The sequence below is a fragment of the Nocardiopsis sp. L17-MgMaSL7 genome (assembly GCF_003182025.1).
GTDB classification, from domain to species: domain Bacteria; phylum Actinomycetota; class Actinomycetes; order Streptosporangiales; family Streptosporangiaceae; genus Nocardiopsis; species Nocardiopsis prasina.
Map to the genome: position 1 here is coordinate 1 of NZ_QGTF01000004.1, position 115,343 is coordinate 115,343.

Here is a 115,343-nt window from a genome sequence, read left to right on the forward strand (position 1 = left end):
GGCGGTGGTGGTTCAGGTTCTGAGTTCGGGGGTGGTGGGTGTGGGGGTTGGTGTGTGGGGCGGCCTTTCCAAACAGCCCGGTGGGGGTTGTTCTCCCGCCTCCACTTGAGCCGGTTGTGGGTGGAGCACAGCGGCTGAATGTTGTGGGCGCTGGTGTGGCCGCCTTGGGAGTAGCTGGTGATGTGGTCGGCCTCGGTGGCGCTGATGGGCACGTCGCAGCCTTGGGGCCAGGCGCAGGTGGTGCGCCCGTGGTGGGCCACGGTACGGATCTGTTCTGGGGCGTTACGCATCCCGCGTCCCACGTCCAGGGGTTTGCCGGTGGACGGGTCGGTGATCACCCGCCGCAGGACACTGGTGGGGGCCATGGTGCGCACGGCTTCCATGGCCAGCACCATCCCGTCCTGCGTCGCAGCGGCCGTGCCGGTGTCAGTGCTGTCACTGGGCTGGCCGGGGGTGGGGGTGGTGTGGTGGCCGGTATAGACGTCCAGGGGAACGGTCACGTTGATCATCGCGAGCGGCCCGGGGGGTTTGGTGCACCCCTGGTGGCCCAGCGCGGTCTTGACCAGGTGCATGAACGCGTCGTAGGAACGCTCGGCCTTGGACTGCTCCGCCTGCCCCGGGTGGTGGGGTTTGGTGAAGGCCCCCACGGCTTTCTCCAACAGTTCAGCGTCCACTTCCGGGCCCCAGGCTTGGAGGTAGAAGGAGCCCTCGAAGCTGCGCACCACGTCCAGGCGGCGGGCGTCGAAGGCCTTCTTGTACTCATCCTCGGCCTGGGTGGGGTGGAGTTGGGTGGCGATGCGCTTGCCCAGTTGGGTGAGTTGGGCGGCCGACAGGGTCGGGTTGTCGGCTTTGGCGGCCATGAGCCCGGAATCCATCAACGCCCGGAACTCGTCCGCGTTCGGGAATTGGGCCTTGTTACGGGTTGTAGTGGCCGCTTCCACGGCTTTCGCGATCGAGGCGGCTTCGCCCAGGGAAAGCATTCCGGCGTCCAGGGATTTGCGGGTGTGGGGGAGTTTGTCGTTGAAGAGGGCTTGGGCCAGGCAGGCCAGGGAGCGGGCCTGGGTCGGGTTGGTGCCCAGGGCTTGGGTGATCCATCCGGCCAGGGTGCGTTGTCCGCCGACTTCGAGGAGGTTGCCGGTGGCGTGGATCTGGGCCAGGCGCAAAAGGATGGCGAGTGTGGCCTGGTCCATGTCCTGCCACAGGTGGCAGATATCGTCCAGTACCCCCGCTACCGCACCGGCCGGAGGAACCTCAGCAAGTGTGTGGGTGACCTGTTCCTTTGCGTGGCGCATCGCGGCCACGGCGGGGGAGTGTCCCGCCATTACCGTGCCACGCGAAGGAGAGAAGGTCATGCTTCCATTGTATGCGCGAATACAAGGAAAGAGAATAGAAAGACAAGGGGGAATGCGACCTGGAATGCCAGGTTTCTTTCCCTTGGAAAGGGGTTGTGGATAACCCCGAAAACAGTGCCTGGGTGTGTTATGTAAAACGCCCCAGACAGTGACCGGCCGCGACACGGGCCCCGATCCGCGCAGGCCTGGGGGTGCTGTTTGCCTCGCTGCCGCTTTTCGTCCCAGACAGTGACCGGCCGTGACACGAAGGACGATCCGCGCGGAGGGACTACGAACCGGCAGGGAGGGAGTCCACGAGCGACCGGATGGCACGCACGTGCTCGGGGCCGGTACGGCAGCAGCCACCCACGAGGGACACCCCGTCGGCGATCCACTGGGCGGCGGCGAGTCCGAAGTCCTGGGGGTCGGCTGTGCCGGTCCACTGTTGGGCCTCGGCGTCCCAGTACTCACCGGAGTTGGGATAGGCGATCGTGGGGACTCCCGTGCTGGCGACCTCGTGGAGAAGTGGGGCCACGTGGCTGGGCGGCACGCAGTTCACGCCCACGGCGACCAGGCGGTCGAGTGGGGCGAGTTCCTCCGCGACCTGGCGGAGGGGCGTGCCGTCGCTGATGTGTTCGGCGTCGACGCAGGAGAAGCTGAACCACGCGCGGACGTGGGGTGTCTCCTCCAGGAGCCGGGCGAGGGCCCGGGCCTCGGGGAGGGAGGGCAGCGTCTCGCAGGCCACGAGGTCGGCGCCGGCGTCGGTGAGGACCCGCCAGCGTTCGCGGTGCCAGAGGTGGAGCTCGTCCTCGGAGAGGCCGTAGGCGCCGGTGTACTCGGAGCCGTCGGCGAGGGCGGCGCCGTAGGGACCCACGCTGGCAGCCACGAGGCCGTGGCCGAAGGTGTCGCGTTCGGTGAGGGCGAGCTCCACGGAGCGGGCGAGGAAGCCCAGGGCCTGGGAGTGCGAGTAGCCGCGTTGGGTGAAGGCGGCGACGCTGGCCTGGTAGCTGGCGGTGATGGCGACGTCGGCTCCCGCTTGGAAGTGGTCGCGGTGCACCTGGGAGACGAGTGCGGGCTCCTCAGCGAGGAGGCGGGCGGACCACAGGCCACCGGAGAGGTCGCGACCGTGGGCTTCCAGGCTTGTGGCCAGACCCCCGTCCAGCACGAGTGGGCGCGGTGATTGCTTCATGGTGGCACCTCCTACGAGTGAAGTATCACCCGTGGGCAGCGTGGAAATTACCGAGAGGTCCCCCGCAGCCGTTAACCTCCACACGTGCCACCGGTAATGCGACCTGAACACGCCAAACTCCGTCCACTGTCCGACCTCGCAGCGCTGCTCGGGCCGGACGCCACACTCCTGCGCCCAGACCTCGGCGCGGACCGTCCAGCGGACATGCCCGATCGGGAGATCCATGTCCGCGGTATCACCCACGACTCGCGCAAGGTGCGGCAGGGCGACCTGTACGCTGCCCTGCCGGGCACTCGCGCGCATGGCGCCGACTTCTCCCAGCAGGTGGCCGAGGCCGAGGCCGCGGCGATCCTGACCGACGCGGCGGGCGCGGACCGCGCGGCCGAGTCGGGCCTGCCCGTCCTGGTCGTACCGGACGCGCGCGCCGCGCTGGGAACGGTCGCGGCCTGGGTCTACGGCGAACCGGCCCAGGACCTGCTCCTCGTGGGCACCACCGGGACCAGTGGCAAGACCACGGTCACCTACCTGATCGAGTCCGGCATGCGCCACGCCGGGATGAGTACGGGCCTGGTCGGCACCGTGGAGATGCGTGTGGGCGACGAGCGCGTCGCCTCCTCGCTGACCACGCCGGAGGCCACGGACCTGCACGGCCTGTTCGCGGTGATGCGCGAACACGGGACGACGGCCGCCGCCATGGAGGTCTCCAGCCACGCGCTGGCCCTGGGCCGCGTGGGCGGCACCCGTTACGACGTCGCGATCTTCACGAACCTGTCCCAGGACCACCTGGACTTCCATTCGGACCTTCGCGACTACTTCGACACCAAGGCGCGCCTGTTCTCGCCGGAGTACTGCGACATCGCGGTGGTCAACGCCGACGACCGCTTCGGTCGCGCGCTGGTGGACATGGTGCAGGGACGCGGCAAGGTCCCGGTGACCACCTTCGCGGTGGAGGGCGCCTCGGACGCCGGTCCGGAGAACGCCATGGCTGCGGACTGGACGGCGATCGACGTCGAGCTCGGCGCCACCGGCAGCACCTTCCGTATCGTGGGCCCCGGCGGCATGGAGGCCCGCGCCTCGGTGGCGCTTCCGGGCCCGTTCAACGTCTCCAACGCCATGGCGGCCGTCGTGGGTCTGGTCGAGGCGGGGATTCCGCTGGAGACCGCCATCGCGGGCGTGGCCGCCGCTCCGGGCGTGCCGGGCCGCATGGAGCCGGTCGAGGTCCGGGGGAACTCGGGGTCGCAGGACTTCGCGGCCCTGGTGGACTACTCGCACAAGCCCGGCGCCATCGAGGCCGTGCTCAGCGCGCTGCGCGAGACCACCGACGGCCAGGTCACCATGGTGGTCGGCTGCGGCGGCGACCGTGACCGCGCCAAGCGTCCGCTGATGGGCGAGGCCGCCGCGCGACTGGCCGACCAGCTGATCATCACCAACGACAACCCGCGCACCGAGGATCCCGTCGCCATCGCCGCCGCGATGCTGGACGGAGTCGCCAAGGTCCCCGAGGACCAGCGTGCGCGGGTCACCGTGGAGTTCGACCGCGCCGAGGCGATCGGCCTGGGCGTGCACCGGACCGGCCCCGGCGACGTGGTGGTGGTCGCGGGCAAGGGCCACGAGACCGGCCAGTACGTCAAGGGCGACGTCCTGCCCTTCGACGACCGCGAGGTCCTGCGGGGCGCCATCGAGGACGCCCTGCGCACCCGGGCGAGCGAACGGCTCGGCAACGCCCTCCAGGACGTCCACCGGGTGCCTGACGAGGCCTGACGCCACGACACACCCGGGGCGCGCCGAACGTGGTGCCGTCCTCTTTCCGGGACGCGGTCCCAGACCGCGTCCCGGTGGTGTCCCCCTCCGTGACGTGCACGAATCACATGCGAGGTGCGTGTCGACGGTCACGAAGTGGAGCATATTGCTTCGCACAGGGCCCTGCCGGGACCCCAGACACCCCAACATGTTCTAAGGTAGGTCCGGCAATCGCAGCCCGACACGTGCCGCCCACACAGGCGCCCGCGGCCCGGTACCAGCCGGAGTTCGTGGCCCGGCGCGGCACCGCGCGCACGGTATCCGCGGTGCCATCCCCTGACCCGATCCCGAGGCCGGGTGGCCAATGCCCTTGGGGCGCCGTGGGCCGGGCCTGACATGAGGAGTGGATTTGATCGCGCTCACGCTCGATCGGATCGCTGAGATCACCCAAACCGCCATCGGCGGATCAGCGCGCCCCGACGCCGTCGTCGACGGCCCCGTCGTCATCGACTCTCGACAGGTGGCGCCAGGAGCGCTCTTCGTCGCCCTGAGCGGTGAGCGGGTCGACGGACACGACTTCGCCGAGACCGCCGTGGCGGCCGGAGCCGTCGCGGTCCTGGCCTCGCGCCCGGTCGACGCCCCCCACCTCCTGGTGGACGGCGGCGACGACGAGGTCGTGGCGGCCCTGGCCCGACTCGCCCGGCACGTGGCCACCGAACTCAGCGACCCCGCGCGCGGAACGGCCACCACCGAGGTCGTGGGGGTCACCGGCTCCTCCGGCAAGACCACCACCAAGGACCTCATCGCCCAGGTCGTCGGAGAGCTGGGCCCCACGGTCGCCCCCGCGGGTTCGTTCAACAACGAGATCGGCCACCCGCTCACGGTGCTCCGCGCCGACACCCGGACCAAGAACCTGGTGCTGGAGGTCGCGGCGCGCGGGATCGGGCACATCGCCCACCTGTGCCGGATCGCCCCGCCCCGGATCGGTGTCGTCCTCAACGTCGGCAGCGCCCACATGGGCGAGTTCGGCGGCCGCGACGCCATCGCCAAGGCCAAGGGCGAGCTCGTGGAGTCCCTGCCGCCCGGAAGCGAGCGGCGCGGGGAGGGCGGTGTGGCCGTCCTCAACGCCGACGACCCGCTCGTGCGCGCCATGCGCTCCCGCACCGAGGCCCGCGTGGTGCTCTACGGCACCGCCGAGGACGCCCAGGTGCGCGCCACGGACATCACCATCGGAACCGACGGCGCCCCGTCCCTCACCCTGAACCTGCGCGGCCGCACGGCCCGGGTCCAGCTGGGACTGGTCGGCGCCCACCAGGTCAGCAACGCGCTGGCCGCCGCGGCCGTCGCCGACGACCTCGGGATGGACATCGAAGACATCGCCGCCGCCCTCGGCGCGGCGACCCCGGTCAGCCGCTGGCGAATGGAGGTCACCGAACACCACGGTGTCACCCTCGTCAACGACGCCTACAACGCCAACCCCGAGTCCATGAGGGCGGCGCTGACCACCCTGGGCGCGCTCGCCCGGGACCGCCGGTCCATCGCGGTGCTCGCCCACATGGCCGAGCTCGGCGACGACGGCGGGGCCGAACACGAGAACGTGGGTGAGCTGGCCGCCGAGACCGGCGTGGCCCACCTGGTCGTTGTCGGCGAGGCGGCCGAGGGGATCGCAGTCGGAGCCGAACGCGCCGCCCAGCAGGGGCGGTGGCGCGGTGAGAGCATCCGGGTTCCCGACGCGGAGGCAGCAGCCGACGCGGTGCGCGAACGGATGCGCACAGGAGACGTTGTCATTGTGAAGGGATCGCGCGTGGCTGCGCTCGAAAGGGTCATCGACCTCATCACCAAGGGTGATGTCCAGTGATCGGCATCACCATAGCGGCGGGGCTCTCGCTGATCATCTCCATGGTGCTGATGCCGCCGCTCATCAAGCTCCTGTACCGGTTCAAGTTCGGCCAGGAGGTCCGCGACGACGGACCCGAGGGCCACAAGACCAAGCAGGGCACGCCCACCATGGGCGGCATCGTGATCATCCTCGGCGCGGTGGTGGGCTACTTCGGTTCCCACCTGCTGCTCTGGGCGATCCAACCGGCCGCCTCCGGGCCCACGGCCTCCGGCCTGCTGGTGATGTTCCTGTTCGTCGGCATGGGCTGTGTCGGCTTCCTGGACGACTTCATCAAGATCTACAAGCGCCGCAGCCTCGGTCTGCGCAGCGGCGCGAAGATGGTCGGCCAGGCCGTCATCGGTGTCGGGTTCGCCTACGGCGTCACCCAGTTCCCCAACGGGTACGGCTACACCCCGGCCGCCCCCCAGTTGTCGTTCCTGCGCGACTTCGGCCCGCCGCTGATGATCGGCGTGTTCGTCATCTGGGCGCTGTTCCTCATCGTGGGCTTCTCCAACGCGGTGAACCTCACCGACGGCCTGGACGGTCTGGCCACCGGCGCGACCATCCTGTCGCTGGCCGCCTACGTCATCATCGGCAACTGGCAGCTGCGCCAGTCCTGCGTGGAGGCGCTCACCTCCAGCTGCTACACGGTCCGCGACCCCCTGGACCTCGCCGTGGTGGCCTCCGCCGTGCTCGGTTCCTGCATCGGCTTCCTGTGGTTCAACGCCCCGCCCGCCAAGATCTTCATGGGCGACACCGGCTCGCTGGCCCTGGGCGGCCTGATCGTGGGTCTGGCCATCACCACCCGCACGCAGCTCCTGCTGCTGCTCATCGGCGGCCTGTTCGTCATCATCACCATGTCCGTGATGATCCAGATCACCTCGTTCCGTCTCACCGGCAAACGGGTGTTCCGCATGGCGCCGCTCCAGCACCACTTCGAACTCAAGGGCTGGGCGGAGACCACCATCGTCATCCGGTTCTGGATCATCCAGGGCCTGTTCATGGCGATCGCCATCGGACTCTTCTACCTGGAATGGATGCCAAGCTAGAGGCATGCCGCACCACCATCCTTCCGACTCGTCCCGCACCGCCGCCCCCGCCGGGGGCGACGACCCCCTCGCGGGCGCGCGGGTCTGCGTCGCCGGTCTGGGTGTCTCCGGGCCCCCCGTCGCCAGGGCACTCCTGGCCCGGGGTGCCCGGGTGGTCGTCGTCGACGGCCGCGACGACGACACGACACGCCCGGTGGCCGCCGCCCTGACCGAGGCCGGTGCCGAGGTCGTCCTGGGCGACACCCCGCTGCCCGACGACTGCGACCTCGTGGTCACCTCGCCTGGTTGGCGTCCTGACTCCCCGCTCCTGGTCCGCGCCGCGGAGGCCGGGGTGGAGGTCATCGGGGACGTGGAGCTGGCCTGGCGGCTCAAGCCCGCCGACCAGGTGTGGCTCGCCATCACCGGCACCAACGGCAAGACCACCACCGTGCGCATGCTGGAGTCCATCCTGCGCGCGGACGGCCGCGACGCGCTCGCGGTCGGCAACGTCGGCACCCCGATCGTGGACGCCGTCCTCCCCGACGCCGACGGCCACGTCCACGACATCCTCGCCGTGGAGCTGTCCAGCTTCCAGCTGCACTGGTCCAACAGCGTCCGGCCGCACGCCGCCACGGTCCTCAACGTCGCCCCCGACCACCTGGACTGGCACGGCGGCCTGGAGCCCTACGCCCGCGCCAAGGGCAGGGTGTTCGCCCAGGGCACGATCCGCGTGGTCAACACCGCCGACTCCTGGTCCGTCCGTCTGGCCGAGGAGGAGGGCGACCCGCACACTCCGGTGGTGGGTCTGCGCCTGGACACGCCTCGCGCCGGTGAGCTGGGTGTGGTCGAGGACCTGCTCGTGGACCGCGCCTTCGTCGCCGAGCCGCACAGCAGCGCTGAGGAGCTCGCCTCCCTGGGCGACGTCCGCCCGGCCGCGCCGCACAACGTCGCCAACGCCCTGGCCGCCGCCGCCCTGGCCCGCTCGGTGGGGGTGGACCCCGCCTCGGTCCGGGCGGGTCTGACCGCCTTCGTGCCCGAGCCCCACCGCATCGCGCACGTGGCCACGGTCGCGGGCGTGGACTTCGTGGACGACTCCAAGGCCACCAACCCGCACGCCGCCGCGGCGTCGTTGAACTCCTACGACTCGGTGGTGTGGATCGCGGGCGGCCTCCTGAAGGGGGCCGAGGTCGACGGTCTCGTCGCCGGTGCCGCCTCCCGCCTCCGTGGCGCGGTGCTGATCGGCGCCGACCGCGAGCGCATCCGTGAGGCCCTGGTCCGGCACGCCCCGGACGTCCCGGTGGTGGAGGTGGAGGGCCCCGAGCCCGACGCGCCCGCCGGTCACACGGTGATGGACGCGGTCCTCGCCCGGGCCACCGACCTCGCCCGGGAGGGCGACACGGTGCTACTGGCCCCGGCCGCCGCCTCCATGGACATGTTCACCAACTACCCGGAGCGGGGCCGCTTCTTCGCCGAGGCCGTCCACCGGCTCGGCTGAACCGTCCCTCGCCCCCTGCGGCGAGCAGGACCCGAAGCGGAGCACCCCCTCGGGCGAACACTGAGTGATCAGAGGCCACCCCTGCGTCATATCGAACGCGCGGGTGGCCTCCTGTGTGTCGCGCGGCACCCCACGCACCGCCAAAGATGGCCAACACGCGGGAAATGTCCACGGTTCCCGACCCGCCGGTACGCAAGTATTGAGGCGCGAATCGTGCGGAGGGTGTGGATGGCGGCGACGACAACGGTTCCCGGGGTGTCCCGCACCCGGGAACGCACGGCGGCCGGTGGCCGCGAACGGGGCCTCTGGCGTGAGTGGGCCCGGTCCCTGGACCGTCCCCTCACCTCCTACTACCTGATCCTCAGTACCGGGGTGATGCTCATCTCCCTGGGCCTGGTCATGGTGCTGTCCTCGACGATGGTCAACTCCATCACCGAGACCGGCTCGGCCTTCTCCGTGGTCCAGCGGCAGATGGTGTCGGCGATGATCGGCCTGCCGCTCATGGTGTTCGCCTCCCAGCTGCCCCTGTGGGTCTTCCGCATGGTCGGCTACCCGGCGATGATCGTGTCCGTGGCGCTGCTGCTGCTCACCGCCTTCCAGGGCACCGAGGTCAACGGTGCGATGCGGTGGCTGGAGGTCGGCGGCCTGGTCATCCAGCCCTCCGAACCGGCCAAACTCGCCTTCGCCCTGTGGGGCGCCAACATCCTCGCGCGCAAGGAGGAGCTGAAGGACCTCACGGAGTGGCGGCACCTGCTCATCCCGCTGGTGCCCGGCTGCGGACTCCTGGTGCTCCTCGTGCTGCTGGGCTCCGACCTGTCCACCTCCCTGGTGCTGCTCCTCATCTTCCTGAGCCTGCTCTGGGTGGTGGGGGCGCCCGCACGGCTGTTCGTGGGCATGTTCGGCCTGGTCCTGGGGCTGGCCGCGATCGTCATCGCGATCGAGCCCTTCCGCATGACCCGAATCGCCGTGTTCCTCGACCCGGAGTCGGACCCGAGCGGTACCGGTTTCCAGTCACTGCACGGCCTGTACGCCCTGGGTACCGGCGGCATCTTCGGGGTCGGCATCGGCGCCAGCCGTGAGAAGTGGGGCTTCCTGCCCTACGCCGAGTCCGACTTCATCTTCGCCATCATCGGTGAGGAGTTCGGGCTCATCGGCACCCTGCTGGTCCTCGGCCTGTTCGGCATGCTGGGCTACGCGGGCCTGCGGGTGGCCTTCCGCGTCAAGGACGCCTTCTCGCGCCTGGCCGCCTTCGCGATCGTCACCTGGATCATCGGCCAGTCCATGATCAACATCGCCGCCGTCATCGGCCTGGTCCCCGTCACCGGCATCCCGCTGCCCCTGGTCTCCTACGGCGGCTCCGCTCTCATCCCGACGATGATCGCGCTCGGGGTGCTGCTCGCCATCGCCCGAAACGAGCCCGAGGCCCAGAAGGCCCTGGCGGCCCGGGGTCCCACTCGGGTCCAAAGGGCCATAAGCTGGCTTGGCCTGGAGAACATCGCCGCTTCCGTCCGTAATCAGAGCGGTTCGGCGCCCTCCAAGCGCACCACCGCGCCGCGCACCCCCCGCAAGTCGGGTGAGCGCGGGGCCCGGACCGGTGCCAAGACCACGGCCAAGAACAAGAGCGGACCGGTCCCGGCGGGTGACCGGCCAAGGAGGAATCGGCGACGATGAGGGTAGCCCTCGCCGGAGGCGGCACGGCCGGGCATATCGAGCCCGCACTCTCCCTAGCGGACGCGCTCCGGCGCGTGGACCCCAACACGGAGATCCTCTGCCTGGGAACGGAGCGGGGCCTGGAGACCCGGCTGGTCCCCATGCGCGGCTACGAACTGGGCCTGATCCCGGCGGTTCCCCTGCCGCGCAGGCTCACCCCACAACTGCTCACGGTTCCCGGCAAGCTGGCGGGCGCCCTCAGCGCGGCGGGAGAACAGCTGGACAAGCTCCAGGCCGACGTCCTCGTGGGCTTCGGCGGCTACGTGGCCACCCCCGGCTACCTGGCGGCACGGCGCCGTCGCATCCCCATCGTGGTGCACGAGGCCAACCCTCTCCCGGGCCTGGCCAACCGCCTCGGTGCGCGGCTCACCCCGCACGTGTTCACCGGCCACCCGCACACCCAGATCCGCAACGGCCGGTTCATCGGCATCCCGCTGCGCCAGCAGATCACCTCGCTGGACCGGCTGGCCATGGGTGACAAGGCCCGCGCCTACTTCGGTCTGCGCCCCGACCTGCCCACCCTGCTGATCTTCGGCGGCTCCCAGGGCGCCCAGCGCATCAACGAGACCGCCTTCCAGGCCGCGGCGGCCTTCCGCCGCGCCGGCGTGCAGGTCCTGCACGTGGTCGGCCCCAAGAACGCCGACGAACCCCAGGACCTCACCCAGGACGGCGTCCCCTACGTCGCCGTTCCCTACGTGGACCGCATGGACATGGCCTACGCCGCCGCCGACGTTGCGATGTGCCGCTCCGGGGCCATGACCTGCGCCGAACTCACCGCCGTGGGCCTGCCCGGCGCCTTCGTGCCGCTGGCCATCGGCAACGGTGAGCAGGCACTGAACGCCGAGCCGATCGTCCAGGCGGGCGGCGGCCTGATGGTCGAGAACGCCAACGTCTCGGTCGAGTGGATCACCGGCCAGCTCATCCCGCTGCTCACCGACACCGACCGTGTCGTGGCCATGTCGGAGGCGGCCGCCCGGATGGGTCGCCGCGACGCCGACACCGAACTGGCCCGGGAGGTCCTCGCGATCGCCCGAGGCGACAAGCCCACCCCCGAGATACAACTGTCCGACGACGACGGCGAGGACGCCTTCTACGACGACGGGAAGGACGCACGATGAGCCTGGTCACAACGACCGACCCGGTCCCCGTCGACGAACTCGGCCGTACCCACTTCATCGGTCTGGGCGGGGCCGGCATGTCCGGCATCGCCCGCGTGCTGCTCCAGTCCGGGGTCGAGGTCTCGGGCAGCGACGCCCGCGACAGCGAGACCCTGCGCGAACTCGAGCAGATGGGCGCCCAGGTCTTCGTGGGCCACGCCGCCGAGAATCTGGGCAAGGCCGACACCCTGGTGGTCTCCTCCGCCATCCGTGAGGACAACCCCGAACTCGCCGAGGCGCGCGCCCGCGGCATCCGCGTCCTGCCCCGGGCCGCCGCCCTGGGCGCCCTCCTGCTGGGCCGTGAGGGGATCGCGGTCTCGGGCACCCACGGCAAGACCACCACCACCTCCATGGTCACCGTGGTCCTCCAGCACCTGGGGGTCGACCCCGGGTACGTGATCGGCGGCAAGCTGGTCACCACCGGCCTGGGCGCGGACGCCGGGGTCGGTGAGGTCATCGCGGTGGAGGCCGACGAGAGCGACGGATCCTTCCTGATGCTCTCGCCCAAGGTCGCCGTGGTCACCAATGTCGAGGCCGACCACCTGGACAACTACAGCGGCATCGACGAGATCCACGCGAACTTCGCGAACTTCGTCGACCGGGTCGAGCGCACCCTCATCGTCGGGATCGACGACCCCGGCGCCCGCACCGTCGCCGAACTCGCCCGTGAGCGCGGTAAGAAGGTGCTCACCTACGGCGAGGCCGAGGACGCCGACTACCGGATCACCCGTATCCGGGCGCGCGGCTTCACCACGGAGTTCACGCTCACCACCGCCGACGGCGATCCGATCGACGGCACCCTGGCCGTCCCGGGGCGGCACAACGTCCTGAACGCCGCCGCGTCCGTGGCCGTCGCCGACGAACTCGGCCACGACCTGGAGATCGCGGTGGAGGGGATCGCCGACTTCGCCGGCGCCGCCCGCCGGTTCGAGCTCAAGGGCGAGGGCGACGGCGTGGGCGTCTACGACAGCTACGCCCACCACCCCACCGAGATCGACGCGGACCTGCGCGCCACGCGCGCCGCCCTGCGCTCCTTCTCCGAGGATTCCGGGGAGGAGATCCCGGAGGGCCGGGTGGTGGCCCTGTTCCAGCCGCACCTGTACAGCCGGACCCGGATCTTCGCCGAGGAGTTCGCGACCGCCCTGAGCCTGGCCGACGAGGTCGTGGTGATGGAGGTCTACGCCGCCCGTGAGGACCCCGAGCCCGGGGTGACGGGGGAGATCATCACCTCGAAGGTCTCCCACGACGGGGTCCGGTACGTGCCGGACCGCGCGGACGCCGTGCGTACGGTGGCCGCTCTGGCCCGCCCCGGGGACATCGTCCTCACCATGGGCGCCGGTGACGTCACCGAGCTGGGGCCGCTGATCGTCGAGGAGCTGGCGCGGAACGCAGAAGGAACCGAAACCAGCTAAGAGGAGCACGCACGTGGCCGCTGACCGCAACAGGGCGAAGACCACGGAACGGGACGGGGAGGGCGGCGAGAGCGCGGTCCGCAAGGGGTCGGACCCCTGGAAGGTCGCCTTCGCGGTCCTGCTCGTCGTGTCACTGGTCTGCGTGGTCACGTGGGTGCTGCTCGGCTCCCGGCTCCTCGTCGTGCGTGAAGTCGCCGTCACCGGTCTGGACCGGGTCTCGAAGGAGGAGGTGGTCGCGGCCGTGGCCGTGGAGACGGGCACACCCCTGATCCGAGTCGACCTGGACCAGGGCCGCGACCGAGCCGAGGGACTCGACCTGGTCCAGGCCGCTGAGGTGAGCCGGGGCTGGCCCGCCACCCTCAGGGTGGAGGTGGTCGAGCGCCGTCCCCTGCTCGCCATCCGCATGGGGGAGGAGTACCGGCTCGTCGACGGCGACGGCGTACGAATCGAGGACTCCACGACCCGGCCCGGCACGCACCCGCTGGTCCGGGTCACCGGCGAGATCGAGGACAACACTGCGGTCCGGGCCGCCGCCGACATCGTCCAGGAGGCGCCGGACTCCCTCATCGCGCAGATACAGCTGATCGACGCGACCGACACCGACGACATCACCGTGGAACTCGGTGACGGATCAGTGGTGGAGTGGGGCGACGCGCGGGACACCACGGGCAAGAGCGACGTGTTGCGGGTGCTGATGCGCGAGCACCCGCCCGAGGACGGGCGCGTCTACGACGTGGGAACCCCGGACCTGGCCATCGTCCGGTGAAGCTCACCCCAAGTAACGGGATAGTCGCACCGGAGTCGGGGCAAGAGCCGCGCACCGGGACAAGGGGCACGAGTGGGAGCTCGGCGCCGCGAACCGAATCCTCCGCAAGGACATTCCAGACGCGACGCGCCGAGTGCGCACTTCGCTTCCTCGCGTTATACGCCGTTAGGCTGAAGTCGTCACCGGTTGCCCGCACCCGACGGTCCGCTTACTGTCGGGAAGCACAACCAACGTCAACAACGCAGTAAGACACGCTTTCAGGGGTACACGAGAACCGTTCGAGAACGGTCTTCGGTGGCCCCGGGTCTCCCCACTCACGGTCGCCTCCGGGCGCTGTGCGGGGGTACCCGAAACGCACACTGTAGAACCGGATGCCGGACCGCCGGCGCACCCGATGGCCCACGGCCGTCGGACGCGGAGACGGAACGGCGTAAGCGAGCGGAAAGGCCCCTCGTCGTGGCAGCACCGCAGAACTACCTCGCGGTCATCAAAGTCGTCGGTATCGGCGGCGGCGGTGTCAACGCCGTCAACCGAATGATCGAAGAGGGGCTCAAGGGCGTCGAGTTCATCGCGATCAATACCGATGCCCAAGCGCTGCTGATGAGCGACGCGGACGTCAAGCTCGACGTCGGCCGTGAGCTCACCCGTGGCCTTGGCGCAGGCGCCAACCCCGATGTCGGCCGCAAGGCCGCCGAAGATCACCGCGAGGAGATCGAGGAGGTCCTCAAGGGGGCCGACATGGTCTTCGTCACCGCTGGTGAGGGTGGCGGAACCGGCACGGGGGGAGCCCCGGTCGTGGCCAACATCGCCCGCTCCCTCGGGGCACTCACCATCGGTGTGGTCACCCGCCCCTTCGGTTTCGAGGGCAAGCGGCGGGCCACCCAGGCCGAGTCGGGGATAGCGATGCTCCGTGAAGAGGTCGACACCCTCATCGTCATCCCCAACGACCGGCTGCTGTCCATCTCGGACCGCCAGGTCAGCGTCCTGGACGCCTTCAAGGCGGCCGACCAGGTCCTGCTCTCCGGTGTCCAGGGCATCACCGACCTGATCACCACGCCGGGCCTGATCAACCTGGACTTCGCCGACGTCAAGTCGGTCATGTCCGGTGCCGGATCGGCGCTGATGGGGATCGGTTCGGCGAGAGGGGACGACAGGGCGGTCGCGGCGGCCGAACTGGCGATCTCCTCGCCACTGCTGGAAGCGAGCATCGACGGCGCACACGGTGTGCTGCTGTCCATCCAGGGCGGCTCCGACCTCGGACTGTTCGAGATCAACGAGGCGGCTCAGTTGGTCGCCAACTCGGCGGCACCCGAGGCCAACATCATCTTCGGCGCCGTCATCGACGACGCCCTGGGCGACGAGGTCCGGGTCACCGTGATCGCGGCGGGCTTCGACGAGCCCGAGGTGTCCAGCCCCGCCACGCGGGAGCGTCAGCCGGTGGACCCTCCTGAGGCCGTCGCCCCCACGGCAGGCATCACGTCCGGCAGGGAGGAGTCGTCCGCGAAGGCGACGCCCCCCGGCACGGACGCGAGCGGGGCGCCGGCCACCAGCATGCCGTGGATCGCTCCGTCCCGCCCGGCCCAGCCGGTGCAGGAGGCTCCTCGGCCCGCCATGCCGCCGGTCCAGCCCGCGGTGACCCCGGAACCGGTCCGCCCCGAGCCCCAGCAGGCCCCGGCCGAGCCGGTCCAGGGCAACGGCTACCCGGTCCCGAGCGCCGAGCCCGAGCAGGTCGAGCCGGAGCCGGTCCAGGCGGAGGAGACCACCGCCCCGGAGCCCGAGGCCGCCGAGCCGGAGGAGCAGGCGAACCACGTCCACGCGGTGTCGGAGGCCTCCGAGCGCCGCAGCGAGGTTCCCACGCCCCGTCGCCGGGTCATCTTCGACGACCCCGACGACCTGGACGTCCCGGAGTTCCTCAAGTAGTCCGGACACCACCCCGGTACCATCGACGTGTCAGCGGCCCCGACCCATCTGCGGCGGGGCCGTCGCCGCCCTCGATGGGGCGCGGCGGAGGACGGCGGGGGCGACCCGCCGTCACTCCTCCGCCCACGGGGCAGAGGGAAGGACAACGTCGCGCCGATGGGCAACGTCATCGACCTGGGGCACGGTGTCCGTGCCGCCGTCACCGAACGCAAGGGCGGCGTGAGTCAGCCGCCGTTCGACTCGCTCAACCTGGGGCTGGGGTCCGGTGACACCCGGGAGGCGGTCACCGCCAACCGCCGACGCGCGGCCCAGGAGCTCGGGTTCGACGTCGACCGGATCGTGTGGATGAACCAGGTGCACAGCGCCGACGTCCTCGTGGCGACCGAACCCGGTGGGGTCGGTACCTGTGACGGCGTGGTCACCACCCGCCCGGATCTGGTCCTGGCTTCGATGGCCGCCGACTGCCTGCCGGTGCTCGCCACCGACGCCGTCGCCGGTGTGCTGGGGGCGGCCCACTCCGGCCGACAGGGCACCGCCCACGGAGTCGCCGCAAACCTCGTCGACACCATGGCCGCCCAGGGCGCCCGCCCCGACCACATCACCGTCTTCCTCGGCCCCGCCATCTGCGGAAGCTGCTACGAGGTCCCGCCCGAGCTCCAGGCCGAGACCGCCGCCCGGACACCCGAGGCCGCCTCTACCACGCGCCAGGGCACCACAGGCGTGGACATGGTCGCCGCCGTCACCGCTCAACTGCGCGGGGCCGGCGTCACCGACATCGTCACCGACGGGCGCTGCACCCTGGAGACCCCCGAACTCTTCTCCCACCGGGGCGACGCGCCCACCGGCAGATTCGCCTCCTTCCTCTGGCGCACCTGACCGCCGACCCGCCCGACCGGGCCGTCCCCAGCGGCCGGTTCCGGTCACGCGCCGCCCTCCTACCCCAGAAGGAACGATCGACAGTGTCACTGACCGACCCTGAGCGCACCGAGCAGATCCGCGCCAACCTCTCGGCCGCGCGGGCCAGGATCGAGGCGGCCTGCCACAAGGCCGACCGCGACCCCTCGGAGGTGTCGCTGATCGGCGTGACCAAGACCTACCCCGCCAGTGATGTGCGGATTCTCGCCTCGCTTGGTGTCACCGACGTCGGTGAGAACCGCGACCAGGAGGCCGCCCCCAAGGCGGCGGAGACCGCTGATCTCGGCCTGACCTGGCACTTCGTCGGCCAGCTCCAGACCAACAAGGCCCGCTCCGTGGCCTCCTACGCCGACGTCGTGCACTCGGTGGACCGGGCGAAGCTGGCCCGCGGGCTGGGGGACCGGGCCGCGGCGGCCGAACGGAGCCTGACCTGTCTGGTCCAGGTCAACCTGGACACCGACTCGCGGGCCGGGGTCCTCGGCCCGCGCGGAGGGGTCGACCCCTCCGACGCGCCCGCCCTCGCGGAGAGCATCGACGAGCACGAGGCGCTCACTTTGGGGGGAGTGATGGCGGTGGCGCCGCTCGGCGGCGACCCGGACGCTGCCTTCGCCGTCCTCAACGAGGTGGCGGGGCGGATTCGGGATCGCTACCCTCAGGCGACGGTGATCTCCGCCGGGATGAGCGGGGACCTGGAGGCCGCGATCGGACGAGGCGCGACACACCTGCGACTCGGCACGGCGTTGCTTGGCGCTCGGGGACCGATCGTGGGGTAATGTCCCCACATAGACCTTGGGGCCCGTCTGTGGCGTTCGCCCGAATGGACGAACACCCCGCTGAGGCGGGGCGCAGGGGCTGGAAACGACGGAGGAGTCGGCTGCGGTGAGAACGCCGCGGGGACGACGGAGGACATGAGATGGCCGGCGCGATGCGCAAGATGGCGGTCTACCTCGGCCTCGTGGAGGACGACCGTTACGATCACCGCTATGCGGACGAATATGATGAGTTCGACGATTTCGACGAGGGCGTGGAGGAGCAGCGTGACCGCGACGCTGACACTCCGCGAGGCGAGGAAACACGAGGCGACGCTGTGACGGACACCGGCGACTACCTGGGAACGGGTGAACGGCGCGGTGGAACGACCACGACAGCCTCAACCGCCGACCTTGCTCGGATCACCACGCTCCATCCACGCACCTACAACGAGGCGCGTACGATCGGAGAGCACTTCCGGGAAGGTACACCGGTGATCATGAACCTGACCGAGATGGTCGACAGCGACGCCAAGCGTCTGGTCGACTTCGCGGCTGGTCTGATCTTCGGTCTCCATGGCAGTATCGAACGCGTGACGAACAAGGTGTTCCTGCTGTCCCCGGCCAACGTCGAGGTGACCGCCGAAGACAAGGCGCGGATCGCCGAGCGAGGGTTCTTCAATCAGAGCTAGATCATCACATTTGTCCAGAGATTGGGTCGGGGAACGACCGTGAGTATGGTCCTGTATGTGCTGCTGCTTCTGCTTCAGCTGTTTGTCTTCGTGCTGATAGCGCGGGTGGTGTTGGAGATGGTGATGTCCTTCTCCAGGACCTGGCGGCCTACCGGGTTCGTGCTTGTGCTCGCCGAGATCGTCTACACGATCACCGACCCGCCACTGAGGTTCCTACGCAGGTTCATCAAGCCGGTCCGGCTGGGAAGCGTCGCACTCGACCTGAGTGTGCTGATTCTCTTCTTCGCCGTGATCATCCTTCAGAGCGTTCTGAGGGTCCTGATGGTGAACGTGTCGTAGGGGTTGGGGGGCGGAAAGGACCGCCCTGGATTCCGATATGTGGTCTTGGTCATGATCTGGATTGCCGTAAGGTCACGATCAGGTAGCGTCCCTACGGACAGACTCCAAGCGCGCCAAGGAGACGAACATGCCGCTGACACCCGCTGATGTGCGGAACAAGCAGTTCAGTACCACCCGGCTCCGGCCGGGGTACGACGAAGAAGAGGTCGACGCCTTTCTCGACGAGGTCGAGTCCGAGCTGGACCGACTCATCCAGGAGAACGAGGAACTGCGCGGCAAGCTGGCCGAGTGCCTGAGGGGCAAGGTCCCCAACGCCGGTATGCAGGACTTCCAGCAGCAGGAGCAGGCGCCCGAGGCCCCGCAGCAGCAGATGGAACAGATGCGCCCGGAGCCCGTCCAGGCGCAGCAGCCCGTCGAGCCGCAGCCCCAGCCGCCCGCGCCGCAGCCGCAGATGGGCATGACCGGCGCCAACCTGGCCATGGGTGGCGAGGAGAACATGGACACGGCCGCCCGCGTCCTGGCCCTCGCTCAGCAGACCGCCGACCAGGCGATCTCCGACGCCCGCCGCGAGGCGGACGAGACCCTCGGCCGCGCCCGCCACGAGTCCGAGGACATCCTCGGTAAGGCGCGCCGTCAGGCCGACCAGATCATCGGCGAGGCCCGGGCCCGCTCCGAGAACCTCGACCGCGACGCCCAGGAGCGCCACCGTCAGGTCATGGGCAGCCTGGTCCAGCAGCGCGAGGAGCTCGAGCACAAGGTCAACGTGCTCAAGGACTTCGAGCGCGAGTACCGCAGCCGCCTGAAGGACTACTTCGAGCGTCAGCTGCGTGAGCTCAACGAGGAGGGCAAGTCCATCGAGCCCAACCCGAACACCACGGGTGGGTTCCAGACGATGGCTCCCCAGTCCGGCGGGACCCCCGCGCTCCAGCAGCACGGCCCCGGCCCCGGCGGTAACCCGTTCGGTCAGCCCGAGCCCGCCCAGCACGGTGGTTTCCACCCGGGCGAGGCCCCGCACGAGCGTCGCTGAACTGTCAGCGGATGCGGCTCCGAACAACTGAAAACTCCGGCTCCACACGTGTAAAGGCCCTGGTCGACCCGTGATCCTTAGCCTCCTCGCCACCGTGGCGGTACTGGCGGCCCTTGTCGTCATCGCGGCCGCCCTGGTGCTCGCCGAGCCCACCCTGGTGTACTTCGCCTTGGGACTCGGCGGGTTGAGCGTCCTTCTTCTGTTGGGCGCGCTCATCCAGGGGCGGTTCGGCGGGAGCAGTTCGGACACGGCACGGACGGACGGTTTGGGGAAGTCGTCCGTCCCCGTGGTGGCCGCCGCTTCGGCGGCCGGCGCGGTACCGGGCACACAGTGGGAACCGGAGCACTCCGGGCGCGTACCCGCACCGGCTGCTCAGCCGGTGCGGGAATCCGCCGTTACGGAGCCTTCCGTGCCCACGGGGCACGAGGTCGGTGGGCCGCGCGCCGTGGCCGCCGAGGAGAACGAAGAGGAAGCGGAGTTCGAGGTTCCCCGCTGGCAGACCCCCACCATGGGGAGCTGGCCCGAACCGGTCGTCGAACCGGAAGCCGAGCCGAAGCCGGAAGAGCACTCCGAGAGGCCCGAGCCCGTCCCAGAACCCGACGGATCGGACGAACCCCCGCAGGTCGAGAAGACCCCCGAGAGGGAGGCAATCCACGAGGCCGCGCTGGACCCGACCGAGGTGACCGAGGTCGAGGACGCGCCGGAGCCCGTGGTGGCTGTGGCGGAGAGGGAACCGGTCACGGAACCGGACGAGTCCGTCATCGAGCCCGAGAGGGCGGACGAGTGGACCTCCGTTGCGGAGATCCCCGCCGAAGAGACCACCGTGGATGTCGCGCCGCTCCCCGAGAGCGATGACGAGGCACACGCGCAGGAGCCGCACCAGGAGGACCGGGCGCCCGAGGACCTCGGCCGCGAGGCCCCGGACCCCGCCGAGGACGTGGAACCGTCCGTGGCCTACGCGGCCCTCCTCGACGCACACGGCGATGACCCCGAGGAAGGCGAGCCGCAGCGGGAGTCCGACCACGCGGAGCCCCATCAGGCCGAGTCGGAACAGGCAGAGTCCGACCAGACCGAGTCAGAGCAGGCCGCGTCCGAACAGGTCGATCTTGTGCAGGACCCCCAGGTCGAGCAGGCAGAGTCCGACCAGGAAGGGCTCCAGCAGGCCGCGTCCGAACAGGTCGAGCCTGAGCAGGACCCCCAGGTCGAGCGGGTCGCGTCCGAACAGGCCCGGACCGAGCAGGACGCCCGGACGGAGGAGGCCGAGACCTCCCTGGAGCCCCAGGAGTCGGACACGGCACCGGAGAGCGCCCGCGAGAACGAGGACGAACCCGTCCGCGAGGACCCCGCGGACACCTCGGCCCCCGAAACCGACACACCCGAAGGCCCCGAGGACCGCGAGGAACCGCAGGACCGGGTGGAGGACTCGGGACGCACCAGGGAACCGGACTCCTCCCTCTCCGCCTGACCCAGGAACACGGAAGGACCCCGCTCATCATCGAGCCGGGCCCTTCCACATCGCTGCGATCGACGTCAGGCGCGGCGGAAGCCGAAGACCACGTCGAACTCCTCCGACTCCGCCGAGTGGGGAGCGTCCTCGGCCACACCGGCCACGAAGGCGTCGGCGAGCACCTCGCCGGCGATGGTCCGACCGTGCTCGGTCAGGGCCTCACGGATCGCGTCGTCACCGGTGGTCCACCACACGTGGATGCGGTCCGACACGTCGAGGCCGCTGTTCTTACGGGCCTCCTGGAGCATCCGGACCATCTCGCGGGCCAGACCCGCGCGACGCAGCTCCGGGGTCAGCTCCAGGTCCAGGGCCACGGTCTCACCGGCCTCGGAGGCCACGGCCCAGCCCTCGCGGGGCTGTTCGGTCACCAGCACCTCGTCGGCGCTGACCTCGACCGGCTCGTCCTCGACCCGCACCTGCGCCCAGCCGGTGTCACGGACCTGCGCGACCAGGGCGGCCGGGTCGGCGGCCTGGATGGCCTTGGCCACCAGCGGCGTGCGCTTGGCGAACCGCTTGCCCAGAGCGCGGAAGTTCGGCTTGACGACGTAGTCCACGAGGTCCCCGCCGACCGACGACAGCGAGTCCAGACCGGCCACGTTGAGCTCCTCCGCCACCTGGCCGCGCAGCTGCTCCGGCAGGCCGGCGAAGCCCGGGGCACCCACCAGGGCGCGGGCCAGCGGCTGACGGGTACGCATGGCCGAGTCGACCCGCGCGGACCGGCCCAGTTCCACCAGACGGCGGGTGAGCGCCATGTTCTTCGACAGCTCGGTGTCGATCAGGTCCTCGTTCACCCGGGGCCACGACGCCAGGTGCACCGAGTCGGCGGCCTCCGGGCGGCGCAGCGCCGACCACACGTGCTCGGTCAGGAACGGGACGATCGGCGCCATCAGCAGCGTGACGGTCTCCAGCGCCTCGAACAGCGTCGCGAAGGCGGCCGCGCCCTCGGGGGTGTCGGCCCCGCCCCAGAACCGGCGGCGGGAACGGCGCACGTACCAGTTGGAGACGTCGTCCACGAACGCGGTCAGGCGGCGCCCGGCCCCGGTCGTGTCGAACTCCTCCATCGCCTTCGTGACGTCCCGGACGACCTCGTTCAGCTCCGACAGCAGCCAGCGGTCCAGCACCGGGCGGTCCTGCGGAGCGGGCGCGTCGGCCAGCTTCGAGTGGTCCCAGCCGTTCCCGGCGTTGGCGTACAGGGTGAGGAACGACGTCGTGCTGTAGTACGTCAGCAGCACCTTGCGGACGATCTCCTCCAGGGCGGCGTGGCCGACCCGTCGGGCGGTCCACGGTGAGCCGCTGGCCAGCATGAACCAGCGCAGGGCGTCGGCGCCGTGCCGGTCCATGACCGGAATGGGCTGCATGACGTTGCCCAGGTGCTTGCTCATCTTACGGCCGTCCTCGGCGAGGATGTGGCCGAGCACGACCACGTTCTCGAACGAGTTGCGGCCGAACACCAGGGTGCTCACCGCGAGCAGCGAGTAGAACCAGCCGCGGGTCTGGTCGATGGCCTCGGAGATGTACTGAGCGGGGAAGTTCTCCTCGAACGTCTCCTTGTTCTGGTGCGGCGCCCCCCACTGGGCGAACGGCATGGAACCGGAGTCGAACCAGGCGTCGATGACCTCGGGCACGCGGCGGGCGACCCGCTGGTCCTCCGGCAGGGACGGGTCGGCGTCGGGGTCGGGGATGACGACGTCGTCGACGAACGGGCGGTGCGGGTCCAGGTTGGACAGGTCCTGGCCGCTGAGCTCGCTCAGCTCCTCCAGGGAGCCCACGCAGATCCGGCGGCCGTCGGGGAACTCCCAGATCGGCAGCGGGGTGCCCCAGTAGCGGTTGCGGGACAGCGCCCAGTCGACGTTGCCGCGCAGCCACTCGCCGAAGCGGCCCTCCTTGACGTTCTCCGGCACCCAGTTGGTGACGTCGTTCTGCGCGAGGAGTTCGTCCTTGACGGCGGTGGTGCGGATGTACCAGGACGGGACCGCGTAGTAGAGCAGCGCGGTGTGGCAGCGCCAGCAGTGCGGGTAGGAGTGCTCGTAGTTCAGGTGGCGGAAGAGCAGACCGCGGTCCTTGAGGTCGCGGACCAGCGTCTTGTCGGCCTCCTTGAAGAACACCCCGCCCACCAGGGGGAGTTCGGCCTCGAAGGTCCCGTCCGGGCGGACCGGGTTGACCACGGGCAGGCCGTAGGAGCGGCAGACCAGCATGTCGTCGGCGCCGAAGGCGGGGGACTGGTGGACCAGACCGGTGCCGTCCTCGACGGTGACGTAGTCGGCGAGCACGACGTAGTGCGCGGGCTCGTCGAAGGGGACGAGGTCGAAGGGGCGCTGGTAGGTCCACCGCTCCATCTCGTCGCCCTCGTAGCTCTCGCCGGTGAGCTCCCAGCCCTCACCGAGGACCTTCCCGAACAGCGGTTCGGCGACCACGAGCCGCTCGTCGCCGTTGGTGGCCACCACGTACCGGACGTCCGGGTGCACGGCCACGGCGGTGTTGGACACCAGGGTCCACGGGGTGGTCGTCCACACCAGCAGTGAGGTGGGGTGCTCGGGAGCTGCCAGCGGCCCCGAGGTGATGGGGAAGCGCACGTACACCGACGGGTCGGTGACGGTCTCGTACCCCTGGGCCAGCTCGTGGTCGGAGAGCGTGGTGCCGCAGCGGGGGCAGTAGGGGCTGATCCGGTAGTCGCGGACCAGCAGGCCCTTGTCCCAGATCTGCTTGAGCGCCCACCAGACCGACTCCACGTACTGTGGGTCCATGGTGCGGTAGGCGTCGTCCATGTTCACCCAGTAGCCCATGCGCTCGGTCATGGCGGTGAACGCGTCCACGTTGCGCAGGACCGACTCGCGGCAGCGCTCGTTGAACTCGGCGATACCGAAGGCCTCGATGTCCTTCTTGCCGCTCAGGCCGAGTTCCTTCTCCACGGCGACCTCGACGGGCAGGCCGTGGCAGTCCCAGCCGGCCTTGCGGTCGACGTGGTAGCCGCGCATGGTGCGGAACCGCGGGAAGACGTCCTTGAACGCGCGGGCCTCGACGTGGTGCACGCCGGGCTGGCCGTTAGCGGTGGGCGGGCCCTCGTAGAACACCCAGTTCTCGTTGCCGCGCGTCTGTTCGAGGGAGCGCTGGAAGACGTTCTCCTTCGACCAGCGGCCGAGGATCTCGCGCTCCGTCGCGGGCAGGTCGATCTGGGCGGGCAGCTGGGGCAGCGCGCGGGATTCGGGCCGGGGGTCGTCGGTCACCGTCGTACCTTTCTCCATCAGGGGTGTTCCTGACGGAGGGACGAGGCCGGGCCCCGCGGTACCACCCTCCTTGGAGCCGCGTCCGGGTCCGCTGGGCGGATCGGTGGCGGGTCCCACTTCGTTGGGTTCGTGCCGGTTCTACTGGGGTGCGCGCGGTGCACGACCTGTTCTTCCGGCGGCTCCGGGGTGATCTTCGCGCTGGTCGTTGCCCCCGGGCTCGCACCGTCCCCGGGTCGCTTGGGCGGTCCAGCCCCCTCTAGGCTGTGTCCGTCCGGTCGGGGCCAGCGTTACTCGTCCCCATCGACACGACTTCAGGATAACGCAGTGCGGCCAGGCGCGCCGCGCTTTAGTTGGGGGTGCGGCCATGGCGGAGCGGACACGGGGCGCGGTGCTGGTGACCCTGGCCGACCGCGAGGACGCGGAGGAGCTCGCCGAGCAGCTCCAGGAGCAGGGTTACGAACCGTGCAGGGTGTACCGGGACATGCTCGCGGGGGAGGACGACGCCGAGGACGCCGACTGGGTGATCGAGGTGCTGACCGGACCGCACGGCGGCTCGGCGGTCTTCGACGAACCCCACCTGCGGCTGCTCGCCGAGGACTACGGCGGCTTCGCCGTGGCGGAGTGACCCCGGGGGAGTGAGTCCCCTTCACCAGCCGCACCGCACCGCCGGGATCGTTGCCTTGGACCGGGGGATTGCCTAGGCTCACGGCACCACTCACGGCCGTTCCGAAGGGGAGACCCCCCCAGTTCAGGAGGGGTGCGGGGCCGTGGGTACGCGGAGGGGGAGTGCGATGAAGGCCACCGAGGCGGCGGCGCTGCCGGTGCGACAGGGCGAGGAGCCCTGGACGTCGGGAGAGCTCGCTCAGGTCCGGAAGCAGCTGGAGGGCGAGATGGCGGCCCAGCGGGCGGAACTCAGGGAAGGCGAGGAAGCGCTCGCGGAGCGGCTCACCGATCCGGTCGAGGGTGCGGGCGACGACCCCGCGGACGCCGGGGCGAAGACCTTCCAGCGCGAACACGATCTGGCGTTGGCCTACAATACTCGTGACCTGCTCGCCAAGAGCGAGCGGGCGATCGAACGGATGGACGCGGGGACCTACGGGGTCTGTGAGTCATGCGGCCAGGCCATCGGGAAGGCACGTCTACAGGCCTTTCCGCGCGCCACCCTGTGCGTCAACTGCAAACAGCGCGAGGAGCGTCGCTGACTGAGGTAGAGCCCTCCGGGGACAGCAACATGACCACGACCGACAACACCGTCGCCCGGCCGCGCAGGTACGTACTCCTGTTGCTGGTCGCGCTGGCCGCGATCGTCGCCGACCTCATCACCAAGGAATGGGTGCTCGCCGCCTTCTCCCAGGGTGAGCGCCTCGACGTCCTCGGCAGCTTCGTCCAGTTCACCCTGGTCTACAACACCGGTGCCGCGTTCTCGCTCGGCACCGGCTACACCTGGGTGTTCACCGCCATCGCCACCATCGTGGTCCTCGCGATCGCCTGGATCGGCTGGCGCGTGCGCAGCCTGTGGTGGGGCGCGACGCTCGGCCTGATGATGGGCGGCGCCGCGGGTAACCTCGTCGACCGCTACTTCCGGGGCGAGACGCCCGGGACGGGCGCGGTCGTCGACTTCATCAGCGTCGGGAGCTTCCCGGTGTTCAACCTGGCCGACTCCTGCGTGGTGGTCGGGGCCTGCCTGGTGGTGGCGCTCACGTTCAAGGGGCTCAACCTGGACGGGACGAGGGCCGAGGACGAGGCCGCCGAGCCTGATGAGGGCGCCGAGAAGGACCGCGACGACAACGACGAAGGGAAGGGCGCATGAGCGACACAAGAAGCCTGCCCGTCCCTGACGGACTGGAGGGGGACCGGCTCGACTCCGCCATCGCGCGGATGTTCGGGCTGTCCCGCACCCGCGCCGCCGAGATCATCGGTGACGGCGGGGTCCTCCTCGACGGCTCCGAGGCGGCCAAGTCCGACCGGGTGAGCGCCGGCGCCTGGCTGGAGGTCACCCTCCCGCCGCCGCCCACCGCCCCGGTGCCCAGGGCCGAGGCGGTCCCCGGCATGCGGATCGTGCACGAGGACACCGACATCATCGTGGTGGACAAGCCGGTCGGCGTGGTCGCGCACCCCACGGTCGGCTGGACCGGCCCGAGCGTGCTGGAGGGCCTGCTGGCCTCGGGCGTGCAGCTGGCCACCAGCGGTGCGGCCGAGCGTCAGGGCATCGTGCACCGGCTGGACGCCAACACCACCGGTCTGATGGTCGTGGCCAAGAGCGAGACCGCCTACAGCGTGCTGAAGCGGGCGTTCAAGGAGCGCACCGTGGACAAGCGGTACCACACGCTGGTTCAGGGCCACCCGGACCCGCTGCGCGGCACCGTCGACGCCCCGATCGACCGTCACCCCGCCGGTGACGGCCGTTGGGCCGTGGTCGCTGGCGGGCGCCCCTCGGTGACGCACTACGACACCCAGGAGGCCTTCCGGGCCGCCAGTCTGTTGGAGATCAAGCTGGAGACGGGCCGTACCCACCAGATCCGGGTGCACATGTCCGCGCTGCGCCACCCGTGCGTGGGCGACTACCTCTACGGCGCCGACCCGACGCTCGCCGAGCGGCTCGGGGTCAGGCGCCAGTGGCTGCACGCGGTGCGGCTGGGCTTCGACCACCCCACCGAGCACCGCCCGGTGGAGTTCTCCAGCCCCTACCCCGACGACCTGCGCGCCGCCGTGGAGCTGCTCCGCGAGGACTAGCGCGCGCCACTCCCCTCCCGGTCTCCTCCGCCGTCCTGCCCCACCGGGGTCGGACGGCGGACGTGCAGGACCCGCTGGCACAGTGCCGCACCCAGGATGATCACCAGGGCCCCCACCGGCTGGTTCCAGGTCAGGGTCTCGCCGAGCAGGACCACACCGGCGGTGACGGCGACCACCGGGACGACGTAGGTGACGGTGGTGGCCACGGTGGCGCCCGCGGCCCGGACGATCGCGTAGTTGAGGATGTAGGCGAACCCGGTGCCGAACACGCCCAGGGCGGTCACCGCGAGGGCGACCCGCCAGGTCAGTTCGGTGGGGGCCTCGGTGAGCAGCGGGGTCAGCACCAGCAGGGGCAGGGTGCCGAGCAGCATCTGGAGGGAGCTCAGCTCCAGCGCGCTGTGCGGGCTTCCCGCCACGAACCGGCGCAGGTAGGGGGTGCCGATCCCGTAGCAGACGGTGGCGCCCACCACCAGGAGCATGCCGAGCAGGGCGTCGTCGTCGGAGACGTTCACCTGGCCCAGGGAGTTCCAGACACCGAAGACGGTGAGGACCCCCAGGAAGCCGATGCCCAGGCCGAGGAGGCGGGTCCGGTCGGGTCGTTCGTCGCTCAGGATCAGCATGGCGAACACCACGGCGAACAGCGGGGTGGAGGCGTTGACGATCCCCATCAGTGCGGACGGGATGAGCTTTCCGGCGTAGCCGAACAGAGTGAACGGGATGGTGTTCAGCAGCAGGGCGGCCACGAACATGTGGCACCAGAGCCGGGGTGAGGACGGCAGGCGCCCCCCGGCTGAGGAGGAGGACGGTGAGCAGGGCCAGGGCACCGGTGCCCATGCGCCCGAGGGCGAGCTGGAGCGGCGCGAGCACCTCCGCGCCGATCCGGATCAGGACGAAGCTCATGCCCCAGATGAGCGCGAGCAGCACGAACTTGGCGCGCCAGCTCAGGAACGGGGCGCTGCGCGGTGCGACGACCGGCGGGGAGGAAGCGACGGTGTCGGGAAGAGTGGACATGGGATGTTTCTATCTGTGCACGATCCCTTAGGTCTACTTCGTATCTCTAAACCGGTGCCTTAGCTTTGCTTACATGCTCAGTGTCGACCGGCTCCGGGTCCTGCACGCCATCGCCGCCCACGGGTCCCTCAGCGCGGCCTCCCAGGCCCTCCACGTCACCAACTCCGCCGTCTCCCAGCAGTTGACCAAGCTCGAACGCGAGGTCGGCCAACCACTGGTCGAGCGCAACGGGCGGGGGGTGCGCCTCACGGACGCCGCCGAACTCCTGGTGGAGCACACCTCCCGCATCCTGTCCCTGGTCCACCGGGCCGAGGCCGACCTGGAGGCCCACCGGGGCGAGGTCACCGGCCACCTGCGCCTGTCCGCCACCCCCACGGCGGTGCGCGGACTGCTGCCCGCCGCCCTGCCAGCCCTGCGCGAGGCCCACCCCGGACTGCGGGTCGAACTCCACGAGGACGAGCCCCAGGAGAGCGTCCCCGCGATGGCGCGCGCCGACGCCGACCTCGCCCTGGTCGTGGACTGGATGGGAGCGCCCCTCCAACTGCCCCAGGGGATGACCCGCGCCTCTCTCATGGAGGACGTCGGCGACATCGCGTTGCCCTCGGACCACCCGCTGGCCCACCGGGAGATCCTGGAGCTGGACGAGATCCTGGACCTGCCGTGGATCAGCTGGACCAAGGGGTCCATCTGCGACGACTGGCTGCACGACATCATCCGGGGCCGAGGGGCCGAACCCCACATCATCCACTCAGTGGAGGAGCACCAGACCAAGCTGGCCCTCATCGCGGCCGGGATCGGCGCCGCCGTGATGCCGCGACTGGGCAGGGGGCCCCTGCCCGAGGGCGTGACGGTGGTCCCCGTGCAGCCCGCGATGGTCCGCCAGGTCTACGTGTTCTGGCGCACCGACGCCTCCCGGCGCCCGGCTATCAGGGCCGTGGTCAGAGCCCTGCGGGAGGCGGCCGCCGCCTACACGGAGTGACCCGGGGGGCCGTCGTGGGCGCGGTGCCCCTCTTCCTCCGCATGGGAGACGCTCCGCCGAGGCGTCCGACCCGGTGGGTCCGATCGCCAGGTCGTGCCCTCACCCCTGGCGGGCGGGGCGGGGCGGACCCGAGCCGCCCCGCCCCGCACTCAGGCCTCGCCGAGCAGGTCCGTCATGGTGGCGGTCGGGCTGATCACCTCCGGGTCGGTGCGCACGTCCACCAGGGTGGGCAGGTCCGCGCCCACCGCCTCGCTCAGGGCCTTCTCCAACTCCTCACGGGTGTGCACGGTGGCGCCCCTGGCCCCCAGCGCCCTGGCGTACCCGGCCAGGTCCAGCGGTCCGCTGATCTCCGTTCCCGCGATCCTGCCCAGCTCGCGGGCCTGGTGCATGGCGATCGTGCCGTAGAGCCCGTTCTGGAACACCACCACCGTGATCGCCGCCCCGTGGCGCACCGCCGTCTCCAGTTCCTGCCCGGTCATCAGCGCGCCGCCGTCACCGGCCACCGCCACCACGGTCCGCTCCGGAGCGGCGAGCTTGGCGGCCACGGCGGCGGGCACCGCGTACCCCATGGCGCCGCTGGTCGGCGCCAACTGCGTGTCCGCGTGCCGGTACCACCAGCCCCGGTGCAGGAAGGACGCGAAGTTGCCCGCGTCGTTGGTGATCAGGGCGTCCTCGGGCAAAGCCTCTCGCATGCCCGCGATCACCGACCACGGGTGCATGCGCGGGCCCCGGTGCCGCTCGGCCTCGGGTGGGACGGTGGCGCTCTCGACCCACAGCCGACGGGCCGCGCTCCAGTCCCGGTAGGCCACCGTCACCGGAGCCCCGGCCAGTGCGCGCAGCGCCTCGCCGGAGTCGGCCACCGCTCCGAGCCACACGTCCTTGGTGGCCCCCACCTGCGCGGGGTCGATGTCGATCTGCGCCACCCTGGTGCGGCCGTCCGACTCGGGCAGCCGGTACCCCTGGGTGGTCGTCTCGCTCATCCGGCAGCCGACCACCAGGACGGCGTCGGCGTCGGCCAGGGCGCCCAGAACCGCGCTCGGCGCGCCCAGCCCCAGGTGCCCCAGGTAGAGCGGGTGGTCGTTGGGGAAGACGTCCTGGCGTCGCCAGGCGGCGTACACCCCGGCGCTGTAGCGCTCGGCCACGCGCACGAGGTCCTCGCGCGCCGCCCGCGCACCGCCGCCCGCGACGATCACCGGGCGCACCGCACGGGCCAGCCACGCGGCCAGCTGATCGCGGTCCCCCTCGCCCAGTGGCGGCCGGGGGACCAGCGGGGCGCGCGGTACGGGCGGGGCGCCGACCCGCTGCCCGAACAGGTCTCCGGGCACCGCGACGGCCACGGGTCCCGGCCGCCCGGTGGTGGCGATCCGGATCGCCCGCGCGGTCACCTCCGCCAGCCGGTCCGCCCGGTGCACGGTGGTGGACCACTTGGTGATGGGTGCGTAGAAGGCGGTGAGGTCCACCTCCTGGAAGGCCTCACGGCCCAGGTGCTCGGTCTCCGCCTGTCCGAGGAACACGATCATGGGGGTGGAGTCCTGCATGGCGGTGTGCACGCCCACCGCCAGGTTGGCCGCGCCGGGGCCCCGGGTGGCGGCGGCCACGGCCGGGATACCGGTGAGCTTGGCCTCGGCCTCGGCCATGAAGGCGGCTCCGCCCTCGTGCCGGGTGGAGACCAGCGCCATCTCCGGATGCTGGTCGATGGCGTCGGCCAGTTCGAGGAAGCTCTCGCCGGGGACGGTGTAACACCGTCTGATCCCGGCGGCGGCCAGGACCGAGACCGTCGCGTGCGCTGCGGTGTCGGTCGGGGGCTGGGGCCGTGGTGCGGCAGGGGCCATGGAGGCGGGTCCTTCCATCGTCGCAAGGTCCACTCAGCGCGCTCCGGGGGCGGGGTGTGCTCCGGAACACATGCGGCTGACTCTGGCAGGCGGCTCAGGGCCGGTCAAGGCCGAGGGTCGCCGCCTGTGGACAACTCACCCCGAGCCGCCCCAAGCCGCCCCCGTGTGGCGCCCGCCCGGTGGGCCGACCGGTCAGGCGGAGCTCCCGTCCTCGTGGTCGGGGGGCCGTGCCGCCGACCGCCTCCTTCGTGGTTCGAGGGCGCGGGCGTGGTCGTGGAGCTCGCTGAGCACAGCGTTCACCAGGGGATGCCCCTCGGTGCCCCGGCGAACGGAGACGAACACGTGCCTTCTGGGCGGTCGTCCCCTCAGCGGGACGACGCTGACGCGCGGCAGGTCGATGGCGGCTACCGCCGACCGCGGGGCGAGGGCGATGCCGACGCCCGCGCCGACGAGCGCGCTGACCGCACGGAAGTCGTTGGAGACCGACTCGACGCGCGGCTGGAAGCCCGCCTGCTGACACGCGAGGAGTGTGAGGTCGTGGATCGGGTTGCCCGGCAGCGGGGTGACCCACGCCTCGCCGGCCAGACGTGACAGTGACAGGTGGGTGCTGGCGGCGAGTTCGCTGTCCGACGGTACGAGCGCGTCCAACGGCTCCGAGTACAGACGTGCGTGACTGAACTCCTGTGCGGTCGAGACCGTGGCCTCCGGGTAGTCCACCGACACCGAGACGTCCACCTGGCCCTCGGCGAGGAGCCGTTGCGCGACGCCCCCCTCCGCGTCGGTGACGTGCGCGCGCAGGTGCGGCGCGGAGGCCCGAAGCGCGCGGAGGGCGGGAGCCACGACCTCGATGATCGCGGACGGGAACGCCGCGATGCTCACGGTGCCGACCTCTCCGAGCGCCGACGCGGCCAGGTCGGCCTCCGCCTGCTCGAGGATCGCGGACACCTGCACGGCGTATCCCGCGAGGACCGTCCCCGAGGAGGTCAGTCGGATGTTCCGTCCGTGGCGTTCGAAGAGGTCGAGTCCGACCTCGCGCTCCAGCGCCGACAACTGTTGCGACACCGCCGACGGTGACAGGTAGAGCGCCCGGGCCGCGGCGGTGACCGTGCCGTGGAGCGCGACTGCCTGGAGAACGCGCAGGCGGCGCGGGTCGATCACGCGGTCTCCTTTGAAGGAAATCTGGAAGGTTCTCTACAGGTCTTCGTGATGGACTTAATGATATCCAGTACGTGATGATCGGGGGAATGAAGGCTCTTTCGAAACTCCGCGGCGAGCCCGGGCTGACCCTGGCCGACGTCAAGAACCCCGAGATCGGTCGCGGAGAGGTGCTCATCAAGGTCCTGCGCACCGGAATCTGCGGTACCGACCTCCACATCAGAGCCTGGGACCACTGGGCGCGCTCCGTGATCGAGCCGCCGCTCGTCCTCGGACACGAGTTCGTCGGTGAGGTCGTCGACATCGGCGGTGATGTCAGCGACGTGAAGGTCGGCGACCTGGTGAGCGGCGAGGGCCACCTGGTGTGCGGCAAGTGCCGCAACTGCCGGGCCGGGCGCCGTCACCTGTGCATCCGCACGATCGGTCTGGGGGTGAACACGAACGGGGCGTTCGCGGACTACGTCGCGCTTCCCGAGTCGAACGTCTGGGTGCACCGCATCCCGATCGACCTCGACGTCGCCGCCATCTTCGACCCCTTCGGCAACGCCGTGCACACGGCGCTGTCCTTCCCCGTCATGAACGAGGACGTCCTGGTCACCGGGGCGGGGCCGATCGGGATCATGGCCGCCGCGACCGCGCGCCACGCGGGAGCGCGCAGCGTCGTCGTGACCGACCTGAGCCCGTACAGACTCGGGTTGGCCCGGGACATGGGCGCCACGATCGCCGTGGACGTGTCACGGGAGGACCTGGCCGACGTCATGGCGGCGAACAACATGAAGGAGGGCTTCGACGTCGCGTTCGAGATGTCGGGCCAGCCCAGGGCCCTCGCCTCGGCGATCTCCAGCATGAGCCCCGGCGGCCGTATCGCCGTCCTCGGCCTGCCGTCCGACGACGTCTCCGTCGACCTCGCGACCGTGGTGACCCGGATGCTCACGGTCAAGGGGATCTACGGACGGGAGATGTTCGACACCTGGTACGCGATGTCCGTGCTGCTCGAGAACGGCCTCGACATCAGTCCGATCATCACCCACCGGTTCGGCTACGAACAGCACGAGGAGGCCTTCGAGGTCGCCGCCTCGGGCGGGTGCGGAAAGGTCGTCATCGACTGGACCACGCCGATGGTCCCCCAGCCCGGGACCGCTCACAACGACGATCAGCGACGAGTAGGAGACTGACGTGTACTCAGCGATGCGTGACCACCTCAAGAGTGAGATCGAGGGCATCCGGGAGGCGGGACTGTTCAAGGACCAGCGGTTGATCAGCGGTCCCCAGTCCGCACGGATCAGCGTCGGTGACGGCTCCGTCCTCAACTTCTGCTCGAACAACTACCTGGGCCTCGCGGACCACCCCGACCTGATCGACGCCGCCAAGCGCACGCTCGACGAATCGGGCTTCGGGATGGCCTCGGTGCGGTTCATCTGCGGCACCCAGGACCTGCACGCGCGACTGGAGCGACGCCTCTCGGAGTTCCTCCGGGTCGAGGACACCATCCTCTACAGCTCGTGCTTCGACGCGAACGGCGGGGTGTTCGAGACGCTCCTCACCGCTGAGGACGCGGTGATCTCCGACGAGCTGAACCACGCGAGCATCATCGACGGGATCCGGCTCAGCAAGGCGGGCAGGTACCGGTACAAGAACCGCGACATGGCCGATCTGGAGAAGCAGCTCGTCGCCGCGGCGAACGCCCGCCACCGGCTCATCGTGACGGACGGCGTGTTCTCGATGGACGGCTACCTCGCCCCGCTCGACGAGATCTGCGACCTGGCGGAGCGCTACGACGCGCTCGTCATGGTGGACGACTCCCACGCCGTCGGGTTCGTCGGACCGAACGGGCAGGGGACCCCGGAGCTGTTCGGCGTCCAGGACCGCGTGGACATCGTGACCGGAACGCTCGGCAAGGCACTCGGTGGGGCCAGCGGCGGATACGTGGCCGGACACGCGGAGATTGTGGAGATCCTCCGGCAGCGGTCGCGGCCGTACCTCTTCTCGAACTCGCTGGCCCCGATGATCGTCGGCGCCTCCCTGCGCGTGCTCGACATGCTCTCCGAGGCCGACGACCTCAGGACGAGGCTGAACCGGAACGCGGCACTGTTCCGGGAGTCGATCACCGCGGCGGGCTTCGACGTCCTGGACGGCGAACACCCGATCGTGCCGGTGATGATCGGGGACGCGGCCGAGGCGGCCCGGATGGCGTCCGCCCTCCTCGAGAAGGGCGTGTACGTGACGGCGTTCTCCTACCCCGTCGTTCCCATGGGGCGTGCGCGTATCCGGGTCCAGCTCTCGGCGGCTCACAGCGAGGACGACGTCCGCGCGGCGGTGGCGGCGTTCGCGCAGGTCCGGGACGAGCTCCGCGACTCCGGGACGGCGGACTGACACCGAGCCGTCCCCGCCCCCGGGGATCGCCCGGGGGCGGCCCCCCGGACGCCCTAGGCGACGCCGAGGGCGCGCAGGGCGGCGGTGGTCCCGGCGGCGGCCACGACCACCACCAGGAACGGCGCGCGCAGCACCAGGGCGAGCGCGGCCGCTCCCAGCCCGGCCATGCGGGCGGTGTCCCAGTGCAGGCCCTGACCGTCGCCCAGGGCCTGCACGGCGATCAGAGCGGCCAGCAGCGCGAGGGGCACGGCCATGGCGAACCGTCGCAGCCACGGGTTGTCCAGCAAACGGCGCGGGGCCGCCAGCCCCGCGTACTTGAGCAGGTAGCACCCGGCTGCGGTGGCGACCAGCGCGATCCACATCGTCATGACCGGACCCCCTCGGCACGGTCGGTCCCGTCGGTCCCGTCGGTCCCGTCGGCGCCGTCGGCGCCGTCGGGCCGCCCCGTGGCGCCCCCGCGGTCGTCGGCGCCCACGAAGGCGAGCAGCCCGGCGGAGGCGGCCAGCAGCACCGGTACCCCCGGCGGCATGAGCGGGGTCGTGGCCAGCGCCAGCCCCGCGCCCAGCACCGCGATCAGCCAGGTGCGCAGCCCGCCCTCGCGCAGGCGGGGCCACAGGAGCCCCAGGAAGATGGCCGGGCCCACCGCGTCCAGACCGAACGCGTCGATGTTGTCCACGCGGTCCGTGGCCAGCGCGCCCACCAGGGTCGTGGCCACCCAGAAGCCGCCCAGGACCAGGTAGGTCGTCATGAACGCGGTACGGGCCGACTCCCGGTCCGGCTGGACCAGCGTCACCGCCGTGGTCTCGTCGATCACCCCGTGCGCCGCCAGAGCCCGGCGCACGCCCCGGTACCCCAGGACGTCGGCCAGCCGCAGCCCGTACAGGGTGTTGCGGGCGCCCAGCAGGAGGGCGCCCAGCGCCCCCGCGACGAGGTTGCCGCCGCCCGCGATCACCCCCACCAGCGCGAACTGGGAGGCGCCGGTGAACATGAACAGGCTCAGGAACACCGCTTGGGCGGGTGAGAGCCCGGCGGCCACGGCGGCGGTGCCGAAGGCCAGACCGGCGGCGCCGACGGCGACACCGATCCCCAGGCTGTCCCGCACCGCGGGAGATCGGAGTACGGAGAAGGTCTTCACGTTCGCTCACGTTAGGTGGGCCCAGGGCCGGGAGTCTTGTACGTTCTTGCGCTCGCCGGTCTCCGGGCGGCGGGGCTCAGACGCGCAGGGCGCGCTGGTAGGTCACGGGCGGCACACCGAGGTGGCGGCGGAAGTGCCGGGTCAGGTGGGACTGGTCGGTGAAACCCACTCGCGCGGCGACCTCGCTCGCCCGCCAGCCCTGGAGGAGCAGGACCCGGGCCCGGGCCACCCGCAGCTGGTTGAGGTAGGCGTGCGGGGGCAGTCCGTAGGCGGCCCGGAACGCCCTGGCCAGCGTGAACGGGCCGATGCCCACGTGCGCCGCCAGCTCCTCAAGGGTCGGCGGGTCCACCAGTCGCTCCGTCAGCAGCTCCCGTGCCAGCGCCACCTCGGGCCGCGCGGTGTGCGCCGTGACCCCGGTCCCGCGCTCACGCCCGTGGGAGCGCAACAGCATCGCGATGCCCTGACGGGCCAGCGACGACGCGGTGAGCCGTTCGCCCCGTTCGGCCGCCGTGTGCGCGCGCACGAGTACGCGGGAGACCTCGGGGGCGTCGATGCCGGAGTGGGTGAACCCCGGGGTGCCGCGCATCCCCAGTTCGCGGCCGATGTCCACCACCACTTCGGGCGCGGGGTAGAACACCCGGTACCTCCACCCCTCGGGGACCCCGGCGTGGCCGGTGTGCACCTCGTCCGGCTCGACCACGGCGAGCCCGCCCGGCCCCACCCGTGAGCTCCCGCCCGAGTGCGAGTACTCCTCGATCCCGGCGGTGATCATGCCGATGGTGTATGTGGAGTGCGTGTGCCTCGTGAAGGCGGTGGTGACGAACCGCGCGGTGAGGAGCTCGGTGTCGGGCAGCCCGGAGAAGCGCCAGTACCGCGCGCGCTCCACGCGCGGGTCCTCGACGGTGGGGTGGACGTCACGGGGCAGTTCCATATGTCCAGGTTAGAACGGGTCGCGGGCGTTCGTCGGCGCCAGGGTGCGCGCGGGGCGGGGGCACCGCCCCGGGCACGGGAGGGGCCGGTGCCCAGACCGCCGGAGAGGGGATCGTGGCAGGCCCCGCGGGGTACGGGGGCACCGGCGCGCGGATAGTCTGCGCCCATGAGCAAGCCACAGATTCGCCGGGTCGAGGGCGAGCGGGACCGCGCGGCCGTCTTCGTGATCCGCGGCGCCGTCTTCGTCGCCGAACAGCAGGTTCCCATCGAGGAGGAGTGGGACGAGCGGGACTCCACCGCTGCCTTCCTCCTCGCCCTCGTGGACGGCAACCCGGTGGGCACGGTCCGACTCGTGGACCAGGGGGACGGCGCCGGTCTCCTCGGCCGGATGGCCGTCCTGCCCGCCGGACGGGGGAGGGGGACGGGCGCCGCTCTGGTGCGCGCCGCCGAGGAACTGGCCCGCGAGATCGGCCTCGAACGTGTCGAGCTGCACGCCCAGACGCACGCGCTGGGCTTCTACGAGCGGCTGGGTTACACGGCCCACGGTGAGGAGTTCATGGACGCCGGGATCCCCCACCTGCACATGGAGCACAAGCTCGGCTGACCGGCTGTGACGAGCGCGCTCCCCGTCCGGTGTGACGGGGAGCGCACGCCCTCGGCCCGCCCCATCGGGGTACTACCGAGTAGGATTCGGTTTTGGCGTCGGCGCCCCCAGAACCATTCGCCGACCGAGCACGAACACCGATCCGACGAGGAACACATGACGGTCAACACGCAGCCGGCCACCGAGAGCCCCGACGACCCACGAGCCTACGGACTCCCGCTCGTCGACGCCCACTCGATCCCCGCCGAACTGCGCACGTTGGTCTCCCGCGTCCACGACCTCGTCGATGCCGTCGCCAACACCGAGGTCGACTCCGACACCCTGGCCGAGACCGCCGACGTCGTCGAGGGACTCACCGACCGCCTCAACGTCGCCCGCCGCGAGATCGGCACCATGGTCCGCCGCGAACTCGGCGACGGCACCTCCGTGATCGGCACCATCACCAACATCGTGGAGGGCGAGACCAACCCCGCCGCTCCGCGCCTCTTCCTCGACCGCACCGAGGAGGGCCTGCGCGCCGAGGTCACCCTCAACACCGTCTACCAGGGCCCTCCCGGCCTGGTGCACGGCGGCTGGATCGCCGCCATGCTCGACCAGGCCGTCGGCAGCGTCTCCTCCGTCGAGACCAGCCCCGGACTGACCGCGCGCCTGGAGATCGACTACCGCCGCCCCACCCCGCTGTTCACCCCCCTGGAGATCACCTCCTGGGTGGAGCGGGTCGAGGGTCGCAAGGTCTTCGTGGCCGGTCGGATCCGCGCCCACGGTGAGGTCACCGCCGAGGCCAGCGCCCTCATGATCCGGGTCGAGGTCCCCGAGTGAACCGCGCCGTGACGGAGCGCTTCCCCGGGGTGTAGTAGCATCACCACCGTGACCCACCGCTATCACGTGTTTAGCCAGCCGACGCGCCCGTCGGCCGCTTTCACGTAGGCGGAGACGGGAACGTCGGCAAAAGGAGCACTCGGGCATCGGCCCGGTGCTCTTTCGTCTTTCCGGGCGGCCGACGCCCCAGTCCACACTTCCCTGACGGGTCGTACGGCCGCGCCGCATCCGCGAACGCATCCACACCCGAGAGGGACCTCCGTGCACGACCGCCACAGTGAACCCGCGCCCGTCAGCGAGCAGATCCTGCGCCTGCGCGGCCGGATCGACCAGATGGACGCCGAGCTCGCCGCACTCCTCGAATGCCGCGCCCTCGTCGCCGCACAGGTCCAGCGGCTCAAGCCGGTCGGCTACTTCGCCGGACGCGACATGGAACGCGAACGCCGACTCGTCGAGCGCATGGCCGAGCACGCTCCCCGCCTGGGCGCGGACCGTCTCGCACCCATCATGGACAGTGTCATCAGCGCGGGCCTGGCCGCGGCCCAGGAGGAGGCCGCGACCGGTCCCGGCGGAGTCGGAGGCTCCTGACAGCCGGTGGCGGCGGGCCCGCCCGCCGCCACGGCTACGGCCGCAGCAGGTCCACCCACACCAGGCGGTGATCGGAGCTGGGGAACGGGTAGTCGCCCGTCAGCCGGAACAGCGGGTCGTCCACGGTCGGCCAGAACACGCCCGAACCCCGCGCGGGCAGGGACCGCGACGGCAGGACGTAGTCCACCCGCAGGTTGCCCGGGCCGGGCACGTCGTTGAAGTCGGCGCTGTCCAGTTCCGGGTCGCCCTCGTGGTCATCGTTGGCGCCGCCCTGCCGCTGGGCCGCACCGCGTCCGCCCTGGCTGGAGGGGCGCACGTCCACGACGTCGCGGTGCTCCAACAGCTGGGTCACGGCCTCGGGGTGCCCGTCACCGTCGTTCGGGTCGGCGTTGAGGTCACCGGCGATCACGAACGGGGCCCCGGGGGCGAGCCCGCCCCGCACGCCCTCGTCGTCGTAGACGTACGAACCCCCGCGCGGGGTCACGTAGTCGGCCCAGAACCGGATCTCGTCGTGGTTGCGAGCCACGTTGCGCCTCTCCGGACCGTCGAACGCCGGCGGTGTCGGGTGGCTGGCCAGCAGGTGCACCGGACGCCCGCGCCCGGTGTCGATCGGGACGTCCCAGTGGCTCTTGGAGGACAGCCGCAGCACCGCCAGGGCCTCCTCCGAGTAGTACGGCTCACCGGTCTCCGGATCGGTGGGCAGCAGGGCGTCGGGCATGTCGGCCCAGCGGAAGTTCTGGAACGTGCGCACCTCGTCCGTGACGATCGGGTACATCGAGTACACGACCATCCCGTACTGACCGGGGAAGACGCCGTACCCGAAGGCGTCCTCCGCGTACTCGGGACCGCCCGGCTCGGTCACCGCCTCGCCGTCGCCGTTGAGGTCCACACCGGAGGCGACTCCCGTGTTGACCGGGGCGGTGTACACGTACGGGTACTCGATCGGCTCGGCACCGGACTGGCCCACGGACAGGTAGTTGTCCTGGAAGAGCCGGGGACCCGCGCCCTCGTCGTCGTAGTCGAACTCGTTGACCAGCAGCACGTCGGGGCGCACGTGCTGGATGATCTCCGCCACGTTGCGCGCCTGCTCGCTGTCGGGGGTCGCCAGCTCCTCGACGAGGGCGCCCTGCTCACCGCGCTCCAGGGCGGTGTTGAAGGTGGCGAAGCGCACCTCGTGCGCCCCGGGCGGGGCGGGAACCGACGACTCGGCCGCGGAGGACGGCAGCGCGGTCAGCGCCGAGGCGGCCAGCACCAGGGTGGCGGTGGAGGCGATCCGGCGGGGCGTGGTGGTCACGGAAGAGGGTCCTCTCAGGGGAGCGGGGGCCGACCGCCGGAGGCTAACAGGCCCGCGTGTCCGAACGGTGTACCACCACAGTCGGAACGGCGACCGAATCCCCTTGTCGCCCCCGGCCCCGCCTTGTTGACTGGGGTCCCATGGCAGACAAGGAACCCCGACGCCCGTTCCGCGGGGACCTCTCGCGCGACGAACAGCTCGGGACCCTGCCCGGTGACACCCGCCCCGAGGAGATTCCCGAACTCACCGAGTGCGCGGCCAAGGTCCTGGCCCGCAGCGCCGACGGCGACCTGTTCTTCGTCGGCCGTTACCCGGACAGCCTGCACGACCTGCTCAGCGGGGTCCTCGCCGACACCCCCCACCTGTCCAGGCTGCACCGCTTGCCGCTCTCCCTCCACGGCACGGGCGGCCGCGACCTGACCCCCGACGAGCGCGTCCAGCTCCGTGCCGACCTCACCGCCTCGGGCATCACGCCCGCGGGAATGGCAGCACGCGAGCGCCCCCTGGTGCTGGTCGACCTCGTCCACGACGGAACCACCTTCGGCCACCTCCACCGGGAACTACGCGCCTGGATCGACGAGGAGCGCGTCGCATGGAACGTGATCCGCCGCGGGCTCCGCTACCTCGGAATCACCGTCCGCCACCACACCGGCCCCCACACCCGGCGCTGGCAGCAACACGCCGAGTGGACCCGTGAACTCCCCGCGAGTTCCGTGGGCAACGTGTCGGTGCCAGGCCCCCTCTGGCGCTACCTCGGCGATCGCCGGGGCACGATCGAACCCCCGTTCCGCCGCGCCCATCGGGCCGACCCCGGTGCGGCCGCGCCCCGTCACGACGACCATCCCCGGGAGGCCCTCGGTGAGGCGCCGTCCCTGCGTGACCACGGCCTCACCCGCAGGGCCCGCGCCCGGGTCCATCGCGCCCTGACCACCGAACCGGCCTTCCGGGACCCCTGGCTGCGGACCCTGGCCCACACCCTGCGCTCCTCCGGCGGATCCCGCTGAGTCCGTAGGGGGCGGGGGAGTGCCGCCGTCCACAGGGCGTCCGCGAAAGTCGTGGGGAAGTCGTAGGCTCAGGAGACACCACCCGTCCGTCTACCCGCCTGGGGGCACCCGCGTCATGGCCGACTCCTTCGCACATCTGCACGTCCACACCGAGTACTCCATGCTCGACGGTGCGGCGAAGCTGAAGCCCCTGTTCAAGGAGGCCGGGCGGTTGGGGATGCCAGCCGTGGCCATGACCGACCACGGCAACATGTTCGGGGCCTACGAGTTCTACCAGCAGTCCAAGGGCTCGGGCGTCAAACCGATCATCGGGATCGAGGCCTACGTCGCACCCGAGTCGCGCTTCCACAAGAAGCGGGTGTTCTGGGGGCGCTCCAACACCTCCGACGACGCCTCGGCAGAGGGCGGCAAGGACATCTCCGGTGGCGGCCGGTACCTGCACATGACCATGCTCGCGCGGAACGCGCAGGGTCTGCGCAACCTCTTCCGGATGTCGTCCCTGGCTTCGGCCGAGGGCTACTACATGAAGCCCCGCATGGACCTCGAGCTCATGCAGCAGTACAACGAGGGCATCATCGTCTCGACCGGCTGCCCCTCCGGCGGTGTGCAGACACGGCTGAGGTTGGGGCAGGAGAAGGAGGCGATCGAGTACGCGGCCGGGCTCCAGGACATCTTCGGCAAGGAGAACGTCTTCCTGGAGCTGATGGACCACGGCGTGCCGATCGAGAAGGAGGTCCGCGACGGCCTGCTCAAGGTCGGCCGGGAGCTCGACATCCCGCCGCTGGTGACCAACGACTCGCACTACGTCTACGAGTCCCAGGCGTCGGCGCACGACGCCCTCCTGGCTGTGGGCGTGGGCAAGAACCTGGACGACCCGACCAGGTTCCGGTTCAACGGCTCCGGCTACTACCTCAAGACCGCCGACGAGATGCGCGGCCTGCTCAACTTCGACGAGTGGGCGCAGGGTTGCAAGAACACCCTGCTCATCGCCGAGCGCGTCGAAGCCGGTGCCTACGACGAGGTCTTCGCCCACCGCGACCTCATGCCGGTCTTCCCCGTGCCGGAGGGGGAGTCGCAGGCCTCGTGGCTGGCCAAGGAGGTCGAACGGCTCCTCCCGAACCGCTACCCGGACGGTGCGGGTGACGACGTCCGCCGCCGGGTGGAGTTCGAGCTCGGCATCATCAACGAGATGGGCTTCCCCGCGTACTTCCTCGTGGTCGCGGACATCTGCCAGTACGCCCGCAAGAGCGGGATCGCGCTGGGCCCGGGCCGTGGGTCGGCAGCGGGCTCGATGATCGCCTACATCCTGGGCATCACCGACCTCGACCCCCTGGAGCACGGCCTGCTGTTCGAGCGGTTCCTCAACCCCGAACGAGTGTCCATGCCCGATGTCGACCTGGACTTCGACGAGCGTAGGCGCGGGGAGATGATCGAGTACGTCACCCGGCTGTACGGTGAGGAGCGTGTGGCGCAGATCCTCACCTTCGGCACCATCAAGGCGAAGGCCGCGATCAAGGACTCCACCCGCATCCTGGGCATGCCCTACTCGGTCGGAGACCAGATCACCAAGGCCTTCCCGGCGGCGGTCGGAGGCAAGGAGATCGCGCTCGACGCGGTCTTCAACACCGAGAACGAGCGGTACGGCGAGACCACCGAGCTGCGCAGCCTGGTGGACAACGACCCCCAGGTCGCCAAGGTCATGGAGACCGCGCGCGGTATCGAGGGGCTGACCCGCGGCACGGGCGTGCACGCGGCGGGCGTCATCCTGTCCAAGGAGCCCCTGCTCGACGTCATCCCGTTGCACAAGCGGGACGCGGACGGCGCCATCATCACAGGCTTTCCCTACCCTCAGTGCGAGGACATGGGTCTGCTCAAGATGGACTTCCTGGGTCTGCGCAACCTCACGATCATGGACGACGCGGTCAAGAGCATCAAGGAGGCGGAAGGGGTCGACATCGACCTCATCAAGCTGCCGCTCGACGACAAGAAGACCTACCAGCTGCTTTCCCGGGGCGACACCCTGGGCGTGTTCCAGCTGGACGGCGGCGCCATGCGCAACCTGCTCAAGCGGATGCAGCCGAAGAAGTTCGGTGACATCGCGGCGGTCAACGCCCTGTACCGTCCGGGGCCGATGGCCGCGAACGCGCACAACGACTACGCGGACCGGTCGAACGGGCGTCAGGAGATCACGGCGATCCACCCGGAGCTCAAGGACGCCCTGGAGCCGATTCTCGCTGAGACGTTCCACCTGATCGTGTATCAGGAGCAGATCATGGCCATCGCGCAGCAGCTGGCCGGGTACACGCTGGGCGGCGCCGACCTGATGCGACGCGCGATGGGCAAGAAGAAGAAGGAGGCGCTCGAGGAGGAGGAGGCCAAGTTCTTCCCCGGCGCGATGGAGCGCGGCTTCTCCAAGGAGGCCATCCAGACCCTGTGGGACGTCATGCTCCCCTTCTCCGGCTACGCCTTCAACAAGTCGCACGCCGCCGGGTACGCGCTGGTCTCCTACTGGACCGCCTACCTCAAGGCCAACTACCCGGCCGCGTACATGGCCGCGCTCTTGACCTCGGTCAGTGACGACAAGGACAAGATGGCGGTGTACCTGGCCGAGTGCCGGGCCCAGCACATCAAGGTGCTGCCGCCGGACGTCAACGAGTCGGGTCTGCGCTTCACGCCGGTGGGCAAGGACATCCGCTTCGGCATGGGCGCGGTGCGCAACGTGGGCGCGAACGTGGTGAACTCGATCGTCAGGACCCGCACGGAGAAGGGCAAGTACTCGTCCTTCACGGACTTCCTGTCCAAGATCGAGCTCGCGGCGTGCAACAAGCGCGTGATCGAGTCGCTGGTCAAGGCGGGCGGGTTCGACTCGCTCGGGCAGCCCCGGCGTGAGCTGTACCGCCACCACGAGGTGGCGGTGGACGGCATGATCAGCTCCAAGAAGCAGGAGGCCCACGGCCAGTTCGACCTGTTCGGCGGCGGTGACGACGACGGTGACTCCACCCCGATCGGGCTGAACATCCAGTGGGGCGAGGAGGAGTGGGACCGCAAGACCAAGCTGGCCTTCGAACGGGAGATGCTGGGTCTGTACGTGTCCAGTCACCCGCTGGCCGGGGCCGAGCGGGTGCTGGCGCGTTCCCGGGACACCTCGATCGCGCAGATCGTCGCCGGTGACATGGCGCGTGAGCGGGGTGAGGTGCGGATCTCGGGGTTGATCTCCAAGGTGGACAAGCGCACCAACAAGGCGGGCAACCAGTGGGCCATCGCCACGGTGGAGGACCTGGACGCCAGCATGGAGGTGCTGTTCTTCCCCAAGACGTATCCGCTGTACGTGGAGGCGCTGCTGGAGGACACCGCGGTCACGGTCAAGGGACGGCTCAACGATCGGGACGGCACCTGGTCGATGTTCGCCTCGGAGATGTCCATCCTCGACATCTCCCATGTCACGGAGGGCGAACCGCCGGTCCTGCTGACCGTCGCCGAGGACCGGTTGGACTCCGAGCTCATCGACGACCTCCGCCAGGTGCTGAGCACGCACAAGGGCGACACCCCCGTGCGGATCCGGGTGGACAACCCGGTGCGCTCCCGGATCTACGCGGTGGACCGCTACTCGGTGCGGATCTCCCCGGAGTTCAACGGTGAGATGAAGAGCCTGCTGGGGGCGTACGCGGTCGACTACTGACCCGCCTCCGAGATCCCCGTGTGCGGCACCGCACACGGGGATTTCTCTGTCTTCGCCCTTGCTTCGATCGAGTTAGCGATATATCTTTGAGCTATCGCATCACGGAATGACAGTCGTGAACGATCAAGATCACTCGACAGCAGGGAGAACGACATGACCGCGATGGCACTTCCCGGCCCCTGGCCCTGGGGCGGACGACACTCCGAGCGTCCCCGACTTCCCTGGGCCTGGCGCCCCACGGACACCCCCCGCGCACACCACGACCCGCGAGACGGGCACGACGAACACCACGGCCCGCGACGGGACGGGTTCGGGTCCCCGCCGCCGGAACCGCCCCGGCCGCCGCACCCTCCGTGGGGCGGAGGCGCCGTCCCCGGCGGCCCCTTCGGTGGCCCCGGCGGACCCGGTGGGCCGTTCGGGCCCGGATTCCCCTTCGGGGGAGGGCACGGACACCGGCGAGGCGGCACCCGAGCACGGCGCGGCGACGTCCGCACCGGGATCCTCATGCTCCTGGCCGAGGAGACGCGCAGCGGCTACGAGATCATCCGCGAGGGTCGCGAACGCAGCGGCGGGGTCTGGCGGCCCAGCCCCGGCTCGGTCTACCCCATGCTCCAGCAGCTGGAGGACGAGGGCCTGGTCGCGCAGGTCGAGGGGGAGGGGCGCCGCCGTCCCTACCAGCTCACTGACGAGGGCACCGCCTACCTGGAGGAGAACGGCGCCGACCTCACCCCGCCCTGGGAGGCGGGGGTCGACGCGTACGCCGACGCCAGGTCCCGCTACGAGGAGATCAGCACCCTGGCGTACCAGCTCTCGGCCGCCGCGTCCCAGGTCGCCCAGGCCGGGACCCCGGAGCAGCTGGAACGGGCCAAGCGTCTGCTGGCCGACACCAAGCGGGGGCTCTACCTGATCCTCGCCGACGATGACGGCGGTGTCACCGAGGACGCCGACGCCACGGACGATCAGGACTGAGCCGCACGACACTCGGGCCCGGGACGGTGTACACCGCCCCGGGCCCGAATCGTCGCGGTGCCTACTCGCCGGTGGCGCCGTCGGCCAGCTCCCGGAGGATGTCCAGGTGCCCGTTGTGCCGGGCGGTCTCCTCGATCATGTGGAGGACCACCCAGCGCAGGGTCACCCGTTCACGGTCCCTGAGCACCCGTCGGGCGGAGTTGCCGAGCTCCAGATGGGAGGTGATCTCCCGGGAGCGCTCGCATTGGGCGGCGTACTCGGAGAGGAGCTCGTCCAGGGGCCGCTCGACCCCGACCCTGAACTCGCCGTCCGGATCCTCGGTCGAGTACGGGGCCACGTCGGGCTGGTTGAGCATCACGACGTCGAACCAGAACGCCTCCACCCAGCGCAGGTGCGAGACGATCCCGCCGATGGTGGTCATGGGCGACCCCGGGACCGGCGCGGACGAGGCGAGGCCGGCGGCCAGGCCCGCGCACTTGCGGTGCACCGTCGCCCGGTGCCAGTCCAGCGAGGCCAGGAGCATCGTGCGTTCGTCGGCGGCTGTGGGAGCATCGACACGCTCGGGGAGGTTCTGGAGACTGCTCTTGTCGCTCATGGCGGTATTCTCCTTCGGGCCATGTCCGGTATCCACAGGTTTTCGGCGGGCCCGGGTGGCGACGATGAGGAGCGGGTGATGGCGGAACAGAGCGGTAGGGGTCCGGTGCGCGGCCTGGTCGTGGGCGTGGGCCTCCTCGGGGCGGTGGCCCTGCTGGGCGCGCTCCTCGCGCCGTTGTGGTGGTGGCTCGCCCCGCGGCCCGAGGTGGTGGTCCTGCCGGACGGCGGTGTCTTCACGGGCGCGTCCGAGGTGGTCTTCGCGGGTGAGGGCTACTTCGTCGTCATCACCGCGATGGCCGGGCTCCTCACCGGCTACGCCACCTACATGGTCCAGTTCGCGCTGGCTCGGCGCAGGTTCCAGGACCTGCGGCTGGTCGGGCTGATCTCCGGTTCGCTCGGCGCGGCCGCGGCGTCCCTGCTGGTGTGGCGGATCGGGACCGCCCTGGACGCCCCGGCCCGGGAGACCATGCTGGCCACCGACCCCGGCGGCACCGTCGTCGCCGCCCTCCAGCTCCAGGCCGTCGCCTTCCTGGTCGTGTGGCCCTTCGTGCACGTCCTCCAGTACGGGCTGCTGGACGCCTTCAGCCTGATGCGCGGCGACCAGCCCGGCGTTCCCGAACCGGTCCGGGCCGCACCCCTGCCGGAGGGCGCGCTCCCCCAGACCGGCGACCCCCTGACCGACGACCCTCGGCCGGGCGGGCCGGGACCCGGCAGCGGCTGACGGTGTCCCTCGGGCCCGGGGCCCCGCTCACAGCTTCTGGACGGAGCCCTCGTACATGCCTTCGAGCAGGTCCCGGTACCGCTCCTCGACCGCCCTGCGGCGCATCTTCAGGCTCGGCGTGATCTCGCCCTGTTCCACCGTGAGCTCGTTCGGGAGGATGGCGAAGTCCTTGATGGACTCGTGCCGCGGCAGGCCGCGGTTGAGCTCGTCGATGGCCTCCTGGACCATCGCGCGGACCCGGGGCTCCCGGGTCAGGCCGAGGTAGTTCAGCGCGCCCAGGCCGTTGGCCTCCGCCCAGACCTCGATCGCCTCGGCGTCCAGGGTCACGAGCGCCACGCAGTAGGGACGGCGGTCGCCGTGCACCACCAGGTTGCCCACGTAGGGGCACAGTGACTTGAACCGGCTCTCGATGCTCTGCGGAGCCACGTACTTGCCGCCCGCGGTCTTGATCAGTTCCTTCTTGCGGTCGGTGATCCGCAGGCGGCCGTTCTCCAGGGCGCCGATGTCCCCGGTGGCGAACCAGCCGTCCTCGTCGAGGACCTCCTCGGTGGCGCCGGACAGGTTGTGGTACCCGCGCATCACGCTGCCGCCGCGCAGCAGCACCTCGCCGTCCTCGGCGATCCGCACCTCGGTCCCGGGCAGGGGCAGCCCGACCGAGCCGAACCGCACGTCGCCGGGCCGGTTGAGGAAGGCTCCCGCCGAGGTCTCGGTCAGGCCGTAGCCCTCCAGGATGGTGATCCCCGCGCCGTAGAAGAACCGCCCGATCTCGGGGGCCAGGGGCGCGCTGCCGGACACGAAGAACTTCAGCCGGTCACCGAACCGGGCGCGCAGCTTGTCGAAGACCAGGCGGTCGGCCACCCTGTACTGGGCGGCGAGCAGACCCCCGGGCTCCCGGCCCTCCTCCTTCGACCGGGCCACCTGGTCGCCCACGCCCACCGCCCACTTGAAGATCCGGTACCTGGCCGCCCCGCCCTCCTTGGCCTGCATGACGACCCGGTTGAACACCTTCTCGAAGATGCGCGGGGCGGCGGCCATGAAGGTGGGCCGCACCACCGCGAGGTTGTCGACGATCCGGTCCACGCGACCGTCGACGGCGGTCGTGAAGCCCAGGCGCAGCTGGGCGACCTGCATGACCTTGCCGAAACTGTGGGCGAGCGGCAGCCACAGGTACTGGACGTCGTCGGCGTCGAGCATCTCCCAGCCCTGCGCGCGCATCTCGTCGCCCATCACCCGCAGGGCCTCGGCCTCGTAGAGCCAGTTGGCGTGGTCCAGACGCACCCCCTTGGGGCGACCGGTGGTGCCGGAGGTGTAGATCAGCGTCGCCAGGTGGTCGGCGCGCACCGAGGAGACCAGTTCGTCGAAGAGCTCGGGCCGCTCTTCGTGCAGCCGGGCCCCGACGGCCTCCAGTTCTGCCAGGCCCATGACCCAGGCGTCGTCGCCACCGGCCGCTCCCTCGAACGCGATGACCCGGGACAGCCCGGGCATGGCCCCGCGCTGCTCCACCAGCTTGGCGACCTGCTCGTCGTTCTCCGCGAAGGCGACCATGCTGCCGGAGTCGGACACGATGTACGCGCAGTCGGGCGGTCCGGAGGTGGGGTAGATGGTGGTGGAGGCGCCGCCCGCGCACAGGATCGCGAGGTCGGCGAGGACCCACTCCACACGGGTGCTCGACGCGATCGCGCAGCGGGCCTGGGAGGTCACGCCCAGGGAGTGCAGGCCCAGGGCCAGGGCGCGGACGCGGTCACGGGTCTGGTTCCAGGTCAGTGACTCCCACGTCTCGCTGCCGCCGGTGGGGGAGGGGACCGGATAGGTGAACGCTTCCCGGTCACCGGACTCGGCGACGCGGGAAGCGAACATGTCGGGAACGGACCGATAGGGGGATGAAGTGTTGCCCATGTCACAAAGCTACCCCCGGGTAAGGGGGTGGGCAACACTCTGTGGGCGAATGTGTGCGGGTCCACGGACCCCTGTGACCCAGCGGGTTCGGGTCCGGAGGGTGGACCATCGGACCTCGTCCGCGCGGCCCGCGCCCCCTCCCGGCGGGAGGGCGTTCAGTCGGTCCCGATGGGTGCGACGGCCGCCTCGGTCAGGGCGATCAGGTCCTTGGGGGTCAGCTCCATCTGGAGACCGCGCCGCCCGGCGGAGACGTAGACCGAACGCAGCCCGGTCACCGAGGAGTCGATCACCGTCCGCAACCGCTTGCGCTGCCCCAGCGGGCTGATGCCGCCGCGCACGTACCCGGTGATCTTCTCGGCCCGGGCCGGGTCGGCCATGGTCGCCCGCTTGCCCCCGACCGCCGCCGCCAGCGCCTTGAGGTCCAGCGAGGTGCTCACCGGAACCACTCCCACGGTGAACTCTCCGTCCACCTCGGCCACCAGCGTCTTGAACACGTGCTCGTGGGGCACCCCGATCGCGTCGGCGGCGTCGGAGCCGTAGGAGTGGCCGTCACCCCCGTCAGCCTCATAGGGGTGCAGCGTGTAGGTGGTCTTGGTCCTGCTGGCGGCCACGGTCGCGGGCGTGGCTTTTCCACTCATGGGTCACCTGGGCCTTCCACTTCGTACTACCGACCTCAGGGCAGGCTACTCCTCCGTACGCGGGACGGCGCGCCAGGTGAGGGGGTGTCCCGTCCCGGTGTGGCGTCCCGAGGACCTCCTAGTTGAAGGAGATCCCGTTGTCGAGGAAGGGGCCGGCGGGCAGGTTCGGCAGGTCGGGGGCGGCCACGATCCGGTTCTCCCTGCGCAGGAACCGTGCGGCCACGGCCAGGCGGGTCGCCGTGTTCTCGGCCTCCAACAGGCGCTGCTTCTCCGCTGAGTCGAGCACCACCGACATCGCCACGGAGTACGACAGCGCGATCGGGTCGCGGGGCAGGTCACCCGAGGACTCCGACGCCATCCCGATCTCCGACAGCCGCCGCTGGTACACCTCGTACAGGTCCCGTACCCGGCCGGCGTGTTCCTCGACGTCGGGGCCCAGCGCCTCGGGCAGCAGGGACACCGACGCCGTCGAGTAGTCGTCCACGGAGGAGGGGTCGGCCTCGGACAGGTCGGTGATGGTGAACCGCGTGCCGCCCTCGATGACCAGGTCGTACCTGCCGTCCTCGTAGGTGCGCACGTCGCGCACCAGGGCGGTGCACCCGGTCGCGCTCACGAGCGGAAGGGAGGGCCGGGCGCCCGGCCCCGCGGTGATGGGCACTCCGGTGTCCGCGCCCCCCGCGCCCTGGCCGGACTCGCTGGCCACCTCGTTCCCCAGCTCGATCCACACAACCCCGAACCGGGCGGGTCCGCGATCACGGCCGCCCGTCTCACCCCCGGCGAGGGTCGGGCCGAGCAGCTCCGAGACCAGCCGACGGTACCTCTGCTCGAACACATGGAGGGGGATCGTCATACCGGGGAACAGCACGGTGTTCAGCGGGAAGATCGGCAGTGCCTCTGGCATGGTCCCAGTATGCCTCCGCGGAGGTGCGGACGCGGGCGCCCCGCCCGGAGCCGGCCGGACGGGGCGTGTGGTCAGACGCTGCGCGGCGAGGCGCGACCGGTCAGGACACCGAGGGTCCGGCGGTGCCCGGCGCGCCCTGGCTGCCGTTGTCCTCGCTCGGCATGTCGCGGGCGACGAAGGTCTCCACGTCGAACAGGTTGCCGTTGGCGCGGTCCACGACGTTCAGGAGGGTCGACATCGTCGCGACCTCCTCCACCTGCTCCTGGATGAACCACTGGAGGAACTGCTCTCCGGTGTAGTCCTCCTCGTCGCGGGCCACCTTGGCCAGGCGCTGGAAGTTGTCGGTCACCTCGCGCTCCTGGCGCAGCGCGAGGGCGACCAGGTCGCGGGGCACGGCGAAATCGGTCTCGATCTCGTCCACGCCCGGAAGGGCGAAGGTGACGTCGTTGTCGAGCAGGTACCGCACGATCATCATCGCGTGGTCGCGCTCCTCGAGGGACTGCTCGTAGAAGACCCTGGCCAACTGGGGCAGGTCCTGGTCGTCGAACCAGGCGGCGATCGCCACGTACTGGTGCGAGGCGGTGAACTCGTGCCGCACCTGGTCGACGAGGAGACGGTGGAACTTGGAATGGTTGCTATCGCCGGTCTTGTTCGAAGTCATGTCACCACGATAACGCATTCAAATGCGTTTTACGAAACCCCTCCGAGTGGTGTCGTAATGAATAAGGCTAGCCTTTCTTTCGTCATATTAGGTTAGGTGTCCCAAAGTTAGGCGACGCTTATTTCGCGCGATTGGGGGAGTGGCGGGGGCGGAGTCGCGAAGCGGGGTTCGCGCCGGTCGCGCGGTTGCCGCGCGGGTGTGGTGTCCATCATCCGGACACCACCACACGGGGATTGGGCCGAGCCCCCTAGACTGGGACCGTGATCAGTCGAATCGACCTCCGAGGCTCCTCAGACGACCCGCGCGACGCCCTTCCGCGCGCCGAAATCGATGTGGCGGACGCCACCGAACGCGTCCGACCGCTCTGCGAGGACGTCCGCCATCGCGGAACCGAGGCCCTGGTCGAACTCACCGAACGCTTCGACGGCGTGCGGCTCACCGACATCCGCGTCCCCAAGGACGCCATCGACACCGCTCTCGCCGAACTCGACCCGGCCGTGCGCGCCGCGCTGGAGGAGTCCATCCGGCGCGCCCGCAAGGTCCACCACGCGCAGCGCCGCCAGGACCACACCACCCAGGTCGTCCCCGGCGGCACCGTCACCGAGAAGTGGATCCCGGTCAACCGCGTCGGCCTCTACGTGCCGGGCGGCCGCGCCGTCTACCCGTCCAGCGTCATCATGAACGTCGTCCCCGCCCAGGAGGCGGGCGTGTCCTCCCTCGCGGTGACCTCGCCGCCCCAGAAGGACTTCGGCGGACTGCCGCACCCGACCATCCTCGCCGCCTGCGCCCTGCTCGGCGTCGACGAGGTGTACGCGGTCGGCGGCGCGCAGGCCGTGGCGATGTTCGCCTACGGCACCGAGGACTGCGAGCGCGTCGACATGGTCACCGGCCCCGGCAACATCTGGGTCGCCGCGGCCAAGCGGCTCCTCAAGGGCGTCATCGGGATCGACGCCGAGGCCGGACCCACCGAGATCGCGATCCTCGCCGACTCCACCGCCAACCCCGACTACGTCGCGGCCGACCTCATCAGCCAGGCCGAACACGACGTCGTCGCCGCCTCCGTCCTGGTCACCCCGGACGAGGCCCTGGCGGAGGCGGTCACCGAGCGCCTCGCCGCGCGTGTCGCCGCCACCAAGCACAGCGACCGCGTCCGCGAGGCCCTGACCGGTCCGCAGTCCGGCATCGTCCTGGTCGACGACCTCGAACAGGGTCTGGCCGTCGTCGACGCCTACGCGGCCGAACACCTGGAGATCATGACCGCGGACGCTCCCGCCCGGGCCGCGCGCGTGCGCAACGCCGGAGCGATCTTCGTCGGCGACCACTCCCCGGTCTCCCTCGGCGACTACGCCGCGGGTTCCAACCACGTGCTGCCCACCGGCGGCTGCGCCTGCCACTCCGGCGGCCTGAGCGTGCAGACCTTCCTGCGCGGGGTGCACGTCGTGGAGTACGACCGTGACGCGCTGGCCGACGTCGCCCAGCACGTCATCACCCTGTCCCAGGCCGAGGACCTGCCCGCGCACGGCGAGGCCGTCGCCGCGCGCGCGGACCGCGCCGAGGAGGGGAACACCCCCTGACCCGGGGGCGTTCCAGCAGTTCCGGGGAGGTGCCGGGGGTGACCGCCCCCGGCGGCGCCCGAAAACCGGCCGAAGCGAACCGGAGGCCGTCAGACGCCCGCCCCGGCGGGGCGAGGGGCCACGGGGACCCGTGTGACCACGGTGGTCACGGCGGCCCCGGTGGACCGTCCCGCCACAACCGACCACGAGTGTGAAACCAGTGAGCTTCACCCTGAACGACCTGCCGCTGCGCGATGATCTGCGCGGCCGCTCGCCTTATGGCGCACCGCAGATGGACGTGCCGGTGGTCCTCAACACCAACGAGAACCCCCACGCTCCCTCGCCGCGTCTGGCGAAGGCCCTGGCCGAGGCGGTGGCGGACACCGCCCTGGGACTCAACCGCTATCCCGACCGGGACGCGGTCCGCCTGCGCGAGGGCCTGGCCGCCTACCTGGGCCACGACCTGACCGCGGCCAACGTCTGGGCGGCCAACGGCTCCAACGAGATCCTCCAGCAGCTGCTCCAGGCCTTCGGCGGTCCGGGCCGCACGGCGATGGGCTTCGAGCCCTCCTACTCCATGCACCCGATCATCTCCCGGGGGACCGGGACGAACTGGGTGCCGGTCCCGCGCGACGCCGACTTCCGGATCGACGTGGACGCGGCCCTGGCCGCCATCGCCGAACACCGGCCCAGCGTCGTCTTCCTCACCTCGCCGAACAACCCGACCGGCACCGCCCTCGGGATCGCCGACATCGAGCGTGTCGCCCTGGCCGCCCCCGGCGTCGTGGTCGTCGACGAGGCCTACGCCGAGTTCCGTCGCGAGGGCACGCCCAGCGCCCTGTCCCTGCTGCCGGAGCACCCCAGGCTGATCGTCTCGCGCACCATGTCCAAGGCCTTCGCCCTGGCCGGGGCGCGGGTGGGCTACCTCGCCGCGCACCCCGCCGTGGTGGACGCCCTCCAGCTGGTCCGTCTTCCGTACCACCTGTCCGCGGTCACCCAGACGGTGGCCGTCACCGCCCTGGAACACGCCGAGGAGCTCCTCGGCGCCGTCGCCGACCTGCGCGCCGAACGCGACGCCATCGTCACGTGGCTGCGGGAACAGGGCTTCTCCGTCGCCGACTCCGACGCCAACTTCGTCCTGTTCGGTGAGTTCGAGGACCGCGGCCGGGTCTGGCGGGACCTGCTCGAGCAGGACGTCCTCATCCGTGAGACCGGCCCCGACGGCTGGCTGCGCGTCACCGTCGGCACCACCGAGGAGATGGCGGCGTTCCGCGCGGCCCTCCTGAAGGCCACCGGCCGGTAGCCGCGTCGGGCCCCGCCCGACACCACAGCACCGCTCCACCACGACAGCACCACCAAGGATCAGGCACCATGAGCCGCATCGGGCGCGTCGAACGCGCAACCAAGGAAACCAAGGTCATGGTCGAGGTCGACCTGGACGGCACGGGCGTCGCCGACGTCTCCACCGGAGTCGGCTTCTTCGACCACATGCTCGACCAGCTCGCCAAGCACGGGCTCTTCGACATCACCGTGCGCACCGAGGGCGACCTGCACATCGACTCTCACCACACCATGGAGGACACCGCCCTCGCCCTGGGCGCGGCCTTCCGTGAGGCACTCGGCGACCGTGCGGGCATCCGCCGCTTCGCCGACGCCAAGGTGCCCCTCGACGAGGCCCTGGCCGAGGTCACCGTCGACGTGTCCGGCCGCCCCTACCTCGTGCACACCGAGCCCGAGGGCATGGCACCGATCATCGGCCGCGACTACGACACGACCATGACCCGCCACATCTTCGAGTCGTTCGTCGCCCAGGCCCGTGTGGCCCTGCACGTCCACGTGCCCTACGGCCGCAACGCCCACCACATCGTGGAGGCGCAGTTCAAGGCGTTCGCCCGCGCGCTGCGCCAGGCCACCGAGAACGACCCGCGCGTGGACTGGGTGCCCTCCACCAAGGGCGTCCTGTAGATGGACACCGACCTCTGGGGCCTGTTCCTGCTGGTCCTGGGCGGATTCCTCGCGGGCGGCGTCTACGCGCTGTGGGGGAGGAACCGCCTCATCGCCGGGGCCCTGGCCGGATGCGTCGCGCTCGCCGTGGTCTCCGGCGTGCTGCGGCTCGGCTACCTCTAGTCCGCCCGCCTCCAGGGCCGCTCACCTCACCAACTGAAGGGCACGCACTCGAATGTCACGTGTGGTCGTCTTCGACTACGGGTCGGGCAACCTCCGCTCGGCCCAACGCGCCATGGAGCGCACCGGCGCCGACGTTACGGTCACCTCCGACCCGCACGCGGCGCTGGACGCCGACGGGCTCGTCGTCCCCGGTGTGGGCGCCTTCAGCGCCTGCATGGCCAGCCTCAGAGCCGCCGGCGGTGACCGGATCATCGGTCGCCGTGTGGCCGGGGGCCGCCCCGTCCTGGGGATCTGCGTGGGCATGCAGGTCCTCTTCGACCGTGGCGTGGAACAGGCCGACGTCCACGCCGAGGACCGCGCCACCGAGGGTTGCGGCGAGTGGCCGGGCACGGTCGAACGCCTCAGGGCTCCGGTGATCCCCCACATGGGCTGGAACACCGTCACCCCGCCCGAGGACTCGCGCCTGTTCGCCGGTGTGGGCCCCGAGGAGCGCTTCTACTTCGTGCACTCCTACGCGGTCCGCCGCTGGGAGTTCGTCAGCCACAGCGACCGCATCCGCGGCCCCCGGGTCACCTGGTCCGAGCACGGCGAGCCGTTCGTGGCCGCCGTGGAGAACGGCCCGCTCAGCGCCACCCAGTTCCACCCGGAGAAGTCCGGTGACGCGGGCGCCCGTGTCCTGGCCAACTGGGTCGGCACCCTGTGACCGCTGTGCCACCCTGGGCCTCCGCTTCGCTTTGGCCCGGGTTCGGCGCCTTTGCGGAGAGATGTGGGTCAAGGCGACACGGCATCGTCGTCCACTCCCGGCTCGTTCCTCGTTGGCGGCTTGACTCGTCTTGCACTGTGTCTGCTGAAACCCGGACTCTCCGGCGCCGAACAGAACAGCCTCCCTTGCCTCGCGCAACCCGCATGACCCCGAACCGAACCGAGCACGAGAAGGCACCATGACCGGCGAACACACCCCGTCGACCCCCGTACTCGAACTGCTGCCCGCCGTGGACGTGTCGGGCGGTCAGGCCGTCCAGCTCGTCCAGGGCAGGGCGGGCTCCGGAGGCCAGTACGGCGACCCCTTCGAGGCCGCCCGAGCCTGGCGTGACGCCGGGGCAGAGTGGATCCACCTGGTGGACCTGGACGCGGCCTTCGGTCGGGGGCACAACCGCGACCTGCTGCGCGACATCGTCGACCGCCTCGACGTGAAGGTGGAGATGTCCGGCGGCATCCGCGACGACGAGACCCTGACCGCCGCCCTCGCCACCGGCTGCACCCGGGTGAACATCGGCACCGCCGCCCTGGAGAACCCCGAGTGGTGCGCCCGGATCATCGCCGAGCACGGCGACCGGATCGCGATCGGCCTGGACGTGCGCGGCACCACCCTGGCCGCCCGGGGCTGGACCCGCGACGGCGGCGACCTCCTGGAGACCCTCGACCGCCTGGAGTCCGAGGGCTGCGCCCGCTACGTGGTCACCGACGTCAACAAGGACGGCACGCTCAAGGGCCCCAACCTGGACCTGCTGCGCACCGTGTGCGAGCGCACCGACAAGCCCGTGGTCGCCAGCGGCGGCGTGTCCAGCCTCGCCGACCTGGAGGCCATCTCCTCCCTGGTCCCGCTGGGCGTCGAGGGCGCCATCATGGGAACCGCCCTGTACGAGGGCGCCTTCACCCTGGAGGACGCCCTGACCACGGTGCGGGGTGCGGATCGGTGAGCCTGGCCATCCGAGTCATCCCGTGCCTGGACGTCGACGCCGGGCGCGTGGTCAAGGGCGTCAACTTCGAGAACCTGCGCGACGCCGGTGACCCCGTGGAACTCGCGGGCACCTACGACGCCGGGGGCGCCGACGAACTGACCTTCCTGGACGTCACCGCCTCCAGCGGCAACCGCGAGACCACCTTCGACGTGGTCCGCCGCACCGCCGACCAGGTGTTCATCCCGCTCACCGTGGGTGGAGGGGTCCGCTCCACCGAGGACGTGGACCGGCTGCTGCGTGCCGGTGCCGACAAGGTCGGAGTGAACACCGCCGCGATCGCCCGTCCGGAGCTGATCGGGGAGATCGCCGAACGCTACGGCCGCCAGGTCCTGGTGCTCTCCGCCGACGTGCGCCGGGTGCGTGAGGGCGGCCGCCCCACCCCGAGCGGGTTCGAGGTCACCACGCACGGCGGACGCGAGAGCGCGGGCCTCGACGCCCTGGAGTGGTGCGAGCGCGCCGCCGAACTGGGCGCCGGTGAGATCCTGCTCAACTCCATGGACGCCGACGGCACCAGGGAGGGGTTCGACCTCGAGCTGATCCGCGCGGTGCGTGCGCGGGTGGACGTCCCGCTGATCGCCTCGGGCGGCGCGGGCGCGGTGGAGCACTTCGTCCCGGCGGTGGCGGCGGGTGCGGACGCGGTCCTGGCCGCGACCGTCTTCCACTTCGGTGAGTTCACCATCGCCGACGTCAAGCGGAGCCTGAGCGAGGCCGGTTACCCGGTCCGGTAGCTGGAACCGCGACGACACGCCGTGGAGACACGGAACAGGCCCCGGGCGGACCAGCCCGGGGCCTTTGACCTGCGCGACCGTGTCAACGATCGCTGTCAGTAATCAAAGCGTGTCATGCCGTTGGCCAAGCCGTGATCCGTGTGAGCATGAGCGCGTCTTACCAGCCACGACAGGAAGATAACCGCACATCATGTCCAAGCATGTCCTGACCGGCGTCGTGCGCCGGATCGCCTCCCTCGCCACCGCCGGAGCCATCGCCCTCGGCGGCATCGCGCTCATGGCACCGACCGCCGCGGCCGACGACTACGAGCGCACCCCCAACGAGGTCATCCAGCTGATCGAGGCCGCGCAGATCTGGCCGAACTACTCGCTCCAGAACCCCGGCCCGAGCGCCGACATCCTCGCCGCGCAGTACTTCCTGAACCACCTCGGGTACATCACCGACAACCCGAGCGAGACCTTCACCCGGGAGTTCGACCGCGTCCTCCGCGACTTCGAGCGCCGTGAGGGCATCACCGTCAACGGCGTCCTCGAGTCGGAGAGCTGGATCAAGATCAGGAACGAGCTGTTCCCGACCAGCGCCGACTCCTTCCACCGGGACGACCGCGGCTACGGCGTCCGCGGCGTGCAGGTCCTGCTCAACGCGAAGTACAACGCCGGCCTGAACGTCAACGGCACCTACAACTCCGCCACGGAGCGGGCTGTCCGCAACGCCCAGCGGGACCTGTGCATCGGTGTCGACGGCGCCTTCGGCAGGCTGACCTACCGGGCCATCATCACCGGAGTCGACAGCTGCCGCGCCGTGAGCGCGGAGGCGGACCAGGAGGCTCCCGCCCAGGAGGCTCCCGCTCAGGAGGCCCCGGCTGAGCAGGGTCCGGCTGAGCAGGGCCCGGCCGAGCAGGCTCCCGCGGAGCAGGCCCCGGTCGAGGACGCTCCTGTCGAGGGCGACCAGACCCGGGAGATGGAGACGGTGCGCTAGTCACGCCAGCACCACCCTGATGTGAGAGAGGTCGGGCCCGGTACGCCACCTGCGGCGTACCGGGCCCGACGCGTGCGCGCCCCGCCCCCTCCGGGAAGTTCCCGTTGTACGGAATAGCACTGGTGTGTCCCGCGCTGAAACAATCCGGTGGCAGCTGTCGGAGCCGCTGGATAGGTTGGCCCGAACACGCGACCCGTGCCCCTCGGCATGCCCGGGAACGGACGGAGCGCGGACCGGGAGGCCGGACAGAGCCGGTCAAGAAGCGGAAACGGGGGGCGTATGGCGCAGGGCACCACGACGGCGGACCAGGCGAGGCGGGAGGGGGACCCGCCGGGCGAACCCGCCGCGGAGGGGGTCGACACCAGCACCCCCGACCAGGTCACCGACCCCCACAAGGGCGTCTTCGCCCGGGGGATGCGTGTCCTGGGGGTCGCCGCCCGCACCGAACCGTGGATCTTCCTCGCCGCCGTCGCCGGAGCCATGCTGCACGCGGGCGTGACCGTCGGCTCCGCCTCGGTGCTCGGGTACCTCACCGACAACACCATCCTCCCGGCCTTCTCCGCGGGGGAGACCACCGCGGCCGCGCTTGTCGCCGCCGCGGCCCTGCTCATGGCGGTCGGCCTCGGCAAGGCCGTGGGCCTGGCCCTGCGCCGCCTGCTCGCCGGGCTCATGCAGTTCCGTATGCAGGCCCGCTACCGCCGCGCCGTCGCCCGCAAGTACCTGGAACTCCCGCTCTCCTGGCACCACCGCCACCCCACCGGCCAGCTCCTGTCCAACGCCAACGCCGACGTCGAGGCCGCCTGGCAGCCCCTCGCCCCGCTCCCCATGGCCGTCGGCAGCGTGTTCATGCTGGTCATCGCCTCCATCGCGATGGTCGTGACCGACCCGGTCCTGGCCCTGGTCGCCTTCGTGGTCTTCCCGGTCCTGGCCGCCGCCAACGTCGTCTTCCAGCGCCGGGTCTCACCGATGGCCTCCCGCGCCCAGGCCCTGCGCGCCGAGGTCAGCGGCGTCGCCCACGAGTCGTTCGACGGCGCCCTCGTCGTCAAGACCCTGGGCCGCGAGGACACCGAGACCGAACGCTTCACCCGGTCCGCCCACCGCCTGCGCGACGCCCTCATCCAGGTCGGCCGCATGCGCTCCATCTTCGACCCCTTCACCGAGGCCCTGCCCAACTTCGGTGTGCTCGCCGTGCTCCTCCTGGGTATGTGGCGCCTGTCCACCGGCGCCATCGAACCCGGCGAACTCGTCCAGATCGCGTTCCTCTTCACGCTCCTGGCCCTGCCGATCCGCTCCTTCGGGTGGATCCTCGGCGACCTGCCCCGCAGCGTGGTCGGCTGGGACCGCGTCCAGTCCGTCCTCAACTCCGGCGGCACCATGGAACACGGCGACCGGACCCTGGAGCCCACCGAACGCGGTCTCGCGCTCAGCGCCCGCGACGTCACCTTCTCCTACGCCGACTCCTACGACGCCGACGGCGGCGTCCGCGACCTCCTGGACGACACCGTCACGGGGGCCCGCACCACCGTCCTCAACGGTGTCGACCTCGACATCGCCCCCGGACGCACCGTCGCCCTCGTCGGTCCCACCGGGTCCGGCAAGTCCACGCTCACCACCGTCCTCATGCGGCTGGTCGACCCCGACTCCGGTGCCGTCAGCTACGACGGCGTCGACCTGCGCGACCTCGCCAGGGACCAGATCCCGAGCCACGCCGCCCTCGTGCCCCAGGGCACCTTCGTGTTCGAGGACTCCGTCCGCGACAACATCGCCCTGGGCGCGGCCGGGGTCGACGACGCACAGATCTGGGCCGCGCTCCGACTGGCCCGCGCGGACGGCTTCATCGCCGAACTCGACGGCGGACTCGACGCGCGCCTCGGAGAGAAGGGCACCACCCTGTCCGGAGGCCAGCGCCAGCGCCTGGCCCTGGCCCGTGCCATCGTCCGCCGCCCCCGGCTCCTGATCATGGACGACGCCACCTCGGCCGTGGACCCGCAGATCGAGGCCCAGATCCTGGCCGGCCTGCGCGAACGCGACGACGCCGCCACCGTGGTCGTCGTGGCCTACCGCAGAGCCACCATCGAGCTCGCGGACGAGGTCCTCTACATGGAGGGCGGGCGCGTCCTGGCACGCGGCTCCCACACCGAGCTCCTGTCCACCTCCAGCGGCTACAACAGGCTCGTCACCGCCTACGAACGAGCCTCGGCCGAGAACGAGGCCGAGCGCGCCCCGATCCCGGAGGAGCCCGGGCCCGCGGAACCCCGCCTTCCCACCGGAGGACACTCCACCGACGCCGCCGAGGAGACCAGCCGATGAGCGCACCGACCCAGGCCCGTACCGACGACAGATCGGAACAGGCGGCCGGGGCGGGGCGCCCCGAACGCGACCCCGTCCTGTCCCTGCACCAGAACCAGGACACCGCCCTCGGTACCATCCGGCGCGGTCTCCAGCTGTCCCCGGAGTTCGCCCGGGGTCTGTGGCTCACCCTGCTGTTCGCCCTGGTCGCGACCGCGGGCAAGGTCATCGTGCCCGTCGCCGTCCAGCAGATCATCGACAACGGGCTCACCGGTGAGGGAGGTCCCGACCTCGGCTTCGTGGCCCGCATGGTCGCGGTCTGCGCCGGACTGCTCGTGGTCACCATGTTCTGCTCCTACCTGATGAACCTTCGCCTGTACCGGGCCACCGAGTCCGGGCTGGCCACCCTGCGCCGCAAGGCCTTCCGGCACGTCCACGACCTGTCCGTGCTGACCCAGAACAGTGAGCGCAAGGGCGCCCTGGTCTCCCGGGTCACCGGGGACGTCGACCAGATCAGCACGTTCATGCAGTGGGGCGGGCTGCTCCTGCTGGTCAGCACCGGCCAGCTCCTGGTCGCCACCACCCTCATGGCGGTCTACTCCTGGCAGCTCACCCTCGTGGTGTGGATCTGCGTCCTGCCGCTGCTCTTCGGCGTGCGCTGGCTCCAGAAGCTCCTGTCCAGGGCCTACCTCACGGTCCGCGAGCGCACCGGCGACATGCTCGGCGCCATCGGCGAGACCGTGATGGGCGCCGCCGTCATCCGCGCCCACGGCACCGAGGAGCGCACGGCCGGACGCATCGACACCACGGTGCTGGCCACCCGGCGGGCCCAGGTGAAGGCGCAGCGCCTGTCCATGGCCGTCTCGCCGTTCGCCGAGATCGTCGCCGCGCTCGGCAACGTCGCCGTCGTCCTGGTCGGCGTGTGGCTGGGGATCGCGGGAGACCTCACCGCGGGTCAGCTCATCGCGTTCCTGTTCCTCATGACGCTGTTCATCCAGCCGATGATGATGGCCACGGAGATCTTCAACGAGGCCCAGAACGCCATCGCGGGCTGGCGGCGCGTGCTCGGGGTGCTGGACACCGTCCCCGACATCGCCGACCCCGGCGAGGCCGGACGCGTGCTGCCGCGCGGACCGGTGCGGGTCGGGTTCGACAGGGTCACCTACTCCTACCCCGAGGGCCCCGTGGTCCTGGACGACGTGGACGTGGAGATCACGCCCGGCACCAGGGTCGCGGTCGTCGGCGAGACGGGGTCGGGCAAGACCACCTTCGTCAAGCTCCTCACCCGCCTCATGGACCCCGCGTCCGGCACCGTCAGCCTGGACGAGGTCGACCTGCGGGAGGTCTCCTTCTCCTCGCTGCGCAGCCGCGTCGTCATGGTCCCCCAGGAGGGGTTCCTGTTCGACAGCTCGCTGGGTGACAACATCCGCTTCGCCCGCCCCGAGAGCACCGACGCCGAGCTGGAGACGGCCGTCGACGAACTCGGCCTCTCCGACTGGCTGGGCAGCCTCGCCCACGGTCTGGACACCCCGGTGGGCCAGCGCGGCGAGTCCCTGTCCGCGGGGGAGCGCCAGCTGGTCGCCCTCGTGCGCGCCTACGTGGCCGACCCGGACCTGCTCGTCCTGGACGAGGCCACATCGGCGGTGGACCCGCACACCGAGGTCCGCATCCAGCGGGCCCTGGACCGGCTGACCCGGGGCCGCACCTCGGTCGCGATCGCCCACCGCCTGTCCACGGCCGAGGCCGCCGACCGGGTCCTGGTGTTCGACGACGGCCGCATCGTCCAGAGCGGTTCCCACGACGAACTGGTGGACCGCCCCGGCGTGTACGCGGACCTCTACGCCTCCTGGATCCGCTCCTCCGCCTGAGGTTCCCGCGACCGACCCGGGCCGACGCGCAGCGGAGGCCCAAGGAGAACCAACCTCAGCTCCACCAGTGCGCGGCCAACAGTTCCGCCACCAGGGGTTCGGTCAGCAGGCTCACGTCCGGGTCCGCGTCCCCCGGGTAGCGCACGCTCAGGCCCGCCCCCGGAACGCGTTCGTGTCCGGGGGTGGGTCCCACCGCGACGAACGAACCGCGCAGCTGCCCGAGGTGCTCGGCGAAGCGCTGGTCGTAGGCGGACCCCGCGAACAGCAGGGCCCGGTAGTCCGTCACCGCCGCCAGGTACCGGTCCGAGTGCGACCACTCACCGGTCTCGGCCGTGTGCGCCACCCGGATCGGTCCCCTGCGCAGCACCCGCACCCCCTGCTCGGCGGAGGCCAGCCGCTCGGCCGGGGCCACCAGTCGCACCCCGTCGGGGGAGTCCAGCAACCGGGCGGCTTCGGGCACCCACTCCGGGGCGCCCTCCAACAACACCCGGGAGGCGTTGGCGACCCGCCGGAGCAGCCCCGGGAAGTTCGTGCTGCCTCCCGTGGCGGGCGCCCCCAACCGGTGACCCAGCAAAAGGAGCAGCGCCAGGGCGTGCTGGTAGGCGCGGCACCCCAGTCCGGACAGCTCCTCACCCGCGCGCAACGGCACCAGCAGGTCCGCGTAGCGCCCCACCACGGCGTCCTCGTCCGGCGCCAGCACGATCACCGGTGACCGCCCCACGTACCGGTCCAGCGCCGAGTGCAGCTCCCGCTGGCCGTCTCCCAGACTCACCGCCACCACGAGCGTCTCCGGGCCCGTCGGGGGCTCCTCGGCGGAGGAGGAGAAGTCGGCGTGGGCCGCCACACCCCCGCGCCGCAACCGGGCGGCCGCCACCTCGCACGCGCGCCGCGCCGGGCCCAGGGCGAGGAACCGCACCGACGCGGGCTCGTCCTCCAACAGCGCGGGCAGCGCCGCGTAGGGGTCCCAGCGCGGGAAGCGCTGGGCGAGCTCGGTCAACACGGCGGGTTTCCCCGCCAGGTCGGCGGACAGGTGCTCGGCGGTCACGGGAGCTCCCAAGCTGGCAGAACCGTCGGAACGGCGACGTCACGGACGCACGAACTCTAATCCCCCCGCCGAGCGCGGGGGAGTGACCGGCGTCAACCAGCACCCGGTGGGCAACGCGCCGACGGCGGCCATAACCTGGAGTGCATGAGCGCCACCAACCTCGACCCGGACATCGCCGCACGTCTGAAGCACACCGCGGACGGCCTGGTCCCCGCCGTCGTGCAGCAGCACGACACCGGGGAGGTCCTCATGCTGGCCTGGATGGACGACGAGGCCCTGCACCGCACCCTCACCACCCGCGACGCCACGTACTGGTCGCGCAGCAGGGGCGAGTACTGGGTCAAGGGCGCCACCTCCGGGAACACCCAACGCGTGGTGTCCGTCGCACTCGACTGCGACGGGGACACCCTCCTGGTACGCGTCGACCAGACCGGCGCCGCCTGCCACACCGGGGACCGCACGTGCTTCGACGCCGGACGGCTGCTGTGACCCGCGCCGCGCCCCGGGCCCGCCGCGAGTACGGCGTGACCACGCTCGCCATGGCCGCAGGGGCGGCGCTCATGCTGGCCGCCTCCGGACGCGTGTGGGTGACCGGCGAACTCGCCTCGCCCGGGCCCGTCGCCGCCGTCCCCGTGGAGCTCACCGGAGGGGACCTCACCGGAGCCCTTCGCGGTCTGGGCTGGGCCGGACTCGCCGGGATCGTCGGCCTGTACGCGGCCCGCTCGTGGGCCCGCCGCGTCGTCGCCCTGCTCGTCACGGCCTGCGGTGTGTTCGCGCTCACCTCGCTCTGGCCGGCCACCCGCCCGGACACGCTGGCCGACGACGTCACGCGGCTGGCCACGGACACCGCGGGCGCCGCGCGGACCGCCGGAGCACCGGAACTCCACGCCCTCGGGCCCGCGATGGGCGCCGCGGGGGCGGTCCTGCTGCTCCTGGCCGGCCTGGTCTCGCTGGTACGTGCCCCTGCCTGGCCGGGCATGGGCAACCGGTACGATCGGGACGCCGCACCGCGTCCGCGCCAGGCGGAGACACCAGCCGACCTGTGGAAATCGCTGGACGCCGGTGACGACCCCACTCTTGGCGCCCCGGAGGTCGGAGCGCCCGCCGGAACCGAACCGGCGGTCCGCGCCGAAGCCGGTGACGACACCGAACCCGCACCGCTGGCCGAGCGGCCAGCCCAACCCAAGGAGAGCCCCTGATGGCCGACGCCCACCACGAAGAGCACGACGACCACGGCAACACCGTGTCCGCCTGGTTCCTGACCGTCTCCTGGATCGTCGCCTGGACCGTGGCCGCCGTCGCCATCATCTTCGGCGGCGACCTCGTCACCTGGACCGTCATCGCACTGGTCGCCAGCATCGCCCTGGCCGCCGTCGCCGGCGTGATGAAGAAGGTCGGCCTGGGCCGCAAGGAGCCCCGCCCCGTCCCGCCCACGCGCGAGGAGTGGGAGGCGGGTCGCGGAGCCACCGCCGCCACCGCCACCGCCACCGCCAAGTAGTCCCTCCCGCACGGAGCGTCCGTGGCCCACCCCGGGTGGGCCACGGAAATGGACGGGTACCCCCGGGGCGGGTACATTCACCTCACCGGACCCGCCGTCGACCCGCAGGTCGCGCGGGCCGGTCTCCCCGCCCCCTCGCCCGACACACGTCCGGAAGGACACCACCCATGAGTTACGGGCCTCCGCCCCCGGGCGACCCCGCGGGTCACGACCAGTCCACCGGCGGCTACGGCCCTCCGGTCCCGCAGTACGGTCAGCCGTACGCTCCCTACGGTCAGCCCATGCAGCACTACGGCGCTCCCGGACCCTACGGGGTACCCGGTCCGTACGGGGTGCAGCCTCTCGCCTCGGACCCGCCCAAGAACTACCTGGCCTTCAACATCCTGGGCATCTTCGGCTGCCTCGGCATGACGAGCATCATCGGCATCATCGGCCTGATCTTCGCCCTCCAGGTCAGCAGCAAGTGGCACATTGGCGACTACGCCGGGGCCGAGTCCGCCGCGAGCACCGCGAAGGTGCTCGGCATCATCGGCCTGTGCTGCTTCGTGGTCACGGCCCTGTACCTGCTCTCGATGGGCGTCGTCATCGTCGCGTCGATCGCGGCCTGACCCCCGGGACACCCGGAGACGCGCCAGTAGTCTGGGCGGGTGCAGCAAGACGACGAACCCGCCAGCCCCCGGCCACCCGTCCCGACCCGCCCGGCCGGACCCGCGGACCGGTCCGGGGGAGGCGTGACCACTGGATGGGTCACCCGTCTCGTCCAGCGGGTCCACCCGGCCACCTGGCCGGTGTCCCTGGGCGTGCTCGGGGTGTTCGGGCTCGTCCTCCTCCACCTGGTGGACCCCAACGAACCGGGCAACTACCCCACCTGCCCCTGGCTGCTCCTCACTGGCACGTTCTGCCCCGGCTGCGGCACCATGCGCGCGGTGGCACTGCTCACCCACCTGGACGTGCTCGGCGCCCTCGCCATGAACCCGCTCCTGGTGCTGCTCCTGCCCTACCTCGCCCTCACCTACGCGACCTGGCTGGCCGGGACCCTGCGACCACGCGCACGACCGCCCGGACCCGCCCCCACCTGGTTCGTCTGGACGATCCTCGTCTCCTTCGTGGTCTTCTGGATCGCCCGCAACCTGCCCTGGTTCTCCTTCCTCGCCCCCGGCACCCCGCTCCTGCCCTCCTGGTGAGAACGGACCCGCCCCGATGATGCGGGTTCCTGCCCGATCGCGCCGAATCCTCCCGCGCGGTGACCCGGGGGCGGCGGCCCCACGGCCCCCGAGGGTCGATACGATGACCAACACAGGGTGTGACGGCCCCGCGCCGACACCCCGACCGGACCGCCGTGTCCACCTCCGGACCGGCCGCCGTGAACCGCAACCATGGACGAGGGAGCTAGAACCTGTGAGCGTGCTCGACGAGATCCTCGACGGAGTACGCGCTGACCTGGCGCAGCGACAGGCGGAACTCCCCCTGGACCGCCTCAAGGCCCAAGCCGAGTCGGTGCCCGTCCCCAAGGACGCCGAGGCGGCCCTGCGCCGCCCGGGCGTGCACGTCATCGCCGAGGTCAAGCGGGCCAGCCCCTCCAAGGGCCCGCTCGCCTCCATCACCGACCCCGCCGCCCTGGCCCGCGACTACGAGGCGGGCGGCGCCACCTGGATCAGCGTGCTGACCGAGGGGCGCCGGTTCAACGGCAGCCTGGACGACCTGCGCGCCGTCCACGCCGCCGTCGAGACCCCCCTGCTGCGCAAGGACTTCGTCGTCAGCTCCTACCAGCTGTGGGAGGCCCGCGTCCACGGAGCCTCCGCGATCCTCCTCATCGTCGCCGCCCTGCCCCAGGACGCCCTGGTCTCCCTCGTCGAACGCGCCCGCTCGCTGGGCCTGACCCCGCTGGTCGAGGTCCACGACGAGGACGAGGTCGCCCGCGCCCTGGACGCTGGAGCGACCGTCATCGGCGTCAACGCGCGCAACCTCAGGACCCTGGAGGTCGACCGGGACACCTTCGCCCGGGTCGCCCCCCTCATCCCGGCGGACCGTGTCAGAATCGCCGAGTCCGGGATCCGGGGCCCGCACGACCTGCTGGCCCACGCCGGAGCCGGAGCCGGGGCCGTCCTGGTGGGCGAGAGCCTGGTCCGGGGACGCAACCCGCGCGAGGCCGTCGCCGACCTGGTGACCGCCGGCGCCCACCCCGCGCTGCGCGACCGGAACTGACGGGACGAACACGATGGGATCGACGAAGGCGTACACGGAGCACGCGCGGCACACGCCCGCGCGCCCGCTCCGGCGCCGATGGCTCTAGGGAGCCCGTAGGCACGACCCGCGGGTTCCCGTCGCCGCGTTGACCCGAAGCAACTCGCGCCGCCCGAGCCAGGCGGCCGCACGGCCGGTCGGCGCGCGGCTCCCGTGGGCGCGACGCCCCGGGCCGACTCCGCGCGCTCGGCCTCCTCTTCCCAGGAGAACTTCCCATGAGCCACGCCCAACCGGTACCCGACGACCGCGGGCACTACGGCCGCTTCGGCGGCCGGTTCGCCCCCGAGTCCCTCATCGCGGCCCTCGACGAGGTCGAGGCCGAGTGGGCCAAGGCCAAGGACGACCCCGCCTTCCACGCCGAGTTCGACGAACTCCTCAAGAGCTACGCGGGGCGTCCCAGCCTCCTCACCGAGGCCCGCAACTTCTCCGAGCACGCGGGCGGGGCGCGCGTCCTGCTCAAGCGCGAGGACCTCAACCACACCGGCTCGCACAAGATCAACAACGTGCTGGGTCAGGTGCTGCTCACCAAACGCATGGGCAAGACCCGCGTGATCGCGGAGACCGGTGCGGGCCAGCACGGCGTGGCCACCGCCACCGCCTGCGCCCTCATGGGTCTGGACTGCGTGATCTACATGGGGGAGGAGGACACCAAGCGCCAGGCGCTCAACGTCGCCCGCATGCGCATGCTCGGCGCCGAGGTCGTCCCGGTCACCATCGGCAGCCGCACCCTCAAGGACGCGATCAACGAGACCTTCCGCGACTGGGTGGCCAACGTCGACCACACCCACTACCTCTTCGGTACCGCAGCGGGTCCGCACCCCTTCCCCAAGCTCGTCCGCGACCTGCACTTCGTCGTGGGCGCCGAGGCGCGCAAGCAGGTCCTCGAACTCACCGGCAGGCTCCCCGACGCCGTCGCAGCCTGCGTCGGCGGCGGATCCAACGCGATCGCGATCTTCGCCGCCTTCATCCCCGACGAGAGCGTGGCCCTCTACGGGTTCGAGGCCGGGGGAGCGGGCGCCGACACCGACCAGACCGCCGCCTCCATCACCGCCGGGAGCCACGGCGTCTTCCACGGCGCGCGCACCTTCGTCCTCCAGGACGAGTACGGCCAGACCCTGCCCAGCCACTCCATCTCGGCCGGGCTCGACTACCCCGCGGTGGGCCCCGAACACGCCTACCTGGCCGACACGGGGCGCGCGGTCTACGAGCCCGTCACCGACACCGAGGCCATGGAGGCCTTCCGGCTGCTCTGCCGCACCGAGGGCATCATCCCCGCCATCGAGAGCGCGCACGCGCTGGCCGGCGCGATGAGGCTCGGCAAGCGCCTCGGGCCCGACGCCGTGATCCTGGTGAACCTCTCCGGACGCGGAGACAAGGACGTCAACACCGCGGCCGCCTACTTCGGCCTCGTCGACTCGGAGGGACAGGCGTGATGACCGCGACCACGCTCCAGACCAAGCTCGCCCAGGCCCGCGAGGCCGACCGCGCCGCGCTCGTCGGCTACCTGCCCGCCGGTTTCCCCGACGTCGACTCCTCGATCCGGGTCATCCAGGCCATGGTCGAGGGCGGGTGCGACGTCATCGAGGTCGGCCTGCCCTACTCCGACCCCATGATGGACGGTCCCACCATCCAGCGCGCCGCCGACCGGGCGCTGGCCTCGGGTACCACCACCGACGACGTCCTCCGGGTCGTGGAGGCCACGGCCGCGACCGGCGCCGCCGCCCTGGTCATGTCGTACTGGAACCCGATCGAACGCTACGGCGTGGAGCGCTTCGCCACCGAACTCGCCAAGGCGGGCGGGGCGGGGGTCATCACCCCCGACCTCATCCCCGAGGAGGCCGAGGAGTGGTACGCGGCCTCCGAGCAGGCCGGACTCGACCGGATCTTCCTGGTCGCCCCGTCCTCCACGGACCGGCGCCTGGAACTCACCACCGGCGCGTGCAGCGGATTCGTGTACGCGGCCTCGCTCATGGGTGTCACCGGTACCCGCGCCCAGGTCGCCGACACCGCCGAGGCCCTGGTGCGCCGCACCCGGGCGGTCACCCGTGAGTCGGGCCTGCCGATCTGCGTGGGGCTGGGCATCTCCACGGCCGCGCAGGCCGCCGAGGTCGCCGCCTACGCCGACGGCGTCATCGTCGGCGCCGGGTTCTGCCAGCGTGTCCTGGACGCCCCGGACCTGGAGACCGGGCTCGTCGCGGTCCGCTCCTTCGCCGAGGACCTCTCCGCCGGGGTGCGCTCCCGGTAGCCCGACCCCAGGGCTCGGGAGCCGATCCCGGCCCATGCCACAACCCCCGCGGTGGGCCGCGCCAGCACGGCGCGGCCCACCGCTCTCGTGTCCGCACCCCAGCCGTCCCGGGCAGGTCAAGCCCAGGGTTAAGAGGGTGAGAATCGGGTGAGAGGCGCCCTCGGATCCCCGTGAACCGGCCACCCGTTCTGGCTCCGGGTGGTGTGATGGCGGTGTCCCGGACGCGTGGCCGCCCGCCGTGCTCTCCGGTTCCGACGCCCTGTGCCACAAAGTCACTACACACAGTAGGCTTTGTTTCAACACGAAGAGCGACCAGGCGCGCACCCAGTGGCATGAGCGCGAACGACCGACCCCCACTCCCGAAGGCCTCGCAGATGACGGAAACCCACGACGACACCCCCACCTCCCGGCCCACCGGCCGCTGGGAGACCGTCCAACCCTGGCTCACCCTCGCCTGCCGGGTCGGACTCGCCGCCGTCCTCATCACCGCGGCCGTCACCAAGTTCCCGCCCGCCCTCTCCGTGCAGGCGGTCGAGGCCTACGACCTCTTCCCCACCGAGATCGCCCAGTTCATCGGCCACGTCCTCCCGCTGTTCGAGCTCGCCCTCGCCCTGCTCCTCCTCGTGGGCCTGGCCACCCGCCAGGTCGGCGCCGTCGGCGCCCTGCTGATGATCGTCTTCATCGCGGGAATTCTCTCCGCCATGGCCCGGGGCCTCAACATCGACTGCGGCTGCTTCGGCGGCGGCGGCCAGGTCGACCCCGGCGAGACCACCTACGGGCTCTCCATCGCACGGGACATCGCCTTCGCGGCCATGGGCGCCTTCATCGCGCTCTGGCCCCGATCCCCCTTCGCCCTCGACCGCGCCCTCGGGCTCTTCCGCTAGTCCCGGAACACGGTGCCCCGGCACCACCGACGCGACGGTCGACCACCTCCAGAAAGCCAGAAACAGAGGAACACCATGGGGAGTGAAGCGCGCAAGCGCTCCCGCGAGAAGCTCAGGGAACAGCGGGAGAAGGAGAAGCGGGCCGCCAAACGCAACCGGACCCTCATCGTCGTCGGCGCCGCCGCGGCCGTGGTCCTGCTCGTCGTCGGGATCGGCTACGCCGTCCTCACCTCCGACAACAGCGACGGCTACGAGGGCCCGCTGGCCGCCCAGACCCTCCAGGAGGACGGCAGCGTCGTCATGGCCGAGCCGGACGCCTCCGCCCCCGTCGTCGAGGTCTACGCCGACTACCAGTGCCCCGCCTGCCGCCAGTTCGAGCACTTCGGCGGTGACGTCCTCAAGGAGCAGGCCGCCGCGGGCACCGCCATCGTCCACTACCGGCCGATGAGCATCTTCGCCCAGCAGCCCGTCCCCATCAGCTCGAACTCACTGCGCGCCGGTGCCGCGGCCCGCGCCGCCGCGGACTACGGCGTCTTCGTCGAGTACAACGACACCCTCTTCGAGAACCAGCCCACCGAGGGCAAGGACGGCTTCACCGTCGACGAGCTCAAACAGTGGTTCCGCGACACCGAGCCCTCCGACGAGGACGCGCAGGCCTTCGACGACCGCGTCGACGGCGAGGCGGAGATCGTCAAGGAGTTCACCGAGGAGTACCTGCCCGCCCTCACCGCCGACGCCACCGAGCAGATCGGCGAGGAGAACATCGGAACCATGGTCCTGTCCGACCTCATCAGCTGGGGAGCCAGCAACGGACACGACCCCGCCTTCCTGGAGGGCACCTACACGGGCGAGATCATCGACGCCACAGGGAAGGCCTACACTCGCTACAGCGGAGCCAACGAGTTCCGCGCCACGCCTTCCGTCTACATCAACGGCGAGTTGCTCGACGGCAACACCGCCATGTCCGCCAGGGGCCTGTCCGACGCCATCGCAGAGGCGGGCGACGGCGAGGTCAACACCGAGCCGATGGACTCCGACGGCGGGGGTGACGCGGAGGAGAACCCCTGATCACCACCCCCGCACGCGGGGCGAACCCGAGAGCAGAGCAGTGACATTGTCGTCGACAGCTTCCGAGGGCGCGGCCGAGTTCGGCCGCGCCCTCGCGGCCATTCCCAGCCCCGAGATCAACTCGATCCCCATCGGGCCGTTCCAGATCCACTTCTACGCCCTGTGCATCCTCGCCGGGGTCATCGTCGCGGTCTACTGGAGCGAGCGCCGCTGGAAGGCGATGGGCGGCGAGCCCGGCACCATCATGGACATGGCCGTGTGGGCCGTGATCCTGGGGCTGATCGGCGGACGCCTCTACCACGTCATCAGTGACGCCCACCTGTACTTCGGGCCGGACCGCGAGGCCATCCGGGCCCTCTACGTGTGGGAGGGCGGACTGGGCATCTGGGGCGCCATCCCGCTGGGCGCCGTGGGTGTGTGGCTGGTCGCCCGCAAGCGCGGACTGTCCATGTCCAAGCTCTCCTTCGCGATCGCCCCCACCCTCCCGCTGGCCCAGGCCATCGGCCGCTGGGGCAACTACTTCAACCAGGAGCTCTTCGGGCGTCCCACCGACCTGCCCTGGGCGCTGGAGATCTACCCCACCCCCGAGGGCCACATGCGGGCGGGCATGGAGGTGGGAGTCACCACCTATCACCCGACCTTCCTCTACGAGTCCCTGTGGTGCCTGGTCCTGGCGGTCCTGCTGGCCTACCTCGGCCGCCGCTTCGAGGGCTCCCTCCAGGGCGGACGCCTCTTCGCCGTCTACGTCATGGGCTACTGCGTCGGCCGCTTCTGGATCGAGTACCTGCGCGTCGACCCCGCCAACGACTTCTTCGGCATGCGCCTGAACAACTGGACCTCCATCGCGGTCCTGCTCGGCGCCCTGGCCTACTTCGTCTGGGCCGGCCGCCGCCTCGACTCCTTCTCCACCGCCGTCGTCCCCCACGGACAGGACGCCGGGACCCAGGTGTTCGGAGACACATCCGCCGGCGAGAAGGCCGACGAAGGCACCGTCTACAGTGCCGTCGACGGCGACGACTCGGTGTTCGACCAGGCCACGAGCGGTTCCGAGGGAGCCGGGACGGAATACCACCCGAGCCCTGAGCGATCTAGTAGCGAGGGCTCGGCGGAGGACGGCGCCGACGGCGCGGAAGGCAACTCCGGGTCGAAGCCCGAGTAGAGCGGGACATTCCGAAAACCGGCGCACCGGCCCGTGGCCGTGCGCGCCGTACGACGAAGCCCGCAACAGTCGAGCAGACCACGGGTTGACGATTGAGAAAGACCGTGAGCAGAGCCGAGTCCGGTCACGGACGCAGACGTCGGCGCGGCGGATCGCGCCGCGCCGACAGCGCCCGCACCGAAGAGCACGTCGAGGAACACGGCCCCGAGGACGGGTACGAGGAGCAGTACGACCCGGAGGAGGACTTCTCCGCGGAGTACGGCCACACCCAGGCCCGCCCGGACGCCGAGTACGACGACTACGACGACCCCGAGGACGGTTACGAGGACGAGGAGGACCCGGAACACGGGGCCACTCGTGCCGAGGGCCGCAAGGGCCGACGCAAGGACAAGAAGGGCGTGGGACTCGTCTCCGCCTTCTCCGCGTCCGCGATCAAGAAGGTGTCGGTCCTGGGCGACCGGCCCAACCAGATCGTCTACACCCTTGCCGAACAGAGCAAGCGCAAGCGCGGCACCGCCGTGCTCGGAGTGCTCCTGGGCGCCTTCAGTATCGCCCTGGTCGCCCTCCTGGGACTGCTGACCTACCAGCTCGTCACCGGGACCGGCGGCAACACCGACCGGGGTGAGGAGAGCATTGTCGCGCCGCCGGAGGGGCACAGCACCATCACTCCGGAGCTGTACCTGTCCGAGCCCGACCGGCCCGAGGTGTTCGGTTCCATCGAGAACCGTCCCGACGACGTCGAGCCCATGACCGACGAGTCCGTCTTCGGGCCCGTCGAGGAACTCGACATGGCCGGGATGAAGCTGGAGCTCCAGGAGTCCGAGGTCACCGACTCCTGCACCTCACTGGTGTGGGGCGAACAGCTCGGCCAGAGCCTCCTGGACGCCAACTGCCTCAACGCGGCCTCCGGTGTGTACACCGACTCCGACGACGACTACGTCGCCCAGGTGACCCTGTTCGACCTCTCCGACAGCGCGGGCGCCACCGAGGTGGCCGCCGCCATGGACCCGGGCAACGTGGAGACCGGGGCGGGCTTCCTGCTGTCCCGTGAACTCGACGGCGTCGAGGGACTCCAGGAGGGCTACAGCCAGGCCACCACCCAGGTCATGGGTCACTACCTGGCCGTGTACTGGGTCGCGCGCACCGACGGCTCCCTGCCGGGGGACGACTCCGGTCTGGCCACCGCGAGCGTGGTCTCGCAGAGCGCCTTCGGGTTCGTCTACGACGAGGTCGTCGCGCACAAGCCCGAGGAAGAGGAAGAGGGAGAGTAGGAGCGGGTCTGTCCGGCCCTGTCGGGCGCCCCGATAGGATCTCGGACAGATCGATCCGCCCGCAGGGGTGTGTTCCAGGGATTTCTGGGAACACGGCCCCGGGGCCGACACCAGGCGGGAGGCGTCCCCCCGCCGTTCCCGAGCGCAACCGGGCCGGTCACCTCACGTGACCGGCCCGCATCCACGGAAAGGTCCTTTGGGTGTCCCCTTCTGAACCGTCGACGCCTGGCAGGCCGGGCCGCCGGAGGAAAAACAGCGAGCCAGCCGAACCCACCGCCCAGGAGGACCAGAACCGGTCCGAGAACCGCGAGGGCGGGCGCCGCAAGGGCGGCGGCCGACGCAAGAAGGAGCCCCGCCGCCTCCGCGGGATGCTGACCCTCCTGGTCGGCGCGCTCGTCGTCGCTCTCATCGCCCTGGGCACGGTGCTGTTCTTCCAGTTCTCCGGAGACGACGGCGGGGAACAGGTCGCCCAGGAGACCCGGCCCGCCCTGTACAAGGTCCAGGACTCCCAGGACAGCAACATGAACTCGGTGCTGGCCTCCCGGGAGCAGGACACCCGGCCGCTCAACGAGGGCGAGCTCTTCGAGCGCCACAACTCCGAGATCTCCGGGCAGAGCCTGGGCTTCACCCTGCGCGACTCGGACCTGACCGAGGACTGCTCCGCGGCGGTCTGGGGCGAGCAGGTGGAGCGGGCCCTGGCCGACGCCGACTGCACGCAGGCGGGCCGCGCCACCTACCTGTCCGAGGACGACGTCTTCGGTGTGGTCGCGGTGTTCAACCTCGCGGACATCGAGGGCAGCCGCGCCGTGGCCGAGGCCATGGAACTGCCCGAGACCGAGGAGGGTGAGGAGCCGGCCGACCCGGGTTTCGTGCTCTCCCCCTCCGGTGAGGACCCCCTGAACCGTCTCGGCACCGGCTACAGCGCGGCGGACGCCATCATCACCGGCCACTACCTGGTCGTGGTGTGGGTCCAGCCCACCGACTCCGAGTCGGTCGACGAGCGGGTCAGCCTGGTCACACCGCTGGTGACCCTGGCCAACTTCCGCAACCCCTTCTTCCGCAGGATCGGTGAGCTCGGCGGTGACGCGCCCGCCGGTGCCGAGGAGGGCACCGGCACGGAGGAGGTGCCCGGTGCGGGCGACGGTACCGGGGAGGGCGTCGGCCAGGAAACGGTCGAGGACCCGCCCCCGGCGGACGGCACCGTGGAGGCGCCGGGGGTACCCGGCGAGTAGCGGCGCCACCCCTCGAACACGCGGGCGGGGCCCTGTGGGAACCACTTCCCTCCGGGCCCCGCCCCTGTTCGTGGACCCGGACCGATCCGGGTCAGTCCTCGCCGTCGGCCCGCGACTCCGTCGCGGCGGACTCCTCGACCCGGGCCAGGAGTTCCGAGGCCACCCCCGGCAGCTCCGCGAACCTGTGCTCGGGCAGGTCCAGCAGGCCGTGCCCCGCCACCCACTCGGGGGCCGAGGCCACCGCGTGCCGGGCCGTGCGCTTGTTGATCGGCCGCCCCGACCTGGCCGCCGCCTCCACGAGTCCCGTTCGCAGGGTCGCCGTCAGCGTCCCGTGCGCCCGCCCCCGCACGTGCGCCAGCACGTGGTCGGCGCCCTCGCCCGGCTCCGGGTCCCGGGTGCACCGGATCGCGGTGAGGTCGGCGGCACCCACTCCCCGCAGGAAGCGGACCCGGCACCCGGGCTCCACCAGGGCACGGAATCCCTTCTGGCCCGCCTCGTCACGTACCCAGCGCGAGGACGAGGGCACCAGGACGAAGGTGTCGTCGGTGGTGGACGCCAGCGCGACGCGAGGCGCCAACCGCTCCCACCCGCCCGTGAGGTTGACCACGGCGCGCGCCCCCACGGCGGTGGGGGAGTCCATCCACGTGGACAGACGCACCCGGGCCTCTCCGGACACCTCCCGGGGCCAGTCACCGACGAGGGCGGGCGCGGTGTCGTCGGTACCCGATCGGCTCAGCTCGGCGATCCGCTCCAACGCCGCCGTGGCCCGCTCCGCGTCGAGCCCCCCGCGCGCCTCCTTGGCGTTGATCCCCTGGCTGTACACCCGCGAGGCGTCACCGCCGGGGGAGGGCAGGGTGCGCGCGAGGGGACGCAGCACGTACAGGTCGCTGGCGGCGCCGATCGACTCCGCCCCCAGGTAGCGGTTGAAGTCCGGCCACACCGCCTCCAGGAGGAGACCCGAGCGCACCATCCGCGCCTGCGTGGCGGCCGCGAGCTTCGGGGTGGTCTCGCTGGCACCGTAGGCCACCAGCACCCGGCCGCGCCTGGGATCGGCCAGACCCTCCACACCGCGCCGTACGAACAGGTCCACCCCCTCGGGGGTGTAGGGCGGATCGGTGAAGACCACGTCGGCGCCCTCGCGCAGCGACGCGGGCAACCCCAGGCGCAGGTCGGCGGTGTGGGTGCGCACCGGCAGTCCCAGCCGCTCGGCCACCGCGTCGATGTGGGCCAGCACCCGCTCGTCCAGGTCCACCACCCGCACCCGGGCCTCCGGCTGCACCAGCGCCAGCGCCAGGGACGTGAGGTCGTGGTCGCCCACGCACAGCAGCGTGCGCTGGCGGAGGTCGAACCTCGTGGCCAGGAACAGGGCGCGGCGCAGCGCGGTCTCGGCGGTCGCGGACACGTGGTCCAGGTCCAGGTCGGAGGCGGGTCCCTCGGAGATCGCCCGCGCCAGCTCGGCGGTGGCCCCTGTGTGGGCGGGGAGCAGGTGGGCCACCGGGTCGGCCAGCGCCGGGGCGGGCGCACCGGTGTACGGGGCCGGCCGCGTCAGCCGGTGCCGGTCGCCCGAGGGCTCGCGCTCCAGCTCTCCAGCGGCCTCCAGAGCCCTGAACAGGGAGGCCACCACGGCGTGCGCGACCCCGCTGGCGCGGACGAGGTCGTTGGCGCTCCACCAACGGCCGTCGGAGAGCAGCGCCAGGACCGACCGGGGGCGCGGGGCGTCGGGACCGTACTCGCGCAGGAAGTCCTCCACCGCCTCGGGGAGGGGCGGGCGGTCGGCGTGCCGAGGGGGCGTCTGAGTCTCCGGGGCGCCGGGTACGCGGGCGGCCTCGGGGGAGTCGGCTCCGGGATCGACCGGGCCGGGGGAAGTCGGGTGTCCTGCCATTCCGTGATCCTCCCACGTCGCGGACGCCCCGGAGGCGCCGCGGACGGGGCGGTTCCCACCGGATGAGGGGGATATCACTGCCCGGTGCGTTCCGTTCGCCCTTGGGAGTGGCGTCACCCCCGGGGTAACGTGGGAAGGCAGTGCTCAGCGCCTTCACGCGTCGGGAGAAGAACCGGACAACGATCGGTCTTTCATCCCCTTTGGGAGGTTTAGCGGGTTTCCCTCGTGGAAAAACCCGCAAGGCCAGCCCTCATCGGACCCCGGTCCGAGAGGGACCCACGCCACTCCCCAGGGAGCGGGCACACCACGGGCCACGGCGCACCGCGGCGCCATCTGGTCTAGACCTCCGATTCGCATCGGGGCCGGACCAGCCTGTATAAGAGAACCTGCCCGACACGGGCCGCCCACCGCCACCGGCGACACGAGGACGTGTACGCGACACGGTGCCACGGAACGGGCAACCCACACAGTCGGGAACCGCCCCCGGGCGGAACAACAGAATCACGCACGCAGCAGGGCCAACGTCGTCCCGGATGCGCTTTTCACGAAGCCGACGAGAGACGACTGGAGGGCAGATGCCCGCTGGAAACGTGCGGCGTTCGTCCGTCCGAACGAACGCAGACGCCACCCCCCAGGGCCTGTACGACCCCGCCTTCGAGCACGACGCCTGCGGAGTGGGCTTCGTGGCCGACCTCACCGGTCGTCAGAGCCACGACATCGTCAGCAAGGCGCTCACCGTCCTGCGCAACCTCGACCACCGGGGCGCCTCCGGAGCCGACCCCGACGACGGCGACGGCGCGGGCATCCTCACGCAGATCCCGCACGAGCTCTACACCGAGGTATGCGACTTCCCGCTCCCCGCCGCGGGCGCCTACGCCACCGGCATCGGCTTCCTGCCCTCCGACGCCGCCGAGCGCGCCGCCGCCGTGCGGACCATCAACACCATCGTCGCCGACGAGGGCCTCACCCTCCTGGGCTGGCGCGAGGTCCCCTTCGAGCCCCAGTACAGCGGCCCCGCCGCCCGCGAGGCCATGCCCTACTTCGGGCAGCTCTTCATCACCGGCACCCCCGGCACCGCCACCGAGGGCCTCACCGGGATCGACCTCGAACGCCACGCCTACTGCGTGCGCAAGCGCGCCGAGCACGAGGCCGACGTCTACTTCCCGAGCCTGTCCCCGCGCACCATCGCCTACAAGGGCATGCTCACCACCCCGCAGCTGGAGCCGTTCTTCCCGGACCTGTCCGACCGCCGCTACGCCTCCGGCCTGGCCCTGGTCCACTCCCGGTTCTCCACCAACACCTTCCCGTCCTGGCCGCTCGCCCACCCGTTCCGCTACGTGGCCCACAACGGTGAGATCAACACGGTCAAGGGCAACCGCAACATGATGCGGTCACGCGAGGCCAAGCTCGCCACCGAGCTCATCCCCGGCGACCTGTCCCGCGTGTTCCCGATCGTCGACCCCGACGACTCCGACACCGCGTCCTTCGACGACGCCCTCGAACTGCTCCACCTGGGCGGCCGCTCGCTGCCGCACGCGGTCCTCATGATGATCCCGGAGCCCTGGGAGAACCACACCGAGATGGACCCGGCCGTCCGGGCCTTCTACGAGTACCACTCCACCCTCATGGAGCCCTGGGACGGCCCCGCCTCGGTGTCCTTCACCGACGGCACCGTCGTCGGCTCCGTCCTGGACCGCAACGGACTGCGCCCCGGCCGCTACTGGGTGACCGACGACGGCCTCGTCGTCCTCGCGTCCGAGGCCGGCGTCCTCGACATCGACCCCGCCACGGTCGTGCGCAAGGGACGGCTCCAGCCCGGCCGCATCTTCGTCGTCGACACCGCCCAGGGGCGGATCATCGAGGACGAGGAGATCAAGGCCGAACTCGCCGCCGAACACCCCTACCAGGAGTGGATCGACTCCGGCGTCCTGCGCCTGGCCGACCTCCCCGCCGCCGAACCCGCCCCGGTCACCGAACTCAACCTCGCCCAGCAGGTGTTCGGCTACACCGAGGAGGAACTGCGGATCATCCTCACACCGATGGCCCGCACCGGCGCCGAACCCATCGGCTCCATGGGCACCGACACCCCGGTGGCCGCCCTGTCCGCGCGCTCGCGCCAGCTCTTCGACTACTTCTCGCAGAACTTCGCGCAGGTCACGAACCCGCCGCTGGACGCCATCCGTGAGGAGATGGTCACCAGCCTGTCCACCCTCCTCGGAGCCGAGGGCAACCTCCTCCAGGCCTCCCCGGGCGACACCCAGCGCCTCGTCCTGCCCACCCCGGTCGTCGACCAGGCCCAGCTCGCCGCCATCGTCGCCGCCGGGCGGGACAACCCCGCGCTGCGCACCTTCACCGTCGACGGCACCTACCCCGTCGACGGCGGCGGCGAGGCCCTCTCCGCCCGCCTCGACGAGATCAACACCGAGGTCTCCCAGGCCATCGCCGACGGCGCCCACATCCTCGTGCTCAGCGACCGCCGCGCCGACGCCGAACGCGCCCCCGTACCGTCGCTGCTGCTCACCGGCTCGGTCCACCACCACCTGGTCCGCGAGAAGTCCCGCACCGAGGTCGGCCTCCTCGTCGAGGCCGCCGACGTCCGCGAGTGCCACCACGTGGCCCTCCTCGTCGGCTACGGAGCCTCGGCGGTCAACCCGTACCTGGCCCTGGAGACCGTCCGCGACCTGGTCGAGCGCGGCACCCTCGGCGGTGTGGAGGCCGACACGGCCGTCCGCAACACCGTCAAGGCGTTCGGCAAGGGCGTTCTGAAGGTCATGTCCAAGATCGGCGTGTCCACGGTCAGCTCCTACACCGGCGCCCAGATCTTCGAGGCCCTCGGCCTGGGCCAGGAGGTCATCGACCGCTGCTTCACGGGCACCACCTCCCGCCTGGGCGGCGTCGGCTTCGACATCCTCGCCGAGGAGGTCGCGCTCCGCCACCGCCGCGCCCACGCCGCCAACCCCAACGCCCACCGGCGCCTGGAGGTCGGCGGCGAGTACCAGTGGCGCCGCGAGGGCGAGCCCCACCTGTTCGACCCCGAGACCGTCTTCCGGCTCCAGCACTCCACCCGCGACCGCAAGTACGACATCTTCAAGGAGTACACGAACAGGGTCGACGACCAGTCCGCCCGGCTCATGACGCTCCGGGGACTGTTCCGCCTCAAGGAGGGCGTGCGCGAACCCGTCTCCATCGACGAGGTCGAGCCCGTCTCGGAGATCGTCAGGCGCTTCTCCACCGGCGCCATGTCCTACGGCTCCATCTCCGCCGAGGCCCACGAGACCCTCGCCATCGCGATGAACCGCCTCGGCGGCAAGTCCAACACCGGCGAGGGCGGCGAGGACCCGGCCCGCTTCACCCCGGACGCCAACGGTGACCTGCGCCGCAGCGCCATCAAGCAGGTCGCCTCCGGCCGCTTCGGCGTCACCTCGCACTACCTCAGCAACGCCGACGACATCCAGATCAAGATGGCCCAGGGCGCCAAGCCCGGCGAAGGCGGCCAGCTGCCCGGCCACAAGGTCTACCCGTGGGTGGCCAACACCCGCCACTCCACCCCCGGCGTCGGCCTCATCTCGCCGCCGCCCCACCACGACATCTACTCCATCGAGGACCTCGCCCAGCTCATCCACGACCTCAAGAACGCGAACCCGTCCGCGCGGGTCCACGTCAAGCTGGTCTCCGAAGCCGGTGTGGGCACCGTCGCCACCGGCGTGTCCAAGGCGCACGCCGACGTCGTCCTCATCTCCGGTCACGACGGAGGCACCGGCGCCTCGCCGCTGACCTCCCTCAAGCACGCGGGCACCCCCTGGGAGCTCGGCCTCGCCGAGACCCAGCAGACCCTGCTGCTCAACGGCCTGCGCGACCGCATCGTCGTCCAGGCCGACGGCCAGATGAAGACCGGCCGCGACGTCGTCGTCGCCGCCCTGCTGGGCGCCGAGGAGTACGGTTTCGCCACCGCGCCCCTCGTCGTCTCGGGCTGCGTCATGATGCGCGTCTGCCACCTCGACACCTGCCCCGTGGGCGTGGCCACCCAGAACCCCGCCCTGCGCGAGCGGTTCTCCGGCAAGGCCGAGTACGTCGTGAACTTCTTCGAGTTCATCGCCCAGGAGGTCCGCGAGTACCTGGCCCAGCTCGGCTTCCGCAGCCTCGACGAGGCCATCGGCTCCGTCGACCTGCTCGACACCGCCGAGGCCGTCGACCACTGGAAGGCCCAGGGCCTGGACCTGTCGCCGATCCTGCACGAGGTCGAGCCCATCGCCGGGGACCACCGCGCCCACCGGCGCATCCAGGACCACGGTCTGGAGAAGGCGCTGGACAACACCCTCATCCAGCTCAGCGAGGGAGCTCTCGACTTCGGCCAGCCGGTCCGCCTCGAGCTGCCCGTGCGCAACGTCAACCGGACCGTGGGCACCATGCTCGGGCACGAGGTCACCAAGCGCTACGGTGCCGACGGCCTGCCCGCCGACACCATCGACGTGTCCTTCACCGGCTCCGCCGGGCAGTCCTTCGGCGCCTTCGTGCCCCAGGGCATCACCCTGCGGCTGTCCGGCGACGCCAACGACTACGTCGGCAAGGGCCTGTCCGGTGGCCGCGTCATCGTCCGCCCCGCACCGGCCTCCACCCTCGCCGCCGAGGAACACATCATCGCCGGAAACGTCATCGGCTACGGCGCCACCTCCGGGGAGATCCTCCTCCGGGGCGTCGTCGGCGAACGCTTCTGCGTCCGCAACTCCGGCGCCACCGCGGTCGTCGAGGGCATCGGCGACCACGGCTGCGAGTACATGACCGGCGGGCGCGCCGTCATCCTCGGCCGTACCGGGCGCAACTTCGCGGCGGGCATGTCCGGAGGCATCGCCTACGTCCTCGACCTGGACACCGAACGCGTCAACCCCGAGATGGTCGAGGTCGAGGCCCTCACCGACGAGGACCGCGAGTTCCTCACCGGCGTCCTCACCCGCCACCACGCGGAGACCGGCTCCACCGTCGCCGAACGCCTCCTGGCCGAGGGCAGCAAGGGGCTCGACCGCATCGCCAAGGTCATGCCGCGCGACTTCAAGCGCGTCCTGCTCGCCCAGGCCGAGGCCGAACGCGAGGGTCGCGACGTCAACGAGGCCGTCATGGCCTCCGCACAGTCCTGAAGTCAGCACACGAGAGGAGGAGGAACCATGGCTGACCCCAAGGGTTTCCTGAAGATCACCGAGCGCGAGCTCCCCAAGCACCGCCCCGTCGACGTCCGCATCCAGGACTGGCGCGAGGTCCACGAGGACTTCGACCGAGGAACCGTCACCAAGCAGGCCTCGCGCTGCATGGACTGCGGCATCCCCTTCTGCCACAACGGATGCCCCCTCGGGAACCTCATCCCCGAGTGGAACCACCTCGTGTACACGCACGACTGGGCCGAGGCGATCGAACGGCTGCACGCCACCAACAACTTCCCCGAGTTCACCGGGCGCCTCTGCCCGGCGCCCTGTGAGTCCGCCTGCGTGCTCGGCATCAACCAGCCCGCCGTGACCATCAAGAACGTCGAGGTCTCCATCATCGACCGCGCGTGGGAGGAGGGCTGGGTCAAGCCCCTGCCCCCCACCCACCGCACCGGCCGGACGGTCGCCGTCGTCGGCTCCGGCCCCGCCGGACTGGCCGCCGCGCAGCAGCTCACCCGCGCCGGACACGACGTGACGCTCTACGAGCGCGCCGACCGCGTCGGCGGCCTGCTCCGCTACGGCATCCCCGAGTTCAAGATGGAGAAGCGGCACATCGACCGCCGCCTCGCCCAGATGACCGCGGAGGGCACCACCTTCCGCACCGGCGTCAACGTCGGCGTGGACGTCACGGGCGACCAGCTCCGGGCCGACCACGACGCCGTCGTCCTCACCGGCGGCGCCACCAAGTGGCGCGACCTGCCCGCCACCGGCCGCGAACTCAACGGCATCCACCAGGCCATGGAGTACCTGCCCCTGGCCAACCGGGTGCAGGAGGGCGACCTCGACCGCGCGCCCATCCACGCCGAGGGCAAGCACGTCGTCGTCATCGGCGGCGGCGACACCGGCGCGGACTGCGTCGGCACCGCCCACCGGCAGGGGGCCGCCTCGGTCACCCAGCTGGAGATCATGCCCAAGCCCCCCACCACGCGCCCCGACCACCAGCCCTGGCCCACCATGCCGATGCTGTACAAGGTCACCAGCGCCCACGAGGAGGGCGGCAAGCGGATCTACTCCGTCAACACCCTGGAGTTCCTCGGGGACGAGGAGGGCAACGTCCGCGCCCTGAAGCTGGTCGAGGTCAAGCGCGGCCCCAACGGCTTCGAACCGGTCGAGGGCACCGAGCGCGAGATCCCCGCCGACCTCGTCACCCTCGCCATGGGCTTCGTCGGCCCCGAGAAGGAGGGCCTGCTCGACCAGCTCGGCGTCGAACTCGACGGCCGCGGCAACGTGGTCCGCGACGCCGACTACCGGACCACCGTCGACGGCGTCTTCTGCGCCGGGGACATGGGCCGGGGCCAGTCGCTCATCGTCTGGGCCATCGCCGAGGGCCGCTCGGCCGCCGCCGGGGTGGACCGCCACCTCACCCAGGACACCGTCCTGCCCGTGGCCATCCCGCCCACCGAGCGCCCGCTCGTGTAGGAGACCACCACCCGGGCGCGGGGGCCTGTCCCCGCGCCCGGCCCTCCCCCTACCATCGAGTCATGGTGTACCGCGTCATCGGTGAGGGGGCCATGGTCCTGCACCTGGTCTTCCTCGCCTACGTCGCGCTCGGCGGCTTCCCGGCCTGGCGCTGGCCCCGCCTGTTCTGGCCCCACCTGGCCATCGCCCTCTACGGCCTGGGCATCACCGTCATCGGCTGGCAGTGCCCCCTCACCCACGTGGAGGACTGGGGCCGCCGGAACGCCGGACAGGCCGGGCTCCCGCCCGAGGGGTTCATCGCGCACTACCTCACCGGCGTCATCTACCCCGCCGAGCACCTCCTCACAGCGCAGCTCCTGGTGGCCCTGAGCGTCGCCGTGTCCTGGGTCGGAGCGCTTTACCTGCACCGCCAACGCAAGCGCCCCGAGAACGCCGCGTAAAGATCGCGAATGGATCAGGGCCACACTGTTCTCCCTGCCCAGACCCCGCCGTACCGTCGAATCATGACCGTTGTGACCTGGGATTCGTACCGCGCAGCAGAACACTTCACCATGCGCAGCGCCCGGCTCGTCGACCGGCACCGCTTCGCCTACCTCTTCCAGAGCGGACCAGCCGAACCGGTCCGCGCCACACTCTCCGCCTACCGCAACCTCGACGGCGGCTACGGCAACGGACTCGACCCCGACCTGAGGGGCCACGCCAGCCAGCCCGTGGCCACCGAGATCGCCCTGCGCTACCTCGACGAACTCGGACCCGTCCCCGACCAGATCGGAGCCGGCGTCTGCCGGTACCTCGCCACCGTCAGCAACGACGACGGCGGGCTCCCGGCCTCGCTCCCCAGCGCCCGCTACACCGCGTCCGCGCCCTGGTACCGCCACAACCACGACTTCGGGAGCCGGCTCGACATCACCGCGATGATCACCGGGCTCCTCCACAAGAACAACATCACCCACCCCTGGCGCGACCACGCCACGGCCTTCTGCTGGAAGCACGTCGACTCGCTCAAGTGGACCAACCCGCACGAGGCCATCGGCATCTGCTGCTTCCTCCAGCACGTCCCGGACCGCCCCCGTGCCATCGTCGCGATGAACCACCTCTCCCACATGATCCGCGCCGTCATCGACGTCCACCCCCGGGCCACCGGGCACGTCCACACGCCGCTGGACCTGGCCTCACACCCGGGCCACATCGCCCGGCCGCTCTTCACCGACCAGGAGATCGAACGCAACCTCCAGGCCTTCGAGGACCAGCAGCGCCCCGACGGGGGCTGGGACGCGTGCTGGGACGACTGGGACACCGTCGCCACCCTCGAACGCGAGGGCATGCGCACCATCCAGCGGCTGCGCATCCTGCGGGCCTACGGGCACGTGCAGCCCGACCTGCCCCGCCCCCGCCGCGCCGGCTGAGGGACCCGCGCGGGGGAGCGGGCCGACAGGCGGGCGGCGATCAGCAGGAGCGGACCGCCGCCCACGGCACCGAGACCCGGCTCAGCCCAGAGCCAGCAGACGTACCCCGGCCGCAGCCAACGCCGCCCGGTCCACCTCGGAGTCCGACCGCCCCGTCACCGCGCGCACCGCCGCCAACGACGGGCCCCGGGGACCCACCCCCTCCGGCAGCACCCGCCGCAGCTCCTCCGGGTCCACCGACCCGAACAGCACCCCGCGGAGCACGTCCAACGCGGCCCCCGACGTCCACGGCTCACGGCCCAGTGCGTCCGCCAGGTCCAACCCGTGCAGCGCCAACTCCACCACCCGGGTCACCAGGTAGTCCGTCAACAGCATCGGGTCCCCGTGCCGCGTCACGATCCGCCGGTCCGCCGGCTCACCCGGAAGACGCCCCGCCAACGCGTCCCAGATCCCGCCCAGCACCCGGCCCGGCTCCGCCGCGTCCTCACGCCGCGCCGCCCGCTCCACCGCGCCCTCCACACGCGCCGCGTTCACCTCCGGCGAGAACCGCACCTCGGGCACGTAGTACCCCGCCGCCGAGACCAACCCCTCCGACACGCCCGGCCGACCCTGGTCCAGGGCCACCAGCACCTGGTTCAACGAACCCGCGGTGTGCACCGACAACGCCGCCACGTCCCACGGAACGCACCGTGTGGGCAACACCACCTCGGCCTCCGACAGGCCCAGCAGGACCCCCTCCAGCGCCATGACCTCCGCCACCAGAGCGGACTCCACCACAGAACGATCGAACACCGACAACCCCTCCGTCAGACACCGAACACGGCTCCACGGCCGCGCCCACATCCAACACCCCTTACGCAGGGTCACCACGTTCGCCCCAACTCCACCTCAGATACGTGTATTCGCAACCTGGTTTAGACCACTCCATCCCCCAGACGCTCTAAAGTGATAGTCGTGACACGTCGAGCAAAAATCGTTGCGACCCTTGGCCCCGCCACATCGAGCCCGGAGACACTCCGGCGCCTCGTCGACGCGGGCCTCGACGTCGCCCGTCTCAACCTCAGCCACGGAACCCACGACGACCACCGCGCCAGCCTCGCCAATCTCAGGCAGGCCGCGGCGGACGCCAACCGAGCAGTGGGGGTCCTCGCGGACCTCCAAGGACCCAAGATCCGCGTGGGAACCTTCCCCGACGGACCCGTCGAACTCGCCGCGGACGACGAGTTCACCATCACCATCGAGGACGTGCCCGGCGACCGCCAGCGCGTCTCCACCACCTACAAGGGGCTTCCCAGCGACGTCCGCCCCGGCGACCGCGTCCTCATCGACGACGGCCGCGTCGTGCTGGAGTGCACCAAGACCACCAGCACCGAAGTCCACACGCGCGTCATCTTCGGCGGCACCGTCTCCAACCACAAGGGACTCAACCTCCCCGGAGTCGCCGTCAGCGTGCCCGCCCTCACCGACAAGGACGAGGCCGACCTGCGCTGGGCCCTCGCCCAGGGCGTCGACATGGTCGCCCTCTCCTTCGTCCGCAGCCCCGCGGACGCCGAGGAGTGCCACCGCATCATGGACGAGGAGGGCGTCACCGTCCCCCTCATCGCCAAGATCGAGAAGCCCCAGGCGGTCGAGCGCCTCCAGGACATCATCGAGGTCTTCGACGGCGTCATGGTCGCCCGAGGCGACCTCGGTGTCGAACTGCCCCTGGAGAACGTCCCGATGGTGCAGAAGCGTGCCGTCGAACGCTGTCGCGACAAGGCCAAGCCGGTCATCGTCGCCACGCAGATGCTCGAGTCCATGATCAGCGCGCCCCGACCCACCCGGGCCGAGGCCTCCGACGTCGCCAACGCCGTCCTCGACGGCGCCGACGCCGTCATGCTCTCCGGCGAGACCAGTGTCGGCCAGTACCCCATCGAGACCGTCGAGACCATGGCGCGCATCGTCAGCGCCGCCGAGCAGGAGTCCCTGCGCGCCTCGCACATCCTCAACCGGGTGCCGGAGACCACCGGCGGGGCCATCGCCCGCGCCGCCGCCGAGATCGGCGCCACCGTCGGCGCCAAGGCCCTGGTCGCCTTCACCATGTCCGGTGAGACCGCCCGGCGCCTGGCCCGCTACCGCTCACCCATCCCGCTCCTGGCCTTCACCACCGAGGCCGAGACCCGGGGCAGGCTCTGCCTGACCTGGGGCACCGAGAGCAACCAGGTCCCGTGGGTCGACAACACCGACGACATGGTCCGCCAGGTCGAGAACGAGCTCCTCCAGCTCGGCGACTACCACAAGGGCGACAAGGTCGTCATCGTCGCCGGCAGCCCGCCCGGAACCACCGGTTCCACCAACTCCCTGCGTGTCCACCGACTCGGCGACGCCGTCGCCCTCGGTACCAGCGGAACCAGCTGACGCGTGAACGGGCGCCCCGACCGGGCGCCACCTGACGGGCCGCATCAGGTCCGGCCCGGGGGAAGGCGTACTGAGCCGCGCCGACCTCTCCGGGCCGACCGGTGCGGCCGATGTCATGTCCGGGGTCGGGCCGACGCGGGGGAGGGGCGTGCGCCGGAGCACGCGGAAGCGCCACGACGGCTCTCCGGGGTCACTGCTCCCCGGGGATCACTGCTCCTGGTGGGAGGAGACCCCGCCCTCGAAGGTCACCCGGTCCAACGGCATGTCCCAGGGCAACAGGTTCCAGGGGCTCCTCGGGTCCTCGTCCAACAGACCCAGTGCCACCCACACACGGTCGGCGTCCGGCCGGTCGAACTCCACCGGGTCACCGTCCACGCCCTTGTCCGGCCAGAGCAGGTAACCGGCGTGGAAGGCCGTGGACAGCTGGCCCCACGACGAGTAACGGCGCTGGAGGTCGGAGGCCACCCGCCGCAGCAGCGTCTGCGTCTCCACCGGGCTCAGCCAGTCCAGGGTCGCCCCGCCGCACACCAACCGGATGACGTGCACCGACTTCCACCACTGGTAGGCGCCGATGATCACCGTCTCGTCGGCCTCGGTCACGCGCGTGACCGACCGCAGTCGGGCCACCTGCTCCGGAGACAGCTCCACGGTCTCGCCGGTGTCCAGCCCGCCCTGGTCCAGGGGCAGCCGCGACCGGGCCGTGCCCGCGCGCAGGTCCACCGCCAGGTCCAGGCTCGGCCCCTGGTGCAGCCCCGCCAACAGGGTGTCGACCGCGGCCAGCAGGGACTCCCGGTCCACCACCGACCACTGGCGCTCCAGCATCCGCCGGTACCGGCGGCGCAGACTCGGCCGCGCCACCACGTCCCAGGGCTCGGCCAGCGCCACACGGAACGGGGCCGCCGCGGCGGCGGCCCAGCGTTCGGTGCTCAACGGGGCCTCGGGGTCCTTGGTCCGGATCGTCGGCGACTCACGCGAGCCCACCACCAACTCGGCGAAGGAACCCGCGGCCAGGACCAGCAGGGGAAGGAACGACCAGCCTGGCAGGTCCACCGCGACGAGCAGGACCGCAAGCAGGGCCACCGGGGTCCACAACCACGGCTGCCGACGCCGGGAACCCCAGGCCACCACAACCCAGGCCCCGATCACCAGCGCGCCGATCACCCCGGCCACCGCGGTCAACAACCGTCGCCCCTCTCTCGCTGCGTGCCCGATCCGACTGGGCTTTCCGCCATCAAGGATCAGGGACGCGACGGCTTCCAGGCGACCGAACCCACGGGTTGTGCTCAGGTTGTGGCCGTGATGTGACCGGTTCAGCCAGCTTGTAGCTACATAAAATGACAAAAGGCCTATTTGGGGTCGAATAGGTCGGGTAGTTACAGAGGTTCTGGCCAGTCTGTCCCGACCCGGCCAGAACCCCCGCGACAACCGCCGAAAACCCCCTAGTCCAGGGCCTCCACGACCACCTCGGTCGCCTCCGCGACCAGCGCGTCGTCGTACTCCGCGTCCTCGACGTCACGGCTCGACAGCACGGCCAGCAGGATCGGGTCGCCCTCGCCCTCCTCCGGCCACAGCACCGCGATGTCGTTGCGCGTCCCGTGACCTCCGCCACCGGTCTTGTCGCCCACGACCCAGCCCTCCGGCACACCCGCACGGATCAGATCGTCACCCGTCGTGTTCCGCACCAGCAGATCCACCAGCACCTCACGGCGGTCCTCCGGCAGGACCTCGCCCAGAGTGAACGCCTCCAGGCTCCCCGCCAGGGCCTCCGGGGTGCTCGTGTCGCGCTCGTCACCCGGAACGGCCTCGTTGAGGTCCGGCTCCCACCGCACCGGGTTGGTCACGTCGTCGCCGGTCAGCTCCTCCAGCGCGGAACCGAACCCCTCCGGGCCGCCGATCTCCTCCAACAGCAGGTTCGCCGCCGCGTTGTCGCTGAAGCGCACCGTCGCGTCACACAGCTCCAACAACGACATCCCCGACTCCAGGTTCTCCTCCACCACCGGCGAGTGCGGCACCAGCACACTCTCGTCGAAGGTCACCACCCGTTCCATCTCCTCCAACGAGTTCCCCGACAACACCACCCCCGCCAACAACGCCTTGAACGTCGAGGCGAACGCGAACCGCTCACCCTCCTGGAACGCCACCTCCTCGCCCGATCCCGTGTCCAACGCGTACACACCCAACCGGGCGTCGAACTCCTCCTCCAGGGCCTCGAACTCCGCCTCGAAGTCCACCGTCACCGAAGCCGACTCCGCGGGCGTACCCGTGCCCCCCGCATCCTCGGCAGCACCACACCCCACCAGAGGCACCAACGCCACCGACGCAACGAAACCGCGCCACCACACACCGCGCACAGCAAAGCCCACGAAAGCCCCCAAAGGAACAGGAATCAGAAGAGAGGCGAGCCAGAACCGACCCGCCCCCGCAGTCTCACCAACCACCACCCATGCTGTCCAAGACACAAACAGCCACACCCATGCTATTTCGACATAAGCTCAGACCATGGACCTCGTCGGAGCCTGCACCGCCTTCATCCACGTCAGCGACCGAGGCAGCTTCACCCTCGGAGCCGCCGCCGCGCGCATCCCCCAACCCGTCGCCAGCCGCCGCATCGCCGCCCTGGAGAAACACCTCGGCGCACCCCTCTTCGACCGCACCACACGACGCGCCACCCTCACCCAGTTCGGCCACACCGTCCTGCCCACCGCACGACGTCTCGTCGACCTCGCCCACACCCTCGAACACGACGCCGCCCAGGCCCGCCGCACACCCCTGCGCCTCGCCGTCCCCGCCACCTGCACCACCCACGACCTCGCCCACCTCACCGCCCAGGCCCGCCGCCACGACCTCCACCTCGACCCCCACCCCGCGCCACCCGCCCAACGCGAGGAACTCCTCCACACCCGACAGGTCCGCACCGCCATCACCGCCGTCCCACCCGACCGCGCGCACTGGACCGTCCCCCTCGGCCTCGCCACCCACCACCCTCCCCCCGCCAACACCCACTACCACGAAACCCTCCGCCCCCACCGCGACGACCCCACCCCGCCCCGCCGCCTCTGGATCCAGCCCGAGGACGACACCCCCCACATCCGCGACCCGCTCACCCACACCGGCGACACGATCGGCCTCCAACCCACCCAGATCCCCCGCGCCACCACCCTCCCCACCGCCACCGCCGAAGTCCTCGCCACCCACGACCTCCTCCTCTGCTCACCCCGCCAAGCCGACGACCTCAACCTCCACTGGCGCCCCATCGGAGAAATCCAACCCACCCGCACCTACACCGCCACCGGAGAACAGTCCGAGACACTCCGCACACACCTGCACCCACACATCGCCCAATGCCTCGGAGCCACCCCGTGATCACCCAACGACTCCAGACCGAACTCGAACAGGCCGGACTCCAGGCCTCCCTCCTCGTCCGCGACCTCAACACCGGCCACGAGATCGGCATCGACCCCGACACCGAGTACGCCACCGCCTCCCTCGTCAAGATCCCCCTCGCCCTCGCCACCCTCGAACGCCTCCACCAGGGCGAACTCGACGGCACCACCCCCGTCCGCGTCGAACCCGGCGGCCCCACCACCGGCCCCATCGGCCTCGGCCGCTTCCGCCACCCCGCCACCGTCGCCGTCGACGACCTCCTCTACCTCGCCATGTGCCTCAGCGACAACGTCGCCGCCGACACCCTCTTCGACCTCACCCCACCCGCACGGACCACCGACGTCCTCCGCGCCCACGGCATCCACGGCATCACCGTCCGCCACCGCGTCCGCGACCTCAACGAAACCCCCGCCGAACGCCTCGCCCCCGACGAGACCCACCTCGCCCACACCCTCGCTATCCAGGCGGCCAGCGCCGGACGCGGACACCGCATCCCCCAACTCGACGTCACCCGCGCCAACTCCGGCTCCGCCCGCGCCCACGTCGACCTCCTCCAGGCCCTGTGGAAACCCACCACCATCCACCCCGACACCGCCGCCCGCCTGCGCTCCCTCATGGCAGACAACGTCATCCGCCACCGCCTCGCCCCCGAGTTCAGCACCGACGCCAGCACCTGGTCCTCCAAGACCGGCAGCGTCCTCAACCACCGCCACGAGGTCGGCGTCGTCGAACACAGGGGCGGCGAGGCCTACGCCATCGCCGCCCTCACCGCCTCCTCCGTCCCCGCCCGCCACCAACCCGCCGTCGAAGCCCTCATCGGACGCGCCGCCCGCACCCTCCGCGACCACCTCCGCGCCACCTGACCAGACCCGAAACTGACGCGCCGTAGAGGAACAACAGACCAGCTCAGACGTAGCGTTGAGGCATGCTCACACAGATCGCCATCCACTCCGTAACCGTGCTCGACCAGGACGAGGCCCTCGACTTCTACGTCGGCAAACTCGGCTTCGAGGTCGGCGACGACGTCGACATGGGATTCATGCGGTGGCTCACCATCACCCTGCCCGCCGACCCGGACCGCCACATCCTCCTGGAGGTGCCCTCCCAGGACGAGAACGGCGCCCAGGTCCGCGAACTCCTCACCAAGGGCGCCCTCGGCGTCGCCGCCATCATCAACACCGACGACTGCCAGGCCACCTACGACACCCTGCGCGCGCGAGGAGTCCAGTTCACCGAGGAACCGACCCAGCAGCCCTACGGCATCGACTGCGCCCTGCGCGACCCCTTCGGCAACCACCTCCGCATCACCCAGCCCACACCGATGCAGGAGATCACCGAGGAGGACCTCAGGCGCTGGCGGGGTGAGGAGTAGCCCCGCCCGCCCGTGCCCCACGGTGCTCGGGCGTCCTCAGTACTTGGGCCCCACGAACGCGTCCATCCGCGCCACCGCGTCCTTGCGGGAGATCGACACCACGTGTTTGTCCCGGTAGAGCGGTTCCCGCCTGCTCACGTGGACCTTCCACGCGATGTCCAACCGGTCCAAGGCCTCGGTGAACAGTCCGACGATGTCGGTGGAGACGTTGGTGAAGTGGTAGCGCGGGTACTCGTACAACCTCACCCCTCCGTCGGGCAGCGTCCTCCTGATCCGGTTGAGCACCCTGCTCCCGTCGGAGTGGATCAGGCCGCGTACGAACTGCTCGGGATGCTCCTCGACGATGCCTCGCTGCCAGGGCTCCAGAGCGATGGTGCGGTCGTGTTTTTTGCCCGGCCCGTGTTGGGGGAACAGACAGGGCCAGTGCTTCCAGTTGCTGTGCACCTCGGTGCACCCCGTGGAGGGGACCCGGGAGACCCTGTGGTCGGGGCGGATCGCGGCCATACTCCCCGCGCAGAGTTCTATGAGTCCGGGCCAGGTGTCGGAGCACATGACACGCAGCCGCCAGACCCCCTTCGTGGGGTCTCCGGCCGGGGTGAGACACCCGTCGCCGAGGTAGAGGCCCAGGAGGTACCCGTACGCATCCGTTCGTCGGGGTGGGGCGGGTACGGGTTCACACCGGGGACACAGGTCGGTGCCGACGTACCTGTCCACGAGTGAACGGTCGAGGATCCACGTCCGAAGCGTGGACCGGTTGATGCCCGTCCGACGGCTGACCTCCGCGCAGGAGATTCCGGAATCGATGAGGGAGACGGCCTCGCGCCTGACATGCGGTGAGTACATACGGTGCATGTTCACTCACGCCTCGGACATTCCCGGATGGCTTCGAACGCAGAAAAGCCACCCGTGGGGGTGGCTGCTGGTGCCCCGAGTGGGATTCGAACCCACACTTGATGGTGTTTGAGACCATTGACTCTGCCGGTTGGTCTATCGGGGCGTTTGAGTTGTTGGTTCCGATTGTCCGGTTTGCCTGCTCGGCCTCCCGGGGCGACGCTCCGTCAACGGTGGAGTCACGATTGACGCGCATTGCCGGGGCCAACGGTCAGCATACTAGCGGATCTCGGTAACCTCGTGTACGTGACGAGGACGCAGAGCCGTGTGGTGATCGCGGAAGACGAGGCCCTGATTCGCCTGGATCTCAAGGAGATGCTCGAAGAGGACGGTTACGCCGTCGTCGGGGAGGCTGGCGACGGTGAGGCCGCCATTCGGCTTGCCCAGGAGCTCAAACCCGACCTGGTGATCACCGACATCAAGATGCCGGTGCTCGACGGCCTGTCGGCCGCCGAGCGCATCGCCGGGGAGCGCATCGCCCCGGTCGTGATCCTGACCGCCTTCTCCCAGCGGGAGCTGGTGGAGCGGGCCCGCGAGGCCGGGGCCATGGCCTACCTGGTCAAGCCGTTCAGCAAGTCGGACCTGGTGCCGGCGATCGAGATGGCCACCTCGCGCTACGCCGAGTTGGCCGCGCTGGAGGCCGAGGTCGGCAGCCTCCAGGAGCGACTGGAGACCCGAAAGCTCGTGGAGCAGGCCAAGGGCCTGCTCCAGACCCGCCACGGGATGAGTGAGCCCGAGGCGTTCCGGTGGATCCAGAAGAACTCCATGGACCGCCGGCTGACCATGCGCAAGGTCGCCGAGACCGTCGTCGAGACGCTCGGGGGACAGTCCTCCTGACGGACCGACCGCCGCAGCCCTGAACCGGGGCCGTGCCCGAACGGGTGCGGCCCCTTCGTGTGTCTCGGGTGCCCCGGCCGAGGGAGCCTACAGATTGACAGGTTTCGGCTCCGGAACGTGTCCGAGTGTCCAGGGTCAACGCGCATCCAGTACCGGTTAGATCTCGGTTGCGCACGATGGGGTGACGGTTGGGTCACGTGGTTTAAGCGACACTGAATGACCGGCATAAATCGGGCTAAACTCACCGCACCGAACAGCTAAAGGACAGCGGCCCTCGAATGCCTTCCATTCGGGTGCCGCCAACCTCAGATGCGCAAGGAGCGCGCGTGCGCACACGCCTCGTGACCGTGTTGCTCGCCCTGATCACCGCATTCCTGGTGATCCCCGGGGCGGCGGCGACGGCAGACGAACAGGGCGGTGAGACGCTGCACGGTCAGATCGGTCAGCCGGACGACCGGGACCAGGGTGTCGAGGGCATCCTGATCACGGTCCTCCAGGGTGACGACGAGATCGATGCGGTGGAAACCGACTCTGATGGAATGTGGGAAGTGGAGTTGCCCGGACCGGGCGACTACCGCGTAGTGGTGGACCAGGAGTCCGTCCCCAGCGAGTTCGCCGTACGCGAGACGTCCCTCATGGCAGAGGGTGAGGCCCAGGTCGAGGTCGAGTCCGGCCAGCAGCGGCTGCTCCTCATCGGGTTGGAGAACCCGGGCGACTCCGCGGGCGGCCAGGACGAGAGCTCCCCCTCCCCGGACGCCGAGGCGACCGAGGACACGGAGGAGGACACGGCCGCCGAGGACGAGTCCGTGGCGGTCGAGGGCGTCAGTGGCGGGTTCGGTGAGCGCTTCGCGCAGCTCACCGCGGCCGGTCTGCTGTTCGGCCTGGTCATCGCGATCTCCGCGATCGGCCTCTCACTGATCTTCGGTACGACGCAGGTCATCAACTTCTCGCACGGTGACATGGTCACCTTCGGCGCGATGATGGCCCTGCTGTTCAGTACCGGCGCCGCGGGACTGGGCAACTCCCTGCTGGCGATCTTCGCCGGTCTGGGGATCGCCGTCCTGTTGGGCGCCTTCCTGGAGCACCGGCTCAACCGGACGACGCTGATCGTCCTCCAGTGGTCCTCGGTCTTCGGCGGTATCGCGCTGGCGACGCTCATGGGCGTGCTCGGGGACGACCTCGGCTGGCAGGTGCCGCTGTGGGCGGCGGCCGGTATCGCGGTGATCATGGGCGGTGTGCTGGGCAGCACGATGGAGCGCTACCTGTGGCGTCCGCTGCGCAGGCGCAACGTCGCCCTGATCCAGATGTTCATCGTCTCCATCGGCCTGGCCCTGGTCCTGCGGCACGTGCTGCTGGTGCTCTTCGGAGCCAACCGGCGCCGGTACGCCGGGTTCCAGGTGCAGGAGATGGTGCACTTCGGTCCGATCTCCATGCCCCCGCGCGACCTGGTGATCATGGCCGTCGCGATCGTGGTGCTGGTGCTCGTGGCCTGCATGCTCCAGTTCACCCGCATCGGCAAGGCGATGCGCGCGGTCTCGGACAACCGGGACCTCGCGGAGTCGTCGGGCATCGACGTCGACCGGGTGACGCTGTACGTGTGGTTCCTCGGCGGCGGCCTGGCGTCCCTGGGCGGTGTGCTCTTCGGCCTGAACCAGGTCGTGGACTACGAGATGGGCTTCCGTCTGCTACTGCTCATGTTCGCCGCGGTGATCCTGGGCGGCCTGGGCACGGCCTACGGCGCGATGGTCGGCGGCATCGCCGTGGGTCTGGTGGCGATGCTGTCCACCCTGTGGTTCCCCGCACAGCTCATGCAAGCGTGGGCTCTGGCCCTGATGATCCTCATGCTGCTGATCAGGCCCCAGGGCCTGCTCGGTCGGCGCGAGCGGGTCGGCTAGGAGAGGTAGACGATGGATATTTTCTTGATCCTCGCCGAGTCCGCCCGATCCGCGGTGGGACCGGTGGCCGCGATCTACGCGCTGGCCGCGATCGGCCTGAACATGCACTTCGGTTACGCGGGGTTGCTGAACTTCGGTCAGGTCGGCTTCATGCTGGTGGGCGCCTACGGCGTCGGTATCAGCGTCGCGGTGTTCGAGCTGCCGTTGCTGGTCGGGTTCCTGGTGGGCCTGGCCTGCGCGGTGGTGTTGGCGCTGTTGTTGGGTATCCCGACGCTCCGGTTGCGGGCGGACTACCTGTCGATCACGACGATCGCCGCGGCCGAGGTGCTGCGGTTGGTGTACCGGGCGGGCTTCGCCGAGCCGCTGACCAACGGTGTCTACGGGTTGCAGAACCTGTCCACGGAGTTCCGTCAGTGGAACGAGGCGCTGGGGTTGTTCGACCCGGCCGGCCGCTACGGGATCGGTTCGTTCTCGTTCAGCGGCAACCACATGTGGATGATGACGGTGACGTGGGGTCTGGTGGCGCTGATGGCGGCGCTGACCTGGGCGCTGATCCACAGCCCGTGGGGCCGCGTGGTGAAGGGCATCCGCGAGGACGAGGACGCGGTGCGCAGCCTCGGCAAGAACGTCTTCGCGTACAAGATGCAGGCGCTGGTTCTGGGCGGCCTGATCGGTTCGCTGGCCGGTTGCATGATGGCGGTGCACCAGGGTGCGATCGCGCCGGACCAGTTCAAGCCGCAGGTGACGTTCTTCCTGTGGGTGATCCTGCTGCTGGGCGGTGCGGGCCGTGTCCTGGGTCCGATCGTCGGGTCGATGGTGTTCTGGTTCCTGATGAACTTCACGGACAAGCTGCTGCGCGGGTTGGGCAGTGAGGGTTACCTGCCGTTCCTGTCGGGTCCGGACTTCGGCGCCATCCAGCTGGCGTTCGTGGGTGTGCTGCTGGTGCTGCTGATCGTCTTCCGGCCGCAGGGCCTGATCGGTGACCGCAAGGAGATGTTGATCAATGTCAAGTGACGAGGTGAACGCCTCCGGGGCGGATGTCGAGGTCGACCGGATGGCCGGGGCGGTCCCGGAGCCGGGTTCGGTCAAGCCGGATCCGATCCTGGTGGCTGACGGGGTGAAGCGTTCCTTCGGCGGTCTGACCGCCGTGGACGTGGAGCACCTGGAGGTGCAGCGGGGGACGATCACGGCGCTGATCGGTCCGAACGGTGCGGGCAAGTCCACGCTGTTCAACCTGTTGACGGGGTTCGACCGGGTCGACGGCGGCCAGTGGTCGTTCGAGGGTCGCGGGATCAACGGTCGTCGGGGTCACCAGGTGGCCCGGGCCGGGATGGTGCGGACCTTCCAGCTGACCAAGGCGCTCACGCGGATGACGGTGCTCGACAACATGTTGTTGGGCGCTCCGGGTCAGACGGGTGAGCGCATGGCGGGGGCGTTCCTGCGTCCGGTGTGGGGCCGCCAGGAGAAGGTCAACACCGAGAAGGCCCTGGACCTGTTGGAGCGGTTCAAGCTGATCGACAAGCGCCGGGACATGGCGGGCGCTCTGTCGGGTGGTCAGCGCAAGCTGTTGGAGATGGCTCGCGCGCTGATGACCGATCCGAGCATGATCATGTTGGACGAGCCGATGGCGGGTGTGAACCCGGCGTTGGTGCAGTCCCTATTGCACCACATCACGTCGTTGCGTGACGAGGGCAAGACGGTCCTGTTCGTGGAGCACGACATGGACGTGATCATGGGCATCAGTGACTGGATCGTGGTGCTGGCCCAGGGCCAGGTGATCGCGGAGGGGCGTCCTTCGGACATCCGGTCCAACCAGCAGGTGATCGACGCCTACCTGGGTGCCCAGGAGGTCGAGGGTGAGACCCAGGGGAGTGGCGATGAGTGAGGGGAACGGCGGGGTCCGTCCGGAGCCGGAGGAGGTTCCGGAGGAGGCTGAGGAGGCCGCGGCCGTGCAGGAGCACCGCGAGGAGGTGCTGGAGCAGGCCCGGGCGGAGTCGCTCGAGGTGGGTGGTCCGGACGACTACCTGCTGTTGGCCCGGGACCTGGTGGCCGGCTACGTACCCGGGGTGAACATCCTGAACGGGTGCACGCTGACTCTCACCGAGGGTGAGGTCGTGGCGATCATCGGTCCGAACGGCGCGGGCAAGTCGACGCTGATCAAGACGATCTTCGGTCTGATCCCGGTGCGTGAGGGCGGTCTGACGCTGCGGGGTTCGAGCATCGCGGGGCTGGCGGCGCACTCGTTGGTGGAGCGGGGCGTGGGTTACGTCCCGCAGACGCGCAACGTGTTCCCGTCCCTGACGATCGAGGAGAACCTCCAGATGGGGGCGTTCCTGCGGCCGAGGTCGTTCTCGGAGCGGTTCGAGGTGGTGGCGGGGTTGTTCCCGTTGCTCGCGGACCGGCGTCGGGCGAAGGCGGGTTCGCTGTCGGGTGGTCAGCGTCAGATGGTGGCCATGGGCCGGGCCCTGATGATGGACCCGTCGGTGCTGTTGCTGGACGAGCCGACCGCGGGGTTGTCGCCGATCTACCAGGAGGAGGTCTTCCAGCGGGTGAAGGAGGTCAACGCCGCCGGGGTCTCGGTCGTCATGGTCGAGCAGAACGCGCGGCGGTGTCTCCAGATCTGTGACCGCGGGTACGTGCTGGACCAGGGCCGGAACGCGTACACGGGGTCGGGTCGGGACCTGCTGAACGATCCGAACGTGATCGAGCTGTACCTGGGAACGCTCGCGAAGGGCTGATCAGGGCGTGTGTGGGGGCGGGACCCGTCGCGGGTCCCGCCCCCTTTCGTGTGCCCGGTGTGTGCCGTGCCCGGTGTGGGGGTGCGGGCTCAGTCGTTGGTGTACTCGACGTATTCGAGGATCTCGTAGCCGTCCTCGCCGAAGTGGAAGATCTCGAAGGTGGCGGAGGTGGGGTCGCCGTTGTCGTCGAGGTCGATGTTGCCGCTCATCCCCTGGTAGTCGATGGACCGGCCGTCGGCGAGGAGGTCGCGGCACTCCGCGAACGAGGTGCACTCGGTGCCTTCGGGGCGGGTGACCTCGGCGACGTGGTCCACGTACTGGGTGGGGTCGGTGGAGCCCGCGGACTCGGCGGCCAGGGCGATGGTGGTGACGCAGTCGAAGATGTGCGGGGCGAACTGGAAGGCGTCGAGTTCGGGGTCGAAGGCGCGTAGGTCCTCGTTGAACTGGGGGTTGTCGGCGCTGGGGGCGACGCCGGTGGTGCCGGTGACGGCGTTGGTGGAGGCGGCGCCGATGGTCGCCTCCAGGTCGGGGTCGTTGAGGCCGTCGGTGAGGTAGAACTGGCTCTCCGTGCCGCTCTCGATGAGGGCGGCCATGAGCTGGGTGCCCTCCTGGAAGGAGACGAGGGCGACGGCGTCGGCCCCGGAGGTGACGGTGGAGCTGATGACGGCACCGAAGTTGGTGGCGTCGGGGTCGTACGTCTCGGTGAGGACGACGTTGGCGCCGAGGGCGTTGAGTTCGGCCTCGACGGCGTTGAGGTAGCCGTTGCCGTAGTCGTCGGCGCGGGCGATGACGGCGACGTCGAGGTGGCCGTCGTCGACGATGCGCTGGGCGAGGACGGGTCCGGCGAGGAGGTCGCTGGGGGCGGTGCGGAAGAAGTAGCCGTTGTCGTCGACGTTGGTGAGGTCGGGAGCGGTGCTGGAGCCGGAGCACTGGGCGATCCCGGCGCCCGTGACGGTGGCGTAGCTGGCCTGGGTCATCACGGAGGCGGCGGCGCCGATGACGGCGTTGACGTCGGCGGTGACGAGGTCGTTGGCGGCCTGGTTCGCCTGGGCGGCGTCTCCGGCCTCGTCCGCCACGACCGGCGGCGGGACGGTGGCGCCGAGGATGCCGCCCGCGTCGTTGATCTGGTCGATGGCGTAGTCGACGGCGGCGGTCTGGGGTCGGCCGAGGAAGCTCAGGTTGCCGGTCTGCGGGTAGAGGAGGCCGAACGTGAAACCGGTGTCGTCCGCGGTCTCGTCTCCGAGGTCCAGGGCGTCGCAGGCGGTGAGGGCGAGGCTGACGGCGAGTGCTGCCGCTGGGAGGGCGAGGGCCCTGTGGGTGGGCATGGCGTGGTCGTCCGTTCGAGTGGCGTGGTGCGTCCGGGGTTGGACGCGTGGGCGTCGGGCCCCGGTGCGTGCGGTGCCGCTGTGCGGCCGCCTGGCCCGTGTACGACGAGGCACGGCGCGCGGGGTGCGGCCGTGCCGGGGGTCTCGCGGTGGTCGTGTTCGGACGGGTCCGGGGGTGCGGGGCTGGTGCCCCGCACCCCCGGACGGTTCGCGTGGTGTGTGGCGGACGGCGCCTCCGCCGGGGGTCGTGGTGACCCCCGGGCGGGAGGCGGTGTCATCCGTCGTTACTCGTCGACGGAGTACTCCTCGAAGCCGAGGGTCTCGTAGCCGTCGTCACCGAAGTGGAAGACCTCGAAGGTGGCGGAGGTGGGGTCGCCGTTGTCGTCGAAGTCGATGTTGCCGCTGGTGCCCTGGAAGTCGATCTCCTCGCCGTCGTTGAGGAGGTCGCGGCACTCCTCGAAGCTGCCGCACTCGGTGCCGTCGGGGCGGCTGATCTCGGGGAGGTGCTCGACGTAGTCGGCGGGCGAGACGGATCCGGCGGACTCGGCGGCCAGGGCGATCGCCGTGACGCAGTCGAAGACCTGCGGGGCGAACTGGAAGACGTCGAGCTCGGAGTCGAAGGCGCGCAGGCCCTCGTTGAACTCGGGGTTGTCCGCACCGGGGGCGACGCCGGTGACGCCGGTGACGACGTCGGGGTCGTCCGAGTTGACGGTGTCGCCGAGCTCGGGGTCGTTGAGGCCGTCGGTGATGTAGAGCTGGTCGCCGGTGATGCCGGACTCGATGAGTTCGGCGATGACCTGGGCGCCCTCCTGGAAGGAGATCAGGGCGACGGCGTCGGGGTCGGCGCTGGAGACGGAGTTGACGACGGAGTCGAAGTTGGTGGCGTCGGGGTCGTAGTTCTCGGTCGCGACCACGTTCGCGCCGAGGGCCTCGAGCTCGGCCTCCACGGCGCTGCGGTAGCCGTCGCCGTAGTCGTCGGCGCGGGCGACCACGGCGACGTCGAAGGCGCCGTCGTCGACCATCTGGCGGGCCAGGACCGGTCCGGAGAGGAGGTCGCTGGGGGCGGTGCGGAAGAAGAAGCCGTTGTCGTCGATCTCGCTCAGGTCGGGCGCCGTGTTGGAGCCGGAGCACTGGACGATGCTGGCGGCGGTGACGGTGTCGTAGCTGGCCTGCGTCATGGCGGAGGCGGCGGCGCCGATGACGGCGTTGACGTCGGCGGAGACGAGGTCGTTGGCGGCCTGGTTGGCCTGGGCGGCGTCACCGGCCTCGTCCGCCTCGACGATGGCGGGAACGTCCGTGCCGAGGATGCCGCCGGCCTTGTTGATCTCGTCGATGGCGTACTTCGCGGCGGTGACCTGGGGCGGGCCCAGGAAGGCCAGGCTGCCGGTCTGGGGGTAGAGGATGCCGAAGGTGAACTCCTCGCCGGAGCCCTCTCCTCCGTCGGCGCTGTCGCCGCCGTCCCCGTTGCCACACGCGGTCAGTCCGAGCACGAGGGCCGCGGTTGCGGCAGTGAGGCTCAGGAACTTCTTGCTTGCCATGTTCGTGGTCACTCCGTTCAACCGGCTGATCTTGCGCAGCCGTGCCGATAGCTCTGTTGCGTCCTGTTGCCCGTTATGTGTGGCATGACTTAATCAGGAGCGTTAGCGGAGCTTAATCCGGTATCGGGTTCCGGCGGAAGCGGCGGGGGGCGGTTGCGTCTCAGTCGCCTTCTGCTCGTTATGACTCTGTAGCCGTGTGGCCGGGCGTGACTGGACGGATGCATGGTGTGGTGGGGGGATGTGATGACTGGTTGTCGTGGTGTGAGGGCGTGGGGTGCCGGTTCGTCCAGTGTTCGGAGTGACGGGAACTGGCGTTAGCCGGGCTTCATCCCCGGTGGCGGATGTCCAACGGCGGGGCGCGGGGGCGCCCCGCCGTCCGGACTTCTCTACTGGGGGGCGTCGCGCAGCATGCAGGTCAGACGCGAGGTGCAGACCTTCCGGCCCCGGTCGTCGGTGATGGTGATGTCCCAGGTGGCGAGGGTGCGGCCCAGGTGGACCGGGGTGGCCACCCCGGTGACGTGCCCCTCGGTGGCGGACCGGTGGTGGGTCGCGTTGATCTCGATGCCCACGGCGACGCGGCCGAACCCCTGTGCGTGGAGGGTGGAGCCGATCGATCCCAGGGACTCGGCGAGCACACACGAGGCGCCGCCGTGCAGCAGCCCGAAGGGCTGGCGGTTGCCCTCGACCGGCATGCGGCCCACGACGCGCTCGGCGGAGGCCTCGGTGATCTCGATGCCCATGCTCTGGCCCAGACCGCCGGAGAGCGCCCCGGAGTCCATGAGTTCGCGCAGGCCCTCGGCGTCTGTGGTCATGGTGTTGCCTTCCGATCCGGTCAGGTGGCCCCGTAACCGGTCGAACCGACCGGTGCGGGGAGGTGTTCCCGTGGTGATGGCCGCGGGCTGTCCGTAGCGCATCCTAGGATTCGTTCTGTGGTGACCAAGCGAGAGACCCCTGAACAGACATCCCAGGCCGACGGCGGGCGCGCCCGGCTGCTCCTCCTGGACGGCCACTCGATGGCCTTCCGCGCGTTCTTCGCGCTCCCCGTGGAGAAGTTCGGTACGAGTACCGGGCAGTCCACCAACGCCGTGTACGGCTTCGCCTCCATGCTGGTGAAGCTGCTGCGCGACGAGGAGCCCACGCACGTCGCGGTGGCGTGGGACCTCTCGGGCCCCACTTTCAGGGACGAGGAGTACGACGGGTACAAGGGCGGCCGGTCGGAGACCCCGCCGGAGTTCCCCTCCCAGGTGCCGCTGACCCAGGACCTGATGCGCCTGATCGGGGTCGCGAACCTGTCCGCGCCCGGCTTCGAGGCCGACGACGTGATCGCCACCCTCGCGCACCAGGGCTGCGAGGCGGGCATGGAGGTGCTGATCGCCTCCGGTGACCGGGATGCCTTCCAGCTGGTGAACGAGGACTGCACGGTCCTGTACCCGGGCAAGAGCCTGTCGGACATGCGCCGGATGGACCCGGAGGCGGTCGAGGACAAGTACGGGGTCACCCCGGAGCGGTACCGCGACCTCGCGGCCCTGGTGGGGGAGAAGGCCGACAACCTCCCCGGGGTGCCGGGGGTGGGTCCCAAGACCGCCGCCAAGTGGATCACGAAGTTCGGGTCCCTGGAGGAGTTGGTGGCCCGCGCGGACGAGGTCCCGGGCAAGGCGGGGCAGAACTTCCGCGACCACCTCGACGACGTGCTGCGCAACCAGAGGCTCAACAAACTGGTCACCGACGTGGAGCTGGACACGGCTGTGCGGGACCTGGGGCTGGGCGAGGCCGACCGGGCCGGGGTCGACGCGCTCTTCGACAACCTGGAGTTCGCCTCCAACCTGCGTGAGCGCCTGTACGCGGTGATCCGCGCGGACGGCGGCGAGGAGGGCGCCGAGGAGGGCGCGGCCGTCGAGGGCTTCACCGTGGACGTGACCATGGCGGCCACCGGCGGGGTGGCGGCCTGGATCATCGAGCACGCCTCAGCCGAGTCGCTGACGGACCAGGCCCCGGCGGGGTTGGCGATCGACGGGACCTGGGGCGCGGGCACCGGACGGGTGGACGCCCTGGCCGTCACGGTGCCGGGCGGGGCCTCGCTGTACGTGGACCCCACCGTGCTGGACACCGCCGACACCGACGCGCTGGCCGCCTTCCTCGCGGACTCCGGGCGGCCCAAGGCCGTGCACGAGTACAAGGGCGCGCTGCTGGCGCTGGGCGCGCACGGCTGGGACCTGAACGGGGTGGTCAGCGACACCGCCCTGGCGGCCTACCTGGCGCAGCCGGGGCAGCGCCGCTTCGACCTGGCCGACCTGTGCCGCAAGTACCTGGGCCGGGAGCTGGAGGAGGACACCGACGGCGACCAGATGGCCCTGGACCTGGGGGAGCAGGGCGGCAGCGGGCGCGGTCACGGGCTGGCCGTGCGGGCCGCCGCCACCCGTGACCTGGCCGCCGTGCTCGTGGCGGAGCTCGACAAGCGGGGCGGCACGCACCTGCTGCACGAGGTGGAGCTGCCGCTGGTCGACGTGCTGGCGCGGTTGGAGCGCGCGGGGATCGCCGCGGACCGCGAGTACCTGGAGGGTCTCCAGGGGGAGTTCGCCTCGGCGGCGCGCGGTGCGGTGGAGCGGGCGCACGAGATCGTGGGCCGGGAGTTCAACCTAGGCTCGCCCAAGCAGTTGCAGCAGGTTCTGTTCGAGGACCTGGAACTGCCCAGGACGAAGAAGATCAAGACGGGGTTCACGACGGACGCGGACGCGTTGGCGTGGCTGGCGACCCAGACCGAGAACGAGCTGCCGGGGGTGCTGCTGCACCACCGGGACCAGACGAAGCTGCGCACGACGGTCGAGGGTCTGATCAAGACGGTCGCCGACGACGGCCGCATCCACACCACGTTCAACCAGACGGTGGCGGCTACGGGGCGGCTGAGCTCCACCGACCCCAACCTCCAGAACATCCCGGTGCGCACGGACGTCGGACGGCGGATCAGGCGCGCGTTCGTGGTCGGTGAGGGCTACGAGGAGCTGCTCACGGCGGACTACAGCCAGATCGAGCTGCGCATCATGGCGCACCTGTCGGGTGAGCGGGCGCTGATCGACGCGTTCAACAGCGGGTACGACTTCCACGCGCACATGGCGGCGCAGGTCTTCGACATCGAGGTCGGGGAGGTCGACGGCGAGGCCCGGTCCAAGATCAAGGCGATGAGCTACGGGCTGGCCTACGGGCTGAGCGCCTACGGCCTGTCGCAGCAGCTGGCGATCACCCCGGACGAGGCGAAGAGGCTGATGGAGGACTACTTCGCCAGCTTCGGCGGGGTGCGCGACTACCTGAACCAGGTGGTGGACGAGGCCCGCAAGGTGGGGTACACCGAGACCATCCTGGGGCGGCGGCGCTACCTGCCGGACCTGACGAGCGACAACCGACAGCGACGCGAGATGGCGGAGCGGATGGCGTTGAACGCGCCGATCCAGGGGTCGGCGGCCGACATCATCAAGGTGGCGATGCTCCAGGTGGACGCGGCGCTGACCGAGGGAGGATTCCGCTCCCGGGTGCTGTTGCAGGTGCACGACGAGCTCGTGGTGGAGGTCTCTCCGGGTGAGCGCGAGGCGGTCGAAAACCTCGTGACGCACGAGATGGGCTCCGCCTATGATCTGCGTGTCCCGCTGGGCGTCTCGGTCGGCAGCGGGCAGAACTGGCATGACGCCGCGCACTAGGGCGCGGCGCTGATCTCGGAGGTGGGAACGGTGGCGGGGCAGGAAGAGACCACGGGCGGACTGGCCGTGGGACCCGTGACCGTTCCCGCCGACGCGTTGACGTGGCGGTTCTCACGGTCCTCGGGGCCGGGCGGGCAGCACGTGAACACGTCGGACACCCGGGTGTCGCTGTCGTTGGACGTGGCGTCGTGCCGGGCGCTGGGCGCCACGCGGCGGGCCCGCGCCCTGGAGCGGCTGTCCGGGCGCCTCGTGGACGGGGTGCTCACGGTGTCGGCGCAGACACACCGTTCCCAGGTGCGCAACCGGGCCGAGGCGCGGGAGAGGCTGGCCGCGATCCTCGCGGAGGCCATCGCGCCCCCGCCGCCGGAGCGGCGCGGCACACGGCCGAGCCGGGCCTCGAAGCGGCGCCGGCTGGACGCCAAGCGTCGACGGAGTGACGTGAAGAAGTCGCGCTCGCGGCCTCCGATGGACTGACGAACGTCGAGCGAACCACACGTTTCGGACTTTTTTCCGGACGCCTGGCCCCGGCCCCGCGCGGATGGCGCGCGGGGCGCGTCAGCCCCTGGCAGACATGGCTGAAGAGCTAGTTGATCTTCCCCACCCCGCTCGGGTAAATTGCGGCCACGACAGCCTTGTACGGTGCCCTCTTCCCGGATTCCGATTGACCTGCGCGCTCACGTCTCATATTCTGGCGTCAGCGTTGTGGGTTCGTGCGGGCGTCCGCTGTCTCCGATAGGGGGCAGGAGGGTTGCACCGCTTCGGTCTCCACTCTGGACCGGCGGCTGGCGGTCACGGACGGCTCGTTCCGTACATGTGACCTTCGCTTCTTACTTCTGGACTGCGGATCGACGGGCTCGAACCTGCGGCGTGCCCATTTCCTGTTCCTGTCCGTATCCGGAGTCCACCCACAAATGACGAGCAGCACCGAGGCCACCTCGACACCCCAGGTAGCGGTCAACGACATCGGGTCCGAGGAAGCCTTCCTCGCGGCGATCGACGAGACCATCAAGTACTTCAACGACGGTGACATCGTCGAGGGCACCATCGTGAAGGTCGATCGAGACGAGGTCTTGCTCGACATCGGCTACAAGACCGAGGGTGTCATCCCCTCTCGGGAACTGTCGATCAAGCACGACGTCGACCCCGGTGAAGTCGTTGCCGTCGGCGACCAGGTCGAAGCCCTCGTTCTCCAGAAGGAGGACAAGGAAGGCCGTCTGATCCTGTCCAAGAAGCGCGCTCAGTACGAGCGGGCCTGGGGCACGATCGAGAAGATCAAGGAAGAGGACGGCGTCGTCACCGGCACCGTCATCGAGGTCGTCAAGGGTGGTCTCATCCTCGACATCGGCCTGCGCGGCTTCCTTCCGGCGTCCCTGGTCGAGATGCGTCGCGTCCGCGACCTTCAGCCCTACGTCGGCCGCGAGCTCGAGGCGAAGATCATCGAGCTGGACAAGAACCGCAACAACGTGGTCCTGTCCCGTCGCGCCTGGCTGGAGCAGACCCAGTCCGAGGTCCGTCAGACGTTCCTCAACACCCTCCAGAAGGGTCAGATCCGCAAGGGCGTCGTCTCCTCGATCGTCAACTTCGGTGCCTTCGTGGACCTGGGTGGCGTCGACGGTCTGGTGCACGTCTCCGAGCTGTCCTGGAAGCACATCGACCACCCGAGCGAGGTTGTCGAGGTCGGCCAGGAGGTCACGGTCGAGGTCCTGGACGTCGACATGGAGCGCGAGCGCGTCTCCCTGTCGCTCAAGGCGACCCAGGAAGACCCGTGGCAGCAGTTCGCTCGGACCCACCAGATCGGTCAGGTCGTTCCCGGCAAGGTCACCAAGCTCGTTCCGTTCGGTGCGTTCGTGCGCGTCGAGGAGGGCATCGAGGGCCTGGTCCACATCTCCGAGCTGGCCGAGCGCCACGTCGAGGTGCCGGAGCAGGTCGTCCAGGTCGGCACCGAGATCTTCGTCAAGATCATCGACATCGACCTCGACCGCCGTCGCATCAGCCTCTCGCTGAAGCAGGCCAACGAGAGCGTCTCGCCCGACCAGGTGGACTTCGACCCCACCCTGTACGGCATGGCCGCCGACTACGACGAGCAGGGCAACTACAAGTACCCCGAGGGCTTCGACGCGGACAGCGGCGAGTGGCTCGAGGGCTTCGAGGCCCAGCGCGACGAGTGGGAGCGCAGCTACGCCGAGGCGCAGGCCCGCTTCGAGGCTCACCGCAAGCAGGTCGAGGAGGCGCGTGCGGCCGAGGCCGACGCCGCCAACGCTCCTGCCGTGGAGGAGGACGAGGAGGACTACACCGGTGGTGCGCAGAGCTCCGGCGGTTCGTCGTCCGGCTCGGACTCCACCAGCGGTGCGCTCGCCTCTGACGAGGCCCTGGCCGCCCTCCGCGAGAAGCTCGCGGGCGGCGAGGCCTGAGGGTCTCCTCGCCGGGCTCCGGCCCGAGTGATGGCTGAGTGAAGGGCCGTCCCCACCCACGGGTGGGGGCGGCCCTTCCGCGTGTCAGCAGTTCGGTCCCGGGGTGGCGGCGACAGTCCGCAGCAGGTCCCGCACCAGGTCGAGGTCGACGGCCGCGGGGGTGCGAAAACGCAGGCATCCCTTGCCCATGTCCTGGCCCGCGAGCCGGTCGGCGTGGGCCGCCACGACGTCCTCGCGCATCAGGTAGACGGAGACGTGGCGCTTCTGACGGGCGAAGGCCACCTCCGGGGCCCCGCCCCTGCGGTACGCGGGCATCCCGTACGCCATCACCTCCTCGAACCCCGGGAGTTCGGCGCGGAACAGGTCCCGGAGCCCGCTCAGCGCCGCCCGGTCGGCCTCGGGAAGTTCCGCCAGATAGGCGTCGACATCGGCTGCGTTGCTGCTCACCATGGGTCAAGGCTACGTACCGGCGGCTAGGGTTGCCTGGTACCCGCCGAGGGCGGGGACCAGTTGAGGAGGCGACGTGTTCGACATCCACCCGGCCACCCCCGACGACGCCGGTGAGATCTTCACCCTGCAACGGGCCGCCTACGTGGACGAGGCCCAGGCCTACGGGGACCCGTTCATCCTGCCGCTCACCGAGGGGCTGTCACGGATCGAGGGGTTGCTCGCCGACGGTGACGCCCTCGTGCTCAAGGCCGTGGTCGGGCACCGTGTGGTCGGGGCGGTCCGGGCCGGGACCACCGAGACCACCGGGGTGGTGGGGCGCCTCGTCGTGGCCCCGGACATGCGCCGTCGGGGGATCGCCGGGGCGCTGCTGGCCCGGGTCGAGGACGACCTGCGTGAGCGCAGGCCCGAACTGACGGCTCTCACCCTGTTCACGGGCGCGCAGAGCCCGAGGAACCAGCGCCTGTACCGGACTCTGGGGTACGCCGAGACGCACCGTGAGCGGGTCGCCGACCACCTCGTGATGGTGCACATGCGCAAGGAACTGGACCGGGTGGGCGCGGGGTCGGCGTGACGCCTGACCGCCGCGCCCCCTAGGGTGTGGCCCATGCTGAAAGTGGGTCTCACCGGTGGGATCGGTTCGGGCAAGAGCGCGGTCTCGTCCGCGTTGTCCTCCTACGGCGCGGTCGTGATCGACGCCGACGCCATCGCCCGTGAGGTGGTCGCGCCCGGAACGCCGGGACTGGCCGAGGTGGTCGCCGAGTTCGGCGAGGGGGTGCTCGGCCCGGACGGGGGCCTCGACCGGCCCGCGCTGGGGGAGATCGTCTTCGCCGACGAGGCACGTCTGGCCAGGCTCAACGCGATCGTCCACCCTCGGGTGGCCGAGCGCAGCGGTGAGCTCATGGCGCAGGCCGAGGCCTCCGGGGCCAGCGTGGTGGTGTACGACGTGCCGCTGCTGGTGGAGAACGGGCTGGAGCCGCTCTACGACGTGGTGGTCGTGGTGGACACCCCCGACGAACTCAGGGTGGAGCGGGTGTCCCGTGACCGGGGCCTGCCGCCCGAGCAGGTGCGGGCCCGGATCGCGGCCCAGGCCGACCGGCCGACCCGTCTGGCCGCCGCCGACCTGGTGGTGGACAACTCCGGAACCCGTGAGGACCTGGCCGACCGCGTCGCCGAACTGTGGGGAGAACTCCTGGCACGAGCGGACTAGGGCGTTGATGGCAGATCCCTGAATCCCCTGTGGGCAGGACGAAGGGCGTCGAGGAGCAGAGTGTGCCCAGGGACCTTGACGCCCTTTCGATAGCGCTCCACGTCCAACTGGACGCTGAGGTGATCACTTCCCACGAGCCGCGCCACTGGGCGGGGCACCCCGCCTGCCCGACGACGCCGAACTCGTCTGCGTCGCCCCGGCCCGAGTGCTGTTGCGCCATGATGCAGAACGCCATTGGACGCGTGCCGCCCCGCACTGGATCGGGCACCCGTTCCCCCGCCTGCCCGACCAGTCCGAACGCAACCGCCAGTGCGCTCGGCGGCCCCGGCCCTGTTCACGGTCGCGATGTGGCTGGTGACCTGGCACAAGCGGATGCTCGGTGCCCCAGTCAAGCGGTCGTTGATCGCTGACGACCACTGACCAGGGCACATAGTCCACCATCAACGGTCTAGGGGCTCTTCGACCCGTCAGTGCCGCGGAAGAGGTCGGCCGTGGCCTGGACGGTCTCCCGGATCATCTCCTCCCGTACCGCTCGGGCGGCCTCGGCTCCGTGGAGGCTGTCGTCAAGGGCGTTCGGCGTACCCGGGTCCGCCGTCGGTGTCCTGGCCGCGAGGTCGGCGAAGTCGCCCGCCTGGTCGGCGACGCGTTGGAGCCTGACCCACTCCTTGTGGGTTTCCACAGCCGTCTGGATCCTCTCGCCGTAGGCGTCCAACCGGTCGACCTCCTCGGTCAGGCGTTCCGTGGCCTCCTCCAGGACACTCCACTGCGGAGCGAGCGCCTCCCCGAGCGGTGCGCTGGTGCCCTCCCTCTGGCTGTCGACCAGCCTTCCGCGCAGCTGGTCGAGGTGCAGGCACTCCCTGGCCAGGCGCCACTCCTCCGACCGCAGCAGTGGCAGCGCATGGTCCAGACCCACCGGTGTGCCGAGGACCAGGTGCGCGTGCTCGGCGCGCGCGGTCACCCGCTGGAGCCTGTCCAGCAGCTGGGCGCTCAGGGTGAATCGGAGGTCCGCGCGGATGACGTAGTCGTCACGGTGCCGAGCGGCGAGGTCGGCGGTGTCCCAGGGGCGCCGGACGACGAGGAACACGACCAGGGTGACCACGGGAAGGAACCAGAGCACGACCGCGCCCGGTGTGCCCGGCATCAGGGGCGCCGTGACGGATGGCTCCTCCGCCGCGAGCATCCTGGCGATGAGCAGGATCCACCACGTGGGGAACACGAAGCCGACCAAGGGGGCGCCCACGACGAAGACCAAGTTGGAGAACCTGTCGTCCTCGTCGTCCAGCATGTCGTGCACCACGACCCTCAGGCAGAGGAAGGCGCAGCAGAGCCCGGTCACGAGGATGAGCGGCGTGAGCACCACGAAGCCGGACGCTCCGGGAGTCAGGACCAGAGGGGCGCCGAGGACAGCAGGTGCCACCGCGGCGAGGGCGATCAGGTACCAACGCGGCAGAGGGAGCCTGATCGGGCTCGGGCTTTTGAGGCCTTCGGGGGAGGCCTTCAGACGCCTGAGGGTCCCGGACCGCAGGTTCGGGTCGAAGGTCGCCTGTGTGCTGGGGGTCACGGTGCACATCACCTTCTTCGGGGATCGGATGTCGGTGAGATGCCGCCGGGTCCCCACCGGTTCCCGACGCCTTCGGGAAGTCGTGCGCCGTGGTCGTCGTGCCGCGAGGACGGTGCGCTCGGCGGCGGTGACGCTCCGTTCGGGGGCCGACGGGGAGGTGTCCGTGGCCTCCGGGATGTCGTGGGCGGTCTGTAGCGTTGGAGTGAGGGACACGTGGGCGAGGGGCGGCCCGACGTTCGTAGGGAGAAGAGGGCAAGTGCGACCGGTCAGTGACATCAAGCGCAGTGAGGCACCCTTCGAGGTCGTCTCGGAGATGACCCCCGCCGGGGACCAGCCGGGGGCCATCGAGCAGATCACCAAGCGGGTACGGGAGGGCGATCAGCACACGGTGCTGCTGGGCGCGACCGGTACGGGCAAGACCGCCACGGTGGCGTGGACGGTGGAGCAGCTCCAGCGGCCCACGCTCGTGATGCAGCCCAACAAGACCCTGGCCGCGCAGTTCGCCAACGAGCTGCGGCAGATGCTGCCGAACAACGCCGTCGAGTACTTCGTCTCCTACTACGACTACTACCAGCCCGAGGCCTACGTCCCGCAGAGTGACACCTACATCGAGAAGGACTCCTCGATCAACGACGAGGTGGAGCGGCTGCGGCACTCGGCGACCAACTCGCTGCTCACACGGCGGGACACGATCGTGGTGGCGTCGGTCTCCTGCATCTACGGTCTGGGCACCCCGCAGGAGTACGTGGACCGCATGGCCCAGCTGTCGGTGGGCATGGAGGTGGACCGCGACGACCTGCTGCGCCGCCTGGTGGAGATGCAGTACACGCGCAACGACATGGCGTTCACACGGGGGACGTTCCGGGTGCGCGGGGACACGATCGAGATCATCCCGGTCTACGAGGAGCTGGCGATCCGCATCGAGATGTTCGGTGACGAGATCGAGCGGCTGCTGACCCTGCACCCCCTGACGGGCGAGGTGCTGGGGGAGAGCCAGGAGATGTTCATCTTCCCGGCCTCCCACTACGTGGCCGGTGAGGAGCGCACCGAGCGGGCCATCGGCACGATCGAGGCGGAGCTGGGCGAACGGCTGGCCGAGCTGGAGGGCCAGGGCAAGCTCCTGGAGGCGCAACGGCTGCGGATGCGCACCACCCACGACCTGGAGATGATGCGCCAGCTCGGCACTTGTTCGGGGATCGAGAACTACTCGCGGCACTTCGACGGCCGTGAGCCGGGCAGTGCCCCCAACACGCTGTTGGACTACTTCCCCGAGGACTTCCTGCTGGTCCTGGACGAGTCGCACGTCACGGTCCCGCAGATCGGCGCCATGTACGAGGGTGACGCGGCGCGCAAGCGGACCCTGGTCGACCACGGTTTCCGGCTTCCCTCGGCGCTGGACAACCGGCCGCTGAAGTGGGAGGAGTTCACGACGCGGATCGATCAGTCGGTGTACCTGTCGGCGACGCCGGGCAAGTACGAGCTGCGTCAGGCCGCTGGCGACGTGGTCGAGCAGGTCATCCGGCCGACCGGCCTGGTGGACCCCCAGGTGGTGGTCAAGCCGACCGAGGGGCAGATCGACGACCTGGTGCACGAGATCACCGAGCGCGCGGAGCGCTCGGAGCGGGTGCTGGTGACCACGCTGACCAAGAAGATGGCCGAGGACCTCACGGACTACTTCGCGGAGCTGGGCATCCGGGTGCGGTACCTGCACAGCGAGGTGGACACACTGCGCCGGGTGGAGCTGCTGCGTGAGCTGCGGGTGGGCGAGTTCGACGTGCTGGTGGGCATCAACCTGCTGCGTGAGGGCCTGGACCTGCCGGAGGTGTCGTTGGTGGCGATCCTGGACGCGGACAAGGAGGGCTTCCTGCGTTCGGAGACCTCGCTGATCCAGACGATCGGCCGCGCGGCGCGCAACGTGGACGGTCAGGTGCACATGTACGCCGACAACGTCACGGACTCGATGCGCGCGGCGATCGACGAGACCACGAGGCGCCGGGACAAGCAGCTGGCCTACAACGCGGAGCACGGGATCGACCCGACGCCGCTGCGCAAGCAGATCGCGGACATCCTGGACACCCTGAACCGCGAGGACGTGGACACCGAGGAGCTCATGTCGACGGGGTACCGCCAGGGGGGCAAGGCGGGTCGGGCGCCGGTGCCCGCCCTGGGCGAGCGCGCGGACGTGGCGAACATGCCGCGTGCGGAGCTGGCCGGGCTGATCGACCAGCTGAGCGACCAGATGCACCAGGCCGCGACCGATCTCCAGTTCGAGCTGGCCGCCCGGTTGCGGGACGAGATCGGCGAGTTGAAGCGGGAGCTTCGGGGCATGGACGCGGCCGGGTTGAAGTGATCCTGGCGGCACCCGGCAGGGTGCCTCCAGGCCTGTCGGTGCGGGGGTTCCGCGCCGGGAATCCCCACGGTGACCGCCGTTCCCGTCTCGAATCGAGCACGATCCCAGTACGGTTGGGTCGCATAGTTACCTTCACGTGACATATTCTTGTGCTTTGCGTAAGTCGAATGTCGCTTTTGCCTTTTTCGGGTGTGGGGGAGTTCATGGTCGGTCGAGTTCTGGGTATCGCGTTCGTCGCGGTGCTGACGGGTCTCCTGGTGGCCGGGTGCGGGCTCGACCGGGGCGGTGACGACCCGGAGGAGATCGCCCCCACTCCCGACCTCGGCCAGGGGCCGGAGGACGAGCCGGTGGACGGAGTCTCCAACGACCAGGTCATCGTGGTGGTCGACGACGGTGCCGAGGTGCACGAGGACTGCGCCGACCGCGAGGTCGTGGTCAAGGCCGACGACGCCGTCGTGATACTGGACGGCGACTGCGGGCTGGTCCGCGCCACCGGGCGCAACTCCGTCGTGGAGGTGGGCACGGCGAAGAAGATCGTCCTCGTGGGCGTGGACAACCAGGTCTCCTTCGCCTCCGGTGACCCCGAGGTGATCAACCACGGACGCAACACCACCGTCTCCGAGGGCGGCACCGCTAGCCCCGAGGCCGAATAGCCCCGTCACCGAGGAGCCTCCCCGCCCTCCGGGCGCGACCCCTCCATCCGTTACCGTGGTGCGCGTTCGCGCTTGCCGTGTCGGCGTGGTCGGGCAGGGGTCCGCCGAGGCCCCTCCGAAGAGACGGACGGGCCCGTGTTCTCCGGCTTTCGGTCACCCGTACCGCTTCGAGGAGGTACGGTCGATCCTGTCCCGACACGTCGGTTGGTTCGGACGACGGTCCGGGGTCCGTGAAGGGCGCCGCGACGCGACCGCACCCGTCAGTCCGGTCGGGGCACGCTCTTGACGAATGGAGGGGTGGGGCGGGTGAGTGGTTATGTCGCTCGGGTGCGGCATGATGAGTCGCCTGGCGGCGACATCGGACTCGATCCGCTGGTGCACTCCGCTGCCCAGCGCTGGGCGGAGTCGGACCCCCTGCTGCCCGAACCCGTGGGGTTCGCGGCCAACTCCTACCCCCTGCTGACCGTCAGCGACGAGGACGGCCGAACCGTCGCCGCGGGCAGCATGCACTACACCTGGTACCAGCCGGGCGAGGTGGGCCGCATCTGGGGCGTGCCCGACCAGCACTGGCTCACCCCCATCGTCGGCGGCCCCGAACCCGCCCGCGCGCTGGACTCCCTGCTCACCAGCTGGCGCGACCAGATCGAGGACCTGCCCACGGGCACCGGCTCGGAGTCGGCGGCCCTCGTGAGCTGGCCCGCGCGCGACGTCGCCGGGATCATCCCCCTGCAACGCCACGGCCTCCAGCCCTACACCGTGCTCGCCGCCCGCCAGCGCCGCCGTGGTGTGCCGCCCTCCCTGCCCCCGCGTGACGTGGTCATCCGGTTGGCCGACACCAGCGACCTCACCCAGGTGGTGGGTCTGCTGATGGAGGAGCACCGGTACGAACAGCACTTCGGCGGGGTGTTCCTCCAGCCCGACACCGCCGAGCAGACCCGCAAGGTCGCCGCGCGGGCGCTCAACCGTTCCCGTTCGTGGATCTGGTTGGCCGAGCGCCGGGGCCGGGCCGTGGGGCTGCTGTGGGTGTCGCCGCCGGAGCGCTCCCGCTGGGCGAAGTCCCTGGTCCGGGCTCGGCCGATCGCGCACATCGGCTACGGGGTGGTCTCCGAGGCCGAGCGCGGCCACGGGATCGGCACCGCCCTGGTGAGCCAGGCGCACCAGGCGCTGGACAGCCACGGTGTGGGGGTGTCGGTGCTCAACTACGCCGCCATGAACCCGCTCTCCGGGCCGTTCTGGCACCGGATGGGCTACCGCCCGGTGTGGACGACCTGGGAGGTCCGTCCCGCCCTCGCGCTGCGCTGACCTCGGCGCGCACCCCCGACTGACCGGCGCCCCGGTGACGGAGTTCACGGGGCGGGCTGGTTAGCCTGGGCGCGCAAGCGCAGTGTGGCGGGGAGAGGTGGAGTCGATGAGCGCGGACGACCGTGGGCCCGAGGGTGCCGAGCACGTGGAGATCGTGGAGGTGGGGCCGCGTGACGGCCTCCAGAACGAGTCCACCGTGCTGTCGGTGGAGGACCGGGTGGAGCTGATCGACCGTGCGGTGGCCGCCGGGGTGCGGCGGATCGAGGCGGTCAGCTTCGTCAACCCCAAGCGGGTGCCGCAGATGGCCGGGGCCGAGGAGGTCATGGCCGGGGTCACGCGGGTGCCCGGTGTCTCCTTCATCGGTCTGGCCCTCAACCGGCGCGGCCTGGACCGGGCGCTGGAGGCCGGGGTGTCCGAGGTCAACGTGGCGGTTCCGGCCACGGACGGCTTCAGCACCCGCAACCAGGGCACCACCGTCGAGGCCATGCTGGACTCCCTGGTGGAGATGGACCGGGCCCTGGAGGGCACGGGGGTGCCGTTGAGCGTCACCGTCTCCACGGCCTTCGGGTGCCCGTTCGACGGCGAGGTCGCGCCGGAACGCGTGGTGGAGGTCGTGCGGCGGATCGCGGACACCGCAGCCGTGGAGATCGCCCTGGCCGACACGATCGGGGTGGGCGTCCCCGCGCAGGTGCGCGATCTCCTGCGCCGCACCGCCGAGGTGGCGGGCGGCCGGACCCTGCGCTGCCACTTCCACAACACCCGCAACACCGGCTACGCGAACGCCCTGGCCGCGGTGGAGGAGGGCGTCCGGGTCCTGGACTCCAGCCTGGGCGGTTTCGGCGGTTGCCCGTTCGCTCCAGCCGCCACCGGCAACATCGGCACCGAGGACCTGCTGTACATGCTGCACCGCAGT

99 protein-coding genes, 1 tRNA gene and 1 pseudogene (1 of these 101 running past the window's edge) are annotated in these 115,343 nt (G+C 70.6%); 74 read left to right on the forward strand and 27 right to left on the reverse strand.

The genetic code is table 11. The annotated features are described in order from the left end of the window. The coding region (locus BDW27_RS07795) for an HNH endonuclease signature motif containing protein (RefSeq protein ID WP_233515684.1) at nucleotides 1-1,352 on the reverse strand (1,352 nt) is incomplete at its 3' end. 268 nt (nucleotides 1,353-1,620) lie between these two features. Next, nucleotides 1,621-2,520, reverse strand: a complete 900-nt coding sequence (mmuM, locus tag BDW27_RS07800) for a homocysteine S-methyltransferase (protein WP_110048832.1) — start codon at nucleotides 2,518-2,520, stop codon at nucleotides 1,621-1,623. Nucleotides 2,521-2,616: 96 nt separating this feature from the next. On the opposite strand from mmuM, the gene BDW27_RS07805 reads away from it, so the two are divergent. The 15 genes from BDW27_RS07805 to BDW27_RS07875 all read left to right on the forward strand — a co-directional run bounded on the left by BDW27_RS07805 (nucleotide 2,617) and on the right by BDW27_RS07875 (nucleotide 20,814). Continuing rightward, nucleotides 2,617-4,281, forward strand: a complete 1,665-nt coding sequence (locus tag BDW27_RS07805) for a UDP-N-acetylmuramoyl-L-alanyl-D-glutamate--2,6-diaminopimelate ligase (RefSeq protein WP_026129237.1) — start codon at nucleotides 2,617-2,619, stop codon at nucleotides 4,279-4,281. A gap of 388 nt (nucleotides 4,282-4,669) precedes the next feature. Continuing rightward, the gene (gene murF / locus BDW27_RS07810) at nucleotides 4,670-6,118 is read left to right on the forward strand and encodes a UDP-N-acetylmuramoyl-tripeptide--D-alanyl-D-alanine ligase (RefSeq protein ID WP_017544492.1); all 1,449 of its coding nucleotides are present in this window, start codon (nucleotides 4,670-4,672) and stop codon (nucleotides 6,116-6,118) included. Then, on the forward strand, nucleotides 6,115-7,188 hold the full coding sequence (gene mraY / locus BDW27_RS07815; RefSeq protein ID WP_017544493.1) for a phospho-N-acetylmuramoyl-pentapeptide-transferase: 1,074 nt from the start codon (nucleotides 6,115-6,117) through the stop codon (nucleotides 7,186-7,188). Before murF ends, mraY begins: the two co-directional genes overlap by 4 nt. Nucleotides 7,189-7,192: 4 nt before the next feature. Beyond that, nucleotides 7,193-8,662 carry a UDP-N-acetylmuramoyl-L-alanine--D-glutamate ligase gene (gene murD / locus BDW27_RS07820; protein WP_017544494.1) on the forward strand — a complete coding sequence of 490 codons (1,470 nt, stop codon included), beginning with the start codon at nucleotides 7,193-7,195 and terminating at the stop codon, nucleotides 8,660-8,662. Between the two features lie 228 nt (nucleotides 8,663-8,890). Next, nucleotides 8,891-10,333: a putative lipid II flippase FtsW gene (ftsW, locus tag BDW27_RS07825; protein WP_026129238.1), complete on the forward strand. Its 1,443-nt coding sequence runs from the start codon at nucleotides 8,891-8,893 to the stop codon at nucleotides 10,331-10,333. Then, a complete protein-coding gene (murG, locus tag BDW27_RS07830; protein WP_110048833.1) occupies nucleotides 10,330-11,490 on the forward strand; it encodes an undecaprenyldiphospho-muramoylpentapeptide beta-N-acetylglucosaminyltransferase in 1,161 nt (386 codons plus the stop codon). Before ftsW ends, murG begins: the two co-directional genes overlap by 4 nt. Further along, entirely contained in the window at nucleotides 11,487-12,941 is a 1,455-nt protein-coding gene (gene murC / locus BDW27_RS07835; protein ID WP_110048834.1) for a UDP-N-acetylmuramate--L-alanine ligase, read from the forward strand. Before murG ends, murC begins: the two co-directional genes overlap by 4 nt. 13 nt (nucleotides 12,942-12,954) lie before the next feature. Continuing rightward, entirely contained in the window at nucleotides 12,955-13,707 is a 753-nt protein-coding gene (locus tag BDW27_RS07840) for a cell division protein FtsQ/DivIB (RefSeq protein WP_110048835.1), read from the forward strand. Between the two features lie 456 nt (nucleotides 13,708-14,163). After that, complete coding sequence (gene ftsZ / locus BDW27_RS07845) at nucleotides 14,164-15,627, forward strand: cell division protein FtsZ (protein WP_017544499.1); 1,464 nt, start codon at nucleotides 14,164-14,166, stop codon at nucleotides 15,625-15,627. A gap of 156 nt (nucleotides 15,628-15,783) precedes the next feature. Continuing rightward, nucleotides 15,784-16,503 carry a peptidoglycan editing factor PgeF gene (gene pgeF / locus BDW27_RS07850; protein WP_110048836.1) on the forward strand — a complete coding sequence of 240 codons (720 nt, stop codon included), beginning with the start codon at nucleotides 15,784-15,786 and terminating at the stop codon, nucleotides 16,501-16,503. An 83-nt stretch (nucleotides 16,504-16,586) separates the two neighbouring features. After that, nucleotides 16,587-17,315 (forward strand): YggS family pyridoxal phosphate-dependent enzyme, encoded by a 729-nt coding sequence (locus BDW27_RS07855; RefSeq protein ID WP_017544501.1) that lies wholly within the window; start codon nucleotides 16,587-16,589, stop codon nucleotides 17,313-17,315. A 140-nt stretch (nucleotides 17,316-17,455) separates the two neighbouring features. Beyond that, a complete protein-coding gene (locus BDW27_RS07860) occupies nucleotides 17,456-17,983 on the forward strand; it encodes a cell division protein SepF (protein WP_017544502.1) in 528 nt (175 codons plus the stop codon). Nucleotides 17,984-18,022: 39 nt separating this feature from the next. Continuing rightward, on the forward strand, nucleotides 18,023-18,322 hold the full coding sequence (locus BDW27_RS07865; RefSeq protein ID WP_026129240.1) for a YggT family protein: 300 nt from the start codon (nucleotides 18,023-18,025) through the stop codon (nucleotides 18,320-18,322). A 127-nt stretch (nucleotides 18,323-18,449) separates the two neighbouring features. Beyond that, entirely contained in the window at nucleotides 18,450-19,349 is a 900-nt protein-coding gene (locus tag BDW27_RS07870; RefSeq protein WP_026129241.1) for a DivIVA domain-containing protein, read from the forward strand. Nucleotides 19,350-19,419: 70 nt separating this feature from the next. Further along, entirely contained in the window at nucleotides 19,420-20,814 is a 1,395-nt protein-coding gene (locus tag BDW27_RS07875) for a hypothetical protein (RefSeq protein WP_110048837.1), read from the forward strand. 65 nt (nucleotides 20,815-20,879) lie between these two features. Here the strand turns inward: BDW27_RS07875 and ileS are convergent, their stop codons facing one another. Continuing rightward, nucleotides 20,880-24,080, reverse strand: a complete 3,201-nt coding sequence (gene ileS, locus BDW27_RS07880; RefSeq protein ID WP_199560596.1) for an isoleucine--tRNA ligase — start codon at nucleotides 24,078-24,080, stop codon at nucleotides 20,880-20,882. Nucleotides 24,081-24,444: 364 nt separating this feature from the next. On the opposite strand from ileS, the gene BDW27_RS07885 reads away from it, so the two are divergent. The 4 genes from BDW27_RS07885 (at nucleotide 24,445) to BDW27_RS07900 (ending at nucleotide 26,813) form a co-directional block, all read left to right on the forward strand. After that, complete coding sequence (locus tag BDW27_RS07885; protein WP_017544506.1) at nucleotides 24,445-24,705, forward strand: hypothetical protein; 261 nt, start codon at nucleotides 24,445-24,447, stop codon at nucleotides 24,703-24,705. Nucleotides 24,706-24,871: 166 nt separating this feature from the next. Then, the gene (locus BDW27_RS07890; RefSeq protein WP_017544507.1) at nucleotides 24,872-25,282 is read left to right on the forward strand and encodes a TraR/DksA C4-type zinc finger protein; all 411 of its coding nucleotides are present in this window, start codon (nucleotides 24,872-24,874) and stop codon (nucleotides 25,280-25,282) included. Nucleotides 25,283-25,311: 29 nt separating this feature from the next. After that, nucleotides 25,312-25,890: a signal peptidase II gene (lspA, locus tag BDW27_RS07895; RefSeq protein WP_017544508.1), complete on the forward strand. Its 579-nt coding sequence runs from the start codon at nucleotides 25,312-25,314 to the stop codon at nucleotides 25,888-25,890. After that, on the forward strand, nucleotides 25,887-26,813 hold the full coding sequence (locus tag BDW27_RS07900) for an RluA family pseudouridine synthase (RefSeq protein ID WP_017544509.1): 927 nt from the start codon (nucleotides 25,887-25,889) through the stop codon (nucleotides 26,811-26,813). The genes lspA and BDW27_RS07900 overlap by 4 nt, the downstream gene beginning before the upstream one ends. On the opposite strand, the pseudogene BDW27_RS07905 reads toward BDW27_RS07900, so the two are convergent. Next, nucleotides 26,810-27,824, reverse strand: a pseudogene (locus BDW27_RS07905) (DMT family transporter). The gene BDW27_RS07900 and the pseudogene BDW27_RS07905 sit on opposite strands and share 4 nt — an antisense overlap. A 73-nt stretch (nucleotides 27,825-27,897) precedes the next feature. Here BDW27_RS07905 and BDW27_RS07910 point away from each other — a divergent pair. After that, the gene (locus BDW27_RS07910) at nucleotides 27,898-28,803 is read left to right on the forward strand and encodes a LysR family transcriptional regulator (protein WP_049571460.1); all 906 of its coding nucleotides are present in this window, start codon (nucleotides 27,898-27,900) and stop codon (nucleotides 28,801-28,803) included. Between the two features lie 149 nt (nucleotides 28,804-28,952). Here BDW27_RS07910 and BDW27_RS07915 read toward each other — a convergent pair whose 3' ends face one another. Next, entirely contained in the window at nucleotides 28,953-30,635 is a 1,683-nt protein-coding gene (locus BDW27_RS07915) for a thiamine pyrophosphate-dependent enzyme (protein WP_017544512.1), read from the reverse strand. 192 nt (nucleotides 30,636-30,827) lie between these two features. Further along, nucleotides 30,828-31,793 (reverse strand): LysR family transcriptional regulator, encoded by a 966-nt coding sequence (locus BDW27_RS07920; protein ID WP_110048839.1) that lies wholly within the window; start codon nucleotides 31,791-31,793, stop codon nucleotides 30,828-30,830. Between the two features lie 86 nt (nucleotides 31,794-31,879). Here BDW27_RS07920 and tdh point away from each other — a divergent pair, with 86 nt between their 5' ends. Together tdh and BDW27_RS07930 are read left to right on the forward strand one after the other, a co-directional pair. Beyond that, entirely contained in the window at nucleotides 31,880-32,965 is a 1,086-nt protein-coding gene (gene tdh / locus BDW27_RS07925) for an L-threonine 3-dehydrogenase (RefSeq protein ID WP_110048840.1), read from the forward strand. Nucleotide 32,966: 1 nt separating this feature from the next. Next, nucleotides 32,967-34,163, forward strand: a complete 1,197-nt coding sequence (locus BDW27_RS07930; protein ID WP_026129243.1) for a glycine C-acetyltransferase — start codon at nucleotides 32,967-32,969, stop codon at nucleotides 34,161-34,163. Between the two features lie 53 nt (nucleotides 34,164-34,216). On the opposite strand, the gene BDW27_RS07935 is transcribed toward BDW27_RS07930, so the two are convergent. The 3 genes from BDW27_RS07935 to BDW27_RS07945 form a co-directional block, all read right to left on the reverse strand. Further along, the gene (locus BDW27_RS07935) at nucleotides 34,217-34,531 is read right to left on the reverse strand and encodes an AzlD domain-containing protein (protein WP_017544516.1); all 315 of its coding nucleotides are present in this window, start codon (nucleotides 34,529-34,531) and stop codon (nucleotides 34,217-34,219) included. Next, on the reverse strand, nucleotides 34,528-35,298 hold the full coding sequence (locus tag BDW27_RS07940) for an AzlC family ABC transporter permease (protein WP_110048841.1): 771 nt from the start codon (nucleotides 35,296-35,298) through the stop codon (nucleotides 34,528-34,530). Before BDW27_RS07940 ends, BDW27_RS07935 begins: the two co-directional genes overlap by 4 nt. 76 nt (nucleotides 35,299-35,374) lie before the next feature. After that, a complete protein-coding gene (locus BDW27_RS07945; protein WP_199560588.1) occupies nucleotides 35,375-36,229 on the reverse strand; it encodes an AraC family transcriptional regulator in 855 nt (284 codons plus the stop codon). Between the two features lie 165 nt (nucleotides 36,230-36,394). On the opposite strand from BDW27_RS07945, the gene BDW27_RS07950 reads away from it, so the two are divergent. The 3 genes from BDW27_RS07950 (at nucleotide 36,395) to BDW27_RS07960 (ending at nucleotide 38,239) form a co-directional block, all read left to right on the forward strand. Then, the gene (locus tag BDW27_RS07950; protein ID WP_017544519.1) at nucleotides 36,395-36,832 is read left to right on the forward strand and encodes a GNAT family N-acetyltransferase; all 438 of its coding nucleotides are present in this window, start codon (nucleotides 36,395-36,397) and stop codon (nucleotides 36,830-36,832) included. A gap of 156 nt (nucleotides 36,833-36,988) precedes the next feature. Then, nucleotides 36,989-37,651, forward strand: coding sequence for a PaaI family thioesterase (locus tag BDW27_RS07955; RefSeq protein WP_017544520.1), 663 nt, complete (start codon nucleotides 36,989-36,991; stop codon nucleotides 37,649-37,651). A 261-nt stretch (nucleotides 37,652-37,912) separates the two neighbouring features. Further along, the gene (locus tag BDW27_RS07960; protein ID WP_110048842.1) at nucleotides 37,913-38,239 is read left to right on the forward strand and encodes a chorismate mutase; all 327 of its coding nucleotides are present in this window, start codon (nucleotides 37,913-37,915) and stop codon (nucleotides 38,237-38,239) included. Nucleotides 38,240-38,273: 34 nt separating this feature from the next. Here the strand turns inward: BDW27_RS07960 and BDW27_RS07965 are convergent, their stop codons facing one another. Further along, the gene (locus BDW27_RS07965; protein WP_233515685.1) at nucleotides 38,274-39,533 is read right to left on the reverse strand and encodes an endonuclease/exonuclease/phosphatase family protein; all 1,260 of its coding nucleotides are present in this window, start codon (nucleotides 39,531-39,533) and stop codon (nucleotides 38,274-38,276) included. Nucleotides 39,534-39,673: 140 nt separating this feature from the next. On the opposite strand from BDW27_RS07965, the gene BDW27_RS07970 reads away from it, so the two are divergent. From BDW27_RS07970 to BDW27_RS07980, 3 genes are all read left to right on the forward strand, one after another. Next, nucleotides 39,674-40,537, forward strand: a complete 864-nt coding sequence (locus BDW27_RS07970; protein ID WP_110048843.1) for a hypothetical protein — start codon at nucleotides 39,674-39,676, stop codon at nucleotides 40,535-40,537. A gap of 115 nt (nucleotides 40,538-40,652) precedes the next feature. Further along, the gene (gene dnaE, locus BDW27_RS07975; RefSeq protein ID WP_017544523.1) at nucleotides 40,653-44,216 is read left to right on the forward strand and encodes a DNA polymerase III subunit alpha; all 3,564 of its coding nucleotides are present in this window, start codon (nucleotides 40,653-40,655) and stop codon (nucleotides 44,214-44,216) included. A gap of 153 nt (nucleotides 44,217-44,369) precedes the next feature. Beyond that, on the forward strand, nucleotides 44,370-45,185 hold the full coding sequence (locus BDW27_RS07980) for a PadR family transcriptional regulator (RefSeq protein ID WP_110048844.1): 816 nt from the start codon (nucleotides 44,370-44,372) through the stop codon (nucleotides 45,183-45,185). Nucleotides 45,186-45,246: 61 nt separating this feature from the next. Here the strand turns inward: BDW27_RS07980 and BDW27_RS07985 are convergent, their stop codons facing one another. After that, nucleotides 45,247-45,780 (reverse strand): DinB family protein, encoded by a 534-nt coding sequence (locus BDW27_RS07985; protein WP_110048845.1) that lies wholly within the window; start codon nucleotides 45,778-45,780, stop codon nucleotides 45,247-45,249. A 78-nt stretch (nucleotides 45,781-45,858) separates the two neighbouring features. Here BDW27_RS07985 and BDW27_RS07990 point away from each other — a divergent pair, with 78 nt between their 5' ends. Then, nucleotides 45,859-46,500, forward strand: a complete 642-nt coding sequence (locus BDW27_RS07990; protein WP_110048846.1) for a hypothetical protein — start codon at nucleotides 45,859-45,861, stop codon at nucleotides 46,498-46,500. A gap of 27 nt (nucleotides 46,501-46,527) precedes the next feature. Here the strand turns inward: BDW27_RS07990 and BDW27_RS07995 are convergent, their stop codons facing one another. The 4 genes from BDW27_RS07995 to BDW27_RS08010 form a co-directional block, all read right to left on the reverse strand. Next, nucleotides 46,528-48,396, reverse strand: coding sequence for a long-chain fatty acid--CoA ligase (locus BDW27_RS07995; protein WP_110048847.1), 1,869 nt, complete (start codon nucleotides 48,394-48,396; stop codon nucleotides 46,528-46,530). Nucleotides 48,397-48,551: 155 nt separating this feature from the next. Further along, nucleotides 48,552-49,034 carry a Cys-tRNA(Pro) deacylase gene (ybaK, locus tag BDW27_RS08000; RefSeq protein WP_110048848.1) on the reverse strand — a complete coding sequence of 161 codons (483 nt, stop codon included), beginning with the start codon at nucleotides 49,032-49,034 and terminating at the stop codon, nucleotides 48,552-48,554. A 118-nt stretch (nucleotides 49,035-49,152) separates the two neighbouring features. Then, nucleotides 49,153-49,935 carry an LON peptidase substrate-binding domain-containing protein gene (locus BDW27_RS08005; RefSeq protein ID WP_110048849.1) on the reverse strand — a complete coding sequence of 261 codons (783 nt, stop codon included), beginning with the start codon at nucleotides 49,933-49,935 and terminating at the stop codon, nucleotides 49,153-49,155. 100 nt (nucleotides 49,936-50,035) lie between these two features. After that, a complete protein-coding gene (locus BDW27_RS08010) occupies nucleotides 50,036-50,596 on the reverse strand; it encodes a ferritin (protein WP_017544530.1) in 561 nt (186 codons plus the stop codon). A 260-nt stretch (nucleotides 50,597-50,856) separates the two neighbouring features. On the opposite strand from BDW27_RS08010, the gene hisD reads away from it, so the two are divergent. From hisD to BDW27_RS08055, 10 genes are all read left to right on the forward strand, one after another. Then, nucleotides 50,857-52,170: a histidinol dehydrogenase gene (gene hisD / locus BDW27_RS08015; RefSeq protein ID WP_199560589.1), complete on the forward strand. Its 1,314-nt coding sequence runs from the start codon at nucleotides 50,857-50,859 to the stop codon at nucleotides 52,168-52,170. Between the two features lie 199 nt (nucleotides 52,171-52,369). Continuing rightward, nucleotides 52,370-53,452, forward strand: coding sequence for a histidinol-phosphate transaminase (locus BDW27_RS08020; protein WP_110048850.1), 1,083 nt, complete (start codon nucleotides 52,370-52,372; stop codon nucleotides 53,450-53,452). Between the two features lie 68 nt (nucleotides 53,453-53,520). Further along, nucleotides 53,521-54,114 (forward strand): imidazoleglycerol-phosphate dehydratase HisB, encoded by a 594-nt coding sequence (hisB, locus tag BDW27_RS08025; protein WP_017544533.1) that lies wholly within the window; start codon nucleotides 53,521-53,523, stop codon nucleotides 54,112-54,114. Beyond that, entirely contained in the window at nucleotides 54,115-54,276 is a 162-nt protein-coding gene (locus BDW27_RS27445; RefSeq protein WP_017544534.1) for a hypothetical protein, read from the forward strand. A gap of 52 nt (nucleotides 54,277-54,328) precedes the next feature. Then, nucleotides 54,329-54,979, forward strand: a complete 651-nt coding sequence (hisH, locus tag BDW27_RS08030) for an imidazole glycerol phosphate synthase subunit HisH (RefSeq protein ID WP_199560590.1) — start codon at nucleotides 54,329-54,331, stop codon at nucleotides 54,977-54,979. Between the two features lie 238 nt (nucleotides 54,980-55,217). After that, nucleotides 55,218-55,976 (forward strand): bifunctional 1-(5-phosphoribosyl)-5-((5-phosphoribosylamino)methylideneamino)imidazole-4-carboxamide isomerase/phosphoribosylanthranilate isomerase PriA, encoded by a 759-nt coding sequence (gene priA / locus BDW27_RS08035; protein ID WP_017544536.1) that lies wholly within the window; start codon nucleotides 55,218-55,220, stop codon nucleotides 55,974-55,976. Further along, a complete protein-coding gene (hisF, locus tag BDW27_RS08040) occupies nucleotides 55,973-56,746 on the forward strand; it encodes an imidazole glycerol phosphate synthase subunit HisF (protein ID WP_110048852.1) in 774 nt (257 codons plus the stop codon). Before priA ends, hisF begins: the two co-directional genes overlap by 4 nt. 190 nt (nucleotides 56,747-56,936) lie before the next feature. Further along, entirely contained in the window at nucleotides 56,937-57,725 is a 789-nt protein-coding gene (locus BDW27_RS08045; RefSeq protein WP_110048853.1) for a peptidoglycan-binding domain-containing protein, read from the forward strand. Between the two features lie 279 nt (nucleotides 57,726-58,004). Next, a complete protein-coding gene (locus BDW27_RS08050; protein ID WP_110048854.1) occupies nucleotides 58,005-60,035 on the forward strand; it encodes an ABC transporter ATP-binding protein in 2,031 nt (676 codons plus the stop codon). Beyond that, complete coding sequence (locus BDW27_RS08055) at nucleotides 60,032-61,882, forward strand: ABC transporter ATP-binding protein (RefSeq protein ID WP_110048855.1); 1,851 nt, start codon at nucleotides 60,032-60,034, stop codon at nucleotides 61,880-61,882. Before BDW27_RS08050 ends, BDW27_RS08055 begins: the two co-directional genes overlap by 4 nt. Nucleotides 61,883-61,937: 55 nt before the next feature. Here the strand turns inward: BDW27_RS08055 and BDW27_RS08060 are convergent, their stop codons facing one another. Beyond that, complete coding sequence (locus BDW27_RS08060; protein ID WP_110048856.1) at nucleotides 61,938-62,927, reverse strand: sugar isomerase; 990 nt, start codon at nucleotides 62,925-62,927, stop codon at nucleotides 61,938-61,940. 144 nt (nucleotides 62,928-63,071) lie between these two features. On the opposite strand from BDW27_RS08060, the gene hisI reads away from it, so the two are divergent. The 13 genes from hisI (at nucleotide 63,072) to BDW27_RS08125 (ending at nucleotide 74,528) form a co-directional block, all read left to right on the forward strand. Further along, nucleotides 63,072-63,416, forward strand: coding sequence for a phosphoribosyl-AMP cyclohydrolase (hisI, locus tag BDW27_RS08065; RefSeq protein ID WP_017544541.1), 345 nt, complete (start codon nucleotides 63,072-63,074; stop codon nucleotides 63,414-63,416). Continuing rightward, nucleotides 63,413-64,126 (forward strand): Trp biosynthesis-associated membrane protein, encoded by a 714-nt coding sequence (locus BDW27_RS08070; protein WP_110048857.1) that lies wholly within the window; start codon nucleotides 63,413-63,415, stop codon nucleotides 64,124-64,126. The genes hisI and BDW27_RS08070 overlap by 4 nt, the downstream gene beginning before the upstream one ends. Continuing rightward, nucleotides 64,126-64,425 carry an HGxxPAAW family protein gene (locus BDW27_RS08075; RefSeq protein ID WP_110048858.1) on the forward strand — a complete coding sequence of 100 codons (300 nt, stop codon included), beginning with the start codon at nucleotides 64,126-64,128 and terminating at the stop codon, nucleotides 64,423-64,425. The genes BDW27_RS08070 and BDW27_RS08075 overlap by 1 nt, the downstream gene beginning before the upstream one ends. A 167-nt stretch (nucleotides 64,426-64,592) precedes the next feature. Beyond that, nucleotides 64,593-65,033, forward strand: coding sequence for a CD225/dispanin family protein (locus tag BDW27_RS08080; protein WP_110048859.1), 441 nt, complete (start codon nucleotides 64,593-64,595; stop codon nucleotides 65,031-65,033). Nucleotides 65,034-65,156: 123 nt separating this feature from the next. Beyond that, nucleotides 65,157-65,609, forward strand: a complete 453-nt coding sequence (locus BDW27_RS08085; RefSeq protein ID WP_017544545.1) for a DUF2752 domain-containing protein — start codon at nucleotides 65,157-65,159, stop codon at nucleotides 65,607-65,609. Between the two features lie 214 nt (nucleotides 65,610-65,823). Then, nucleotides 65,824-66,630: an indole-3-glycerol phosphate synthase TrpC gene (gene trpC / locus BDW27_RS08090; protein ID WP_110048861.1), complete on the forward strand. Its 807-nt coding sequence runs from the start codon at nucleotides 65,824-65,826 to the stop codon at nucleotides 66,628-66,630. 254 nt (nucleotides 66,631-66,884) lie between these two features. After that, nucleotides 66,885-68,102: a tryptophan synthase subunit beta gene (gene trpB, locus BDW27_RS08095; RefSeq protein ID WP_110048862.1), complete on the forward strand. Its 1,218-nt coding sequence runs from the start codon at nucleotides 66,885-66,887 to the stop codon at nucleotides 68,100-68,102. Next, the gene (gene trpA, locus BDW27_RS08100) at nucleotides 68,102-68,914 is read left to right on the forward strand and encodes a tryptophan synthase subunit alpha (RefSeq protein WP_017544548.1); all 813 of its coding nucleotides are present in this window, start codon (nucleotides 68,102-68,104) and stop codon (nucleotides 68,912-68,914) included. Before trpB ends, trpA begins: the two co-directional genes overlap by 1 nt. Nucleotides 68,915-69,288: 374 nt before the next feature. Further along, nucleotides 69,289-69,798, forward strand: coding sequence for a MauE/DoxX family redox-associated membrane protein (locus BDW27_RS08105; protein WP_110049075.1), 510 nt, complete (start codon nucleotides 69,289-69,291; stop codon nucleotides 69,796-69,798). A 75-nt stretch (nucleotides 69,799-69,873) separates the two neighbouring features. Then, nucleotides 69,874-70,866, forward strand: coding sequence for a thioredoxin domain-containing protein (locus BDW27_RS08110; protein ID WP_017544550.1), 993 nt, complete (start codon nucleotides 69,874-69,876; stop codon nucleotides 70,864-70,866). A 46-nt stretch (nucleotides 70,867-70,912) separates the two neighbouring features. Beyond that, complete coding sequence (lgt, locus tag BDW27_RS08115; RefSeq protein WP_110048863.1) at nucleotides 70,913-72,025, forward strand: prolipoprotein diacylglyceryl transferase; 1,113 nt, start codon at nucleotides 70,913-70,915, stop codon at nucleotides 72,023-72,025. 104 nt (nucleotides 72,026-72,129) lie between these two features. Then, nucleotides 72,130-73,296 (forward strand): hypothetical protein, encoded by a 1,167-nt coding sequence (locus BDW27_RS08120; RefSeq protein ID WP_110048864.1) that lies wholly within the window; start codon nucleotides 72,130-72,132, stop codon nucleotides 73,294-73,296. A gap of 368 nt (nucleotides 73,297-73,664) precedes the next feature. After that, nucleotides 73,665-74,528 carry a hypothetical protein gene (locus BDW27_RS08125; RefSeq protein WP_110048865.1) on the forward strand — a complete coding sequence of 288 codons (864 nt, stop codon included), beginning with the start codon at nucleotides 73,665-73,667 and terminating at the stop codon, nucleotides 74,526-74,528. A gap of 91 nt (nucleotides 74,529-74,619) precedes the next feature. Here BDW27_RS08125 and BDW27_RS08130 read toward each other — a convergent pair whose 3' ends face one another. Further along, entirely contained in the window at nucleotides 74,620-76,410 is a 1,791-nt protein-coding gene (locus BDW27_RS08130; RefSeq protein ID WP_110048866.1) for a bis-aminopropyl spermidine synthase family protein, read from the reverse strand. A gap of 575 nt (nucleotides 76,411-76,985) precedes the next feature. Between BDW27_RS08130 and gltB the strand changes: the two genes are divergently transcribed. From gltB to BDW27_RS08150, 4 genes are all read left to right on the forward strand, one after another. Beyond that, complete coding sequence (gltB, locus tag BDW27_RS08135; protein WP_110048867.1) at nucleotides 76,986-81,542, forward strand: glutamate synthase large subunit; 4,557 nt, start codon at nucleotides 76,986-76,988, stop codon at nucleotides 81,540-81,542. A 27-nt stretch (nucleotides 81,543-81,569) separates the two neighbouring features. Next, nucleotides 81,570-83,024: a glutamate synthase subunit beta gene (locus tag BDW27_RS08140; RefSeq protein ID WP_110048868.1), complete on the forward strand. Its 1,455-nt coding sequence runs from the start codon at nucleotides 81,570-81,572 to the stop codon at nucleotides 83,022-83,024. Between the two features lie 62 nt (nucleotides 83,025-83,086). Further along, on the forward strand, nucleotides 83,087-83,464 hold the full coding sequence (locus BDW27_RS08145) for a DUF2784 domain-containing protein (protein WP_110048869.1): 378 nt from the start codon (nucleotides 83,087-83,089) through the stop codon (nucleotides 83,462-83,464). A gap of 72 nt (nucleotides 83,465-83,536) precedes the next feature. Next, entirely contained in the window at nucleotides 83,537-84,430 is an 894-nt protein-coding gene (locus tag BDW27_RS08150; RefSeq protein WP_110048870.1) for a prenyltransferase, read from the forward strand. 81 nt (nucleotides 84,431-84,511) lie between these two features. Here BDW27_RS08150 and BDW27_RS08155 read toward each other — a convergent pair whose 3' ends face one another. Next, complete coding sequence (locus BDW27_RS08155; protein WP_110048871.1) at nucleotides 84,512-85,222, reverse strand: maleylpyruvate isomerase N-terminal domain-containing protein; 711 nt, start codon at nucleotides 85,220-85,222, stop codon at nucleotides 84,512-84,514. Between the two features lie 162 nt (nucleotides 85,223-85,384). Between BDW27_RS08155 and pyk the strand changes: the two genes are divergently transcribed. Then, nucleotides 85,385-86,827, forward strand: a complete 1,443-nt coding sequence (gene pyk / locus BDW27_RS08160; RefSeq protein WP_110048872.1) for a pyruvate kinase — start codon at nucleotides 85,385-85,387, stop codon at nucleotides 86,825-86,827. Nucleotides 86,828-87,034: 207 nt separating this feature from the next. On the opposite strand, the gene BDW27_RS08165 is transcribed toward pyk, so the two are convergent. Together BDW27_RS08165 and bla are read right to left on the reverse strand one after the other, a co-directional pair. Further along, nucleotides 87,035-88,009, reverse strand: a complete 975-nt coding sequence (locus BDW27_RS08165; RefSeq protein WP_026129254.1) for a DUF1266 domain-containing protein — start codon at nucleotides 88,007-88,009, stop codon at nucleotides 87,035-87,037. A 257-nt stretch (nucleotides 88,010-88,266) separates the two neighbouring features. Further along, the gene (gene bla / locus BDW27_RS08170) at nucleotides 88,267-89,190 is read right to left on the reverse strand and encodes a class A beta-lactamase (RefSeq protein ID WP_233515687.1); all 924 of its coding nucleotides are present in this window, start codon (nucleotides 89,188-89,190) and stop codon (nucleotides 88,267-88,269) included. A 136-nt stretch (nucleotides 89,191-89,326) separates the two neighbouring features. Between bla and BDW27_RS08175 the strand changes: the two genes are divergently transcribed. From BDW27_RS08175 to BDW27_RS08185, 3 genes are all read left to right on the forward strand, one after another. Next, nucleotides 89,327-90,190: a LysR family transcriptional regulator gene (locus BDW27_RS08175; protein WP_110048873.1), complete on the forward strand. Its 864-nt coding sequence runs from the start codon at nucleotides 89,327-89,329 to the stop codon at nucleotides 90,188-90,190. After that, entirely contained in the window at nucleotides 90,187-91,074 is an 888-nt protein-coding gene (locus BDW27_RS08180; RefSeq protein WP_110048874.1) for a serine hydrolase, read from the forward strand. The genes BDW27_RS08175 and BDW27_RS08180 overlap by 4 nt, the downstream gene beginning before the upstream one ends. A 62-nt stretch (nucleotides 91,075-91,136) precedes the next feature. Next, nucleotides 91,137-91,583 carry a VOC family protein gene (locus BDW27_RS08185; protein WP_017544565.1) on the forward strand — a complete coding sequence of 149 codons (447 nt, stop codon included), beginning with the start codon at nucleotides 91,137-91,139 and terminating at the stop codon, nucleotides 91,581-91,583. A gap of 36 nt (nucleotides 91,584-91,619) precedes the next feature. Here BDW27_RS08185 and BDW27_RS08190 read toward each other — a convergent pair whose 3' ends face one another. Together BDW27_RS08190 and BDW27_RS08195 are read right to left on the reverse strand one after the other, a co-directional pair. After that, a complete protein-coding gene (locus tag BDW27_RS08190; RefSeq protein ID WP_110048875.1) occupies nucleotides 91,620-92,426 on the reverse strand; it encodes a transposase in 807 nt (268 codons plus the stop codon). Between the two features lie 77 nt (nucleotides 92,427-92,503). Beyond that, nucleotides 92,504-92,580: transfer RNA gene (locus tag BDW27_RS08195), tRNA-Leu, on the reverse strand. 161 nt (nucleotides 92,581-92,741) lie between these two features. Between BDW27_RS08195 and BDW27_RS08200 the strand changes: the two genes are divergently transcribed. The 5 genes from BDW27_RS08200 to BDW27_RS08220 all read left to right on the forward strand — a co-directional run bounded on the left by BDW27_RS08200 (nucleotide 92,742) and on the right by BDW27_RS08220 (nucleotide 97,944). Beyond that, nucleotides 92,742-93,311 carry an ANTAR domain-containing response regulator gene (locus BDW27_RS08200; RefSeq protein WP_017544567.1) on the forward strand — a complete coding sequence of 190 codons (570 nt, stop codon included), beginning with the start codon at nucleotides 92,742-92,744 and terminating at the stop codon, nucleotides 93,309-93,311. A gap of 326 nt (nucleotides 93,312-93,637) precedes the next feature. Further along, a complete protein-coding gene (locus BDW27_RS08205) occupies nucleotides 93,638-95,206 on the forward strand; it encodes a branched-chain amino acid ABC transporter permease (protein WP_110048876.1) in 1,569 nt (522 codons plus the stop codon). Between the two features lie 12 nt (nucleotides 95,207-95,218). Continuing rightward, complete coding sequence (locus BDW27_RS08210) at nucleotides 95,219-96,220, forward strand: branched-chain amino acid ABC transporter permease (RefSeq protein ID WP_026129256.1); 1,002 nt, start codon at nucleotides 95,219-95,221, stop codon at nucleotides 96,218-96,220. Further along, nucleotides 96,210-97,091, forward strand: coding sequence for an ABC transporter ATP-binding protein (locus tag BDW27_RS08215; RefSeq protein ID WP_110048877.1), 882 nt, complete (start codon nucleotides 96,210-96,212; stop codon nucleotides 97,089-97,091). Before BDW27_RS08210 ends, BDW27_RS08215 begins: the two co-directional genes overlap by 11 nt. Then, nucleotides 97,084-97,944 (forward strand): ABC transporter ATP-binding protein, encoded by an 861-nt coding sequence (locus tag BDW27_RS08220; protein ID WP_017544571.1) that lies wholly within the window; start codon nucleotides 97,084-97,086, stop codon nucleotides 97,942-97,944. The genes BDW27_RS08215 and BDW27_RS08220 overlap by 8 nt, the downstream gene beginning before the upstream one ends. 89 nt (nucleotides 97,945-98,033) lie before the next feature. Here BDW27_RS08220 and BDW27_RS08225 read toward each other — a convergent pair whose 3' ends face one another. The 3 genes from BDW27_RS08225 to BDW27_RS08235 all read right to left on the reverse strand — a co-directional run bounded on the left by BDW27_RS08225 (nucleotide 98,034) and on the right by BDW27_RS08235 (nucleotide 101,619). Continuing rightward, nucleotides 98,034-99,269: an ABC transporter substrate-binding protein gene (locus BDW27_RS08225; RefSeq protein ID WP_110048878.1), complete on the reverse strand. Its 1,236-nt coding sequence runs from the start codon at nucleotides 99,267-99,269 to the stop codon at nucleotides 98,034-98,036. 284 nt (nucleotides 99,270-99,553) lie between these two features. After that, nucleotides 99,554-100,807 carry an ABC transporter substrate-binding protein gene (locus BDW27_RS08230; protein WP_017544573.1) on the reverse strand — a complete coding sequence of 418 codons (1,254 nt, stop codon included), beginning with the start codon at nucleotides 100,805-100,807 and terminating at the stop codon, nucleotides 99,554-99,556. A 386-nt stretch (nucleotides 100,808-101,193) separates the two neighbouring features. Further along, nucleotides 101,194-101,619, reverse strand: coding sequence for a PaaI family thioesterase (locus tag BDW27_RS08235; RefSeq protein WP_026129259.1), 426 nt, complete (start codon nucleotides 101,617-101,619; stop codon nucleotides 101,194-101,196). A gap of 117 nt (nucleotides 101,620-101,736) precedes the next feature. Between BDW27_RS08235 and polA the strand changes: the two genes are divergently transcribed. From polA to rpsA, 3 genes are all read left to right on the forward strand, one after another. Next, on the forward strand, nucleotides 101,737-104,496 hold the full coding sequence (gene polA / locus BDW27_RS08240; RefSeq protein ID WP_110048879.1) for a DNA polymerase I: 2,760 nt from the start codon (nucleotides 101,737-101,739) through the stop codon (nucleotides 104,494-104,496). A 30-nt stretch (nucleotides 104,497-104,526) separates the two neighbouring features. Continuing rightward, nucleotides 104,527-104,970 carry an alternative ribosome rescue aminoacyl-tRNA hydrolase ArfB gene (gene arfB, locus BDW27_RS08245; RefSeq protein ID WP_110048880.1) on the forward strand — a complete coding sequence of 148 codons (444 nt, stop codon included), beginning with the start codon at nucleotides 104,527-104,529 and terminating at the stop codon, nucleotides 104,968-104,970. Nucleotides 104,971-105,407: 437 nt separating this feature from the next. Beyond that, a complete protein-coding gene (rpsA, locus tag BDW27_RS08250; RefSeq protein WP_017544578.1) occupies nucleotides 105,408-106,907 on the forward strand; it encodes a 30S ribosomal protein S1 in 1,500 nt (499 codons plus the stop codon). Between the two features lie 84 nt (nucleotides 106,908-106,991). On the opposite strand, the gene BDW27_RS08255 is transcribed toward rpsA, so the two are convergent. Continuing rightward, nucleotides 106,992-107,357 (reverse strand): iron chaperone, encoded by a 366-nt coding sequence (locus BDW27_RS08255; protein ID WP_110048881.1) that lies wholly within the window; start codon nucleotides 107,355-107,357, stop codon nucleotides 106,992-106,994. 73 nt (nucleotides 107,358-107,430) lie between these two features. Between BDW27_RS08255 and BDW27_RS08260 the strand changes: the two genes are divergently transcribed. Beyond that, nucleotides 107,431-107,928, forward strand: a complete 498-nt coding sequence (locus BDW27_RS08260; RefSeq protein ID WP_017544580.1) for a GNAT family N-acetyltransferase — start codon at nucleotides 107,431-107,433, stop codon at nucleotides 107,926-107,928. 33 nt (nucleotides 107,929-107,961) lie between these two features. Further along, nucleotides 107,962-108,564 (forward strand): dephospho-CoA kinase, encoded by a 603-nt coding sequence (coaE, locus tag BDW27_RS08265; protein WP_017544581.1) that lies wholly within the window; start codon nucleotides 107,962-107,964, stop codon nucleotides 108,562-108,564. Between the two features lie 448 nt (nucleotides 108,565-109,012). Here coaE and BDW27_RS08275 read toward each other — a convergent pair whose 3' ends face one another. Further along, the gene (locus tag BDW27_RS08275) at nucleotides 109,013-110,125 is read right to left on the reverse strand and encodes a hypothetical protein (RefSeq protein WP_146223248.1); all 1,113 of its coding nucleotides are present in this window, start codon (nucleotides 110,123-110,125) and stop codon (nucleotides 109,013-109,015) included. Nucleotides 110,126-110,381: 256 nt separating this feature from the next. On the opposite strand from BDW27_RS08275, the gene uvrB reads away from it, so the two are divergent. From uvrB to BDW27_RS08295, 4 genes are all read left to right on the forward strand, one after another. Next, complete coding sequence (uvrB, locus tag BDW27_RS08280) at nucleotides 110,382-112,475, forward strand: excinuclease ABC subunit UvrB (protein WP_110048883.1); 2,094 nt, start codon at nucleotides 110,382-110,384, stop codon at nucleotides 112,473-112,475. Between the two features lie 203 nt (nucleotides 112,476-112,678). Beyond that, on the forward strand, nucleotides 112,679-113,128 hold the full coding sequence (locus BDW27_RS08285) for a DUF3060 domain-containing protein (protein WP_193374232.1): 450 nt from the start codon (nucleotides 112,679-112,681) through the stop codon (nucleotides 113,126-113,128). Between the two features lie 306 nt (nucleotides 113,129-113,434). Next, nucleotides 113,435-114,430: a GNAT family N-acetyltransferase gene (locus tag BDW27_RS08290; protein WP_026129262.1), complete on the forward strand. Its 996-nt coding sequence runs from the start codon at nucleotides 113,435-113,437 to the stop codon at nucleotides 114,428-114,430. A gap of 106 nt (nucleotides 114,431-114,536) precedes the next feature. Beyond that, nucleotides 114,537-115,343, forward strand: the 5' portion of a protein-coding gene (locus BDW27_RS08295; protein ID WP_110049077.1) for a hydroxymethylglutaryl-CoA lyase. 117 nt of this gene lie beyond the right edge of the window; the window shows 807 of its 924 coding nt (coding positions 1-807); its start codon is at nucleotides 114,537-114,539; its stop codon lies off the right edge, out of view.

Bases quoted from the DNA above. Each gene is read 5' to 3' on its own strand.
- mmuM (WP_110048832.1), bottom strand. From the start codon at position 2,520: ATGAAGCAATCACCGCGCCCACTCGTGCTGGACGGGGGTCTGGCCACA.
- BDW27_RS07805 (WP_026129237.1), top strand. From the start codon at position 2,617: ATGCGACCTGAACACGCCAAACTCCGTCCACTGTCCGACCTCGCAGCG.
- murD (WP_017544494.1), top strand. From the start codon at position 7,193: ATGCCGCACCACCATCCTTCCGACTCGTCCCGCACCGCCGCCCCCGCC.
- ftsW (WP_026129238.1), top strand. From the start codon at position 8,891: ATGGCGGCGACGACAACGGTTCCCGGGGTGTCCCGCACCCGGGAACGC.
- murG (WP_110048833.1), top strand. From the start codon at position 10,330: ATGAGGGTAGCCCTCGCCGGAGGCGGCACGGCCGGGCATATCGAGCCC.
- murC (WP_110048834.1), top strand. From the start codon at position 11,487: ATGAGCCTGGTCACAACGACCGACCCGGTCCCCGTCGACGAACTCGGC.
- pgeF (WP_110048836.1), top strand. From the start codon at position 15,784: ATGGGCAACGTCATCGACCTGGGGCACGGTGTCCGTGCCGCCGTCACC.
- BDW27_RS07860 (WP_017544502.1), top strand. From the start codon at position 17,456: ATGGCCGGCGCGATGCGCAAGATGGCGGTCTACCTCGGCCTCGTGGAG.
- BDW27_RS07870 (WP_026129241.1), top strand. From the start codon at position 18,450: ATGCCGCTGACACCCGCTGATGTGCGGAACAAGCAGTTCAGTACCACC.
- BDW27_RS07885 (WP_017544506.1), top strand. From the start codon at position 24,445: ATGGCGGAGCGGACACGGGGCGCGGTGCTGGTGACCCTGGCCGACCGC.
- BDW27_RS07890 (WP_017544507.1), top strand. From the start codon at position 24,872: ATGAAGGCCACCGAGGCGGCGGCGCTGCCGGTGCGACAGGGCGAGGAG.
- lspA (WP_017544508.1), top strand. From the start codon at position 25,312: ATGACCACGACCGACAACACCGTCGCCCGGCCGCGCAGGTACGTACTC.
- BDW27_RS07900 (WP_017544509.1), top strand. From the start codon at position 25,887: ATGAGCGACACAAGAAGCCTGCCCGTCCCTGACGGACTGGAGGGGGAC.
- BDW27_RS07910 (WP_049571460.1), top strand. From the start codon at position 27,898: ATGCTCAGTGTCGACCGGCTCCGGGTCCTGCACGCCATCGCCGCCCAC.
- BDW27_RS07915 (WP_017544512.1), bottom strand. From the start codon at position 30,635: ATGGCCCCTGCCGCACCACGGCCCCAGCCCCCGACCGACACCGCAGCG.
- tdh (WP_110048840.1), top strand. From the start codon at position 31,880: ATGAAGGCTCTTTCGAAACTCCGCGGCGAGCCCGGGCTGACCCTGGCC.
- BDW27_RS07935 (WP_017544516.1), bottom strand. From the start codon at position 34,531: ATGACGATGTGGATCGCGCTGGTCGCCACCGCAGCCGGGTGCTACCTG.
- BDW27_RS07945 (WP_199560588.1), bottom strand. From the start codon at position 36,229: ATGGAACTGCCCCGTGACGTCCACCCCACCGTCGAGGACCCGCGCGTG.
- BDW27_RS07950 (WP_017544519.1), top strand. From the start codon at position 36,395: ATGAGCAAGCCACAGATTCGCCGGGTCGAGGGCGAGCGGGACCGCGCG.
- BDW27_RS07955 (WP_017544520.1), top strand. From the start codon at position 36,989: ATGACGGTCAACACGCAGCCGGCCACCGAGAGCCCCGACGACCCACGA.
- BDW27_RS07970 (WP_110048843.1), top strand. From the start codon at position 39,674: ATGGCAGACAAGGAACCCCGACGCCCGTTCCGCGGGGACCTCTCGCGC.
- dnaE (WP_017544523.1), top strand. From the start codon at position 40,653: ATGGCCGACTCCTTCGCACATCTGCACGTCCACACCGAGTACTCCATG.
- BDW27_RS07980 (WP_110048844.1), top strand. From the start codon at position 44,370: ATGACCGCGATGGCACTTCCCGGCCCCTGGCCCTGGGGCGGACGACAC.
- BDW27_RS07985 (WP_110048845.1), bottom strand. From the start codon at position 45,780: ATGAGCGACAAGAGCAGTCTCCAGAACCTCCCCGAGCGTGTCGATGCT.
- BDW27_RS07990 (WP_110048846.1), top strand. From the start codon at position 45,859: ATGGCGGAACAGAGCGGTAGGGGTCCGGTGCGCGGCCTGGTCGTGGGC.
- BDW27_RS07995 (WP_110048847.1), bottom strand. From the start codon at position 48,396: ATGGGCAACACTTCATCCCCCTATCGGTCCGTTCCCGACATGTTCGCT.
- ybaK (WP_110048848.1), bottom strand. From the start codon at position 49,034: ATGAGTGGAAAAGCCACGCCCGCGACCGTGGCCGCCAGCAGGACCAAG.
- BDW27_RS08005 (WP_110048849.1), bottom strand. From the start codon at position 49,935: ATGCCAGAGGCACTGCCGATCTTCCCGCTGAACACCGTGCTGTTCCCC.
- BDW27_RS08010 (WP_017544530.1), bottom strand. From the start codon at position 50,596: ATGACTTCGAACAAGACCGGCGATAGCAACCATTCCAAGTTCCACCGT.
- hisB (WP_017544533.1), top strand. From the start codon at position 53,521: ATGAGCCGCATCGGGCGCGTCGAACGCGCAACCAAGGAAACCAAGGTC.
- BDW27_RS27445 (WP_017544534.1), top strand. From the start codon at position 54,115: ATGGACACCGACCTCTGGGGCCTGTTCCTGCTGGTCCTGGGCGGATTC.
- hisH (WP_199560590.1), top strand. From the start codon at position 54,329: ATGTCACGTGTGGTCGTCTTCGACTACGGGTCGGGCAACCTCCGCTCG.
- priA (WP_017544536.1), top strand. From the start codon at position 55,218: ATGACCGGCGAACACACCCCGTCGACCCCCGTACTCGAACTGCTGCCC.
- BDW27_RS08045 (WP_110048853.1), top strand. From the start codon at position 56,937: ATGTCCAAGCATGTCCTGACCGGCGTCGTGCGCCGGATCGCCTCCCTC.
- BDW27_RS08050 (WP_110048854.1), top strand. From the start codon at position 58,005: ATGGCGCAGGGCACCACGACGGCGGACCAGGCGAGGCGGGAGGGGGAC.
- BDW27_RS08055 (WP_110048855.1), top strand. From the start codon at position 60,032: ATGAGCGCACCGACCCAGGCCCGTACCGACGACAGATCGGAACAGGCG.
- hisI (WP_017544541.1), top strand. From the start codon at position 63,072: ATGAGCGCCACCAACCTCGACCCGGACATCGCCGCACGTCTGAAGCAC.
- BDW27_RS08075 (WP_110048858.1), top strand. From the start codon at position 64,126: ATGGCCGACGCCCACCACGAAGAGCACGACGACCACGGCAACACCGTG.
- BDW27_RS08080 (WP_110048859.1), top strand. From the start codon at position 64,593: ATGAGTTACGGGCCTCCGCCCCCGGGCGACCCCGCGGGTCACGACCAG.
- trpB (WP_110048862.1), top strand. From the start codon at position 66,885: ATGAGCCACGCCCAACCGGTACCCGACGACCGCGGGCACTACGGCCGC.
- trpA (WP_017544548.1), top strand. From the start codon at position 68,102: ATGACCGCGACCACGCTCCAGACCAAGCTCGCCCAGGCCCGCGAGGCC.
- BDW27_RS08105 (WP_110049075.1), top strand. From the start codon at position 69,289: ATGACGGAAACCCACGACGACACCCCCACCTCCCGGCCCACCGGCCGC.
- BDW27_RS08110 (WP_017544550.1), top strand. From the start codon at position 69,874: ATGGGGAGTGAAGCGCGCAAGCGCTCCCGCGAGAAGCTCAGGGAACAG.
- BDW27_RS08125 (WP_110048865.1), top strand. From the start codon at position 73,665: ATGCTGACCCTCCTGGTCGGCGCGCTCGTCGTCGCTCTCATCGCCCTG.
- BDW27_RS08130 (WP_110048866.1), bottom strand. From the start codon at position 76,410: ATGGCAGGACACCCGACTTCCCCCGGCCCGGTCGATCCCGGAGCCGAC.
- gltB (WP_110048867.1), top strand. From the start codon at position 76,986: ATGCCCGCTGGAAACGTGCGGCGTTCGTCCGTCCGAACGAACGCAGAC.
- BDW27_RS08140 (WP_110048868.1), top strand. From the start codon at position 81,570: ATGGCTGACCCCAAGGGTTTCCTGAAGATCACCGAGCGCGAGCTCCCC.
- BDW27_RS08145 (WP_110048869.1), top strand. From the start codon at position 83,087: ATGGTGTACCGCGTCATCGGTGAGGGGGCCATGGTCCTGCACCTGGTC.
- BDW27_RS08175 (WP_110048873.1), top strand. From the start codon at position 89,327: ATGGACCTCGTCGGAGCCTGCACCGCCTTCATCCACGTCAGCGACCGA.
- BDW27_RS08185 (WP_017544565.1), top strand. From the start codon at position 91,137: ATGCTCACACAGATCGCCATCCACTCCGTAACCGTGCTCGACCAGGAC.
- BDW27_RS08190 (WP_110048875.1), bottom strand. From the start codon at position 92,426: ATGTACTCACCGCATGTCAGGCGCGAGGCCGTCTCCCTCATCGATTCC.
- BDW27_RS08210 (WP_026129256.1), top strand. From the start codon at position 95,219: ATGGATATTTTCTTGATCCTCGCCGAGTCCGCCCGATCCGCGGTGGGA.
- BDW27_RS08215 (WP_110048877.1), top strand. From the start codon at position 96,210: ATGTCAAGTGACGAGGTGAACGCCTCCGGGGCGGATGTCGAGGTCGAC.
- BDW27_RS08220 (WP_017544571.1), top strand. From the start codon at position 97,084: ATGAGTGAGGGGAACGGCGGGGTCCGTCCGGAGCCGGAGGAGGTTCCG.
- BDW27_RS08225 (WP_110048878.1), bottom strand. From the start codon at position 99,269: ATGCCCACCCACAGGGCCCTCGCCCTCCCAGCGGCAGCACTCGCCGTC.
- BDW27_RS08230 (WP_017544573.1), bottom strand. From the start codon at position 100,807: ATGGCAAGCAAGAAGTTCCTGAGCCTCACTGCCGCAACCGCGGCCCTC.
- BDW27_RS08235 (WP_026129259.1), bottom strand. From the start codon at position 101,619: ATGACCACAGACGCCGAGGGCCTGCGCGAACTCATGGACTCCGGGGCG.
- rpsA (WP_017544578.1), top strand. From the start codon at position 105,408: ATGACGAGCAGCACCGAGGCCACCTCGACACCCCAGGTAGCGGTCAAC.
- BDW27_RS08255 (WP_110048881.1), bottom strand. From the start codon at position 107,357: ATGGTGAGCAGCAACGCAGCCGATGTCGACGCCTATCTGGCGGAACTT.
- coaE (WP_017544581.1), top strand. From the start codon at position 107,962: ATGCTGAAAGTGGGTCTCACCGGTGGGATCGGTTCGGGCAAGAGCGCG.
- BDW27_RS08285 (WP_193374232.1), top strand. From the start codon at position 112,679: ATGGTCGGTCGAGTTCTGGGTATCGCGTTCGTCGCGGTGCTGACGGGT.